Origin of the sequence: Burkholderia sp. MSMB1588, from assembly GCF_001546925.1 — a bacterium.
Classification (GTDB): Bacteria; Pseudomonadota; Gammaproteobacteria; order Burkholderiales; family Burkholderiaceae; genus Burkholderia; species Burkholderia humptydooensis.
In genome coordinates this window covers 3,126,393-3,238,901 of record NZ_LNJS01000001.1, presented here as the reverse complement: position 1 = coordinate 3,238,901, position 112,509 = coordinate 3,126,393, and the positions used below count along the sequence as shown (strand labels likewise).

Sequence of the window (112,509 nt, the reverse complement as noted above, 5' to 3'; positions counted from 1 at the left end):
CGCGAAGCAGGCGCTCGCCGATCCGGACGAGATGGTCGAGGTGCCGGGCCTGGGCGAACGCGGCCCGCGCACGCTGTCGCGGCAGGCGCTCGCGGCCGTCGTCGAGCCGCGCGTCGAGGAGCTGTTCTCGCTCGTGCAGCAAGTCGTGCGCGAGTCCGGTTACGAAGAGTTACTCAGTTCCGGTGTCGTGCTCACGGGCGGGGCTGCGATGATGCCCGGCATGGTCGAGCTGGGCGAAGACATTTTCCTGAAGCCGGTGCGCATCGGCGCGCCGGAATACGCGGGCGGGCTCTCGGACGTCGTGCGCAATCCGCGCTATTCGACGGCGATGGGGCTGCTCGTCGAGGGCAGCGCTCAACGGATGCGCGGCCGCAAGGTCGCTGTGCAATCCGGTTCCGCGGGGCAGATCTTCTCGCGAATGAAGGAGTGGTTCCTGAGCAATTTCTGACTGTTTTCGACATTCGCGCCGGTGCCGGCGGCCGGCGCGCGACGGAGGGTTGCCCGATCTTCCGCCGAATAACGGCCGAGTAGCGGTTCTTTTCTTGACGGAGGCAACAATGGAATTCGAAATGCTGGAAACCGAAACCAACGGCACGATCATCAAGGTGATCGGCGTTGGCGGTGCAGGTGGCAACGCGGTGCAGCACATGATCAACAAGGGCGTGCAGGGCGTCGATTTCATCGTGATGAACACCGACGCGCAGGCGCTGTCGCGCGCGCGCGCGCCGTCCGTGATCCAGCTCGGCAACACCGGCCTCGGCGCCGGCGCGAAGCCGGAGATGGGCCGTGCGGCGGCCGAGGAGGCGCGCGAGCGGATCGCCGACGCGCTGCGCGGCGCGCACATGGTGTTCATCACGGCCGGCATGGGCGGCGGCACCGGCACGGGAGCCGCGCCCGTCGTCGCGCAGATCGCGAAGGAGATGGGCATTCTGACCGTCGGTGTCGTGAGCAAGCCGTTCGAGTTCGAAGGCGGCAAGCGGATGCGCGTCGCGGAAGCCGGTTCGCAGCAACTGGAGGATCACGTCGATTCGCTGATCGTCGTCCTGAACGACAAGCTGTTCGAGGTGATGGGCGACGACGCCGAGATGGACAAGTGCTTCCAGTGCGCTGACGACGTGCTCAACAACGCGGTGGCGGGCATCGCCGAGATCATCAACGTCGACGGCCTCGTGAACGTCGACTTCGAAGACGTGAAGACGGTGATGGGCGAGCAGGGCAAGGCGATGATGGGCACGGCGACGGTTGCCGGCGTCGATCGCGCGCGCCTGGCGGCCGAGCAGGCGGTCGCGAGCCCGCTGCTCGAAGGCGTCGATCTGTCGGGCGCGCGCGGCGTGCTCGTCAACATCACGTCGAGCCGCTCGCTGCGTCTGTCGGAAACGCGCGAAGTGATGAATACGATCAAGAGCTACGCGGCCGACGACGCGACCGTGATCTTCGGCGCCGTGTACGACGACGCGATGGGCGACGCGCTGCGCGTGACCGTCGTCGCGACGGGCCTCGGCCGCGCGGCGAAGAAGCAGCAGTCCGCGCCGATGACGCTGCTGCGCACCGGCACGGACAATCAGCCGATCAGCGCGGCGCCGCAGGGCTACGCGGCTTCGCATCACGTGAGCACGGGCGACTACGGCGCGTTCGATACGCCGGCCGTGTGGCGCAACTCGCGCGAGACGGCGGCGTCGCACGTGCAGGCGCTGCAGGAGAAGGGTGTCGACACGTACGACATTCCGGCATTCCTGCGCAAGCAGGCCGACTGACGCGCGCGAGGCTTCGCGCCGCGCGGTTTCGCGCGCGGCACGAGCCGACGTGACGGATGAAACGGCTGACGACAGGCCGCGTCGCTTCGCGACGCCGGGCCGGGCCGCGTCGTCTGTCGCGAACGACCGTATCGCTATGAAGGACCAGGCATGATTCAAGTGGGCGACACGCTGCCCGACGCGCAGCTCTTCGAGTATCTCGACGACGCGCGCGCGGGCTGCACGCTGGGGCCGAACGCCTTTGGCGTGCGCGAGCAGGCGGCGGGAAAGCGCGTGGTGATCTTCGGATTGCCGGGTGCGTTCACGCCGACCTGTTCGGCGCAGCATGTGCCGGGCTACGTCGCGCATGCCGAGCCGTTGCGCTCGGCGGGCATCGACGAGATCTGGTGCGTTGCCGTCAACGACGCATTCGTGATGGGCGCTTGGGGACGCGATCTGCACACCGCGGGCAAGGTGCGCATGATGGCGGACGGCAGCGCGGCTTTCACTCATGCGCTGGGACTGACGCAGGACCTGTCCGCGCGCGGCATGGGGATTCGTTCCCGACGCTACGCGATGGTGGTCGACGACGGCGTGGTCAAGACGCTGTTCGTCGAAGCGCCGGGCAAGTTCGAAGTGAGCGATGCGGCCAGCGTGCTGGCCAGTTTGACGCGCTGAACGACGCGTGCGGCGTTGCCTTTGGGCAACGCCGCGGCGTGCCCGACACGCGGTTGTAACACGGGTCGACGACCGGGAACGCCTCCGTTCCGGGCGTCGGCCCGTCTCGCATTTCCGCAGGGTAATGCGCCGAAACAGTTTGAAACGTCGATCATCACGACGCGAAATAGGGATTTACGCTATAATCTCACCTATCGAATAAAACTCCTGATTGATATTCTCAATCAAGAAGACAGTGACCATGTTGAAGCAGCGCACCATCAAATCGATCGTCAAGACCGTCGGCATCGGCGTGCACTCGGGCCGCAAGGTCGAACTGACGCTTCGCCCCGCGGCGCCCGACACGGGCATCGTGTTCTCGCGCGTCGATTTGCCGACGCCCGTCGACATTCCCGCTTCGGCGCTGTCGATCGGCGACACGCGGCTCGCGTCCGTGCTGCAGAAGGATGGCGTGCGCGTGTCGACGGTCGAGCATCTGATGTCGGCGTGCGCGGGCCTCGGCATCGACAACCTGTACGTCGACGTGACGGCAGAGGAAATCCCGATCATGGACGGCAGCGCGGCGACGTTCGTGTTCCTGATCCAGTCGGCCGGCATCGAAGAGCAGAACGCGGCGAAGAAGTTCATCAAGGTGACGAAGCCCGTCGAGATTCGCGACGGCGACAAGTTCGCGCGTCTTGATCCGTACTTCGGCTTCAAGCTGAAGTTCACGATCGATTTCCGTCATCCGGCCGTCGACAAGACGGGCCAGGAGCTCGAGGTCGATTTCGCGAACACCTCGTACGTGCGCGAGATCGCGCGCGCGCGCACGTTCGGCTTCGCGCACGAAGTCGAGATGATGCGCGAGCTCGGGCTGGCGCGCGGCGGCAGCATGGACAACGCGATCGTGCTCGACGAGTACCGGATCCTCAATAACGACGGGCTGCGCTACGACGACGAGTTCGTCAAGCACAAGATGCTCGACGCGATCGGCGATCTGTACGTGATTGGCCATCCGCTCCTCGCGTCGTACACCGCGTACAAGTCGGGCCACGGATTGAACAACGCGCTGCTGCGCGAGCTGCTCGCGCACGAGGAAGCCTATGAGATCGTCACGTTCGACGATCCGAAGGCGGCGCCGACGGGCTTCGGCTTCGACGCGCAGACAGCGTTCGCGTGATGCGCTGACGCGTTGCGCACGCGAGACGGCGACAAGAAGGTGGCGTGCGGGCCTAATGCCGTTCAGTTAACCGACTGAACGGCATTTTTGTTTGTGCCAACCGGTTGTAAACATGACGTGGCGATGTTAACTTTCATCGCCATGCCAACCGATGACCTCCGCCCGCTGGTTGAATCGCACCCGCCTTTCAGGTGGTGTGGCTGGTGATCGCGCTGGCGTTGCACCGGCATCAGTCGATCAGCGAGATCGTTGACGGGTTCTACGTCAACGGGCTGTCGCGGCTCGCGATGGATGGCACACGCTGCGCACGGCCGACAGCGTCGCCAACCGCGAGCATTTCGGGGCATCTGCGGCCACGCATGACCGGGTGGGCAGCTATCCCCAACCGCGCGCGGTCACGCGGACGGCCATTCCTATCCACCTGGCGCGCGATACGGAATTTGGCCCTTACGACGTCAACGAGAAGATCTCGGCACGCCAACCCATCCCGCGCGTGCCGGACCACACCATTACCGTGTTCGACAGAGGATTCCTGGCGACCCGGTTGCCGTGCAACCTGGTCTCGGGCGGTGAGAGCCGGCATTTCGGGCTGGCATCGCCGGTGCCGCGCGTGCGTCACAATGAATCGCGCATCGGCACTCGCACTCGCACTCGCGCACGGGGACGGTCCGGCGGTCGGCTGCGGATGCGCCGTGCGGTACGTGCGGGCACGGCTTCCGCGTGGCGAGAAGGATCAGCGAGGCGTTTTCGTGTGGCGCGCGGCCATGCGCGCCAGCGCGCTTTGCAGCGGCGACGGCTCAAGCGCATCGGCGAGCTGGCGCAGCGCGTCGGTGCCGGCTGCCGACATCCGCGCCTGCTTCACGCGCGGCGGCTCGGGCGCGGGCTGCGGGCGCACGCGCACTTTCAGCGTGGCGATCGCCCATCCGCGCGCCTGAAGATCGGACAGCAGCCGCGGCTCGACTTGCCGCAACCGGGCGGCAAGCGCATTGTGCGCGGCGAACAGCGTGAGCGTGCCGTCCTTGATGAAGCCAGGCTCGACGTGGTTCGCCAGGTAGTCGGGGAGCAGCGCGACCAGATCCCGCTTCAGCGCCGCGACCTGCTCGACGCCCGCGCGCAGCGCGGCGAACGCGTCGGTGCGCTGGAGGACGTCGGCAGCCGCTCGCGGCCGCGACCAGTCGTTGGGGCGAAATAGCTGCTTCGGCGGTCGGTTCATGAGGAAAGTCGGCAGCGCCGCGTGATTGGGCGCATGACGGGCGACCGGATGGTGGAGCGATGCGACGATTGTACCGCGATGTCGTTTGGCGGCCGCGGGTATCGTTTGTCGGCTGCGGCCCGTCTTCCGACCCCGAACACCGACGCCAGGCGCGGGATCACCGACGTGAGCCGATCGCCCGCGCCGCCTTTCGATGCGCCGCGCTTTCGAGCGCCCGAGATTCGCGCTCCGTCGCCCGTTCGCCGGTGAACTTCGGCTGCATGCCCGGCCCGGCCGCGCCCCACGGCGGCCGCCGCCGCCGACACCGGCGCGCCTTGGTGCGCGTGCTAAAATTCAACGTTTGAATTCACTTCTACGCTAAGCCGCCGAGGCTCGGCGCGCCGGGGAGGGCGTTCACCGCTCCGGGGCCGTTGCACCGACGCACACCCGATCCGATGACAACCGGTTTTCTTCAGAAAATTTTTGGCAGCCGCAATCAGCGGCTCGTCAAGCAATACCAAAAGGCCGTCGCGACGATCAACGCGCTCGAAACGCAGATCGAAAAGCTGACGGACGACCAGTTGCGCGGCAAGACAGGGGAGTTCCGTCAGCGCATCGCGGCGGGCGAGTCGCTCGACAAGCTCCTGCCCGAAGCGTTCGCCGTGTGCCGCGAGGCGAGCCGCCGCGTGCTGAAGATGCGCCACTTCGACGTGCAGATGATCGGCGGGATGGTGCTGCATTACGGCAAGATCGCCGAAATGCGCACGGGCGAGGGCAAGACGCTCGTCGCGACGCTCGCCGCGTATCTGAACGCGCTCGCCGGCCGCGGCGTGCACGTCGTGACGGTCAATGATTACCTCGCGCAGCGCGACGCCGAGTGGATGGGCCGCCTCTACAACTTCCTCGGGCTTTCCGTCGGCATCAACCTGTCGGGGATGGAGCACGACCAGAAGCAGGCGGCGTACGCGGCCGACATCACGTACGGCACGAACAACGAATTCGGTTTCGACTACCTGCGCGACAACATGGTCTACGAGACCGATTCGCGCGTGCAGCGGCCGCTCAACTTCGCGGTCGTCGACGAAGTCGACTCGATCCTGATCGACGAGGCGCGCACGCCGCTCATCATCTCGGGCCAGGCGGAGGACCACACCGAGCTGTACGTGCGGATGAACGCGCTGCCGCCGCTCCTCGAGCGCCAGATCGGCGAGGAGAAGGCGGACGGCACGGGCGTTGAGAAGCCGGGCGACTACACGCTCGACGAGAAGGGCCGCCAGGTGTTCCTGACCGAGTCGGGCCACGAGAAGGCCGAGCGGTTGCTCTCCGAATGGGGCTTGATCGGCGACGGCGAGAGCCTCTACGCGCCGCAGAACATCACGCTGATGCACCACGTGTACGCGGCGTTGCGCGCTCACACGCTGTTCCATCGCGATCAGCACTACGTCGTGCAGAACGGCGAAGTGATCATCGTCGACGAATTCACGGGCCGCCTGATGCCGGGCCGCCGCTGGTCCGACGGCCTGCACCAGGCGGTCGAGGCGAAGGAGCACGTGAAGATCCAGAGCGAGAACCAGACGCTCGCGTCGATCACGTTCCAGAACTACTTCCGGATGTACGCGAAGCTCGCGGGCATGACGGGCACGGCGGATACCGAGGCATACGAATTCAACGAGATCTACGGCCTCGAGACGGTCGTGATCCCGACCAACCGGCCGCCGAAGCGGATCGACAAGCAGGATCAGATCTACAAGACCGCGAAGGAGCGCTACGACGCGGTGATCCGCGACATCCGCGAGTGCCACGAGCGCGGCCAGCCCGTGCTCGTCGGCACGACGTCGATCGAGAACTCGGAGCTGCTGTCGCATCTGCTCAAGCAGGCGGGCCTGCCGCACGAGGTGCTGAACGCGAAGCAGCACGCGCGCGAAGCGGCGATCGTCGCCGAGGCCGGCCGGCCGAAGCGCGTCACGATCGCGACGAACATGGCGGGCCGCGGCACCGACATCGTGCTCGGCGGCAACGTCGAGAAGCAGGCGGCGTTCATCGAAGCCGACGAGTCGATTCCGGCCGACGAGCAGGCGCGCCGCATCCAGACGCTGCACGACGAATGGGAAACGCTGCACGAGCAGGTGAAGGCCGCGGGCGGCCTTCACATCATCGGCACCGAGCGTCACGAGTCGCGCCGGATCGACAATCAGTTGCGCGGCCGCGCGGGCCGTCAGGGCGATCCGGGCTCGTCGCGCTTCTACCTGTCGCTCGAGGACCCGCTGCTGCGCATCTTCGCGGGCGACCGCGTGCGCGCGATCATGGATCGCCTGAAGATGCCGGAAGGCGAGGCGATCGAAGCGGGCATCGTCACGCGTTCGATCGAATCGGCGCAGCGCAAGGTCGAGGCGCGCAACTTCGACATCCGCAAGCAACTGCTCGAATACGACGACGTGTCGAACGATCAGCGCAAGGTGATCTACCAGCAGCGCAACGAACTGCTCGAAGCGCACGACATCGCTGAAACGATCGGCGCGATGCGTCACGGCGTGATCTCGGAAGTGGTCCGCCAGTTCGTGCCGGCGGGCAGCATCGAGGAGCAGTGGGATTTGCCCGAGCTCGAAGAGACGCTGCGCAACGACTGGCAGCTCGACCTCGCGATCCAGGAAATGGTGAACGAGTCGTCGTCGATCAACGCGGACGAGATTCTCGACGCCGTCACGACGGCCGCCGACGAGCACTACGAGGCGAAGGTCGCGCTGGTCGGCCGCGAATCGTTCAGCGCGTTCGAGCGCTCGATCATGCTGCAGACGCTCGACCGCCTGTGGCGCGAGCACCTCGCGGCGCTCGATCATCTGCGTCAGGGCATCCACCTGCGCGGCTATGCGCAGAAGAACCCGAAGCAGGAATACAAGCGCGAGGCGTTCGAACTGTTCGCGGCGATGCTCGACGCGGTGAAGCAGGAAGTCACGCGGATCGTGATGAACGTGCAGATCCAGTCGCCCGAGCAGCTCGAGGAGGCGGCCGAGCAGATCGAGGAGCAGGGCGGCCAGCTCGGCAACGTCGAGTTCCAGCACGCCGATTTCGCGGCCGCCGCCGCGGCGACGGCGGGTGGCGCGGTGGTCGCGGACGCGACGGCCGAGATGGTCGGTCACGCGATGAGCCACAGCGGCCCAGGGGGCGAAGTGCCGCGGGTCGGCCGCAACGATCCGTGCCCGTGCGGCAGCGGCAAGAAGTACAAGCACTGTCACGGCAAGCTGAGCTGACGTGATCGAAGGCGGCGCGCGATGAGCGCGCCGCGTCGTCTGTGCGCAAGATTTTTTGAGGTGTGATGCGCGGCGGCGCGCGAGCGGCCGCCGGTTCTTCAATCCAATCGATGCCGGCTCGAACGCCGGCATTTTCCTTCGGGCAGGTGCTTCAGATGGCTGTCAATTTTCCCTCGATCGATCCCGCGCAATTGCATCCCGTCGCCGGCGTGACGCTCGGCTGGGCGGAGGCGAACATTCGCAAGCCGAACCGAAAGGACGTGCTCGTCGTCTCCGTCGACGAAGGCGCGACCGTGTCGGGCGTGTTCACCGAGAACCGCTTCTGCGCGGCGCCCGTGACGGTCTGCCGCGAGCATCTGGCGAAGGTGCGCGCGGGCGGCGCCGGCATTCGCGCGCTCGTCGTCAACACGGGCAACGCGAACGCGGGCACGGGCGAGCCGGGCCTCGCGCATGCGCGCGAGACGTGCGCGGCGCTCGCGCGCCTCGCGGGCATCGCCCCCGAGCAGGTGCTGCCGTTCTCGACGGGCGTGATCCTCGAGCCGCTGCCGATCGACCGCCTGAAGGCCGGCCTGCCCGCCGCGCTCGCGAACCGCGCGGCCGCGAACTGGCACGACGCCGCGCAGGCGATCATGACGACCGACACGCTGGCGAAGGCGGCGTCGCGCCAGGTGACGATCGACGGCCACACGATCACGCTGACGGGCATCAGCAAGGGCGCCGGGATGATCAAGCCGAACATGGCGACGATGCTCGGCTTCCTCGCGTTCGACGCGAAGGTCGCGCAGCCCGTGCTCGACGCGCTCGTGAAGGAAGTGGCCGACCGTTCGTTCAACTGCATCACGATCGACGGCGATACGTCGACGAACGACTCGTTCATCCTGATCGCGTCCGGCCGAGCGAGCCTGCCCGAGATCGCGTCGGCCGATTCGCCCGCGTATGCGGCGTTGCGCGACGCGGTGACGGCCGTCGCGCAGACGCTTGCGCAACTGATCGTGCGCGACGGCGAAGGCGCGACGAAATTCATCACGGTGACGGTCGAAGGCGGCGCGAGCGCCGCGGAGTGCCGCCAGATCGCGTATGCGATCGGCCATTCGCCGCTCGTGAAGACGGCGTTCTACGCGTCGGACCCGAATCTCGGCCGGATTCTCGCGGCGATCGGCTACGCGGGCGTCGCGGACCTCGACGTCGGCAAGATCGACCTGTATCTCGACGACGTGCTCGTCGCGAAGGCGGGCGGCCGCAATCCCGCGTATCTCGAGGAGGACGGCCAGCGCGTGATGAAGCAAAGCGAGATCGCGGTTCGCGTGCTGCTCGGCCGCGGCGATGCGCAAGCGACGATCTGGACTTGCGATTTGTCGCACGATTACGTCAGCATCAACGCCGACTATCGTTCGTAAGCGGCCGGGGCGCGACATCATGGATCCACTCGAGCAGTTCCTCACCCGCGCCGAAGCGTTGCTTGGGCGCCTCGAAGCGATTCTCCCGCCGGCTGCTGAGGCGGTCGACTGGGCTGCCGCGTTCGCGTTCCGCTGGCGCAAGCGCCAGGGGCGCGGCTATCTGCAGCCCGTCGCCGCGCGTTCGACGATCCAGCTCGACGATTTGCAGAACATCGATCGCCAGAAAGTGCTGATCGAGCAGAACACGCGCCAGTTCGTGAACGGCAAGCCTGCGAACAACGTGCTGCTGACGGGCGCGCGCGGCACCGGCAAGTCGTCGCTGATCAAGGCGTGCCTGAACGCGTACGCGGCCGACGGCCTGCGGCTCATCGAAGTCGACAAGGACGATCTGCACGACCTGGGCGACATCGTCGAGCTGATCTCGGCGCGCCCCGAGCGTTTCATCGTGTTCTGCGACGATCTGTCGTTCGAAGAAGGCGAATCGGGTTACAAGGCGCTGAAGGTCGCGCTCGACGGGTCGGTCGCCGCGCAGTCCGACAACGTGCTGATCTACGCGACGTCGAACCGCCGCCATCTGCTGCCCGAGTACATGAGCGACAACGAGACGTACAAGCATCTGCCGGACGGCGAGATCCACCCGGGCGAGGTCGTCGAGGAGAAGATCTCGCTGTCGGAGCGCTTCGGCCTCTGGGTCAGCTTCTATCCGTTCAAGCAGGACGACTATCTGGCGATCGTCGGCCACTGGCTCAGGCATTTCGGCTGCGACGACGCCGAAGTCGAAGCGGCGCGCGGCGACGCGCTCGTCTGGGCGCTCGAGCGCGGCTCGCGCTCCGGCCGGGTCGCATGGCAGTTCGCGCGCGATCGCGCGGGCCGCAAGGAGAACGTATGAGTATCGAAGTCACGAACGCGGCGGCGCCCGCCGGCGCGGGCCGCAAGGTGACCGAGGTGGCGGTCGGCGTGCTGGTGCAGCCGGACGGCCGCTACCTGCTCGCGCAGCGGCTGCCCGGCAAGCCTTACGAGGGATACTGGGAATTCCCGGGCGGCAAGCTCGAGGCTGGCGAGAGCGTCGAGGAGGCGCTTGCCCGGGAACTGCACGAGGAACTGGGCATCTTCGTGACCGAATGCCATCGCTGGCATACGCTCGAGCACGATTATCCGCACGCGTATGTTCGTCTGTACTTTTGCAAGGTGACGGGCTGGACGGGCGAGCCGCACAGCCGCGAAGGGCAGGCGTTCGTCTGGCGGCATTTGCCCGTCGACGTCGCGCCGCTGCTGCCCGCCGCGCTGCCGGTGCTCGATTTGCTCGCGCGCGAGCAAGGCGCCGCGCCGCAATAAACGTGCGCGGAGCCTTCGCTCCCCGGCCGCATTCGGCCGGGGCACCCACCGCGACGGGCGGGGTCAGCCGCGGTCGCCGCCTTCCCGATTGCCGGCGTCGTCGTCGGACGGTGCTTCGTCGTCGGTTCCGCCGATCCGGTATTTCTCGGCCGCCCAGGCACCGAGATCGAGCTGTTTGCAGCGGGCGGAGCAGAATGGGCGAAAACGGTTTTCGGGCGTCCAGCGCACTTCCTTGCCGCAGGACGGGCATTTCACGACAGTAGCCATACGGAGATCATCGATGCGGCGCAAGGCCGCCGTTACAGATTGCAGAGCGTGAGCTGGAACGGCACGTCGATGTCGACCGCGCGCGGCCGCACGTCGCCGTCCTGCGCGGTGAAGCGCACCCACAGCATATATTTGTTCGCACTCGCTTCGGGAATCACGCGCAGCTCGTGCGGCACGCGCACCTGCATCAACTGGTACGTGCGCCCGGACAGCATCTGCTGATAGCTGCCCTGCATCGCCATCACCTTCGATGCTTGCCCGGATTCGCGCGCGAGGCGCAGCACGATCATCGCCGCGTCGCGCAGCGGCAGGAGCGGCATCGCCCACTTCGCGATGTCCTGGCGGCGCTGCCCGGCAGGCCACTGCTGCCACGCGTAGTACGACGGGAGATCGAATTTGCAGGTGCCGCCGGGAATGACCGCGCGGCTACGGATGCTCGCGAGCCACTCGTTGTCGATCAGATGCTGGCCGGTCTTGCCCTGCATTTGCGCGAGGTTCGCGAGCGTCTGCTCGATTTCGCCGAGCACTGCTTCGAGCGCGTTCTGCTCGATGCCGGGATTGCCGCGAAACGGCGCGAGCGTCTGGCGCTGGCGTTCGAGTTCCTTCATCAGATCCGATTTCAGATCTGCGCGGCCCGCGACTTCGGCGATTTCGAACAGCGTCGTCAGCGCGACATGATGCTCTCTCGCGTCCTCTTGAGCCACGAAGAACGTAAAGCGTTCGAACAAATCTTCGAGACGCAACAGCGTGCGGATTCGCTCGTTGAACGGATACTCGTAAAGAATCAAGCGCGCTCGCCTCTCGCGTTGGGGGTGACCAAAATTGCAGGGACATTCTAATGCCCACCGTCTACCCTAGCAATCGCGCCATTTTTCAGGGGGCGCGACACGCTGCGCGGTTTCGTGCGCCGGACGCAACATGCGTGCCGCAAGCGCGTCAATTTTGCGCGGCGGCCGCATATTCGAGATAGCGTTGGTGCAGTGCGGCGACTTCGGCCGCGAGCTTGCCGACGGACGCATGGTCGTTGACGATCACGTCGTCCGCGGCGGCGAGACGCGCGTCGCGCGACGCCTGTCGCGCGACGATCGCTTCCACCTGCTCGCGGGCGAAGCCGTTGCGGGACATCACGCGCGCGATTTGCGTCTCGACGTCGCAATCGACGACGAGCACTCGGTCGACTCGCGTCTTCCACGTTCCCGACTCGACCAGCAACGGCACGACAAAGACGACGTACGCGCCTTGCGCCGCGCCCGCCTCGCGCTCGGTTTCTTCGCGGATCAGCGGATGCGTGATCGCTTCGAGCCGCTTGCGCGCGGATTCGTCGCTGAAGATCAGCGCGCGCATCTTCTCGCGATCGAGCGAACCGTCGGCCGCGACGAATTCCGCGCCGAATTCGCGCGTGATGAACGGCATCGCGAGGCCCTGCGGCGCGGTGATGCGGTGCGCGATCAGATCGGCATCGACGATCGTCACGCCGAGCTCGCCGAACAGATTGGCAACGGTCGTCTTGCCGCTGCCGATTCCACCCGTCAATCCCACCGAGAACATGGTTCAGCCTCCGAGCAGCAGGTAGAACGGCGTGCCGAAAAAGAGGGTCGCGGCGCCTCCCGCCGCAAGGAACGGGCCGAACGGCAGCGGCTCCTCGAAGCGCATGCGGCCACGCCAGGTTGCGACGAGACCGACTGCGGCGCCGGCGACCGCGGCGATCAGCACGACTTGCGGCAAGGCTTCCCAGCCGAGCCATGCGCCGAGCGCGGCGAGGAGCTTCAGGTCGCCATAGCCGATACCTTCGATGCCGCGCAGCAATTTGAAGAGCCACAGAATGCACCAGAGAAACAGATAGCCAGCGATTGCGCCGACCACCGCGGCGCGAAGGCTCGCAAACGTGTCCCACAGATTGACGCACAGTCCCGCCCACAGGAGCGGCAGCGTCAGCGAATCGGGGAGGAAGCCGGTTTGCATGTCGATCGCACTCATCGCGAGGAGTGCCGCGCACAGGCCGAACGCGGCGAGCGCGGCGCCGCTCGGCCCGAAGAGCGCGAGCGCGCCGGCGGCGAGCGCGCCGCTCGCGAGCTCGATGAGCGGATAGCGCGCGCCGATCGGCGCATGGCAGCGCCGGCAGCGGCCGCGCAACGCGATATAGCTGAGGACCGGCACGTTCTCCCACGCGCTCAGCACATGGCCGCAATGCGGGCACGCGCTGCGCGGCACGCAGAGGTCGTAGCGCGCCGGCAAGCCGTCGTCGACGGACGGCTCGCCCGTCGCTTCGGCGATTTCGGCGAGCCACGCGCGCTTCATCATGATCGGCAGCCGATGGACGACGACGTTGATGAAGCTGCCGACGACGAGACCGAGCACGATTGCGAACGCAAGCTGCATGCCCGTGGGGAGCGCCGCGAACGCGGCGAGCGGCCCGGCTGCTGCCGCGTGTTCGGGAGGGCCGGTAAAGAACGGATTGGGCGTCATCGAGGCGGTTGGCATCGCGAATGGAGTCGGATTCGGCTGCGATGCTACACCACGTTGCCGAGCTGGACGATCGGCAAGTACATCGCGACGACGAGTGCGCCGATCAGCGCGCCCAGCACGACGATCACGACGGGTTCGCACAGGTTCGCAAGCACGCCGATTTGTTCGTCGATGCGGCGGTCGCAGAGCGTCGCGACGTCGATGAGCATCGTGTCCAGCGTGCCCGATTCCTCGGCGACGGCGATTGGCTGGACGAGGTCGTCGGGAAAGCAGCCTTCGGCGCGCATCGCGCGGGCGAGCCGTTCGCCGTGCTGCAGACGTGCGGCGATGCCGGCCGTCGCGAGATCGAAACGTGGGTTGCCGGTCGCGTTCGACAGTGCGGCGAACGCGTCGGTGAGCGGCGTGCCGGCGGCGAGCAGCGTGCCGAGCGCGCGGCTCCATCGGGCGGCGGCGAGCGTCTGCGCAAGCGGTCCGACGAGCGGCGCGCGCAGCAGCGCCTGCGCAAGCGCAACGCGTGCAGTTGCGGAACGGCGCGCCGCGTGGCGAACGGCAACGCCGGCGAGCAGCGTGGCCGCGGCGGCAGGCGCGCTCCAGCGCGTCACGCTGGCCGACAGCGCCAGAATGAAACGGGTCGGCGCAGGCAGCGTGGCGCCGAAACCCGCGAAGATCTGTTCGAACGTCGGCACGACCCAGATCAGCAACGCCGCGGTGATCGCGAGCGCGAACAGCAGCACGGCGACCGGGTAAGCGAGCGCTCCTCTGACGCGTGCATATTGCGCGGCTGCGCGCTCGCGATCGTCTGCGAGCCGTGCGAGCACGGCGGCGAGCGCTCCCGCGGTCTCGCCGACCGCGACCAGTTGGCAGAAAAACGAGTCGAACTGGCGCGGATAGCGGCGCAGTGCGGCGGAGAACTGCTGTCCTGCGACGATCTCGCGCGCGAGGCCCGCCGCAATGCGAGGCATTTCGCTTCGCCGCGTCGCTTGCGCGAGCAACTCGAGCGACGGCGCGAGCGCGAGCCCCGCGTGCAAGAGCCCCGCGAGCTGCCGTGCGAAACGCGTGACCTCGCTCGCCCGCGCGGTGGGCTGCGGCGCTGTGCCGCGCGCTTCGAGGTGCAGCACAGTGATGCCCGTGCGCTTGAGCGCCGCGCGCGCGGCGGACGGATTGACGGCGACCAGCATGCCGCGGCGTCGCGCGCCGTCGATCGTCACGCCCGCCCAACGGTACCGGGCTTCGGTCGGCATGGCCGGGCTACGCGTGTTCATGTCGCCTCCGTTGCGCCGAGCGCTTCGCTCCAGCTCGTCGTGCCGTCGCGAACGCGGGCGAGCGCCGCATCGCGCAGGCTCGTCATGCCTTCGGCGCGCGCTTGTTGCGCGAGTTCGGCACTGCTTGCGCGCGCGACGATCAGATTGCGCAACTCGACGGACAGCGGCATCACCTGATGGATGCCGATGCGCCCCCGATAACCGATTCCATGACACGCGGCGCATCCCTTCGCGGCATACGGGCGCCAGCCGGCGTCGATCGGCGCGGCGTCGAATCCCGCGGCGCGCAGTACAGCGGGCGATGCGTCCGACGGCGCGCGGCAAGCGGGACACAGGCGCCGCACGAGACGCTGCGCCGTCACGAGCCGCAGTGCGGCGGCGAGGTTATACGGTGCGACGCCGATGTCGAGCAGGCGAGCCACCGCAGCGGGCGCGTCGTTCGTGTGCAGCGTCGACAGCACGAGGTGCCCCGTCTGCGCGGCCTTCAGCGCGACGTCGGCGGTCTGCGCATCGCGTATCTCGCCGACCATGATGACGTCGGGGTCCTGGCGCAGGAACGCACGCAGCGCGACCGCGAAGGTCAGGCCCGCCTTCTCGCGCACGCCGACCTGATTGATCCCGTCGAGCTCGATCTCGGCCGGATCCTCGACCGTGCAGACGTTGCGCGACACGTCGTTCAGCATCTGCAGGAAGCAATACAGCGACAGCGTTTTGCCGCTGCCCGTCGGTCCTGTGACAAGGACGAGGCCGTGCGGCGCGCCGATCGCCGCTTCGACGCCGCGCGCCTGAGCCGCGTCGAAGCCGAGCGCGGCGAGCGACAGATCGGCGGGCAGCGTCTCCAGACGCCGCAGCACGAGCTTCTCGCCATGCAGCGTCGGCAGCGAGCTGACGCGGTAATCGCCCGCGCGCCCCGGCGCGAGCGCGAGCCGCAGCCGGCCGTCCTGCGGCACGCGGCGTTCGGCGATGTCCATCCGCGCGAGCACCTTGATTCGCGTCACGCATGCGTCGCGCAAATGAGCCGGCGGCCGCGCGAATTCGTGCAGCACGCCGTCGATCCGCAGGCGCACGCGCCAGCCGGATTCGCGGGGCTCGACATGGATGTCGGACGCGTCGCGCTCGTGCGCCGCGCGCAGCATGTCGGCGACGATGCCGACCGCGGGCGCGTCGTCGGCGAGCTCGGGATTGCGTGGCCGGGGTGGCGCGATCGCCGCGGCGCCGGGGGCCGCCTGCCGCATGGAAGGAAAAGAAGGGTTGGAGGGCGTTGCGGACATCGGAACCGGCCTCGCGGCCGCCTGCTCGACACGATGAAACGATCATCGCGCGTCGAGCGGGCGGCCGACAGTCGGCCGATCGGCCAACCGCGCCGCGCGTCACGCGCCGGGCGCACGCCCTCCGCGCGGCGTGCGCGGCTTGAACAGCTTGACCGTGCGCACGCCCTGATCTTCGGTGCGCATCACTTCGATCATCACGTCGCCGATCTTCAGGCAGACATCGTCCTCGGGAATTTCCTCGAGCTCTTCGAGGATCAGGCCATTGAGCGTCTTGGGTCCATTGGTCGGCAGGCCGAGGTGCAGCCAGCGGTTCAATTCGCGCAGCGGCATGCTGGCCGCGACGATGCATTCGCCGTTCGCGTCCCAGCCGCTTTTCGAGTTTTCGCTGCGCGGCATGGTCGTCGTGAATTCGCCGATCAGCTCCTCGATGATGTCTTCCGGCGTGACGAGCCCCTGCAGCTCGCCGTATTCGTTGACGACGAGCGCCGTGCGGTGTCGGCTCTCCTGGAAGTATTGCAACTGCTGGAACACCGGCGTGCCGGACGGCACGTAGTACGGCTCCGCGAGCAGCGCGCGCAGCGTCTCGCGATCGAAATCCTGGTTGTGGAGCGCGGCGAGCGTCTTGCGCACGTGCAGCACGCCGAGCACGCGGTCGATGTCGCCCTCGTAGACGACGAGCCGATTGTGATAGCAGGTCTCGAGCTGGTGCAGCACGTCGTCGAGCGGTGCAAGGATGTTGAGCGCCTCGATCTGGCGGCGCGGAATCATCACGTCGTCGACGGTGATGTTCTCGAGATCGAACAGGTTGAGCAGGATGCTGCGGTGCTTGGTCGGCATGAAGCTGCCCGATTCGAGCACGAGCGAGCGCAGCTCCTCGGTCGACAGCCGCTGGTCGCGGCCGGCCTTCGTGTTGATCCGCAACGCGGCGAGGATCGATCCCGCGAGCGTGTTGACGAACCACACGACGGGCATCATCACGCGCATCAGCGGCGCGATCACGACGCTCGCTGGCAACGCGATCCGCTCCGGGAACGTCGCGCCGACGATCTTCGGGGTGATCTCCGCGAACACGATGATGAGGAACGCGACGATGCCGGTCGCGATCGACAGCACGAAGTTGTCGTGGCCGAACGTGCGCAGCGCGATCGACGTCGTCAGCACCGGGATGATCGTGTTGAACAGGTTGTTGCCGATCAGGATCACGCTCAGCAATTGATCGGTCCGCGCGAGGAGGCGCTGGGTCGTTTTTGCGCCGAGCGCGCCGCGGCCCGCGAGATGTTTGAGCCGATGGCGGTTGAGCGCCATCATCGCGGTTTCAGAAATGGAGAAGAAGCTGGAGCAGAGGAGAAGCAGAAAGACGGCGCTGATTTGCGCCCATAAGGGAATTTGGTCCACGCGTCGCAGAGTCGGTGAATGACAGGAATGAAAAAGACTATAGCAGAGGGGCGCGGCCGGTTCGTGTACGGCGCCGCATTGCCCGTGCGGCGGGGCGGCACCGTCGCCGCGCAAAAAAAAACCGCGCATTGCGTGCGCGGTTTTTTACAAATCTGGTCGGGGTGAGAGGATTCGAACCTCCGGCCTCTACGTCCCGAACGTAGCGCTCTACCAGGCTAAGCTACACCCCGATTTGTACTCGATTCGTACTGATTCGTCGCTTCAGTCTAGATCAAGACTGACGCAACGTCGAGTAAAAACATAATTCTAGCAGGCTCTCTTTGAAAACGGAAGTGGGAAATGAAGAAATTGCCGCGGCCGCCGCCTGAGCCTCCTGGCGAGCGCATTCGAGCGTATGGTCGAGGGCGCCCGAACGCGTGATCGCGTCGAAGATCGTGTCGAAGCGGTCGGTGCCGCCGTGCTCGATCGCTTCGCGCGCGAGCGTCGACTGCTCGGGCGTGCCGCGTTCGATCAGATAGATGAGCGGCAGCGTCGGCTTGCCTTCGCGCAGGTCGTCGCCGGCGTTCTTGCCCATCGATTCGGCGGTGCCCGCATAGTCGAGCCAGTCGTCCATGATCTGGAACGCGGTGCCGATCCGACGGCCGTACTCGGCGGCGGCGGCTTCCGTCGGCGCGTCGGCGCCCGCGAGCACCGCGCCGAGCCGCGCGGCGGCCTCGAACAGCTTCGCGGTCTTGTAGCGGATCACCTGCATGTAGCGGGCTTCGTCGACATCGGCGTCGTGCATGTTCAGCAACTGCAGCACTTCGCCTTCGGAGATGATCGTCGTCGCCTCGGACAGAATCTCCATCACGCGCATCTTGCCGACGCCCACCATCATCTCGAACGAGCGCGAATAGAGGTAGTCGCCGACGAGCACGCTTGCCGCGTTGCCGAACAGCGCGTTCGCGGTCTTGCGGCCGCGCCGCAGCTCGGATTCGTCGACGACATCGTCGTGCAGCAGGGTCGCCGTGTGGATGAATTCGACGACGGCCGCGAGCACGTGCTTCTGGTTCGTGTTTTCGCCGAGCGCGCCCGCGACGAGCAGAAGAAGCGCCGGCCGCAGCCGTTTGCCGCCCGCGCCGATGATGTACTCGGCGATCTGGTTGATCAGCAGCACGTCGGACGCGAGGCTTTGCCGAATGACGCGATTCACCTGCTCCATGTCGCTTGCGATCGGGGCGAGCAAGTGGGCGGCGCTGAGGGAGGGGGTGGCAGTCGACGACATGATGATGGAAATGGGTAGTGCCGCGGATTATAAGGCGAATCGCCGTCGAGCCGGGCCGTTGTGCGACCTCATCGCGCGTTTTTCGGCCGTTCGGCCGATGTCCGCGCCACGGTCGGACATAACAGGCGCGGATGAGCTTTGACTGAGGCGCTAACTCTATGTATAATCACGCGTTTTCCGCGCACGGTGCACGGAAAAATGGATCCAGAGTGAGGTTTTCAATGTACGCGGTCATAAAAACCGGCGGCAAGCAGTACAAGGTTGCTGTTGGCGAAAAACTGAAAGTAGAACAGATACCGGCAGACATTGACGCAGAAATCACGCTCGACCAGGTTCTCGCAGTGGGCGAAGGCGAATCGATCAAGTTCGGTACGCCGCTGGTCAGTGGGGCTTCCGTCAAGGCTACCGTCGTATCTCACGGTCGTCATGCCAAGGTCACCATCTTCAAGATGCGTCGCCGGAAGCACTACCAAAAGCACGGCGGCCACCGCCAGAACTACACCGAGCTGCGCATCGACGCGATCAACGCGTAAGCGCCTCCCTCGGTAAAGGAGCAATCAGATGGCACACAAAAAAGCAGGCGGCTCGTCCCGGAACGGCCGCGACTCCGAGTCGAAGCGCCTCGGCGTCAAGGTGTATGGCGGTCAGGCGATCAACGCGGGCGGCATCATCGTGCGTCAACGCGGCACGCGTATGCACGCGGGCGAAAATGTCGGCATGGGCAAGGACCACACGCTCTTCGCGCTGGTCGACGGCCATGTGAAGTTCACGACGAAGGGCGCTGACAAGAAGCACACGGTCGTCGTCGTTCCGGCCGCTGCCTGAGCTCAGGCGCGACGGGCTTCGTAGCCAAAAAAGGCCCCGCGGTGGCAGCGGGGCCTTTTTTATTTTGCGCGCGTCCTGCGCGCAAGCATTCGGCGCGCATCGGCCGTTCGGCCGATTGGTCAAGCGCGGCGTCGCGCGGCACAATAGCAGGAATGGCAGCACATACTGGACGGAGTGACGGATGAAGTTCATTGACGAAGCGCGAATCGAGGTCATCGCCGGGGACGGGGGCGATGGCAGCGCGTCGATGCGCCGCGAGAAATTCGTTCCGTTCGGCGGACCGGACGGCGGAGACGGCGGCCGCGGCGGCAGCGTGTACGTGATCGCGGATCGCAACATCAATACGCTGATCGACTACCGGTATGCGAAGAAGCACATGGCGCGCAACGGCGAGAACGGCCGCGGCTCGGATTGCTACGGCAAGGGCGGCGACGACATCACGCTGCGCATGCCGGTCGGCACCGTCATCAACGACATGGACACGGGCGAGCTGATCGCCGATCTGACCGAGCACGACCAGAAGGTGCTCGTCGCGAAGGGCGGCGCGGGCGGCCTCGGCAACCTGCATTTCAAGTCGAGCACGAACCGCGCGCCGCGCCAGAAGACGGACGGCAAGCCGGGCGAGCGGCGCATGCTGAAGCTCGAACTGAAGGTGCTTGCGGACGTCGGCCTTCTCGGGATGCCGAACGCGGGCAAGTCGACGTTCATTTCGTCGGTGTCGAACGCGAAGCCGAAGATCGCCGATTATCCGTTCACGACGCTCGCGCCGAATCTCGGCGTGGTGCGCGTCGGGCCGGGCAAGAGCTTCGTGATCGCCGACATTCCGGGCCTGATCGAAGGCGCGGCGGAAGGCGCGGGTCTCGGCCACCAGTTCCTGCGGCATCTGCAGCGCACGGGGCTGCTGCTGCATCTCGTCGATCTCGCGCCGTTCGATGAGAGCGTCGATCCCGTTGCGGAGGCGAAGGCGATCGTCGGCGAGCTGCGCAAGTACGACGAATCGCTGTACGAGAAGCCGCGCTGGCTCGTGCTGAACAAGCTCGACATGGTGCCGGAGGACGGGCGCGGCGCGCGCGTCGCCGATTTCATCGAGCGCTTCGGCTGGACGGGCCCCGTGTTCGAGATTTCGGCGCTGACGGGGCAGGGCTGCGAAGGCCTTGTCTACGCGATCTACGACTATCTCGTCGCGCATTCGGAAGCGCATCGCGCCGAGCTCGCGGAGGATCTGGCGTCGGACGTGCGCTTTCGCGACGCGCCGCCCGCAGTTGGCGAGCCGCACGCGCGCGAAGCCGACGCGCCCTGAGCGCCTCGTCCGTCGCAAACGGCGCCGAGCGATTTGCCCGGCGCACGGGATTCAATCGCGCATCACTCAAGGAGACAGCGCACGATGCGTTCGATCATCGCCGATTCGAAGCGCTTGGTAGTGAAAGTCGGCTCGAGCCTCGTGACCAACGACGGCCGCGGGCTCGATCATGACGCTATCGGCCGATGGGCCGCCCAGATCGCCGCGCTGCGCAGCGCGAGCAAGGAAGTGGTGCTCGTCAGCTCGGGCGCGATCGCGGAAGGGATGCAGCGCCTCGGCTGGAGCAAGCGGCCGCGCGAGATCGACGAACTGCAAGCTGCCGCGGCCGTCGGGCAAATGGGGCTCGCGCAGGTGTACGAAAGCCGTTTCGCCGAGCACGGGATTCGCACCGCGCAGATTCTCCTCACGCACGCGGATCTTGCCGACCGCGAACGCTACCTGAATGCGCGCTCGACGCTCCTCACGCTGCTGCGGCTCGGCGTCGTGCCGATCATCAACGAGAACGACACCGTCGTCACCGACGAAATCAAGTTCGGCGACAACGATACGCTCGGCGCGCTCGTCGCGAACCTGATCGAGGGCGACGCGCTCATCATCCTGACCGACCAGCAGGGGTTGTTCACGGCCGACCCGCGCAAGGACCCAGGCGCGACGCTCGTCGCCGAGGCGAGCGCCGGCGCGCCGGAGCTCGAAGCGATGGCGGGCGGCGCGGGCTCGAGCATCGGCCGCGGCGGCATGCTGACGAAGATTCTCGCGGCGAAGCGCGCCGCGCACAGCGGCGCGAACACGGTGATCGCGAGCGGCCGCGAGCGCGACGTGCTCGTGCGGCTCGCGTCGGGCGAGGCGATTGGCACGCAACTGATCGCGCGCACTGCGCGTATGGCGGCGCGCAAGCAGTGGATGGCAGACCACCTGCAGGTGCGTGGCCACGTCGTCATCGATGCGGGTGCGGTCGACAAGCTGACGGCGGGCGGCAAGAGCCTGTTGCCGATTGGCGTCGTCGCCGTGCAGGGCGTGTTCGCGCGCGGCGAAGTGATTGCGTGCGTCGACGATACCGGCCGCGAAGTCGCGCGCGGGATCACCAATTACAGCAGTGCCGAAGCGAAGCTGATCCAGCGCAAGCCGAGCGGCGAGATCGAAGCCGTGCTCGGCTACCTTCTCGAGCCCGAGTTGATCCATCGAGACAATCTCGTGCTCGTCTGACGGCGGCGTGTCGCGTTGCGCGTCGCTCGAAGCGAAAGCAAATGGCAAAAGCCCGCGCGTTGTGACGTATTCGCCTCCGGTCGCCGGCAGGCTGCGTCTGAGCGACGGGCGCAGCCTGCCGCACCCGACGATCAGCGGATCTGATTGAGCTGCGTGCGGTTGTAGCGGATGTTCTCGATGATAGTCGGACGCTTGGCCGCCGGCATCTTGTTCGCGCAGAAGAAGTCCTGATAGAGCGCGGCGTGGTACGCATTCAGCTCGCCATTCTCGATCCGCTGCCAGTCGGTCTCGATCGTGCGGTCCCAGCCGTCGTGGTCGGCGTTCAGGCCCGCGTACTGGCGCCATTCGTAGGTGTCGCAGCGAATGCCTTCGTAATTGACGTTGCGCGCGCCCGCCGGACTCGTCACGACGACGACGTAGCGAACGACGCCATCGGTGCCGACGTCGAGCGACTTCGAATCGACGAAGAACTTGAGCGGCGTGTTCTGCGACACGTTGAACGGCAGCAGATCGCTCGTTTGCGGCAGCGGCGGCAGCTTCTCGACCTTGTTTTCAGTCCATTGCGGCTGACGGTCGAGCAAGTAGACGAACTCGCTATCGTCCTTGTTGGACGGGGTGTTCGAATGGGCGCAGCCGGCCAGCGCGGCGGCCGCGGCAATCGACGCGGCGGCAAGAGCAATCGCTTTCAATATGGGTGCCTCGTAAAAAAGGCGCGGCATCCTTCAATGCCGCGCCTGGTCATGCGTTTTCATTCCCGTCGAACGAGCCTGCGCGTCAGTCGCGCAGAATCAGGCGGGGAGGGATTTCGTCGAGCGCGCTCGCGCCCGGCTCGACTTCCGAACAGACTGCCGACGTGTCGATCGCTGCCGGTGTTTCCGTGGCCGCGTGCCCGTTCGCGACGCGCGGATAGCGCGGCGCGCGCGGACCGCGCGACTTGTCGGAACGCTGCGCCGGGCGGCGCAGGAAACGCGACAGTTCGGTCAACGCCAACTGATACACATCCCGCTTGAACTCGATCACGGCGTCGAGCGGTACCCAGTATTCGTTCCAGCGCCACGCGTCGAACTCCGGATGATCCGTCGCCCGCAGGCAGATATCGCAATCGCGGCCGACCATTCGCAGCAGGAACCAGATCTGCTTCTGGCCGCGATAATGGCCGCGCACTTCGCGCTTGATGAACTTGTCTGGCACCTCATAACGCAACCAGTCGCGAGTGCGGCCGATGATCTTGACGTGTTCCGGCAGCAGCCCGGTTTCCTCGTGCAATTCCCTGTACATCGCCTGCATCGGGGTCTCGCCATACTTGATGCCCCCTTGCGGAAACTGCCAGGAATGCTCGCGGAGCCGCTTGCCCCAAAACACCTCGTTGTGCGCGTTCAAGAGGATGATGCCGACGTTCGGGCGAAAGCCTTCACGATCCAGCATACAACCACCTTCGAATCCTTTAAAATTGCTTTGATTATAAACAGATAACGGGCGTTGCGCACCGGAACGGAGCGAATCCGGGCGGGGCGCGTCAACTACACTGTCCCCGATTTGTCTGGTATGTCATCTGCGCCGCATACCGCGGGGCGCAGCCGTTAATTCACCTTTAGACTTTTTTCGGGCGGCCCGCGTTGGCCGCCGCTAATGGAACCGTTCGCATGAGAGCCTCCCGTTTCTTTATCGGCACCCTGAAGGAAGCCCCCGCCGACGCCGAGATCGTCAGCCACAAGCTGATGGTGCGAGCCGGCATGATCCGCCGCGTCGCCGGCGGCATCTATAACTATCTGCCGGTCGGCTTGCGCTCGATCCGCAAGGTCGAGGCGATCGTGCGCGAGGAGATGAACCGGGCGGGCGCGATCGAACTGCTGATGCCCGCCGTGCAGCCCGCCGAGCTGTGGCAGGAGTCGGGGCGCTGGGAGCAGTACGGTCCCGAACTGCTGCGCTTCAAGGATCGCAAGCAGAACGAATTCGTGATCGGGCCGACGCACGAGGAAGTCGTCACCGACATCGCGCGCAACCAGATCAAGAGCTACCGGCAGATGCCGGTGAACTTCTATCAGATCCAGACGAAGTTTCGCGACGAGATCCGTCCGCGCTTCGGCGTGATGCGCGGCCGCGAATTCATCATGAAGGACGCATACTCGTTCGACAAGGATCACGAAAGCCTCAAGGAGTCGTACAAGAAGATGTACGACGCGTACGTGCGGATCTTCTCGCGGATCGGCCTCGAGTTCCGTCCGGTCGCGGCCGACAACGGCTCGATCGGCGGCAGCGGCTCGCACGAGTTTCACGTGATCGCCGATACCGGCGAGGACGCGATCGCCTATTGCCCGACGTCCGACTTCGCGGCGAACGTCGAGGCGGCCGAGGCGCTGCCGCTGCTCGCGAGCCGGGCGGCGCCCGCCGAGGCGATGCAGAAGGTCGCGACGCCCGGCAAGGCGAAGTGCGAGGCGGTGGCCGAGCTGATGGGCATCCCGCTCGAGCGCACGATCAAGTCGATCGTGCTCGCCACCGACAACGAAGGCGCCGAGCCGACGGTCTGGCTGCTGATGCTGCGCGGCGACCACGATCTGAACGAGATCAAGGCGGCGAAGCTGCCGGGCCTGGCCGGCTATCGCTTCGCGACCGAGGCGGAGATCGTCGAGTGGTTCGGCACGCCGCCCGGCTATCTCGGCCCGATCGGCACGAAGAAGCCGGTGCGCGTGGTCGCCGATCGCACGGTCGCGAACATGAGCGATTTCGTCGTCGGCGCGAACGAGGTCGACTACCACATCGCCGGCGTGAACTGGGGCCGCGATCTGCCGGAGCCCGTGATCGCCGACGTCCGCAACGTGAAGGCGGGCGACCCGTCGCCGGACGGCAAGGGCGTGCTCGACATCTGCCGCGGCATCGAAGTCGGCCACGTGTTCCAGCTCGGCACCAAGTACTCGGACGCGATGGGCGCGACGTTCATCGACGAATCGGGCAAGACGCAGCCGATGGTGATGGGCTGCTACGGGATCGGCATCACGCGGATTCTCGGCGCGGCCATCGAGCAGAACTTCGACGACAAGGGCATTGTCTGGCCCGAAGCGATCGCGCCGTTCGAAGTCGTGCTGTGCCCGATGGGCTACGACCGCAGCGATGCGGTGCGCGAAGCGGCCGACACGCTCTACGCGGATCTCGTCGCGGCGGGCGTCGACGTGATCCTCGACGATCGCGGCGAGCGTCCGGGCGTGATGTTCGCGGATTGGGAACTGATCGGCGTGCCGCACCGCCTCGTGATCGGCGAGCGCGGCCTGAAGGACGGCAAGATCGAGTATCAGGGCCGCCGCGACGCCGAAGCGACGCTGCTGCCCGCCGATTCGGCCGCGACGGCGGTCGCCGAAAAGGTCCGCGCGGCGCTCGCTCGCTGATCGCCGGCCGTCGACGAAGCGGAGGAGCGCGGTGGAGTCGAATTTCCTGTCGGCGACGGTGCTCCTCGTTCTCATCACCGATCCGCTCGGCAACATCCCGCTCGTCATCGCGGCGCTGCGGGACGTGCCGCGCGAGCGTCGCGTGAAGGTGATCCTGCGCGAAGTCGCGATCGCGTTCGTGATCCTGCTGTTCTTCATGGTCGTCGGCGACCGCTTTCTGCGGATGATGAGCCTGACCGACCTGTCGATGCGGATCGGCGGCGGGATCGTGCTGTTTCTGATCGCGCTCAGGATGATCTTTCCGCATCCGGACGGCGCGCTCGGCAACGATCCGCGCGCGGGCGGCGAGCCGTTCATCGTGCCGCTCGCGATTCCGGCGCTTGCCGGACCGTCGGCGCTCGCGACGGTGATGCTGCTCACGTCGCAGGCGCCCGGCAAGATGCTCGAATGGGCCGGCGCGCTGACCGTGACGATGCTCGTCTGTGCGTTTACGCTCGTGCTTGCCGAACGGATTCAGCAGTGGCTCGGCGAGCGCACCGTGATCGCGTTCGAGCGGCTGATGGGGCTCGTGCTCGTCGCGATTGCCGTCGAGATGATGATGGCGGGCATCCGCGCGTTCGTTCGCCAGTTATGACGAACCGGCGGGGCAACCGGTCGAGGCCGCGCGCCGCGGCCAGGCGCCCAATCAAATCAGGTGCCGCCCAATAAGGAAAGGCGGCTCGCGCACGATGCGCGAGCCGCTTTTTGTCTCAGGCGCGAGACAGCCGGGGCCGCCGCATGGGTTCCGTCAGACGTCCGCCGTCAGCGCACGGATCGTCGGCAGGTTGCGCCAGTAGCCCTTCGCATCCATCCCGCAGCCGAACACATAGCGGTCGGGCACCGCGAACCCGCAGAAGTCAGGGTGCAGCGGCTTCGCCTTCGCGAGCGTCTTCTCGCACAGCACGGCGGACAGGAAGCGCTTCGCACCCATCTCGAGGATGCGGTCGCGAATCGCAGCCATCGTTTCGCCTTCGTCGAGGATGTCGTCGAGCACGAGCACGATGCGGTCCTTCACCGATTCGCGCGGCGCGACGCGCCAGTGCATCTCGGGGCTGCCCTTCGTCGTGTTGCGGTAGCGCGTCAGGTGGATGTAGTCGAATTCGAGCGGGAAATCGAGGTGCGGCAGCAGCATGCCGGTGAACACCGCCGCACCGCCCATCACCGACAGCACGAGCGGAAACTCCTCGCCGATCTGGCCGCGGATCTCCTCGGCCATCCGGCCGATCGACGCGTTGACTTCGCCAGCGGAGACGATCTCTTCGGAGTGTTGGAAAATGTGGAGGGCTTCTTCTCGATTCATGAGGTCTGGCGAGCGGTCTCGTCTGGGATACCAATAAGAATGAAACAATGCGACGCCACGCGCTACAGCATATACCCGCGCGCGGCGCCGCGGCGAATCAGCGCAGGCCGGGCATCATGCCCTTTATGCCGCGCATCATCTTCTGCAGGTTGCCGCCCTTGAGCTTCTTCATCATCGTGCGCATCTGGTCGTACTGATTGAGCATCCGGTTGACCTCCTGCACCGGCACGCCCGCGCCCGCCGCGATCCGGCGCTTGCGCGTCGCCTTGATGATCTCGGGCTTCGCGCGCTCGGCGGGCGTCATCGAATTGATGATGCCTTCCATCCGGCGGATCTGCTTTTCGGCCTGGCCCATGTCGGCGCCCGCGGCGGCCTGCTGGAACTGCGCGGGCAGCTTGTCCATCAGCGACGACAGCCCGCCCATGTTCTTCATCTGCGAGATCTGCGCGCGGAAATCGTTCAGGTCGAAGTCACCGCCTTTCTTCACCTTGTTGGCGAGCTTCTCCGCGGCCTTGATGTCGACGCCGCGCTGCGCTTCCTCGACGAGCGCGAGGATGTCGCCCATCCCGAGGATCCGGTTTGCCATTCGGTCCGGGTGGAAGACTTCGAGGCCGTCGAGCTTCTCGGCGACGCCGACGAACTTGATCGGCTTGCCCGTCACGTGGCGCACCGACAGCGCAGCGCCGCCGCGCGAGTCGCCGTCGAGCTTCGTGAGCACGACGCCCGTGAGCGGCAGCGCGTCGTTGAACGCCTTCGCGGTGTTGACGGCATCCTGGCCGAGCATCGCGTCGACGACGAACAGCGTCTCGACCGGCTCGAGCGCCGCGTGCAGCGCGGCGATCTCCCGCATCATCGCTTCGTCGATGCCGAGGCGGCCCGCGGTGTCGACGAGCAGCACGTCGTGATAATGGCGCCTGGCCCAGTCGACGGCCGCGTTCGCGATGTCGACGGGCTTCTGGTCGGGCGTCGACGGGAAGAAGTCGGCGCCGACCTGCTCGCTCACCGTCTTCAACTGCGCGATCGCGGCGGGGCGATAGACGTCGCACGACACCGTGAGCACCTTCTTCTTGTACTTCTCGCGCAGGAGCTTCGCGAGCTTGCCGACGGTGGTCGTCTTGCCGGCGCCCTGGAGGCCAGCCATCAGGATGATCGCGGGCGGCGTCACGGCGAGGTTCAGCTCGGCCGCCTTGCCTTCGTAGTCGCCGCCGATCACGGCGGTCAGTTCCTTCTGGACCACGCCGACGAGCGCCTGGCCGGGCGACAGGCTGCCGACCACGTCCTCGCCGAGCGCCTTTTCCCTGACCTTCGCGATGAAGTCGCGGACGACGGGCAGCGCGACGTCGGCCTCGAGGAGCGCGAGCCGCACTTCGCGGAGCATCTCCTGGGTGTTTGCCTCGGTGAGCCGGGCCTCGCCGCGCAGCGTCTTGACGACGCGCGCCATCCGTTGGGTGAGATTGTCGAGCATGGGGAGCGATGGACAGTGAGGCCCGCGGGCGCGAGTGGGACAAAAAGCCGGCCGTCGCGGGTTGGGGGCCTAGTGTAAACTTCGAACATGGATATTGTACTGTATGCCCTCACCGCGCTCCTGTACGGCGGCCTCGCCGCCGCCGGCTGGCGCGCGCGCCGCGCCGGCGCGGCGCGTCCGCTCGTCGCGAGCGTGCCGGCCGTCCCGCCCGCGCGCGAACCTGCTTCGGGCGGGATGGGCGGGCTCGGGCGCGCGCTTCTCGGCGTCGCGCTGCTCGCGCATGGGGTGCTGCTGCACATGACGATCTTCCCGCACGACGCGATGGTGTTCGGCTTCGCATTCGCGCTGTCGGCGATGTTCTGGCTCGGCGCCGGCATCTACTGGATCGAGAGCTTCTTCTTCCCGCTCGACGGGATGCGGCTTCTCGTGCTGCCGCTCGCGGGCGTCGCGTCGCTCCTGCCGCTCGCATTCGGCGGCGTGCGCGTGCTGCCGTATGCGGCGGCGCCGCTCTTCAAGGTGCACTTCCTGATCGCGAACATCGCGTACGGGCTCTTCGCGATCGCGGCGCTCCACGCGGTGCTGATGCTGATGGTCGAGCGGCGCCTGCACGCGCTGCGGCACGACGGGTTGCGCGAGTCGTCGGGCTGGGTCGCCGGCTGGCTCGACACGCTGCCGCCGCTTCTCACGCTCGAGAAGCTGCTGTTCCGCCTGATCGGCGCGGGCTTCGTGCTGCTCACGCTGACGCTCGCGACGGGCATCCTGTTCAGCGAGCAGATCGACGCGCGCGCGCTCAAGCTCGATCACAAGACCGTGTTCGCGATCCTGTCCTGGCTGATGTTCGGCGGGCTCCTCGTCGCGCGCAAGACGTCCGGCTGGCGCGGCCGCGGCGCGGCGCGCTGGGTGCTCGCGTCGTTCGTCGCGCTGCTGCTCGCGTACGTCGGTAGCCGCTTCGTTCTCGAGGTGCTGCTGCACCGTTCCGTGGTCTGAACACCTGAACCCGATGCGACAAATCCTTCTTCTTATCGTGCTGTTCTTCGCGAGCTCGTGGGTCGCGAGAAAGATTCGCCAGGCGCAGGCGCGCGGCGACGGCCCGTTCGCGGGCGGCACGGGCCGCACGGCCGATTCCGCGCCCGGCACGGGCGGCGCGGCACATGCGGGCCGCGCGCGCGACGCCGCGCTGCCGGAGCCGATGGTTCGCTGCACGGAATGCGGAGTGCATGCGCCGAAGAGCGACGCCATCGCCGCGGGCGGCGAGTATTTCTGCAGTCCGGAGCACGCGGCGCGTCACGCCGCGCATTCGGGCAGCCGCAGCGAGCAATGAGCGAAGCGGGGCGCTTCGCCGTCGGCGCCGACGGCTGGGTAGACGGCGCGCGGCGCGAGCCGTCGCCGAATTTCGAAGCGCGGCCCGACGGCGAGGTCGTCTCGCTCGTCGTGATCCACAACATCAGCCTGCCGCCCGGCGAGTTCGGCGGCGACGCGATCGTCGAGCTGTTCCAGAATCGTCTCGACTGCGACGCGCATCCGTACTACGCCGCGCATCTGCGCGGCGTGCGGGTTTCCGCGCATTTCCTGATCAGGCGAGACGGCACGCTGATCCAGTTCGTGTCGTGCGACGCGCGCGCGTGGCACGCAGGCGCGTCGAGCTTCTTCGGCCGCGAGCGCTGTAACGATTTTTCAGTCGGCATCGAACTCGAAGGCGCGGATGACGTCGCGTTCGGCGCGCCGCAGTATGCAACGCTCGCCGCGCTCGCGCGCGCGCTCGCCGCGCATTACCCGATCGATGCGTTCGCGGGCCACGAGCACGTTGCGCCCGGACGCAAGACCGATCCCGGTCCGCACTTCGATTGGCAACGTCTCGCTGACGATGCCGGTTTCCCGCCGCGATACTTTCCCTATCGGAAGCACTGAGCGCGTGGTCTTTTTGATGTGCGTCGCATTGTTTCGCCGGCCGTGCCTTGCCGCGTCGGCGTATCGCGCTTGTCAATAGATCGCGAGCAAATTTTTCCTTTGGCGCTTCGGCGAGGCTCCACTATACTTGGGGCCAATCGAGCAGTTCGGCACTACATATAGTGTGTCGATCGGGGTGTTTTCCGCTCCCGACCGCGGTCCCGGCGTCGCCGCCGGCCCGCGACATTCTCAGTGCGGCGCATCCGGCCGGCGGTCCGGCGCGCTGCGACCCGCGTGGAAAAGTGCAGCCAGAGGCGCGATACGCATGATGAAGGCCAGTGTGGAATCGAGCGTATCGCGCGGGCCCGACCGGCGCCGCCGCCGCTTCTTCCGCGTCTTACCGCCCGCGCACCTTGTGGCGCACCGTTCGTTTTAATCCGCGGTTCCTTGCCGCATCACCCAACACCAGGAGTTTTGCCCATGCAAACCACCGACAACGCGACGTCCCAATTCGAGAGCGCGGCGAACCGCCCTCTCGCCGGGGGCGCACAAGGCGCGCCGGCACTTGCGTTGCAGACGACGTACGCCGACTACAAGGTGATCCGCCGCAACGGCAGCGTGGTGTCGTTCGAACCGTCGAAGATCGCGATCGCGGTGACGAAGGCGTTCCTCGCCGTCAACGGCGGCCAGGGCGCGGCGTCGGCGCGCGTGCGCGAGCTCGTCGAGCAACTGACGCAAACCGTCGTGCGCGCGCTCGTGCGCAGCCGCCCGAACGGCGGCACGTTTCATATTGAAGACATTCAGGATCAGGTCGAGCTCGCGCTGATGCGCGGCGGCGAGCACAACGTCGCGCGCGCGTACGTGCTGTATCGCGAGAAGCGCCACCTCGAGCGCGTCCACGCGGGCGAGGCGGCGGCCGTCGAATCGTCGGCCGCCGGCGGCATCAACGTGACGGACAACGGCGTCACGCGAGCGCTCGATCTGAACGCGCTGCGGGCGCTGATCGTATCGGCGTGCGAAGGCCTGGGCGACGCAGTGAACCCCGAGCCGATCGTCGCGGAAACGGTCAAGAACCTGTACGACGGCGTGCCGATGACGCAGGTCTACGATTCGTCGATCCTCGCCGCGCGCACGATGATCGAAAAGGACCCGGCGTACAGCCAGGTCACGGCCCGCGTCCTGCTGCACACGATCCGCCGCGAAATCCTCGGCGAGGAGGTGACGCAGGCGGAAATGGCGACGCGCTACGCCGAGTACTTCCCGCAGTTCCTGAAGCGCGGCGTCGAAGCCGAGCTGCTCGACGACAAGCTGCTGCAGTTCGACCTGAAGCGCCTGGGCGACGCGCTCGACGCGAGCCGCGACCTGCAGTTCGGCTACCTCGGCCTGCAGACGCTGTACGACCGCTACTTCCTGCACGTCGACGGCACCCGCATCGAAATGCCGCAGGCGTTCTTCATGCGCGTCGCGATGGGCCTCGCGCTGAACGAGATCGACCGCGAAGCGCGCGCGATCGAGTTTTACAACGTGCTGTCGAGCTTCGATTTCATGAGCTCGACGCCGACGCTCTTCAACTCGGGCACGCGCCGCTCGCAACTGTCGTCGTGCTACCTGACGACGGTCGCGGACGACCTCGACGGCATCTACGAGGCGCTGAAGGACAACGCGCTGCTGTCGAAATTCGCGGGCGGCCTCGGCAACGACTGGACCCGCGTGCGCGCGCTCGGCTCGCATATCAAGGGTACGAACGGCAAGTCGCAAGGCGTGGTCCCGTTCCTGAAGGTCGTCAACGACACGGCGGTCGCCGTGAACCAGGGCGGCAAGCGCAAGGGCGCGGTGTGCGCGTACCTGGAGTCGTGGCACCTCGACATCGAGGAATTCCTCGAGCTGCGCAAGAACACGGGCGACGACCGTCGCCGCACGCATGACATGAACACGGCGAACTGGATTCCCGACCTGTTCATGAAGCGCGTAATGGAAGGCGGCGACTGGACGCTGTTCTCGCCGTCGACTTGCCCGGACCTGCACGACAAGTTTGGCGCCGAGTTCGAGGCGGCCTACGTCGGCTACGAAGAAAAGGTCGCGCGCGGCGAGATCAAGCTCTTCAAGAAGATCCCGGCGCAGCAGCTCTGGCGCAAGATGCTCGGGATGCTGTTCGAGACGGGCCACCCGTGGATCACGTTCAAGGACCCGTGCAACGTGCGCTCGCCGCAGCAGCACGTCGGCGTCGTCCACTCGTCGAACCTGTGCACGGAAATCACGCTGAACACGAGCGACGCCGAGATCGCCGTCTGCAACCTCGGCTCGGTGAACCTCGTCGCGCACCTCGCGAAGCAGGCCGACGGCACCTACGCACTCGACGAGGAGAAGCTCAAGCGCACGGTCAGCGTCGCGATGCGCATGCTCGACAACGTCATCGACATCAACTACTACGCGGTCGCCAAGGCGCGCAACTCGAACCTGAAGCACCGCCCGGTCGGCCTCGGCATCATGGGCTTCCAGGACTGCCTGCACCTGCTGCGCACGCCGTATGCTTCCGGCGAGGCGGTCGAGTTCGCCGACCGCTCGATGGAGGCGGTCTGCTACTACGCGTACTGGGCGTCGACCGAGCTGGCCGAGGAGCGCGGCCGCTATTCGAGCTACCGCGGCTCGCTGTGGGATCGCGGCATCCTCCCGCAGGACACGCTGAAGCTGCTGACGGAAGCTCGCGGCGGCTACGTCGAAGTCGACACGAGCGCGACGCTCGACTGGCCGGCGCTGCGCGCGCGGATCGACTCGTTCGGGATGCGCAACTCGAACTGCGTCGCGATCGCGCCGACGGCGACGATCTCGAACATCATCGGCGTGTCGGCGTGCATCGAGCCGACCTTCCAGAACCTGTACGTGAAGTCGAACCTGTCGGGCGAGTTCACGGTCGTCAACGAGTACCTCGTGCGCGACCTGAAGGAGCGCGGCCTGTGGGACGAAGTGATGGTCGCCGACCTGAAGTACTTCGACGGCATGCTGTCGCGCATCGACCGCATCCCGGCCGACCTGCGCGCGATCTACGCGACCGCGTTCGAAGTCGATCCGAAGTGGCTCGTCGAGGCGGCGTCGCGCCGTCAGAAGTGGATCGACCAGGCGCAGTCGCTGAACATCTACATGGGCGGCGCGTCGGGCAAAAAGCTCGACGAGGTCTACAAGCTCGCGTGGCTGCGCGGCCTGAAGACGACGTACTACCTGCGCACGATGGCGGCGACGCACGTCGAGAAGTCGACGGTCGCGCACGGCGCGCTGAACGCGGTGCCGACTTCGGGCGGCACGAGCGGCGGGGCGGCGGGCGGCGCGCAAGGCGCGGCGGGCGGCTTCGGCGCGGCGGGCGGCGATGCGCCGTCGGGCGCGATGAGCGCGGCGCCGATCGAGGCGGACGGCCCGGTGTGCACGATGCGTCCGGGCGATCCGGGCTTCGAAGAGTGCGAAGCGTGCCAGTGATGCGGCGCGCGTAGTGCGAAACGAGCGCGAGCGGCGCGTGACGAAGACCGATAAAGGTTGAAGTGCGCGCCGCTCTCTACTAAAAAAATGATAAGGAATCTGTAACGCGGCGAGCGCGTTGCAGCGAGCGGGAAGAGTGATCGAAACATCCCCCGACGACGTCGCGTTTCGATCCGCGTTCGATGCGTCGAGCGCTCCTCGCGAATCACGCGCGGCATACATCGCGCTCCGCATGAACGACGATGCGTTGCTCAAAGTGTTGTATCGAGGTTGCAACGCGAATCGAAAAAAGGATTTTTCATGAGCGAACCCTTTTATCGCTCAGGAAAAGATGGTACAAACCGATCTAAATTGATGGTGAGAATTTATGCTCAACTGGGATGACGAGAAGACTGCCGTAACTCCCGCGAGCGGAGCGCAGCACAACGCGATGCGCGACCCCGCAGGAATGGCTGTCGGATTGCAGGCCGCGGTGCCTGCCGCTCATCAAGCTTCGTCGGCCCGCGACATCTTCGCGGGCGATTTCGCCGTGGCGCCGAATGCATCGGCCGCCGTCGCTTCGGAAGCGCGGGTCAACGTCGCCGACAAGCGCATCATCAACGGCAAGACCGACGTCAACCAGCTCGTCCCGTTCAAGTACAAGTGGGCGTGGGAGAAGTACCTGGCCGGCTGCGCGAATCACTGGATGCCGCAGGAAATCAACATGTCCCGCGACATCGCGCTCTGGAAGGACCCGAACGGCCTGACGGAAGACGAGCGCCGGATCGTCAAGCGCAACCTCGGCTTCTTCGTGACGGCCGATTCGCTCGCGGCGAACAACATCGTGCTCGGCACGTACCGCCACATCACGGCGCCCGAGTGCCGGCAGTTCCTGCTGCGCCAGGCGTTCGAAGAGGCGATCCACACGCACGCGTACCAATATATTGTCGAATCGCTCGGCCTCGACGAAGGCGAGATCTTCAACGCGTACCACGAGGTCGCGGCGATCCGTGCGAAGGACGAGTTCCTGATTCCGTTCATCCATACGCTGACCGATCCGGCCTTCACGACGGGCACGCTGGAGGCCGATCAGAAGCTGCTGAAGTCGCTGATCGTGTTCGCGTGCATCATGGAAGGCCTGTTCTTCTATGTCGGCTTCACCCAAATTCTCGCGCTTGGCCGTCAGAACAAGATGACGGGCGCGGCGGAGCAATACCAGTACATCCTGCGCGACGAGTCGATGCACTGCAACTTCGGGATCGACCTGATCAACCAGATCAAGCTCGAGAACCCGCACCTGTGGACGGCCGAATTCCGCGCCGAGATCCGCGAGCTGTTCAAGCACGCGGTCGATCTCGAGTACCGCTATGCGGAGGACACGATGCCGCGCGGCGTGCTGGGCCTGAACGCGTCGATGTTCAAGAGCTACCTGCGCTTCATCAGCAACCGCCGTTGCCAGCAGATCGGCCTCGATCCGCTGTTCCCGAACGAGGAAAACCCGTTCCCGTGGATGAGCGAGATGATCGACTTGAAGAAGGAGCGCAACTTCTTCGAGACGCGAGTGATCGAGTATCAGACGGGCGGTGCGTTGTCGTGGGAATGACCCGACGCGCAGCCGACGAGTAACGATGTGGATGCCGGGCGCAGCCCGGCGCAAGGTTTTGGAGCAAGAACGCCTGATGCAAAGCATGTCCGGCGCCTCAAGGGCCCAAGTACACGACAGGCACTTTGCGAACCCTTCAGTGGGATGGGCAAACTTCCCTCCGGAAAGGGCGGGCGGCCGAGCGGCCGCCGGCTCGATCAAGCGATTAGGGGCGGCGGCGCAGGGCGCGCCGGCTGCCGACTTGATTTGGCGCGCGGTGCCAAGGGGCACGGCGCGCCATACCGTATTCATTAGCGTAAGCAAGTGTCATCCGCGTACGCCGATGAATAGCCCGCTTCGCAGCGCACGTGCTGACAAACGTCCGCGGGAAGCGGGTTTTGACGAAGGGTGTAGTTTGAACTGACTCTCATCTGAACCTGAAGGAGAAAATGATGGCACTTGCCAAGAAGAAGCCGGCCGCCAAGAAGGTTGCCGCGAAGAAGGTCGCTGCCAAGAAGGCCGCACCGGCGAAGAAGGCAGCGGTGAAGAAGGTTGCGGCGAAGAAGGTCGCCGTGAAGAAGGTTGCTGCGAAGAAGGTCGCGGCGAAGAAGGCTGCACCGGCGAAGAAGGTCGCAGCGAAGAAGGTTGCGGCGAAGAAGGTCGCTGCCAAGAAGGCGCCGGCGAAGAAGGCTGCTGCGAAGAAAGTCGCCGTGAAGAAGGTTGCGGCGAAGAAGGTTGCCGCGAAGAAGGCGCCGGCGAAGAAAGCCGCTGCGAAGAAAGTCGCCGTGAAGAAGGTCGCGGCGAAGAAGGCCGCACCGGCGAAGAAGGCTGCCGCCAAGAAGGCTGTTGCGAAGAAGGCCGCGCCGGCGAAGAAGGCTGCTGCGAAGAAAGCTGCGCCGAAGAAGGCAGTCGTGAAGAAGGCTGCGCCGGCGACGACGGCGTCGACGGCATCGGTTGCTCCGGCATCGGGCGTGAAGACCGCGCTCAACCCGGCAGCGGCATGGCCGTTCCCGACCGGCAGCCGTCCGTAAAGACTCGCTGCGCCAAAGCGGACACCGTCGTGTCCTGAATCGAGTAGTCCTACTCGATCGAGATCCCGTCATCGGCTCGCCGGTGGCGGGATTTTTTCATGGCGGCCGCCGTGCGCCGCCCGTGTCCGGACGGCGCGCATAAAAAAAACGCATGCGCAAAGATGCGCATGCGTTTTCGTTCGTGCGGCGCGCGCCGCATCGTGCTCCGGCATGCCGGACGTGGCCGCCGGCGCCGATCGATCAGTGCGTGACGCGGGTCACGCCGCCGCTCGACAGCAGTCGCACGCGTTCGCCCGCGCGGAACACTTCGGGCGTGGCCGCTTGCGTGATCGAGCGCAGGTCGCCGTTGTCGAGGCGCACGGTGATTTCGACGCCGTTCGCCGAACTGAGGCCCTGGCCGACCGCATTGCCGGCCACCGCGCCGGCGAGGCCGCCCGCGATCGCGGTCAGCACCGAGCCGCGGCCGCCGCCGATCGCGCTGCCAGCGACCGCGCCGAGCGCGCCGCCGCCGAGCGTGCCGAGCGCGCTGCCGCCGCCGTCGCCCTGAATCCGCACCGCGCGGACGCTTTCGACCGTGCCCATCCGCACGGTCTGTTCGCGCTGCGCCTGGCCGGCGCTATAGACGTCGGCGGAACCCGGCGGCGTGAAGCAGCCGGCGAGCGTCACCGTCGCGGTCAGCATCGCGGCGAGCGTGAGGGTTTTCTTGGTCAACATGTTTCATCTTCTCCAAACAAGATTCACTTCGGACTGTAGCCGAACGCGGTCTCGAAGCGTGAATCGATTTCCGCGCGGGTCGGCGCGTACGTCTGCGGCCCCTGGTGCGCGATCTTCAGCGAGCCCATCAGGCTCGCGAGGCGCCCCGTCGTCGCCCAGTCGAAGTCGTGCTCGATCCCGTACAGCAAGCCGCCGCGGAACGCGTCGCCGCAGCCGGTCGGATCGATGACCCGTTCCGCGTGCACGGCCGGAATCTGCTCTTCGCCGTCGCGGTGACGGATCGTCGCACCGTGCTCGCCGCGCGTGATGATGAGCGCCTGAACCCGGCTGGCGATTTCGTCTTCGGACCAACCCGTCTTGTCGCACACCAGCTTGGCTTCGTAATCGTTGACAGCAATGTAAGTCGCAAGTTCAATGCTGCGGCGCAAGGTGGCGCCGTCGAAGAGGGGCAATCCCTGGCCCGGATCGAAGATGAACGGCACGCTAGCCTGCGCAAGCTCGTCGGTATGCTGGACCATCCCCTGGAAGCCGTCCGGGCCGACGATCGCGAGCTTGATGCCCTTCGCCTCGCCCGCATGATTCACGTGCGACTGCATCATCGCGCCCGGGTGGAATGCGGTGATCTGGTTGTTGTCGAGATCGGTCGTGATCATCGCCTGCGCCGAATACGTGTCGGGCAGCACGCGCACGTGTTCGCGCGACAGGCCGAGCGCATCCATGCGATCGAGGTACGGCTGCGCGTCGACCGCGCCGAGCGTGCCCATCATCCGTGCGTCGCCGCCGAGCAGATTCAGCGCGTACGCGATGTTGCCAGCGCAGCCGCCGAATTCGCGACGCATCGTCGGCACGAGGAAGCTCAGATTGATGAGGTGCACCTGGTCGGGCAGGATGTGCTCGCGAAAGCGCCCTTCGAAGGTCATGATGTTGTCGTAGGCGATCGAACCGCAAATCAGCGTAGCCAAGGTGTGCGTTCCTGTAGAGAAGGTGAGAGGGCGGCCGCGGCGCGTCTTTCGCCCGCCGCGCGGCAGGCGGGCGCGGCGCGCCGCGGCCGTTCGGTGCGGCTTATTTCAGTGCGGCGAGCGCGGCGTCGTAGTCCGGCTCGTCCTTGATCTCGCCGACAAGCTCGGTGTGCGTCACCTTGTCGTTCTCGTCGATCACGACGACTGCGCGCGCGGTCAGGCCGTCGAGCGGGCCGCTCGTCACGTTCACGCCGTATGCGTCGGCGAACGCGCGGCCGCCTCGGAACGTCGACGCGGTGACGACGTTCGCGAGGCCCTCCGCCGTGCAGAAGCGGGTCGCGGCGAACGGCAGGTCCGCCGACACGACGACGACGACCGTGTTGTCGAGCTTGCTCGCCGCTTCGTTGAACTTGCGAGTCGACGTCGCGCAGGTCGGCGTGTCGAGGCTCGGGACGATGTTCAGCACCTTGCGCTTGCCCGCGAAGGTCGCGAGCGACACGTCGGCGAGGTCCTTGCCGACCAGCTTGAAGTCGGGCGCCTGCGAGCCGGCTGCGGGGAACGTGCCGGCGATGTCGATCGGGTTGCCGCCCAGCGTGACTTTGCTCATGTTCGTGCTCCAAGTGTGTGCGCCGATGCGGCGCAAGGGTTGAGGCCGAGGCCGCGCGCCGCGTTGCGGCGCGTTACGGATAAAAGATCTGCACGCGGAAGTTCGATGCGGCGATGTCGTCCGTGTCGATCCGGACGATCATCGTCTGGGTCGCGCCGGCGGGCATGCCTGCCTCGACGCGCGTGCCGGGGCGCGCGTAGTCGCGCGGCGCGAGCACGCGGCGCGCGGTGATGTTGTTCGCTTCGTCGAGCAGCGTGAGCTCGATCGACGGATAGGCAAGCGCGACGCGGTAGCGGTTCGTGAGCGGCACCTTCAGCTCGAGAAGGCGCGGGCCGTCGAGCTGGCGCAGGTCGGATGCGTCGAGCCGCAGGCCGTCGATTGCGCGCGGCGGCGTGACCGTGCAGCCGAGCGTCGCGCACGCCTCTTTGAAGAGCGGCTCGGTCGACGGCCAGTAGATCGTGATCGTTTCGCGTTGCCACCACGCGAGTTGTGCGGCGAGCAGCGCCGCGAGCGCCAGGGCGACGATCGCGCCGAGCGCGCGCGCGAAGCCGCCGCGCGCGGCGTTCGTCCGCGTTTCGCGGGTCATCGCGAAATGCTCGCGGTTGTCGGTCTCGGGCGCCGCGGCGAACGGCTCGGCATCCGCTCGGGACGGCGCGGCTGAGCCGAAGTGCGGCTCGCGATCGTGAGGGATTCCGGCGAGCGCGGCGGCCGCGGGCGATGCGAGTACGGGTTCGATCGCGTCGCCGGGCAGCGGGGCGAATGTGCGCGCGGGATCGGGCTCGTGTTGCGCGGTCGCGCCTCGATCGAGGTCGCGATCGAGCGTCGGGCGCGGCGGAAGAGGAAATTCGCGAGCGCGGGCGGTGGGCAGATCGGCTTCGGGCGTTGCGGCGGCCTGCGCTTCGGGCGTTTCGTCCGCGCCCGCATGCGCCGCGACCGCGACGCCGGCTGCGGCGCTCGCGCTCGTCATCTGCAGCTTCGGATCGACCGCGCCGTCGAGCCAAGGGCCCCACATGTCCCAGGCGCCTGGTGTGAAATCGCGATGGCCTGCTTCGAGCGGGCGGCGATCGGGAGACGTCGCGTCGAACAGGCGCTGCAGCGCCGGCTGCTGCTCCGGCGTGCGCGGCGCCGCTTGCGCAGCAGCCGCTTCCGGCTCGGCGGGCACGAGCGCGCGCGCCGCGTCGAACACTTGCTGGCAATGGCCGCAGCGCACGAGACCGTCGTGCAGCGCAAGCTGTTCCCGCTGCAATCGGAAGACGGTTTCACAATGAGGGCAGCGCGTCGCGAGGAGCATGGTCAGCCGGGCAGCCAGCGGGGCCTGAGTGAAGGACAGCGCTTATTCTAATGGCTTTCGCGCCGAGTTCCGGCGAGGCATACCCAACCTTCGTGTTCGCGCCAGACGGCGATATCGATATAGCGGGCGTAGACGCTCGCGACTTCGTCCGCCTGCCGCGCAAGCACGCCCGACAGCGCGATGCGCCCGCCCGGCTTCACCTTCGACGCAAGCATCGACGCCATCAGCTTCAGCGGATTCGACAGGATGTTCGCGACGACGATGTCGAATTCGCCGTCGGGGCAGTCGCCGGGCAGGCCGTACGCGACGTCGGTGCGATTGCGCTCGCTGTTCTGGCGCGCCGCTTCGACCGCTTGTGGATCGATGTCGATGCCGGTCACGCTGCCCGCGCCGCACTTCTTCGCGAGGATCGCGAGAATGCCCGAGCCGCAGCCGTAATCGAGCACCGTCTGGCCGGGTTGCACGGTCTGCTCGAGCCATTCCATGCAAAGGCGCGTCGTCGGATGGCTGCCCGTGCCGAACGCGAGGCCCGGATCGAGCTCGAGCACGAGCGCGTCGGGCTCCGGCGCGTCGTGCCACGACGGCACGACCCAGATCTTCTCGCCGATGTGGATCGGATCGAATTGCGATTGCGTGAGCCGCACCCAGTCCTGCTCTTCGACTTCGCGCAGCTCGAAGCGCGGCGTTTCGTCGAGGCCGGCTTCGTTCGCGGCGGCGGCGAGCAGCACCGCGGGATCCTGCGTCGCCTCGACGAGCGCGATCACGCGCGAATGCTGCCACGCGGTGCGCTCGGGCACGAGGCCCGGTTCGCCAAAGAGCGGCTGCTCGTCCGGCGTGTCGGCGTCGGCGTCTTCCACGGACACCGACAGCGCGCCCAACTCGACGAGCGCGTCGGACAGTGCCTCCGCGCGCTCGCGGGGCAGCTCGGCGACGAGTTCCCGATAGCTCATGATCACGCTTCTTCCGGCGCGGCCTGCAGCTTCTGCGCGAGCCGGTTCTCGAGATAGTGGATGCTGGGGCCGCCTTCGACGAATTTCGAGTCGAGCATCAGTTCGCGATGCAGCGGGATGTTGGTCAGGATGCCTTCGACCACCATTTCCGACAGCGCGATGCGCATCCGGTTGATCGCCTGCTCGCGCGTCGCGCCGTAGGCGATCAGCTTGCCGATCATCGAATCGTAGTTGGGCGGAACGAAATAACCATTGTACGCGTGCGAATCGACGCGGATGCCGGGGCCGCCCGGCGTGTGCCACGACGTGATCCGGCCCGGCGACGGCGTGAACTTGAACGGATCTTCGGCGTTGATCCGGCATTCGATCGCGTGGCCGCGGAACTGGATGTCGCGCTGGCGGACCGACAGCTTCTCGCCCGCCGCGATCCTGATCTGTTCCTGGACGATGTCGACGCCTGTGATCAGCTCCGTCACCGGATGCTCGACCTGCACGCGCGTGTTCATCTCGATGAAGTAGAACTCGTTGTTCTCGTAGAGGAACTCGAACGTGCCCGCGCCGAGGTAGCCCATCTTCTTGCACGCGTCCGCGCAGCGGTCGCCGATCCGGTCGATCAGGCGGCGCGCGATGCCGGGCGCGGGCGCTTCCTCGATCACCTTCTGGTGACGGCGCTGCATCGAGCAGTCGCGCTCGCCGAGCCAGACCGCGTTCTTGTGCGAATCGGAGAGCACCTGAATCTCGATGTGGCGCGGATTTTCGAGGAACTTCTCCATGTAGACCTGCGGATTGCCGAACGCGCGGCCCGCTTCCTCGCGCGTCATGTTGACCGCGTTCACGAGCGCCGCCTCGGTGTGGACGACGCGCATCCCGCGTCCGCCGCCGCCGCCCGCCGCCTTGATGATCACCGGATAGCCGATCGAGCGTGCAATTTTCACGATCTCCTTCGGGTCGTCCGGCAACGCGCCGTCCGAGCCCGGCACGCAAGGCACGCCGGTGCGGATCATCGTCTGTTTCGCGGTGACTTTGTCGCCCATCATGCGGATCGTGTCCGGGCGCGGACCGATGAACGTGAAGCCCGACTGCTCGACGCGCTCGGCGAAATCGGCGTTCTCCGACAGGAAGCCGTAGCCCGGGTGGATCGCCTCGGCGTCGGTGACTTCGGCCGCGCTGATCAGGGCCGGCATGTTCAGGTAGCTCAGATTCGACGGAGCGGGGCCGATACAGACCGCTTCGTCGGCTAACTTCACGTACTTGGCTTCCTTGTCGGCCTCGGAATAGACGACTACCGTCTTGACGCCGAGCTCGCGGCACGCGCGCTGAATGCGCAGCGCGATTTCCCCGCGGTTGGCAATGAGGATTTTTTCAAACATAGCGAGTATTCGTCTCTTCGATGGACGCGCGAGCGCGCGCCTTGAGAGGAGCGGCGTGCTGACGGGCGCGCCGCGCGGCGGGTCTTAGCCGATCACGAAAAGCGGCTGGCCGTATTCGACGGCCTGGCCGTTCTCGACGAGAATTTCCTTGATGACGCCGGCCTTGTCCGACTCGATTTCGTTCAGCAGCTTCATCGCTTCGATGATGCAGAGCGTCTGGCCTTCCTTCACCGTGTCGCCGACCTGGACGAACGGATCGGCGCCCGGCGACGGCGCGCGGTAGAACGTGCCGACCATCGGCGACGTTACGACGTGGCCTTGCGGCGCGGCGGCCGCGGGTGCTGCGGCGGGTGCCGCGGCAAGCGCGCCTTCGGTCGGCACCGTCAGGACGGGGGCGGGGGCGCTCACTTGCGGCGCGAAGCCGGCCGACGGCTGTACATAGACCGGCGGTGCGTTCTTGACGATGCGCACCTTGCCTTCGCCTTCGGTGACTTCCAGCTCGGAGATGCCGGATTCGGAGACGAGGTCGATCAGAGTTTTCAGCTTGCGAAGGTCCATCGGGAGTTCCCCTTTCAATACGTGAAACGCCGGTTCGGGACCGGCGCTGAATCGAGTTCTTGAAAATCAGCCGCGCGACGCGCCTTGCAGCTTGTCGAGCGCGTATTCGAGCGCGTACAGGTAGCCTTTCCAGCCGAGGCCGCAAATCACGCCTTCGGCCTGATCGGAGAAATAGGAGTGATGCCTGAACGGCTCGCGCCGGTGCACATTCGACAGATGAATCTCGACGAACGGAATCCCGACGCCCGCGAGCGCGTCCCGGATCGCGACGCTCGTATGCGTATACGCGGCTGGATTGATCAGGATGAACTCGGTGCCGTCGCTTCTCGCCGCCTGGACGCGATCGACGAGCGCGCCCTCGTGGTTGCTCTGGAACGACTCGAGTTCGACGCCTGCCTCCTGCGCCCGCGCGGCCAGCGCCTGATCGATCTGCTCGAGCGTCACGCGGCCGTACACCTCCGGTTCCCGGGTGCCGAGAAGATTCAGGTTGGGGCCGTGCAGCACCAGCAATCGTGTCATAGGTCGCTTCTTTTTCTGCGGAATTGCGCGAACTTTATCGCCAATTAGAGAAATTTGTCTAGTTTTGCCGAATGGACGAGTGTGCCGGCGAGCGCGCATCGGCGTGTTCGCGCGGCCAGAATCTGCCAACGTCATGCAATTTGCCGCTAACCAGATTTCAAATTCTGTCAACGTCCGGCAGCCGGTCGGCCCCGATCAGAGCGTGTCGAGCGTGCGTTTCAGTTCATCCGGATGGATTTGCCCCAATTTTGTCTCGCGAACCTTACCGGTTTCATCGATGACGACGGTGAAAGGTAGCGCCCCAGCGATATTGCCGAAATTTCGGGCCAGATCTGCACCCGCGTAACCGCTGACGACGATCGGATAATCGACGGGTACCTTTTTCAGGAAATTCTTCACGTTCTGCTCGGAATCGACACCAATTCCGACGAAATGCACGCCTTTCTTCTCGTATTCCCGCGACAGCTTCACGAGCTCGGGCATCTCCTCGACGCAGGGGCCGCACCACGACGCCCAGAAATTGACGACGAGTTTCTGGCCCTTGAATGCCGCGAGCCGCTGCGGCTTGCCGTCGACGTTCGGATACGACGCGGCCCAGAGCGTGTCGACTGCGTTGCCCGCGGCGGGTGCGCCGGCCGGCGTCCCCGCTGGCGCGCCGCCCGCCGCGTTGCCGCGCGCCCAGTGGCCGGCGGCGAGGCCGCCCGCGATCGCGACGGCCGCGATCACGACGCCTGCGAAAATTCCTTTGCTATTCATCGGTTCGGGATTCGGTTGGTGAGGACGGTGGCGCGCCGACGAGCGCGCGCAGCGCTTGCGCATCGGCCCGTGACAGACGGCCGCGGGCGTCTGCCTTCACGGCGCCGCGCAGGTCGTCGCTTGTATACAGTGCGACGTGAATGCCGACGGGTTCCGTGCCGCGCGCTTCGCGCCACAGGAAGCTGAGCGTCTCGACGTCGCTGCGCCCCGCGAAGTGGCGGGTTTCGGATACGTCGTACTGGATGTTCTGGTTCAGCAGGTAGATCGCGAGATCCTTGTGGTTGTCGCAGAAGGTCTGCAGATGGATGTCGGAATGCGCGTTCGCCGTGCCGTTCAGCACGGCGCCCGCGACGTACGGATTGAACGCCGCGAGCCGCTCCATCCACGCGAGCGCGATGACACGCAGCCGCCGCAGTTCGGCCGGCTGCGTGTCACTCTGGAACAGCGCGAGGTATTCGTGCAGTTCTTCTTCGATCTGGTCGTTATCCGGCAGCCATTCGCCGGCAATTCGGCTGTCGCCGAGCACCTGGCGCGCGGCCTTGCGCTTTGCGCCGGCGTAGTCGAGCCCGTCTTCGGCGATCAGGCGTGCCGCGGCGAGCGCGATTTCGTCACGTACGCGTCGCGGATCGAGTAGGGTTTTGCGAGACATGATCCGGCAATCATACTAGATCGGTGCCGAGCGACCGGCGGTTGCGTCAACCGTCGTTCGCGTCGGGGGTGTCAGTTACAATAGCCCCCTTTGCGCGGCGGCGCGCGCGCCGCGCCGCGGATGTTTTTCCGGCAACCGGCGCGACGTGCGGCCGGCCTCCGATTCGACTACGCCCACGCGGCGCGAAGCTCTATGCATATCCACATTCTCGGCATCTGCGGCACCTTCATGGGCGGTCTCGCCGTGCTCGCCCGCGCGGCGGGCCATACCGTGACCGGCTGCGACGCGGGCGTCTATCCGCCGATGAGCACGCAGCTCGAGGCGCAGGGCATCCAGTTGATCGAGGGCTACGGCGCCGAACAGATCGACTTGAAGCCCGATCTGTTCGTGATCGGCAACGTGGTGTCGCGCGGCAACCCGCTGATGGAGGCAATCCTCGATCGGGGGCTGCCGTATGTGTCCGGTCCGCAATGGCTCGGCGAGCACGTGCTCGCGGGTAAGTGGGTGCTCGCTGTCGCCGGCACGCACGGCAAGACGACAACGAGTTCGATGCTCGCATGGATGCTCGAAGACGCCGGCCTGAATCCGGGCTTCCTGATCGGCGGCGTGCCGCTGAACTTCGGCGTGTCCGCACGGCTGACCGATTCGAGCTTCTTCGTGATCGAGGCGGACGAATACGACACAGCGTTCTTCGACAAGCGTTCGAAGTTTGTCCATTACCGGCCGCGGACCGCGATCCTGAACAATCTCGAATTCGATCATGCTGATATCTTTCCGGATCTCGCGGCGATCGAGACGCAATTTCACCATTTGGTGCGCACGGTGCCGGGCGTCGGCCGGCTCGTGACGAACGGCCGCGAAGACGCGCTCGAGCGCGTGCTGTCGCGCGGCTGCTGGAGCGATGTCGAGCGTTTCGGTGTCGACGGCGGTTGGCAGGCGCTGCCTGCGGAGGACGGCGTGCCGGTCGACGAGCGTTTCGCCGTGTATTGGCGCAGCGAGCGCGTCGGCGCCGTCGACTGGCACGTGCAGGGCGAGCACAACCGGCTGAATGCGCTCGCAGCGATCGCCGCCGCGCGTCACGTCGGCGTGCCGCCCGCGCAGGCGGCCGCCGCGCTCGCGACGTTCCGTAACGTCAAGCGCCGGATGGAGGTGCGCGGCAGCGTCGACGGAGTGACCGTCTATGACGACTTCGCCCACCACCCGACCGCGATCGAAATGACGATCGCCGGGCTTCGCGCGCGCATCGGCCGCGAAAACACCCGCATCCTCGCGGTGCTGGAGCCGCGATCGAACACGATGAAGCTCGGCGTGATGAAGGCGCAACTGTCGGCGAGCCTCGCCGATGCCGATCTCGTGTTCGGCTACGGCGCGCCGACCGGTCGCGACGCGCTCGGCTGGAACCTGCGCGACGCGCTCGCGCCGCTCGGCGACAAGGCGCGCGCGTTCGACGACCTGCACACGCTCGTGAAGGCCGTGGCGGTGTCGGCGCGGCCGGGCGACCACGTGCTTGTGATGAGCAACGGCGGCTTCGGCGGCGTCCACCAGAAGCTGCTCGATGCGCTGTCCGTGCGCGGCGGCGCGGCGCCGGCCCGGAGCGGCGCGTGATCCTGTATCTGCACGGCTTTCGTTCGTCACCGCAGTCGTTCAAGGCGCGCGCGCTGGCCGCGCGGCTCGCCGAGCTCGGCCGCGCGGACGAATGGCGCTGCCCGATGCTGTCGGTCGCGCCGCTCGACGCCGTCGCTGCCGCCGAGGCGGAAGTCGCCGGCGCGCCGGCGCACGGCGTCACCGTGATCGGCAGCTCGCTCGGCGGCTATTACGCGACATGGCTAGCGGAAAAGCACGGCTGGCGCGCGGTGCTGCTGAATCCCGCGACGCAGCCGCAGCGCGACCTGCGCCGCCATCTCGGCGAGCAGCCGCTGTGGCACGGCGGCGGCACGATCGTCGTCGAGCCGCGTCATCTGGACGAACTGAACGCGCTGCATGTCGCGGCGATCTCGCGGCCCGAGCGCTACTATCTGTTCGCGGCGACGGGCGACGAAGTGCTCGACTACCACGACATGCTCGCGCGCTATCCAGGCGCGCGAACCCGCGTCATTGAAGGCAGCGATCACGGGATCAGCGAATTTGCCGACTATATCGACGACGTTCTTGCATTTTGCGACGCCGGATAGCCCGGCGCCGGATGCGAGATCCGGCGCGCGGCACCCTATACACCACACGCGGCGTCGACGGCTTCCGAAGCGAAGCGCGGCGCGCGGAAGTCTGAACGAAAGACGAGAGTACTGAGTGAACGTTTTCTTCGAGGAATCGGGCAGTTTCAAGGCGGGCAGCGTGCTGTCGCGCCAGGGCGACGCGTTTCAGGTCGAATTGCCGGGCGGCCGGCGCGCGAAGGTGCGCGCGAAGGACGTGCTGATCGAATTCGAGAAACCCGCGGCGGGCGAACTGATGCAGCAGGCGGACGAAGCCGCCCAGCAGATCGACCTGGACTTTCTGTGGGAGTGCGCGCCCGCCGAGGAATTCGCGTACGCGACGCTCGCCGACGAATATTTCGGCGCGAGCTACGGCCCCGTCGGACGCGCGGCGCTCGTGCTGCGCCTGCACGGCGCGCCCGTCTATTTTCGCCGCAAGGGGCGCGGCCAGTATCAGCGCGCGCCCGAAGAGCAACTGAAGATGGCGCTCGCCGCGCTCGAGCGCAAGCGCCAGCAGGCGCTCGTGCAGGCCGGCTACGAAGAGGAGCTGAAGGCGGGCAGGCTGCCCGATGCGTTCGCGGGCAAGGCGCTCGGCCTGCTGACGAAGCCGGACAAGAATTCGATCGAATACAAGGCGCTCGACGCGGCGGCGCTCGCGCGCGGCGTGTCGAGCGCGCGGCTGATGCTCGACTGCGGCGGCATTCCGTCGGCGCGCGCGCTGCACGAGGCGCGCTTCCTCGCCGAATACTTCCCGCACGGCACGAGCTTTCCGTCCGTCACGGTCGGCAAGCTGCCCGACGACCTGCCGCGCGCGGACGTCAACGCATTCTCGATCGACGACATCACGACGACCGAGATCGACGACGCGTTCTCCGTCGAGCATCTGTCCGACGGACGCGTGCGGATCGGCGTGCACATCGCGGCGCCCGCGCTCGGCGTCGCGCGCGGCGACGCGGTCGATGCGATCGCGCGCGCGCGGCTGTCGACCGTCTACATGCCGGGCGACAAGATCACGATGCTGCCGGACGACGTCGTCGACGTGTTCACGCTGAAGGAGGGCGACTACCGTCCGGCGCTGTCGCTGTACATCATCGTGAAGCGCGACACGCAGGAGATCGTCGCGAACGAGACGCGCGCCGAATTCGTCTACGTGAAGAGCAACCTGCGGCACAACACGCTCGACGAGCTCGTCACCGAGGACGCGCTCGCCGCGGGCGCGGGCGACTATCCGCACAAGGACGACATCGCGGTGCTCTGGCCGCTCGCGCAGGCGCTCTTCGAGCGGCGCCAGGTCGCGCGCGCGGGCTACGGGCTCAGGCGCGAAGCGCAGCGCAACACCGATTACAACTTCTACGTCGAAGGCGAGCACGTGTCGATCACGCCGCGCCGGCGCGGCTCGCCGCTCGATCTGATCGTGTCCGAGCTCGCGATTCTCGCGAACTCGACGTGGGGCGCGTTCCTGCACGATCACAGCGTGCCCGGCATCTACCGGACGCAGCGCGCGTTCGGCATGCCGAGCGGGCCGAAGCGCACGCGGATGCAGACGAGCGCCGCGCCGCACGAGGGGCTCGGCGTGCCGCAGTACGCATGGAGCACGTCGCCGCTGCGCCGCTACGTCGACCTCGTCAACCAGTGGCAGTTGCTCGCGTGCGTGCAGCACGGCGTGACCGCGAAGCTCGCCGCGCCGTTCAAGCAGAAGGACGCGGATCTGTACGCGGTCGTGCAGGGCTTCGACGACACGTACGCCGCCTACGCCGATCACCAGCGCCGGATGGAGTATTTCTGGTGCCTGCGCTGGATCAAGCAGGAAGGCCGCAAGCAGGTGAGCGCGGCCGTCGTGAAGGGCGATCTCGTGCGCCTCGACGAAGTGCCGTTGCTGCTGCACGTGCCCGCGCTCGGCGTGCATGCGCGCGGCACGCGGGTGCTGCTCGACGTGATGTCGGTCGACGAATTGACGATCGAGGCGTCGGTGCGGCTCGTGAGCGTGCTCGACGCGCCGACGGTGTCGAGCGGCGAGCCGGCCGACGACGATGACGCCGACGCGGCCGACGACGTGCTGCTCGACGCCGCCGACGAATCGGCGGAAAGCGAAGCGGAGGCGCTCGCCGAGGCGGGCGGCGCGGCGAGCGGCGACGGCAATGGCAATGGCGAATCGCCGGCGAACGGCGAGGAACAATCGAAATGAGCGCGACCGTCGAATCGGCAGCGCGCGCGCGCGATCGCTACGCGGTGATCGGCAATCCGATCGCGCACAGCAAATCGCCGTTCATCCATTCGCGTTTCGCCGAACAGACGGGCGAGGCAATCGAATACACGCATCTGCTCGCGCCGCTCGACGGCTTCTCGGCCGCGGTGCGCGAATTCATCGCGCAGGGCGGGCGCGGCGTGAACGTCACCGTGCCGTTCAAGCTCGAGGCCTATGCGCTTGCCGATACGCTGTCGCCGCGCGCGGCGGCGGCGGGCGCGGTCAACACGCTGCGCTTCGACGCAGACGGCATCTTCGGCGACAACACCGATGGCGTCGGCCTCGTGCGCGACATCGAGACGAATCTCGGCGTGAGCCTGACGGGCGCGCGAATCCTGCTGCTCGGCGCGGGCGGCGCGGCGCGCGGCGTCGTGCTGCCGATGCTCGAGCGCGGGCCCGCGTCGCTCACGATCGTCAACCGGACCGCGAGCAAGGCGGAAGAACTCGTCGGCCAGTTCACGCAAGCGGCGCACGACGCGGGCTGCGTGCTCGCGGGCGGCGGGCCCGAGCGGGTCGCGCGCGAGCCGTATGACGTGATCGTCAACGCGACGGCGGGCAGCCTCGACGCGGCGCTGCCCGAGTGCGACGCCGCGGCGTTCGGTCCGGCGACGCTCGCGTACGACATGATGTACGGCACGCGTCCGACCGTCTTCATGGAGCATGCGGCGACGCTCGGCGCGCGCGCGTCGGACGGGCTCGGAATGCTCGTCGAGCAGGCGGCGGAATCGTTCCACCTCTGGCGCGGCGTGCGGCCCGACGGCGCGCCTGTGCTCGCCGCGCTGCGCGTCGCCCTCGCGGCGTCCGCGGCGCACTGAGCGCGAGAGGCGAAGGCGGGATGCGCAACAGTCCCGTTTCGCCCGGTCCGGGCTACGGGCCGGCGCGCGGCGCGACTCGCGCGCGCAAGCGCGGCGTCGCGCGCTGGCTCGCGTATGCGGGCGGCGTGTTTGCGGGCGCGTGGCTCGCGACGCAGCTCTATTACGTCGCGCAGATCGCGATGTGGTCGGTGCTCGATCCGGGTTCGAGCGCGTTCATGCGCGCGGACGCGTGGCGCTTGTCGAGCGCGCAGCCCGCGGCGGCGATCCGGCATCGGTGGGTGCCATACGACAGGATCTCGCGGAACCTGAAGCGCGCGGTGATCGCGTCCGAAGACGCCGATTTCGCGAACAATTCGGGCTACGAAGTGGACGCGATCCTGCAGGCGTGGGAGAAGAACCGCGCGCGCGGCCGCATCGTGTCGGGCGGCTCGACGATCACGCAGCAGCTCGCGCGCAATCTGTTCCTGTCCGGCGAGCGCAGCTACATCCGCAAGGGGCAGGAGCTCATCATCACGTGGATGCTCGAAACGCTGCTCGACAAGGAGCGCATCTTCGAGATCTACCTGAACTCGGTCGAGTTCGGCCGCGGCGTGTACGGTGCGGAGGCCGCCGCGCAGTACTACTACCGGATTCCCGCGAGCCGGCTTTCCGCCTGGCAATCGGCGCGGCTCGCGGTGATGCTGCCGAATCCGAAGTATTTCGATATGCACCGCGGCTCGCCTTACCTCGCGCAGCGCGCGGGCGTGATCGCACGGCGGATGGGCGCGGCGGAATTGCCCGCGTCGCAGTGAGCGCGGCCGCGGCGCGCTCGCTCGCCGCATGCGCGCTTGCCGACCGGGCGCGTGCTTTCTTGCGGCGCATCATCCCGATATTCGCGCTTTCCACAAATCTTTCAAAATCGATACGTCCGGAATTCGGGTAATTCCCTGATTTATTTCGATTGCCAGATCAATTCTGCGTCGCAGTGCGAATCGAGCAATAAAAAATCCGTCTGACTGCGGGTTTGGGTGCAATGGAATTCACAAAACGCCGTTCCAAAGCCGATTCCACGCTGATTCCATTCAAATGGGAAATCGCGCCTGAAAGAATAAAGTAAGCCGCGTTTCTTTCAAATGTTTCGCCATTTTTCAAATCGGAACTTGTCGCGTATATTGGCCGACGCCGTGGCTTATCGGGCCGATCGAGCAAGGTGGGGGCGCCTATCCGGCTGCTCAGGAAAACAACATGAGAGAAGGAAAACGACTATGCCAGCACGTAAAACGAAGCTGTTATTAGCCGCAGTATTCTCTTCGCTGCTCGTCGCAGCGTGCAATGGAGATGACGCCGGTTCGAGCGCGAGCGCCGCCGCGAACGCGGACAGTTCGACCAGCATCGACGCCTCGTCCGGCGCAGACAAACCCTATCGGGATCCCAACCGTTATTCGTCGAGTGCGAGCGCTTCGCTGTCGCCCTCCGCCGTGACCGAGAACGCGGCGATCACGCATCATCAGATCACGGTGAACGGCAAGGCGATCAACTACACCGCGACCGCGGGCCACCTGACCGCGCGCAACCCGCAAAGCGGCGCCGCAGAAGCGTCGTTCTTCTACGTCGCGTACACGGCAGACAGCCAGCCGCCCGGCAAGCGGCCCGTCACGTTCTTCTACAACGGCGGCCCCGGCTCGTCGACAGTCTGGCTGCATCTCGGCTCGTTCGGGCCGAAGCGCCTCGTGACGGGCGATCCGAACGCGAACAGCCCGACGCCGTTCCCGTTCGTCGACAACCAGCAAACGCTTCTCGACACGACCGATCTCGTGTTCGTCGACGCGATCGGCACAGGCTTCTCCGAGGCGATCGCGCCGAACACGAACCAGACGTTCTGGGGCGTCGATCAGGATGCCGGAGCATTTCGCGATTTCGTAATCCGCTATCTGCAGGCGAATCAGCGCAGCGATTCGCCGAAGTACCTGTTCGGCGAATCGTACGGCACGCCGCGCACCGACGTGCTCGCGAACCTGCTCGAGACGGCGGGCGTGAAGCTCGACGGCATCGTGCTGCAGTCGTCGATCCTCAACTACAACAGCAACTGCGACATGGCGAGCAATTCCGTCGGCAGCTCGAACAACGGATCGAGCACGGTGAGCTGCGCGGGCTTCGTGCCGAGCTATGGCGCGATCGGCGCGTACTATCAGCTCGACAATCCGAACCCGGCGAACCTGCCGCAGTACGCGGACGAGATGCGTCTGCTGACGGCAGGCACCTATTCGCCGGCCGTGGACGCCTATCTCGCGAACCACACGCAGCCGTCGTCGGGCCTCGTCACGACGATGTCGAACGCAACGGGCGCGACCGTGCCGCTCTGGCGCGCGAACTTCAACCTGCTGCCGACTTCGTATGACAACAGCTATCAGCTCGCGCTGATTCCGGGCACGTTGATCGGCCGCTACGACGCGCGCGTGAACGTGCCGACGAACAGTCCGCTCGCGTCGGGCGGCGATCCGTCGAGCAGCTTCATCACGAAGCCGTTCACCGACACGATCGGCACCTATTTGCCGAACGTGCTCAAGTACACGGCGAAATCGGCCTATGCTGTGGAGAGCAATGCGATCTCCTCGTGGGACTGGAGCCACGACGGCCTCGATCTGCCCGACACGATCCCGGATCTGGCCGCGGCGCTCACGCTCAATCCCGCGCTGAAGGTGCTGTCGCTGAACGGCTATCACGACATCGCGACGCCGTTCTATCAGACGGAGCTCGATCTCGCCCGGCTCGGCGCGCAGCCCAATCTGACGATCAGGGACTACCAGGGCGGGCACATGGTCTACCTGGACGATACGTCGCGGCCGCAGGAAAAAGCCGATCTGGCGACGTTCTATGCGGCGACGCCCGCCGCGCGATGACGCCGAACGATGCTGCAGCGTCCGCCGCGCCGTGCGCCCCACGCGCCGCGCGGCGGGCCGTGACGATCCCATTTCTCTTCGGAGCTGACATGAAAATCCAATCGGCATTCGCGTGGTCCGCGCTCGTTGTCGCAGGCCTCGCGCTCTTCACGCAGACCGCGTTCGCGCAGGAAGCTGCGAGCGATGCGCAATCCGATCGCCATACGCAGGCGCAACTCGGCGATCCGTACGTGCCACCCGCCGCGCGCAAGCCGACGGCCGGCACGCAGACGTCCGGCGCCGCGCTGCACGCGCAGGTGGTGCGCAAGCTGCAACGCCAGTTCGCGGCGGCCGACGTCGACAATACGGGCCTGACCGAAGCGCAGGCGAAGGCCGCGGGCCTCGGCTACGTCGTGAAGAACTTCAGGCAGATCGACGCGAACCATACCGGTCGCGTGTCGTTCTCCGACGTGCAGCGCTACATCCAATCGCAGAGCGCGACGCAGAAGTAAGCAGACCGCACATCGCCAACCCCACGGCGAGCACGGGGTGCGCATCGAACGGGCTCAGCCGGGCAATCGGCTCAGCCCGTTTTTTCATGCGTGCGGCCGGCTTGTGAGTATGATCTGGATTCCCAATATATGAGAGCTTCATTCAAATATTGGAGCTTGCAGCGCACCCTCCTACAATCCGAAGCACATCGAAACGCTTCGGCAGATGCGCGGCCGCCGGAAATCGTCGGCGCGCGCGTCTGGTTCGCCGGAGTTCATCGCACCATGAACAAAACGCCCATGACGCTTGCCTTGAACGGCGCGACAGCCGTCCATCCCGACGCGTCGGACACGTCCGACGCGTCGCTCGCCGACAGCATCGGCGCGACGAGCACGCCGCTCGATCTCGCCGCGCAGCAGGCGGGCACGCAAACGCTGCTGCGCGGGCTCGCGATTCTCGAGGCGGTCGCGGGCGGCGCGCGCGACATGCGCGCGATCGGCGCCGCGCTCGGCACGACGCGCAGCACGACGCACCGCCTCGTCAGCAGCCTCGTGCAGGCGCGCTATCTGCGCCAGGTGCAAGGCGGCTATCTGCTCGGCCCGAAGCTGATCGAGCTCGGCACGATCGCGCTCGAGCAGATGCCGCTCACGGCGGTCGCGCGCCCGCATCTCGAGGCGCTCGCGCAAGCGACGCTCGACACGATCCATCTCGGCGTGCGCGACGGCGACGACGTGCTCTACATCGACAAGATTCCCGGCACGCGCGGCCTGGAGATGCGCTCGCGGATCGGCCACCGGATGCCGCTCGCATCGACGGGAATCGGCAAGGCGATGATGCTCGACCTCGATCCCGACACGTGGCGCTCGCTGTTCGACGCATCGAAGCGCGCGCTCGCGGGCGTGAACTTCAAGCCGGACCGCCGCCCGGACGTCGGCACGTTCCTGCAGCGCATGGCGCATTATGCGGCGGGCGGCTACACGTTCGATCTCGAGGAAAACGAAACGTCGATTCGCTGCGTCGCCGCGCCGGTGCGCGATGCGTCGGGCGCGATTGTTGCCGCGCTGTCGGTCGCGAGCACGATTCCGTATATGTCGCTCGACCGGATGAACGAGCTCGTGCCGCTCGTGCAGCGCGGCGCGCGCGCGATTTCGGCCGATCTCGGCTGGAGCGCGCCGCAGGCGACGCGCCGGATCAAGCGATGACCGCGCACGCGAGCACGCCCGCGCTGATCGGGCTCGACTGGGGCACGACATCGCTGCGCGCGTACCTGTTCGCCGCCGACGGCTCGGTGCTCGACACGCGCGCGCTCGCCGCGGGCGTGATGAGCCTGCCCGATGCGCCGGGCGCGTCGCCGTCGCAGGCGTTCGATGCCGCGTTCGAGCAAGCATGCGGCGCATGGCTCGACCGCGCGCCGCACGTGCCCGCGCTCGCGGCCGGCATGGTCGGCAGCGCGCAGGGCTGGCGCGAGGCGCCTTACGTGACGATGCCGGCCGCCGCCGACACGTTCGCATCGAGCCTCGTGCGGTTTCATACCGCGCGCGGCTTTGCGTTCGCGATCGTGCCGGGCGCGCTCGAACCGGGCGAGCTGCCGGACGTGATGCGTGGCGAGGAAACGCAGATCGTCGGCGCGCTCGCGGCCGAGCCGTCGCTTGCGGCCGAACGCGCGGGCGCGCTGATCGGGCTGCCCGGCACGCACGCGAAATGGGCGTGGGTGCGCGGCGGCCGCATCGAATGGTTCCGAACCTACATGACGGGCGAGCTGTTCGCCGCGTTGCGCGGGCACACGATCCTCGGCCGCACGATGCGGGCGAGCGACGCGCCCGACTGGTCCGCATTCGCGCGCGGCGTGCGGATCGCGCGGCGCAAGCGCCGCGAAGGATTGCTCGCGACGCTGTTCAGCACGCGCACGCTCGGCCTCACCGGGCAGCTCGCGCCACAAGCGCAGGGCGACTATCTGTCCGGACTGCTGATCGGTCACGAGCTGAATGCGCTCGATGCGCTGCTCGACGGCCAGCGCGCGTCGCTCGCGGCGCTCGCGCCGCGCCTCGTCGGCGACGGCGCGTTGTGCGACCGCTACCGCCGCGCGCTCGCCGAATTCGATTGCGGCGGGGCGCGCATCGTCGAGCGCGCGTCCGAGCACGGCCTGTGGCGCATCGCGGTGCAGGCGGGGCTCGTCGGCGCGGCGGGCGACGCGCCGCCCGCGCCCCTCGCGCCGCACTAGGCGCGAAGCGCGTTTCGACACGAAGTGGCTGGAGGAAATGAGATGTCGATGGATGCCGAAGCACTGCGTTTTCCCGCGCCGTATGCGCCGCATCGCGCGCTGATGCGCGCGTTCGACGCGTGCCCGATGATCGCGATCCTGCGCGGCGTCACGCCCGCCGACGCGGCGGCGCACGGCGCCGCGCTGTACGACGCGGGTTTTCGCATCGTCGAGGTGCCGCTCAATTCGCCCGATCCGTTCGACAGCATCGCCGCGTTGCGCGCCGCGCTGCCCGCCGACGCGATCGTCGGCGCGGGCACCGTGCTGCGCGCCGAATACGTCGACGAAGTCGTGCGCGCCGGCGGCGAGCTGATCGTGATGCCGCATGCGGACGGCGACGTCGTGCGCCGCGCGAAGACGCTCGGCATCGGATGCGCGCCCGGCGTCGCGACGCCGACCGAGGCGTTCGCCGCGCTCGCGGACGGCGCGGACGTGCTGAAGATGTTTCCCGCCGAGCAGCTCGGCACGCCGGCCGTGAAGGCGTGGCGCGCGGTGATCGACGCGCGCGTGCCGCTCGTGCCGGTGGGCGGGATCACGCCCGAGAACATGGGCCCGTATCTCGCGGCGGGCGCGAACGGCTTCGGCCTCGGCTCGGCATTGTATGCGCCCGGGCAGGCGCCCGCCGTCACTGCCGCGCGCGCGCGGGCGTTCGTCAACGGATGGCGGATCGCCCGCAAGGGAGTGGCGCGGTGAACCGGCTCGCGGGCAAGGTCGCCCTCGTGACGGGCGCGGGGCGCGGCATCGGCGCGGCGATCGCGCGCGCGTTCGTGCGCGAAGGCGCGGCCGTCGCGATTGCGGAGCTCGACGCGGCGCTCGCGGACGAGACCGCCGACGCGATCGCGCGCGACGCCGCCGACGCGCGCGTGCTCGCGGTGCCGACGGACGTCGCGCGGGCCGAATCGGTCACGGCGGCGCTCGCGCGCACGGAGCGCGCATTCGGCCCGCTCGACGTGCTCGTCAACAACGCCGGCGTCAACGTGTTCGGCGATCCGCTCGCGCTCACCGACGAAGACTGGCGGCGCTGCTTCGCGATCGATCTCGACGGCGTCTGGAACGGCTGCCGCGCGGCGCTGCCGGGCATGGTCGAGCGCGGGCGCGGCAGCATCGTGAACATCGCGTCGACGCACGCGTTCAAGATCATCCCGGGCTGCTTTCCGTACCCGGTCGCGAAGCACGGCGTGCTGGGTCTCACGCGCGCGCTCGGCATCGAATACGCGCCGCGCAACGTGCGCGTGAACGCGATCGCTCCGGGCTACATCGAGACGCAGTTGACGCATGACTGGTGGGGCGCGCAGCCCGATCCCGAGGCCGCGCGCCGCGAGACGCTCGCGTTGCAGCCGATGAAGCGGATCGGGCGTCCGGACGAAGTCGCGATGACCGCGGTGTTCCTCGCGTCGGACGAGGCGCCGTTCATCAACGCGAGCTGCATCACGATCGACGGCGGCCGATCGGTGCTGTACCACGACTGATTCACTTGCGCGGTGCGCCCGCGAGGGACGCATACGCGCGAAGGCGGCGCGCGACGGTCGCACGCGCCGCGTCGAGACGACGAAGCGGCCGACGGCTCCGGTGACGGAGACAACAAGGAGACAAGCAACATGAAACGCAGAACGTTCATCACGCTGGCGGCAGCGGCAGCGGCGACGGTCGCGGCGGCGGGCCTGCCCGCGCATGCGGCCGAGCCCGTGAAGATCGGCTTCCTCGTCAAGCAGCCCGAGGAGCCGTGGTTCCAGGACGAATGGAAATTCGCCGAGCTCGCCGCGAAGGACAAGGGCTTCACGCTCGTGAAGATCGGCGCGCCGTCCGGCGAGAAGGTGATGAGCGCGATCGACAATCTCGCCGCGCAGAAGGCGCAGGGCTTCATCATCTGCACGCCGGACGTGAAGCTCGGGCCGGGCATCGTCGCGAAAGCGAAATCGCACGGCCTGAAGATGATGACGGTCGACGACCGGCTCGTCGACGGCGCGGGCAAGCCGATCGAATCGGTCCCGCACATGGGCATCTCCGCATACGACATCGGCAAGCAGGTCGGCAGCGGGATCGCGGCCGAGATCAGGAAGCGCGGCTGGAACATGAACGAAGTCGGCGCGATCGACATCACGTACGAGCAGTTGCCGACCGCGCATGACCGCACGACGGGCGCGACCGACGCGCTCGTCGCCGCCGGCTTTCCGAAGGCGAACGTGATCGCCGCGGCGCAGGCGAAGACCGACACCGAAAACGCATTCAACGCGGCGAACATCGCGCTCACGAAGAATCCGAAGTTCAAGCACTGGGTCGCCTACGGTCTCAATGACGAAGCGGTGCTCGGCGCGGTGCGCGCGGCCGAGGGGCGCGGCTTCAAGGCGGCCGACATGATCGGCATCGGCATCGGCGGGTCGGACTCGGCGCTCAACGAGTTCAAGAAGCCGCAGCCGACGGGCTTCTTCGGCACCGTGATCATCAGCCCGAAACGCCACGGCGAAGAGACGTCGGAGCTGATGTACGCGTGGATCACGCAAGGCAAGGCGCCACCGCCGCTCACGCTGACGACGGGCATGCTCGCGACGCGCGAGAACGTCGCGCAGGTGCGCGAGACGATGGGGCTCGCGGCGAAGTAGGCGAAGCGCGCCAGCGTTTTCGCGGTGCGGGCGTCGCGCGATGCGCGGCGCTCGCGGCGGCGATGCGCGCGGCGGTGCGGCAGGTGACGGGGCAACAGGGCGACAAGCATGGCAGGAGACGGAGGCGACGTGGCTGCGGCACTGCGTTTTGACAATATCGGCAAGGTCTTTCCCGGCGTGCGCGCGCTCGACGGCATCTCGTTCGACGTGCATGCGGGACAGGTGCACGGCCTGATGGGCGAGAACGGCGCGGGCAAGTCGACGCTGCTCAAGATTCTCGGCGGCGAATATCAGCCCGACTCGGGCGGCGTGCTCGTCGACGGGCAGGCGATGCGCTTTCCGAGCGCGGCTGCGTCGATCGCGGCGGGCATCGCGGTGATCCATCAGGAGCTGCAATACGTGCCCGATCTGACGGTGGCCGAGAACCTGCTGCTCGGCCGGCTGCCGAGCGCGCTCGGCTGGGTCAGGAAGCGCGACGCGCAGCGCTTCGTGCGCGAGCGGCTCGGCGCGATGGGCGTCGATCTCGATGCGCAGGCGAAGCTGCGGCGGCTGTCGATCGCGCAGCGGCAGATGGTCGAGATCTGCAAGGCGCTGCTGCGCAACGCGCGCGTGATCGCGCTCGACGAGCCGACGAGCTCGCTGTCGCACCGCGAGACCGAGGTGCTGTTCAAGCTCGTCGACGATCTGCGTCGCGACGGCCGCGCGCTCATCTACATCTCGCACCGGATGGACGAGATCTACCGGCTCTGCGACGCATGCACGATCTTTCGCGACGGCCGGCAGGTCGCGTCGCACGCTTCGCTCGCGGACGTGCCGCGCGAGACGCTCGTGCGGCAGATGGTCGGCCGCGAGATCAGCGACATCTATCACTACGCGCCGCGCGAACTCGGCGACGTGCGTCTGTCGGCGCGCGCGCTCGAGGGAGACACGCTGCGCGCCGGCGCGAGCTTCGACGTGCGGGCGGGCGAGATCGTCGGCTTCTTCGGGCTCGTCGGCGCGGGGCGCAGCGAGCTGATGCGCGTGATCTACGGCGCGGACCGCAGGACGGGCGGCGCGCTCACGCTCGACGGCGAGCCGCTCGACATCCGCTCGACGCGCGACGCGATCCGCCACGGGATCGTGCTGTGCCCCGAGGATCGCAAGGAAGAGGGGATCGTCGCGCACGCGTCGGTCGCCGAGAACATCAACATCAGTTGTCGCCGCCACGCGCTGCGCGCGGGACTCTTTCTCGACCGCAAGCGCGAGGCCGAGACGGCCGATCGCTTCATCAAGCTGCTGAAGATCAAGACGCCCAGCCGTCGGCAGAAGATCCGCTTCCTGTCAGGCGGCAATCAGCAGAAGGCGATTCTCGCGCGCTGGCTCGCCGAGCCGGATCTGAAGGTCGTGATCCTCGACGAGCCGACGCGCGGCATCGACGTCGGTGCGAAGCACGAGATCTACGGCGTGATCTACGAGCTCGCGAAGCGCGGCTGCGCGATCGTGATGGTGTCGTCCGAGCTGCCGGAGGTGCTCGGCGTATCGGATCGCATCGTCGTGATGCGCGAAGGACGGATCGCGGGCGAGCTCGCGCGCGGCGAAGCGAACGAGGAGGCAGTGCTCAATCTCGCGCTGCCGCAGGGCGCGACCGCGCACGCCGCATGACGAACGCGCGATTGGCGCGACGCGCGGCGCGATGACGTTGCGCGACGCGCGGGACGGCGAATTCGAGGATTGGAGAGAAGGGCGGCCGCGCCGCCCGGCAGAGGAGCAAACGACATGCAAGCGAGAGAGAACCTTCCACAAGCCGCGGCGCACGCGGCGGCCGTGCCGGCCGAGGACCGGCAGCGCTGGCGGCAGCACGCCGCCGATTACAGTCTCGTCGCGATCTTCGCGGCGATGTTCGTCGCGATGTCGCTGACGGTCGATCATTTCTTCTCGATCGACAACATGCTCGGGCTCGCGCTGTCGATCTCGCAGATCGGGATGGTCGCGTGCACGATGATGTTCTGCCTCGCGTCGCGCGATTTCGATCTGTCGATCGGCTCGACGGTCGCGTTCGCCGGCGTGCTGTGCGCGATGGTGCTCAACGCGACCGACAATACGTTCGTCGCTGTCGCCGCGGCGGTCGCGGCGGGCGCGGCCATCGGCTTCGTCAACGGCGCGGTGATCGCGTACCTGCGAATCAACGCGCTGATCACGACGCTCGCGACGATGGAGATCGTGCGCGGGCTCGGCTTCATCGTGTCGAAGGGGCAGGCGGTGGGCGTGTCGTCGGAGACGTTCATCGCGTTGGGCGGGCTCACGTTCTTCGGCGTGTCGCTGCCGATCTGGGTGACGCTCGTGTGCTTCGTCGTGTTCGGCGTGCTGCTCAACCAGACTGTGTACGGCCGCAACACGCTCGCGATCGGCGGCAATCCGGAGGCGTCGCGGCTCGCCGGGATCAACGTCGAGCGCACGCGCGTCTACATCTTCCTGATCCAGGGCGCGGTAACCGCGCTCGCGGGCGTGATCCTCGCGTCGCGGATCACGTCGGGCCAGCCGAACGCCGCGCAGGGCTTCGAGCTGAACGTGATCTCCGCGTGCGTGCTGGGCGGAGTGTCGCTCGCGGGCGGGCGCGCGTCGATCTCGGGCGTCGTGATCGGCGTGTTGATCATGGGCACTGTCGAGAACGTGATGAACCTGCTCAATATCGATGCGTTCTATCAATACCTGGTGCGCGGCGCGATCCTGCTCGCCGCCGTGCTGCTCGACCAGTTGAAGAACCGCGGCGCGCGCGATTGAGCGCATCGCCCTTTTCCGGGAATGAACAGATGACCGACATTGCTTCGCATCGCGAATCGAACGGCGCGCAGGATGCGCAAGACGCGCAACACGAACGTTACGCGCGCTACCCGAGCCTCGCCGGGCGCGCGGTGCTGATCACGGGCGGCGCGACGGGCATCGGCGCGTCGTTCGTCGAGCACTTCGCGCGGCAGGGCGCGCGCGTCGCGTTCGTCGATCTCGACGAACAGGCTGGCCGCGCGCTCGCCGCGCGGCTCGCCGACGCCGCGCACGCGCCCGTGTTCGCCGCGTGCGACCTCACCGACATCGCCGCGCTGCGCGGCGCGATCGACGCGATCCGCGCGCGCGTCGGCCCGATCGCGGCGCTCGTGAACAACGCGGCGAACGACGTGCGCCACGCGATCGCCGACGTGACGCCCGAATCGTTCGACGCGAGCATCGCGGTGAACCTGCGCCATCAGTTCTTCGCCGCGCAGGCGGTGATCGACGACATGAAGCGGCTGGGCGGCGGCTCGATCGTCAATCTCGGCTCGATTGGCTGGATGCTGAAGAATGCGGGCTATCCGGTCTACGCAACCGCGAAGGCGGCGGTGCAGGGGCTCACGCGCGCGCTCGCGCGCGAGCTCGGGCCGTTCGGCATTCGCGTGAACACGCTCGTGCCGGGCTGGGTGATGACCGACAAGCAGCGCCGCCTGTGGCTCGACGACGCGGGCCGCGCGGCGATCAAGGCGGGGCAGTGCATCGACGCCGAGCTGCTGCCGGGCGACCTCGCGCGGATGGCGCTCTTTCTCGCGGCGGACGACAGCCGGATGATCACCGCGCAGGACGTTGTCGTCGACGGCGGCTGGGCATAGCATTCGCGCGGATGACGAAGCGCGACGAAAGCAGGAGGACGCAATCATGACCGCGACGCATTCTCGATCCACGGCCACCGACGCGGTGCAAACCTTGCAGACGCGCACCGCGCGGCGCGCGGCCGCCGCGCATCTGGTGAGCCCGGGGCCGCAGACGTCGCAGATCGCGCGCGGCGCGGGCGTCACCGAAACGGCGATCGCGACGCTCTCGACCGATCTGCTGCGGCTCGACGTCGCGCCGCACCTGGGCGGCGGCGTCACGCGTTTCGACTGGCGCGGCGACGGCGCGCTCACGCCGATCTTTCGCCGCTGCGATGCGCCCGGCGCGCGCACCGATCCGAACGAGCTCGCGTGCTATCCGCTGCTGCCGTACTCGAACCGGATCGGCGGCGGGCGCTTCGAGTGCGACGGCCGGCTCGTGCGCGTGCCGCGCAACCGCTCGACCGAGCAGGTGCCGATTCACGGCGACGGCTGGCTCGCGCACTGGCGGCTCGACGATGCGACCGATACGCAGTTGTGTCTGTCGCTCGATCGCAGCAATGGCGCGCCGTATGCGTATCGCGCGACGCAGGTCTATGCGCTCGACGGCGCGACGCTCACGATCGCGCTCGGCATCGAGAACACGGGCGCGATGCGGCTGCCGTTCGGGCTCGGCGTGCATCCGTTCATCGTGCGCGACGCGTCGACCGAGCTCGCGGCCGCCGCGAGCGGGCTGTGGCTGGCGACGCCCGACTGGCTGCCGTCGCGCCATGTCGGCGCGCCCGCCGCGTGGCGCTTCGGCATCGCGTATCCGTTGCCGGACACGCTCGTCAATCACGCTTTCACCGGCTGGGGCGGCGGCGCGACGATCGCGTGGCCGCAGCGCCGGCTCGGGCTGACGGTCACGGCCGACGCCGACTGCTATGTGCTGTATACGCCGCCCGGCGAGCCGTATTTCTGCTTCGAGCCGGTCGATCATCCGATCGATGCGGTGAACCTGCCGGGCGGCGCCGCCGCGCACGGGATGACGCTGCTCGCGCCGGGCGAGCGCCTGATGCGGCGCTTTCGCTTCACCGTCGCGCGCACCGATGCGCGCGCGACGCCCGCCGCCCGCGAATCGAAGCGGCGCCCGATCGCGTAGCGCGGGCGGGCTGGGCGCGCGCCGGCAGTCGCGATTGCCCGTCGCGACGCAGGTAAAATACGCGTCTTCCCAACCGCCGAGCCGCGAGTGAGCGCCATGTCTTCCACGCCTACCTTCATCGAATCGCTGCGCGCCGCCTGGCAGCGCACGAATTCGCTGCTGTGCGTCGGTCTCGATCCCGAGCCGACCAAGTTTCCCGCGCGCCTCGAGAACCAGCCCGATGCGATCTTCGATTTCTGCCGCGAGATCGTCGACGCGACCGCGCCGTTCGCGAGCGCGTTCAAGCCGCAGATCGCATACTTCGCCGCGCATCGCGCGGAAGATCAGCTCGAGCGGCTGATCGCGCACATCCATCTGCAGCATCCCGGCCTGCCCGTGATCCTCGACGCGAAGCGCGGCGACATCGGCAGCACCGCCGAGCAATACGCGCGCGAGGCATTCGAGCGCTATCGCGCGGACGCGGTCACGGTCAATCCGTACATGGGCTTCGATTCGATCGAGCCGTATCTCGCTTACGAGGACAAGGGCGTGATCGTGCTGTGCCGCACGTCGAATCCGGGCGGCTCGGACCTGCAGTTTCTCGAAACGGGCGGGCGGCCGCTCTATCAGGTCGTCGCCGATCTCGCGGCGAACAAGTGGAATGCGAAGACGGGCCAGCTCGCGCTCGTCGTCGGCGCGACGTTTCCGAAGGAGATCGAGGCCGTGCGCGGGATCGTCGGCGACATGCCGCTGCTGATTCCCGGCATCGGCGCGCAGGGCGGCGACGTCGCCGCGACCGTCGCCGCGGGCCGCACGGCCGACGGCGCGGGCATGATGATCAACTCGTCGCGCGCGATCCTGTACGCGAGCCGCGACGACGACTTCGCCGACGCGGCCGCGCGCGTCGCCGGGCAGACCCGCGACGCGATCAACGCGTATCGCTGAGCGCCGGCGCTTCGCTTCAGCGCTCCTGCTCGTCGAGCAGTTGGATGAGGCCGCGCAGCGCGTGCGTGGCCGCCTGCACGCGGATCTGCTCGCGGTCGCCCTTGAACACGAGCGTCTCGACCGACGTGTGCAGCCGGTTGCTCCAGCCGAACGACACGGTGCCGACGGGCTTGTGCTCGGAGCCGCCGCCCGGCCCGGCGACGCCGGTGACGGCGAGCGCGACCTGCGCGCGGCTGTTGCGCAGCGCGCCCTCGACCATCGCGCGCGCGACGGGCTCGCTGACCGCGCCGTGCTTGTCGATCAGATCGGCGGGCACGCCGATCATCTCGATCTTCGCGGCGTTCGAATAGGTGACGAAGCCGCGCTCGAACCAGCCGCTGCTGCCGGAGATGTCGGTGATCGCGGTCGCGATCATGCCGCCCGTGCAGGACTCGGCTGTGGCGAGCGTCAGGTGCTCGTCGCGCAGCATGTTGCCGACGCGGATGGCGAGCTGGTGAACGACGGAATCGGTTGGCATGCGGGAAGTTCCGGTGCGAGCGGGGACGGACGGGCGCGCGGCGTCACTGCGCGGCGAACGAGCGCCACAGCGCGATCACGAAGAGCGTCATCAGCGCGGCGATCAGATCGTCGAACATGATGCCGAAGCCGCCTTTCAAATTCCGGTCGAAATAGCGGATGGGCGGCGGCTTCACCATGTCGAAGAAGCGGAACACGACGAACGCCCATAGTTGCTCGACGAACGTCGCCGGCGTGACGAGCAGCATCACGAGCCAGATCGCGACGATCTCGTCCCAGACCGCGGGGCCCGGATCGGCGATGCCCATCTTCTTCGCGGTGAAGCCCGTCATCCAGATGCCGGCGACGAAGCCGACGACGATGAGCGCCCACCATTCGGGCACGGTCAGGTAGCGGTTCAGCGCGACGAACGTGAGCCAGCCGAATATCGTGCCGAAGGTGCCGGGCATGAACGGCGCGAGGCCGCTGCCGAAGCCGAGCGACACGATGTGCACCGGATGCGAGAACATGAACCGCACGGTCGCGCGGCGGCGCGCGATCTTCTGCGGCTCCTGCTGCGGCGCGGGCGAGGGCGCCTGGCCGGGCTGGTCGGCGGAGTCGGCCGGACGGGGCGTCGGGTCAGTTGGCATGGAAATGATCGAAACCGTGCAGCGTGAGCGAAAGCGGCGCGCCCGACGCGTCGCGCCACGTGACGGCGCGCGCGTCCGTCGGCGCGGACAAGCCGCGTATTGTACCGATCCGCGTGACGGCCACGCCCGTGCGCGCGCCGGCCGCCTCGATCGCGGTGCGCGCGGACGGCGCTGCCGTGAAGCACAGCTCATAGTCGTCGCCGCCTTCGAGCATGCAGCGGCGCTGCACGTCGGCGGGCAGCGCCGCGAGCGCGGCCGAGCGCGGCACCGCGTCGACGTTCACGTCGGCGCGCACGTTCGAGCGCTCGAGGATGTGCGGCAGATCGCCCGCGAGGCCGTCGGACACGTCGAGCGCCGCGTGCGCGATGCCCGCGAGCGCGACGCCAAGCGCGACGCGCGGCTCCGGCCACTCGAGCGCGGCCCGGAACGCGGCTGTCTCGCGCCCGCCCGCCCGCCATTCGCCGCGGATCACGCCGAGGCCGGCGCGCGCGTCGCCGAGCACGCCGGATATCCAGACGTCGTCGCCGTCGCGCGCGGCGTCGCGGCGCAGCGCGGCGTCGGCTGCGACGTCGCCGAACACGGTGACGCACAGGTTGAGCGGCCCGCTCGTCGTGTCGCCGCCGATCAACTCGCAGCCGTGGCGGTCCGCGAGCGCGAAGAGGCCGTCGGAGAACGCCTCGAGCCAGTCGGCGTCGGCGCGCGGCAGCGCGCACGCGAGCGTGAACGCGCGCGGCACGGCGCCCATCGCGGCCAGGTCGGACAAATTGACGGCGAGCGTCTTGTGGCCGAGCGCGCGCGGATCGACGTCGGCGAGGAAGTGTCGGCCTTCGACCAGCATGTCCGTCGAAATCGCCAGCATCTTGCCCGGTTGCGGCGCAAGCAGCGCGCAGTCGTCACCGATGCCGAGCGCGGCGCGCGCATGTGGCCCTTTCGCGTGGCGCGCGAAGAAGCGATCGATCAACGAGAATTCCGAGAGGGGAGGATGGGCCACGGGCGCGGATGTTCGAGCGTTGGGATGACGCTCATTGTAAGGCGCTTCGGGCTGCGGCCAGACGGCGCGGCGGCCCGCGCGCGGCCGATTCGTGACGTTTCGGTCGCGGCTGTCAAACCCTAATCGACAATTTTACGTGTGGGATTGGCGCTACAATGCGCCGAACAGGTATTCTAATCCGCAGCCCCCCGTAGAGACACATGTCCACCTCGTCCTCCTCCTCGAAAGAAAAACTCCGCGAAGCCGCTCTCGATTACCACGAATTCCCGACACCGGGCAAAATCGCGATCGCATCGACCAAGCAGATGATCAACCAGCGCGATCTCGCGCTCGCCTATTCGCCGGGCGTCGCGTTCGCGTGCGAGGAGATCGTCGAGAACCCGCTGAACGCCGCGCGCTTCACCGCGCGCAGCAACCTCGTCGGCGTCGTGACGAACGGCACCGCGGTGCTTGGCCTCGGCAACATCGGTCCGCTCGCGTCGAAGCCGGTGATGGAGGGCAAGGCGGTCCTCTTCAAGAAGTTCGCCGGGATCGACGTGTTCGACATCGAGCTCAACGAGTCCGATCCGCACAAGCTCGTCGACGTGATCGCCGCGCTCGAACCGACGTTCGGCGGGATCAACCTCGAGGACATCAAGGCGCCGGACTGCTTCATCGTCGAGCGCGAAGCGCGCAAGCGGATGAAGATCCCTGTGTTCCACGACGACCAGCACGGCACCGCGATCGTCGTCGCGGCGGCGGTCACGAACGGGCTGAAGGTCGTCGGCAAGAGCATCAAGGAAGTGAAGCTCGTCGCGTCGGGCGCGGGCGCCGCGGCGCTCGCGTGCCTCGATTTGCTCGTCGACCTCGGCCTGCCGCTCGAGAACATCACGGTGACGGACCTGGCGGGCGTCGTCTACAAGGGCCGCACCGAGCTGATGGACCCGGACAAGGAGCGTTTCGCGCGCGAAACCGGTGCGCGCACGCTGTCCGAAGTGATCGGCGGCGCGGACATTTTCCTCGGCCTGTCGGCGGCCGGCGTGCTGAAGGCCGACATGGTGAAGACGATGGCCGAGCGCCCGCTGATTCTCGCGCTTGCGAATCCGACCCCGGAAATCCTGCCGGAAGTCGCGCTCGAGGCGCGCCCGGACGCCGTGCTCGCCACGGGCCGCACCGACTACCCGAACCAGGTCAACAACGTCCTGTGCTTTCCGTTCATCTTCCGCGGCGCGCTCGACGTCGGCGCGACGACGATCACCCGCGAGATGGAGATCGCCGCCGTCAATGCGATCGCCAAGCTCGCGCAGCAGGAGCAGAGCGACATCGTCGCGACCGCATACGGGATTCAGGATCTGTCGTTCGGTCCCGAATATCTGATTCCGAAGCCGTTCGATCCGCGCCTCATCGTGAAGATCGCGCCCGCGGTCGCGCAGGCGGCGATGGACGGCGGCGTCGCGACCCGTCCGATCGAGGACATGGAGGCGTACAAGGTCCACCTGCAGCAGTTCGTCTACCACAGCGGCACGACGATGAAGCCGGTGTTCCAGATCGCGCGCGGCGCGCCCGCCGAGAAGAAGCGGGTCGTGTTCGCGGAGGGCGAGGAGGAGCGGGTGCTGCGCGCGGTGCAGATCGTCGTCGACGAGAAGCTCGCGAAGCCGATCCTGATCGGCCGCCCGGGCGTGATCGAGCACCGGATCCAGCGCTACGGCCTGCGTCTCACGCCGGGCGTCGATTTCACGATCGTCAACACCGAGCACGACGAGCGCTACCGCGATTTCTGGCAGACCTACTTCAAGATGATGGCCCGCAAGGGAATCAGCGAGCAGCTCGCGCGCGTGGAGATGCGCCGCCGCACGACGCTGATCGGCTCGATGCTCGTCAAGAAGGGCGAAGCGGACGGAATGATCTGCGGCACGATCAGCACGACGCACCGTCACCTGCACTTCATCGATCAGGTGATCGGCAAGCGCGCCGGCTGCAGCGTGTACGGCGCGATGAATGCGCTCGTGCTGCCCGGCCGCCAGATCTTCCTCGTCGATACGCACGTGAACGTCGATCCGACCCCGGAGCAACTTGCCGAGATCACGATCATGGCGGCGGAGGAAGTGCGCCGCTTCGGCATCGAGCCGAAGGTCGCGCTGCTGTCGCACTCGAACTTCGGCACGAGCAACGCGCCTTCCGCGCAGAAGATGCGCGATACGCTTGCGATCCTGCACGAACGCGCGCCGGAACTGCACGTCGACGGCGAGATGCACGGCGACGTCGCGCTCGACGCGGCGCTGCGCAAGGAGATCCTGCCCGAATCGACGCTCGAGGGCGAAGCCAACCTGCTCGTGCTGCCGAACATCGACGCGGCGAACATCGCGTACAACCTGCTGAAGACGGCGGCCGGCAACAACATCGCGATCGGGCCGATCCTGCTCGGCGCCGCGCAGCCCGTGCACGTGCTGACCGAATCGGCAACCGTGCGCCGGATCGTCAACATGACGGCGCTGCTGGTTGCCGACGTGAACGCGGTGCGTTGAGCGAAATTGCCCGACGATAAAAAAAGGCGCGCCCATCGCGGGCGCGCCGTCGAGCATGGCGGAGAAAGCGCCTTCCCGAAGCCGACGACGCCACCCTTGGGCCGCAAGAGGCGGCGAGGAGGCAGAAACCCGCCGCAGTTGACGTCGTCACGGCAATCTTAACCCATGTAAGCCATTTTTAGCTTAAAAAAGATAAAAATAGCGTCGATGGGCGCTGTTTTATCCTTTCATTTACCTAACGAGCATTGATTCCCGCGTGCATTAGCGCTACGCTTACGCCTTTCTTGGTCGTCAACTTATTGATTTAACAGCGGGAACCCTCGTTTATGGCACGCAAGTGGCTCCGCAACGGCGCGCTCGCGTCCGTCTTCGCGATCGTCGCGATCGTCGCGATAGGCAACATCGGCGCTTCGCCGGGCAGTCTGGTTTCCGCCGCATACGCACGGGAAGCCGCCGCGGCAAACGGGGCGGCGGCGCAGGTCGACACGCTCCCCGCATCCCGATTGCCGCGCGAGGCGGCGAGCACGCTGAGCCTGATCGCCGCGGGCGGCCCCTATCCGTACGAGAAAGACGGCGCGGTATTCGGCAACTACGAACGGATCTTGCCGAAGATGCGGCGCGGCTATTACCACGAGTACACGGTGCCGACGCCGAGGGCCCGCAACCGCGGCGCGCGGCGCATCGTCTGTGGCGGTCCCTTGAGGCGCGTCGACAATTGTTATTACACCGACGACCACTACAACAGTTTCAAACGTATCGTTGATTGACTTCGGGATGAGCGGCATGAGCGACAACACCTACGCGCGCGATACATCGGCTGCGGCGGATCTGTTCGCGGCCGGCGACGGCAACCTGTTCCAGCGCGTCATGCAGATGCGCATGACGGCGCACGCCGGCGGAGCGCCCGACGGCGCGGCCAGCCCCGGGCTTTCATCCATCGAGGAGCCTATGAGCCTTTTTGCGACCGTGCGACCGAATCTCGTGCAGTCGATCCGTGCATTCCGCGTGCAGGATCTTGCCGACGAAGCGAATCAGCTCGGCCAGCATTTCCTGTATGCGTACTGCGGGAATGCCCAATCGAAGCAGGAAGTGCTGGAGACGATCGCGACGTCGTTCCTGTTTCCCAAGCACTTCGGCAAGAACTACGACGCGCTGTACGATTGCCTGACGGATCTCGTCCACAAGGCGGGCGCCCAGCCCGGCTTCGTGATCGTGCTCGAGGCGCTCCCGATCGCGCACAAGTTCGACAAGGAAGGGCGCGAGACGCTGCTCGACGTGTTCCGCGAAGCGGCGGAATTCTGGGCCGAGCGCAAGGTCGCGTTCCGCGTCTTCTACTCGTTCGCGTAATTCCGGGCCGCTCGGCCCGTCGAAAGCCCGCCTTCGCGCGGGTTTTTTGCGTCTGCGGCCCGCCGCGGCAAGCGGGTGGCCGAAGCGCGCGTTCACCCGGCAACAGTCTTTCATCACGCGTTATTTTTCGGGAAAATCGCGGTTTGAGTTTGGCCCCGTCATCGCGGCCGTCGCGCCGCCGCCCGCGGCCGGCTGACGCGCGCCTGACGGTCGCGGCGCGTCACCATCCGCCCCAGCGCGCGGCAAGCGCGGCGAGCACGGCCGCACCCGCCGTCTCGGTGCGCAGCACGCGCGGGCCGAGCGACAGCGCGGCGAAGCCCCGCGCGCGCGCGGCCCGCTCCTCGTCGGGCGACAGCCCGCCTTCCGGGCCGATCAGCAACGTGACGTCGCCGGCGGGCGGCGCGTCGGGCAGCAATGCGAACGGCACGCTCGCGCGCGGCGACAGCAGCAGGCGCAGCTCGCCTTCGGCCGGCGCGGCGGGCAGCGCGTCGAGCCACGCGTCGAAGCCGCGCACCGGCGCGACATCCGGCACGCGATTGCGGCCACACTGCTCGCACGACGCGCGCACGACGCCTCGCCAGTGCGACACGCGCTTGTCCGCACGCTCGCCCGACAGCTTGACGACGCCGCGCGCGGTCGACAGCGGCGCAACCGCCGCGACGCCGAGCTCGACCGCCTTTTCGATCACCCAGTCCATCTTGTCGCCGCCGGCGATGCCCTGCGCGAGCGTCACGCGGTACGGTGGCTCCGCTTCCACGGGCTCGAACGCGTCGATCCGGGCGAGCGCGCCGCGCCTGTCGATCTCGACGATCCGCGCGCGGTACTGGCCGCCCGTGCCGTCGAACAGCGCGAGCAAGTCGCCAGGCTGCAGCCGCAGCACCTGCGCGTGACGCGCGACGTCGACAGGCAGCGGGAGCGTGTCGTCGGCTCGCAACGCCGCGTCGACGAAAAAGCGCGGCACCGCCGCGGTCGTGGCGGCGCCGCTCATGCGGCGATGCGCCGCGCGAGCGCCCAGCGGTAGCCGTCGAGATCCTCGATCTGCGCGAAACGATCGCCCCAGAACTGGTCCTGCGGCGCGGTCAGCGATTTCGCGCCCGCGTCGAGCGCGCGGCGGTAGGTCGCATCGACGTCGTCGACGTACAGATAGAACGACTGCGGCGCGACGGCGCCCGCGCGCCGCGGCGTGCGCGCCGTCGAGCCGAACGCGCCCTCGGGCGCGAACATCACGATCAACTGGCCGCGGTACGACATCTCGACGTGCATGATCGCGCCGTCTTCGTCGATCAAATCGCGCTTCTCGAAGCCGAACGCGTCGCTAAAGAACTGAATCGACGCCTGCGCGCTGCGCACCGTCAGATAAGGGGTCAACCAGGGCACGTCGGCCGGCCGTGGGTCGGTCATGCGGGTTCTCCTGCGGGAAAGGCGGATGCTTCGCCGAACTTAGCGATGCACGCCGAGAGTATCGCGCAGCGCGTGCGGCAGCGTGAAGAGTGCGGGATGCAGCTTCGCGTCGTAGAAGCGCAAGCCTTCGATGCGCCGCTCGGCGAGCCGCGCCTCGACGTCGTGCGCGAACAGCGATGCCGCGTCGAGCGCGTCGCTCGCGATCGCCATCAACCACGGCGAGCCATACAGCGGCACGTGCGCGCAAAGCGGCGCGACCACCGCGAAGCTCGCGCGCAGCCCGGCGAGCAGCGCGGCGATGCGCGCTTCGTGAAAGAGCGGCGAGCCGAGATGCAGCGACACCGCGCCCTGCGGCGTCAGGATGCGCTTCAGGCGCGCGTAGAACTCGGGCGTGTAGAGGCCCGCCGCGGGCGAGTCGGGCGGCGTCAGATCGAATACGACGAGGTCGAAGTGCTCGCACGCGTGGCCGACGTAGCGCGCGGCGTCGCCGATCACGAGCTCGACGCGCGGATCGTCGAGCGCGCCCTGGTGGACGTCGGCGAGATAGCGGCGCGCCATGTCGACGACGGCGGCATCGAGCTCCGCGACGACGATCCGCTCGATGCATGGATGCCTGAGGAGCTGGCGCGCGGCGCCGCCGTCACCGCCGCCCAGGACGAGCGCCTTCCTCGGCGCCGGATGCGCGAGCGCGGCCGGATGCGTCATGCATTCGTGATAGACGAACTCGTCGCCGACCGACGTCATCGGCCGGCCGTCGAGCGTGAAGAGCCGCCCGAGCAGCGCCGTGTCCCAGACCTCGATCTGCTGATGCTCGGATTCGATGCGCGCGAGCCGCCGGGCGTTTGGGAAGCCGTAGGCGACGTCGGGGGTCGGGTGGAAGAGGAGGGTGGTGCTCAAGGCGGCGGGCGCGGGTTGGGCGGGGCGGTTCCGATAGTCCGAATTATAGAGGGTGGGAAGATGGCCGAGAAACCGCATGGACGGGCGGATTCCGACAAGGCTCGCGCGAAGGGCATCTGCTAAAATGACCCGCTTTGCAACCTCGTCCGTCTGCTCGTCCGCTTTGCGTCCTGCCGGCGCCGCACCGCGCGCCGGGAACGGTTGGCCCGCGAGCTTCGGATGCCGCCCGTGCCCCGTTTTCTCGACTCGTTCTCCGGACTCGACATGACGACTTCGTCTCCCGCCTCCACCACCCTGATGGCCAACGCGATCCGCGCGCTCGCGATGGACGCCGTCCAGCAAGCGAACTCCGGCCACCCCGGCATGCCGATGGGCATGGCCGAGATCGGCGTCGCGCTGTGGTCGCGCCACCTGAAGCACAATCCGGCGAACCCGCATTGGGCCGACCGCGACCGCTTCGTGCTGTCGAACGGCCACGGCTCGATGCTGCTGTACTCGCTGCTGCACCTGACGGGCTACGATCTGCCGATCGAAGAGCTGAAGAATTTCCGCCAACTGCATTCGAAAACGCCGGGCCACCCGGAATACGGGATCACGCCGGGCGTCGAGACGACGACGGGCCCGCTCGGCCAGGGCCTAGCGAACGCGGTCGGCATGGCGCTCGGCGAAGCGCTGATGGCCGCCGAGTTCAACCGCGACGGCGCGAAGATCGTCGATCACCACACGTACGTGTTCGTCGGCGACGGCTGCCTGATGGAAGGCATCTCGCACGAGGCCTGCTCGCTCGCCGGCACGCTGAAGCTGAACAAGCTGATCGCGCTGTACGACGACAACGGCATCTCGATCGACGGCGACGTCGTCAACTGGTTCCACGACGACACGCCGAAGCGCTTCGAGGCGTACGGCTGGAACGTGATTCCGAACGTGCCCGGCCATGACGTCGACGCGATCGACGCGGCGATCGCGAAGGCGAAGGGCTCGGACAAGCCGACCCTCATCTGTTGCAAGACGCGCATCGGCAACGGCGCGGCGACCAAGGCGGGCGGCCACGACGTGCACGGCGCGCCGCTCGGCGCAGACGAGATCGCGAAGACGCGCGACGCGCTCGGCTGGAAGTGGGCGCCGTTCGTGATCCCGCAGGAAGTCTACGCGGCGTGGGATGCGAAGGAGGCGGGCAAGCGCAGCGAAGGCGACTGGAACGCGGCGTTCGCGCAATACCGCGCGAAGTATCCGGCCGAGGCGGCCGAGTTCGAGCGCCGGATGGCGGGCAAGCTGCCGGCCGACTGGGCCGCGAAGGCCGCGGCGATCGTCGCGGGCGCGAACGAGCGCGGCGAGACGGTCGCGACCCGCAAGGCGTCGCAGCAGACGATCGAAGGGCTCGCGGCGGTGCTGCCCGAACTGCTCGGCGGCTCGGCCGACCTGACGGGCTCGAACCTCACGAACTGGAAGGCGTCGAAGGCGGTGCGCGCGAATGCGGACGGCCCGGGCGTCCAGTGGGGCAACCATATCAACTACGGCGTGCGCGAATTCGGCATGAGCGCCGCGATCAACGGCCTCGTGCTGCACGGCGGCTACAAGCCGTTCGGCGGCACGTTCCTCACGTTCTCCGACTACAGCCGCAATGCGCTGCGCGTCGCCGCGCTGATGAAGGTGCCGTCGATCTTCGTGTTCACGCACGATTCGATCGGCCTCGGCGAAGACGGCCCGACGCACCAGTCGGTCGAGCATGTCGCGAGCCTGCGCCTGATCCCGAACCTCGATGTCTGGCGTCCGGCGGACACGGTCGAGACGGCCGTCGCGTGGACCCACGCGGTCGCGCACCAGAATCCGTCGTGCCTGATCTTCAGCCGCCAGAACCTCGCGTTCAACGCGCGCACCGACGCGCAGCTCGCGAACGTCGAGAAGGGCGGCTACGTGCTGCGCGACTGGGACGAGGAGATCGTCGCGCGCAAGATCATCCTGATCGCGACGGGCTCGGAGGTCGAGCTCGCGATGAAGGCGGTCGAGCCGCTCGCGCGGCAGGGGATCGCCGCGCGCGTCGTGTCGATGCCGTCCACCGACGTGTTCGACCGCCAGAGCGCCGAGTACCGCGAGCGCGTGCTGCCGCACGGCGTGCGCCGCGTCGCGATCGAAGCGGGCGTCACTGGTTTCTGGCGCAAGTACGTGGGCCTCGAAGGCGGCGTGGTCGGCATCGACACGTTCGGCGAGTCGGCCCCGGCTGGCGTGCTGTTCAAGCATTTCGGCTTCACCGTCGAGCACGTGGTCGAAACGGCGAAGGCGGTGCTCGCGTAACCCAATCGACGCCCGGGCGGCCGTGCCCCGCGCCGGCCGGGCGCGCGTGAAGCTGCACGAAGTATTTTTTCAGCCATCAGGAGATACACCATGACGATTCGCGTTGCAATCAACGGTTACGGCCGCATCGGCCGCAACACGCTGCGCGCTTTCTACGAAAACGGCAAGAAGCACGATCTCGAGATCGTTGCGATCAACGATCTGGGCGACGCGAAGACCAACGCGCACCTGACGCAGTACGACACCGCGCACGGCAAGTTCCCGGGTGAAGTGTCGGTCGACGGCGACTACCTCGTCGTGAACGGCGACAAGATCCGCGTGCTCGCGAACCGCAACCCGGCCGAGCTGCCGTGGGGCGAGCTGGGCGTCGACGTCGTGTTGGAATGCACGGGCTTCTTCACGTCGAAGGAAAAGGCGAGCGCGCACCTCAAGGGCGGCGCGAAGAAGGTGATCATCTCGGCGCCGGGCGGCAAGGACGTCGACGCGACGGTCGTCTACGGCGTGAACCACGACGTGCTGAAGGCCGAGCACACCGTGATCTCGAACGCATCGTGCACGACGAACTGCCTCGCGCCGCTCGTCAAGCCGCTGAACGACAAGATCGGCCTCGAAACCGGCCTGATGACGACGATCCACGCGTACACGAACGACCAGGTGCTGACGGACGTCTACCACGAAGACCTGCGCCGCGCGCGCTCGGCGACGCACAGCCAGATCCCGACGAAGACGGGGGCGGCGGCGGCCGTCGGCCTCGTGCTGCCGGAGCTGAACGGCAAGCTCGACGGCTACGCGATCCGCGTGCCGACCATCAACGTGTCGATCGTCGACCTGTCGTTCATCGCGAAGCGCGACACGACGGTGGCCGAAGTCAACGCGATCATGAAGGAAGCGTCGGAAGGTGCGCTGAAGGGCATCCTCGGCTACAACGACGCGCCGCTCGTGTCGATCGACTTCAACCACAACCCGGCTTCGTCGACGTTCGACGCGACGCTCACGAAGGTGGCGGGCCGCCTCGTCAAGGTGTCGAGCTGGTACGACAACGAGTGGGGCTTCTCGAACCGCATGCTGGATACGGCGATCGCGCTCGCGAACGCGAAGTGATCCCGCACGCGCGGGCCGCCTCGCGGCGGCCCGCGTCGCGACCGAGCCCGGTCCGGCTCCTGCCGGCCGGGCTTTTTTGTCGCCGCCCGCTTTTGTCGCCGCCGCTTATGGCGCGGCCTGTCGCCGCGCGCCGACGCGCTGCGACGCGCCCCACAGCGCGACGAGCCCGCCCGACAGGATCGCACCTGCGATGCAGACGCCGCGCCAGCCGTCAAGGCCGAACGCGGCGCCCGCCGCGCCCGAGCCGAGCGCGCCGCCGATGAAATAGCTCGTCAGATAGATCGTCGTGACGCGGCTGCGCGCGTCGCCGGCGAGCGCGTAGATCACGCTCTGGTTCGAGATGTGCAGGCCCTGCACGCCGACGTCGAGCAACAGGATGCCGACGATCAGCGCGGCGAGCGACTGCCCGCCCGCCGCGATCGGCGCGAATGACGCGAGCACCGCCGCGGCGAACAGGCCGGTCGCCGCGTTGCCGTGCCCGCGGTCGACGAGCCTTCCCGCCGAAGCCGCGGCGAGCGCGCCCACCGCGCCGACGATGCCGAACAGGCCGATCCGGCCTTCCGTATAGCCATACGGCGGCTGGCTGAGCAAAAACGTGAGGCCCGTCCACAGCAGGCTGAAACAGGCGAATACGAGCGCGCCATATGCGCAGCGCAGCGCGATCAGCGGCTGCGTGCGCACGAGCGCGCCGAGCGACTTCATCAGCGCCGCGTAGTCGATGCGCGCGTCGCGGCGATCCTTCGGCAGCTTCGCGGCGAGCACGCCCGCCAGCAACAGCACCATCAGCGCCGCGATCGCGTAGACGGCGCGCCAGCCGAGCCAGTCGGCGATCGCGCCAGATGCGACGCGCGCGAGCAGAATGCCGAGCAGGAGGCCGCTCATCACGGTGCCGACTGCGCGGCCGCGCGCCGCGTCGCCGGCGAGCGACGCGGCGAACGGCACGAGCAACTGCGTCGAGCACGTGACGAAGCCGACGCACATGTTCGCCGCGATGAAGAAGCCGTAGCTCGTACTCGACGCGACCGCGACGAGCGCGACGATGTTGGCGATCAGCAGCCGCACGATCAGCGTGTGGCGATTGACGACGTCGCCGAGCGGCACGACGACGAGGAGGCTCGCCGCGTAGCCGAGCTGCGTCAGCGTGACGAGATAGCCGAGCTCGGCGGGTTTGCGCCCGAAGCTCGCGGCGATCGCCGCGAGGAGCGGCTGCGAATAGTAGAGGTTGCCGATGACGATGCCGCAGGCGCATGCGAACAGCAGCGTCATCCCGCGCGTCAGCGCGGGCGGGGTGGCGGTGACGGAATTCATGAGGCGCGTGGCGAAGAAGGACGGGGGTGGAAAGAGCGAAGCGACTGAAGCGGCTCGAGCGAACGAAGCGAACGAAGCGAGCGGCCGCGGGCGATGCGCGCGGCGGGCCGCGCGAAGCCGCCCGCCGGGTCGAGCCGCGTGTCGGTGCGGCGTTCAGAAAGGCTTTGTCGGCAGATATTTGCTGTCGAGCGTGATGACGGCGCGCGAGCCGCCCTCCGGATCGTCGACCTTCCTGATGTCGAGCCTGAAATTGATCGCGCTGACGATGCCGTCGCCGAATTGCTCGTGAATCAGCGCCTTCAGCGTCGAGCCGTACACCTGCACGATTTCGTAGAAGCGGTAGATCGTCGGATCGGTCGGGATGCCGCCGGGGATGCTGCCGCGCACGGGGATCGTCTGCAGCAGGCGCACCGCGTCGTCGTCGAGGTCGAGCTTCGCGGCGACGGCGCGCGCGGCGTCGGCGGGCAGCGGATGCTGGCCGAGCAGCGCGGCCGTCGTGAACGCGACGCTCAGGCCGGTGCCCTCGTTGATCTGCTCGAACGTAAGGTTCTTGCGCGTCTTCGCGTCGACGATGCGCTCGGCGAGCGCCTCGCGTGCGGACTGGCTATGTTGCGATTGGGTCATGCGGACTCCTTGCGGTGAGGGATCGGGGAAGCGAAGGGAAATGGCGGGCGCGATGCGTGACGCGCGAGGCTTCGTGCATCACGCCGCGCGCACGTGCGGATGCTCGGCGAGCGCGACGAAGCGGCCCGTTGTGCTGTCGAGCGCGTCGATCGAGCCGGTTTCGATGTCGTACACCCAGCCGTGCAGCGCGAGGCGCCCTTGCTCGAGCGCGAGCCGCACCGACGGATGCGTATTGAGGTTCGCGAGTTGCGCAACGACGTTTTCTCGCACCATCGAATCGACGCGCGCCTGCTCGCTTGCGTGTTCGCGCGCTTCGTTCACGCATTTCGCGGCGTCCGCGTAGCGCAGCCAGCCGCGCACGGCGGGCAGATGGTCGAGGCATGCGCACGACGCGATCGCGTGCATCGCGCCGCAGTCGGAGTGGCCGCACACGACGATGTCGGCCACTTCAAGCACCGCGACCGCATATTCGACGGACGCCGATACGCCGCCGGGCTGCGGGCCGAACGACGGCACGATGTTGCCCGCGTTGCGGATCACGAACAGGTCGCCGGGCTCGCGCTGCGTGACGAGTTCGGGCACGAGGCGGCTGTCCGAGCACGAGATGAAGAGGGCGCGCGGCTGCTGGCTCGTGGCGAGGCGCTTGAACAACGCCGTGCGCGGCGCAAACGCGTCGCGCTGGAACTTCAGAAACCCTTCGATGATGTCCTGCATCGTGTGCTCCGTGATCGGTGGCAAAAGCCGAGGACCGAAGAATGAGGCAAACGATTCATAGCGTCCAAGACCGGTTTATTATTGTTCGCATAGGCAAAACCAATATCCGGGACGCGATGCTGCTACGACATATCCGCTATTTTCTCGCCGTCGCCGAACAGGGCAACTTCACGCGCGCGGCCGAGGCGCTGCACGTGTCGCAGCCGACGCTGTCGCAGCAGATCAGGCAGCTCGAGGACGCGCTCGGCGTGCAGTTGTTCGACCGCGCGGCTCGCGCCGTGCGGTTGACCGAATTCGGCGCCGCGTATGCGCGGCACGCGCGGGCCGCGCTGCAGCAGCTCGAGGCCGGGCGTCGCGCGGTGCACGACGTCGAGAATCTGCAGAGCGGCTCGCTGCGGCTCGCGATGACGCCGACCTTCTCCGCGTATCTGATCGGCTGGCTGATCGACGGCTTCAATGCGCGCTATCCGAACCTGAAGCTGACGATCCGCGAGCTGCCGCAGGAGCAGATCGAGCCGCTCCTGGCCGACGACGAGCTCGACGTCGGCATCGCGTTCGACGCGACGCAGTCGCCGGAAATCGAAGCGACGCCGCTCTGGGTCGAGACGCTCGCGCTTGTCGTCGGCCGCGACCATCGGCATGCGCGCCGCCGCAAGCCGCTTTCGCCCGGCGAGGCCGCCGACGAGCCGCTGATCCTGTTGAGCCGCGCGTTCGCGACGCGCAGCAAGGTCGACGAGTACTTCCATCGCAACGGGCTCACGCCGCGCGTCGCGATCGAGGTGAACTCGATCAGCGCGATGCTGGAGATGGTGCGCGGCGGACGGATTGCGACGGTGCTGCCGTCGGTGATCGCCGAGCGTCGTGACGATTTGTGCGCGATCCGGCTCGAGCCGTCGCTGCCGCAACGCACGGCGGCGCTGTTGATGCGCAAGGGCGGGTATCGAAGCGCGGCGACGCGGGCGTTCGTCGATCATGTGCTGGCGAGGCGGCACGAAATCGGAAGCCGCGGCGGGGCGGGCGCGACGGCGCGCCGTCGGGCGGCGAGTAGTGGCGAGTAGTGGCGAGGCGCGGGACGGTTCGTGCGGTGCGCGATTTCCGTGCGCTGACGCGATGCCGAGCCCGACGCGTCAGTGCTTCGGCGTCGGAAAGAACACGCCCGCGCGTTGCGCGGCGTTCGAGATGTGCGCTTCGATCGCCGCGCCCGCGGCGGCGGGGTCCTTCGCGATCAGCGCGTCGAGAATCGCGCGATGCTCGCGATACGTCGACAGCACGAGCTCGCGCCGGTAGAACGGCATCCGCTGGCTTTCCTTCATGATGTCCGCGCTGCCGCGCAGGATCGACTCGATCGCCGCGTTGCCGGCGAGACTGACGATCCGTATGTGGAAATCGAAGTCGAGCTGCGACGCGCTGTCGAGCTCGTCGTTCGCGAGCGCCTCCTGCAGCGCGGCGATGTTCTCTTCGAACCACGCGAGATCCTGCTCGCTGACGGCGAGCGCGGCCATTCGCGCGGCGAAGCCTTCGAGCGCATAGCGCATCTGGTAGGTGTCGGGCAGCGACGATTGCTCGGCGAAGCGCCATGCGTGCGCGGCGCTTGCCTGCGCGCTCTCGACATACACGCCCTTGCCGGGACGGATGCGCAGCATGCCGAGCGCCTCGAGCGTCGACAGCGCCTCGCGCAGCGACGCGCGGCTGATCTCCAGTTCTTCGGACAATTGACGTTGCGCGGGCAACAGGCTGCCGACGGGATAGAAGCCGCGCTCGATCCGGTCTCGGATCGTGGCGATGGCGGCGTCGGTGACGGTATGCGGAACGTTCTTCATGCAGTGGATCGATTGCGCGGTCTGACCGGCATTCTAAACCGGCGGCGCCGCCACGCGCCCCGGCTCCGGGAAAGCGATGATCCGGCGCGCGCCACGGCTGCGCAATCGCAGCGGAAAAGCCGGGGTAATCCCTATTTTTGGCGTCCTTGACTCGACTATATCGGCTTCCTACTATCGTCCATAACAATACTGGTCGGACCAGTATGAACAGACGAATCCGCAACCGTTGTGACGGGAGAACGCCGTGTCGAAGTTTCTCAATTCGCTGTTTGGTCGGGTGGTCATCGCGCTGTTGATCGGCGTGGCGCTCGGCGCTTTCTTCCCGCACTTCGCGCAGTCGCTGCGGCCATTGGGTGACGGGTTCCTGAAGCTGATCAAGATGGTGATCGGGCCGATCGTGTTCTGCGTCGTCGTGAGCGGCATGGCGAACGCGGGCGATCTGAAGAAGGTCGGCCGCGTCGGCCTGAAGGCCGTCGTCTATTTCGAGGCGATGACGACGCTCGCGCTCGGCATCGGCCTCGTGCTCGCGTACCTGACGAAGCCGGGTGTCGGGATGAACGTCGATCTGCATACGCTCGACGCCGCGTCGCTCGCCGATTACGCGAAGAACGCGCAGAGCCTGAAGGACACGGCGGGCTATCTGCTGAAGATCATCCCCGAGACCGCATTCGATGCGTTCGCGAAAGGCGACATCCTGCAGATCCTCGTGTTCTCGGTGCTGTTCGGTTCCGCGCTGTCGCTGCTCGGCGACAAGGCGAAGCGCGTGAACACGCTGATCGACGAATTCGCGCAGGTGTTCTTCCGCGTGATGGGCTTCATCATCAAGCTCGCGCCGCTCGGCGTGCTCGGCGCGATCGCGTTCACGACCGGCAAGTACGGCGTCGCGTCGCTCAAGCAGCTCGGCCTGCTCGTGATCGTGTTCTACGCGAGCTGCGTCGTGTTCGTCGCGATCGTGCTCGGCGCGGTGATGAGGCTTGCGGGCTTCTCGGTGTTCAAGCTGATCCGCTATCTGCGCGAGGAGCTGCTGATCGTGCTCGGCACCGCGTCGTCGGACGCCGTGCTGCCGCAGGTGATGCGCAAGCTCGAATGGATGGGCGTGAAGGACTCGACGGTCGGCCTCGTGATCCCGACCGGCTACTCGTTCAACCTCGACGGCTTCTCGATCTACCTGACGCTCGCCGTGCTCTTCATCGCGCAGGCGACCAACACGCCGCTGTCGATGCACGACCTGATCGTCGTGCTGCTCGTGTCGCTCGTCACGTCGAAGGGCGCGCACGGGATTCCGGGTTCGGCGATCGTGATTCTCGCCGCGACGCTGTCGGCGATCCCCGCGCTGCCCGTGCTCGGCCTCGTGCTGATCCTGCCCGTCGATTGGTTCGTCGGCATCGCGCGCGCGCTCACGAACCTGCTCGGCAACTGCGTTGCGACGATCGTCGTCGCGGTGTGGGAGCACGACATCGACCGCGCCCGCGCGAAGCGCGTGCTGAACGAAGAGCTGCGCTACGTGCCGGCGGGCGAGGAAAGCCCGAACGGCGCGATCGCGGACGGCGGCGCGCACGCGCTCTGACGCGGCGCCGCCCGGCGTCGCGCGCCGGCGCTTCGTTTTTCAGGTTTTCGGTTTTTCCGCTTTTCGGACCTACATCCAACAACAGGAGACGACATGGCCGCCCCGATCATCGATCCGAACGCGCCCGCGTTCACGCGCCGCTACATGAATCTCGCCGATCCGCGCCTCGGCGCGAAGGCGCTCTTCGCGAGCGACGAATTCTTCGCGCCGAAGGAGCGGATGCTCGATCCGGAGCCCGCCGTGTTCATCCCCGGCAAGTACGACGACCACGGCAAATGGATGGACGGCTGGGAGACGCGCCGCAAGCGCACGACGGGGCACGACTTCTGCGTCGTGCGGCTCGCGCGGCCGGGCGTCGTGTACGGCGTCGATCTCGACACGAGCCATTTCACCGGCAATTTCCCGCCCGCCGCGTCGATCGACGCGTGCGTGTCGGACGCGGACACGCCGGCGGACGACGCCGTCTGGGAGACGCTCGTGCCCGCGACGACGCTCGCGGGCAACCAGCATCACTACATCGACGTGAGCAATCCTCGCGCCTATACGCACCTGCGCGTGAACCTGTATCCGGACGGCGGGCTCGCGCGGCTGCGCGTGTACGGCCAGCCGCAGGGCGACTGGAGCCGCGCGGCGCGCGGCGAGCTCGTCGATCTCGCCGCGATCGAGAACGGCGCGTATCTCGTCGCCGCGAACAACGAGCACTTCGGCCCCGCGTCGCGGATGCTGATGCCCGGGCGCGGCGCGAACATGGGTGACGGCTGGGAGACGCGCCGCCGCCGCGAGCCCGGCAACGACTGGGCGATCGTCGCGCTCGCGCGGCCCGGCGTGATTCGCAGGGTCGAAGTCGATACCGCGCACTTCAAGGGCAATTTCCCGGACCGCTGCTCGCTGCAGGCGGCGCGCGTCGCGGGCGGCACCGACGCGTCGCTCGTCACGCAGGCGATGTTCTGGCCGGTGCTGCTCGGCGAGCAGCCGCTCAGGATGGACAGCGTGCACACGTTCGAGACGGAGCTCGCCGCGCTCGGCCCCGTCACGCACGTGCGCCTGAACATTCATCCGGACGGCGGCGTGTCGCGGCTGCGCCTCTGGGGCGAGCTCGCGTAACGGGGGGGCGCGCATGCAGACGCTGCATACCTTGCGCCTCGAGCGCCTGACGCGGGAAGCGTTCGCGCCGTTCGGCGACGTGATCGAACTCGCGGGTGCCCGCCGCTTCCTGATCAACGGCGGGACGACGGAGCGCTTCCACGATCTCGCGTCGATCGACGTCACGGAGGGGGGCGGGCTGCCGCTCGTGAGCCTTTTTCGCGCGCAGCCGCGCGCGTGGCCGATCGAGGTCGACATGATGGAGCGGCATCCGCTCGGCAGCCAGGCGTTCGTCCCGCTCGCGGCGGTCGCGCGCTACGCGATCGTCGTGGCTCCCGCGGGCGAATTCGATCCGACCCGGATGCGCGCGTTTCTCGCGCAGGGCTGGCAAGGCGTCAATTATGCGAAGGGTGTCTGGCACCATCCGCTCCTCGCGCTCGATGCGGTGAGCGATTTTGTCGTGATCGATCGCGGCGGCGCGCAGCCGAACTGCGACGAGATCGCGCTCGACGCGCACCGGCGGCTCGTCGCGGACGACGCGCACGCAAGCGCCGCCTGACGCGCGCCTAATTGGCGCTCGACGCGCACGCGAGGCGCGACGCAAAAAGGCCCAGCCTGGCTTGCGCCGGCTGGGCCTTGCGCATGCGCGGCGCTCGGGCCGCGCCGCGCGCCGAGTGCTGGCCTCAGTGCTTGCGATAGGGGCAGTTTTCCGTCGTGCAGGTGCCGTACATCGCGAGCGAATGCTCCTGCAGCTTGAAGCCGCGTTCCTTCGCGATCGCCTGCTGGCGGGTTTCGATCTCGGCGTCGAAGAACTCTTCGACGCGGCCGCAATCGATACACACGAGATGATCGTGGTGCGAGCCTTCGTTCAGCTCGAACACGGCCTTGCCGGATTCGAAGTTGCTGCGCGAGAGCAGGCCCGCCTGCTCGAACTGGGTGAGCACGCGGTAGACGGTTGCGAGGCCGATGTCGAGCTCCTCGTGCAGCAGGTTGCGATAGACGTCTTCAGCCGTCAGGTGGCGGACCGGGCTTTGCTGGAAAATTTCGAGGATCTTGAGGCGCGGTAGGGTGGCCTTGAGCCCGATGTTTTTGAGATCGGTCGGATTGGTCATGGCTAGGCGTCCCTAGAGTACAATGCAGGGCTTCAATAGTACCGGCTTTTCGCCTTTTCAGTCATCTGTGACATTCTCGCGCGGCCTCGGACAAGGGCCAGCACGGTGAGGGACATGATTCCAAGATCGCTTTTGCAACTTCAGAGGAGCCGCGTGCGGAGCACCGTCATCGCAGCCGTCGCCGTGGTCGGACTGGCCGCCTGTTCGTCGTACGACAGCGTGACCCAACGGATCGCGCAGAGCATTACGCCGTATCGGATCACCGTCGTCCAGGGCAACTTCGTGTCGCAGGAAAAGGCGTCGCAACTGCAGGTCGGCATGTCGCGCGAGCAGGTGCGCGCGCTGCTCGGCACGCCGCTTCTGACCGACATGTTCCATGCGGATCGCTGGGACTACATCTTCTACTTCAAGCGCGGCTCGACGTCGGTCGTCCAGCAGCGCGATCTCGTGGTGAATTTCGCGGGCGACCGCCTCGCGGGCTGGACAGGCGCCGACAATCTGCCGTCCGAGCTCGATCTGCTCGCCGACATCGACGGCGATCGTCGCGGCAAGAAGGCGCGCAAGGCGGCTGCGGCCGCGAGCGCCGCGTCCGCGCCGGAGGTTGCGGCGGCGGCGCCCGAAGCCGCGCAGGCGGCGGATCAGAGCGACGCGAACGCGCAGGCGGCGCGCGCGGCGAACCGCGCGACCGCGCAGGTGTCCGGCCAGAGCGGCGCGGCGGCCCGCTTCTCGCCGTCCGCGCAGGCGGCGCCGAACGCTCCGACCCCTGGCGGCTTGCCGCCCGGCGCCGCGCCCGCGATCCAGCCGCAGTTCCAGTTCCATCGTCCGCCTCCGCCGGCCGCCACGCAGGGCGGCGCGAGCCAGCCGGTCGGCCCGCAGGGCGCCGACAGCCTGCCGAACCAGCCGCTCACGGCGCCCGCGCCCGCATCCGGCGCGCAGGGAACGGGCGGCTGATCCGGCAGTCCGAACCAATCCGGGGCGGCGCGCGCCGCCCGTCTTTCATTCGTAGCAGGTAGCGCATGTCGTCCATGAAGATTGCGATTGCTGGTGCGTCCGGCCGGATGGGCCGGATGCTGATCGAAGCGGTGCTCGCCGCGCCCGACGCGACGCTCGCCGGCGCGCTCGACCGCACGGGCTCGCCGCAGCTCGGCCAGGACGCGGGCGCGTTCCTCGGCAAACAGACCGGGGTCGCGCTCACCGACGATATCGAGCGCGTGTGCGCCGAAGCCGACTGCCTGATCGACTTCACGCGCCCCGAGGGCACGCTCGCGCATCTGGATGCGGCGCTGCGCCACGACGTGAAGCTCGTGATCGGCACGACGGGCTTCAGCGAGCCGCAGAAGGCGCAACTGCGCGCGGCGGGCGAGAGGATCGCGCTCGTGTTCTCGGCGAACATGAGCGTCGGCGTGAACGTCACGATGAAGCTGCTCGAATTCGCGGCGAAGCAGTTCGCGCAAGGCTACGACATCGAGATCATCGAGGCGCATCACCGGCACAAGGTCGATGCGCCGTCCGGCACCGCGCTGATGATGGGCGAGACGATCGCCGCCGCGACAGGCCGCTCGCTCGACGAATGCGCGGTCTACGGCCGCCACGGCGTGACGGGCGAGCGCGATCCGTCGACGATCGGCTTCTCGGCGATCCGCGGCGGCGACATCGTCGGCGATCACACGGTGCTCTTCGCCGGCATCGGCGAGCGCATCGAGATCACGCACAAATCGGCGAGCCGCGTGTCGTATGCGCAAGGGGCGCTGCGCGCGGCGCGCTTCCTCGCCGGCCGCGAGACCGGCTTCTTCGACATGCAGGACGTGCTCGGCCTGCGCTGAGCGCCACTTCCGGGCATCGATGGCGACCCCGACCGGCATCCTCCATTACCTCGAGAGCGGCGACGCCGTCACGCACGCGGTTGCTTACGTGCTGCTCGCGATGTCGATCGCGAGCTGGTGCTTCCTGCTCGTGAAGGCGTGGGTGCTGGTGCGCGCGAAGCGCCAGGGGCCCGGAGCGCTCGCCGCGTTCTGGCGCGCGGCGACGCTCGACGACGGCGTCGCGGCACTGCGCGCAGCCGACAAGGAGCGCGTGTTCGCGCCGCTCGCCGAGGCCGCGCGTGATGCCGACGCCGCGTCGCGCGTCGAGCCGCATGCGCTCTTTGCGCGCGTCGAGCGCGGAGAGCGGGTGCTGCGCGCGCTGCGCCACGCGCTGCGCGCGTCGCAGCGGCGGCTCGAATTCGGCCAGGTGCTGCTCGCGTCGATCGGCAGCACCGCGCCGTTCGTCGGCCTGCTCGGCACCGTCTGGGGGATCTATCACGCGCTCGGCAGCATCGCGGCGAGCGGGCAGGCGCAGATCGAGAACGTCGCCGGCCCGGTCGGCGAGGCGCTCATCATGACCGCGTTCGGCCTGGTCGTCGCGATTCCGGCCGTGCTCGCGTACAACATCCTCGGGCGGCTCGTGCGCCAGCTCGTCGAGGAGCTCGACGGCTTCGCACGCGATCTGCACGTGTTCGTCTGCGGCGAGCCGGCCGCAACCCCGGCCGCCGCGCCCTGACCAGCGGCGTCGATCCGATACACCCAGCGAGGAGGGCGGCATGGCGTTCGGCGGACTCGATCATCAGCACACGTCGCAGCCGATGGCGGACATCAACATGACGCCGCTCATCGACGTGATGCTCGTGCTGCTCGTCATCTTCATCATCACCGCGCCGCTCATGACGCACGCGATCCGGCTCGATTTGCCGAAGGTCGCGGCGGCGCCCGCGCGCGAGACGCCCGAGACGATCACGGTGTCGATCGACACGGCGGGCAAGCTGTACTGGAACGACGCGCCCGTCGCGCCCGATGCGCTCGCCGCGCGGCTGCGCGACGCGGCGGCGGGCGGCAAGGACCCGGAGCTGCACCTGCGCGCCGCGCGCGACACCCGCTACGACACGATCGCGCAGGTGATGGGCGCCGCGCAGCAGGCGGGCGTCGCGCGGATCGGCTTCGTCACCGACGCGTCCGCGCCGCCGCCGGCCCGGCAGTCGCCGCCGCGCGCCGCGCCGCAGCAGCCGCGGCCGCAATCGCCTGCCGCGCCGCGCTGATCGCGGCCCGCGCCCGCTCGGACGGCGTTGCTGGCCGGCGCGGACGGTATAATTGACGTTTTCCCTGCGCCGCGCCCCGGCCGCCGGGGAAGCGCGACTTTCGATCCACTCGAGCGCGCGTGCCCGGCGCTTCGCGCCGCGCGCCGCTCAACGCCCAGCCCGAACCACACCATGCACGAAAGATACGTACCCGCCGACGTCGAAGCCGCCGCCCAGAGCGACTGGCGCGCAGCCGATGCCTACCACTCGACGGAAGACGCGAACCGCAAGAAGTTCTACTGCGTGTCGATGCTGCCTTACCCGTCCGGCAAGCTGCACATGGGCCACGTGCGCAACTACACGATCAACGACGTGATGTACCGCTATCTGCGGATGAACGGCTACAACACGCTGATGCCGATGGGCTGGGACGCGTTCGGGATGCCGGCCGAGAACGCCGCGATGGCCAACGGCGTGCCGCCCGCGCAGTGGACGTACGAGAACATCGCGTACATGAAGAAGCAGATGCAGTCGATGGGCCTCGCGATCGACTGGTCGCGCGAGGTCACGACCTGCAAGCCCGACTACTACAAGTGGAACCAGTGGCTGTTCCTGAAAATGCTCGAGAAGGGCATCGCGTACAAGAAGACGGGCATCGTGAACTGGGACCCGGTCGACCAGACCGTGCTCGCGAACGAGCAGGTGATCGACGGGCGCGGCTGGCGTTCGGGCGCGCTCGTCGAGAAGCGCGAGATCCCGATGTACTACATGCGGATCACGCAGTACGCGGACGAGCTGCTGAACGATCTCGACGGCCTCGGCTGGCCCGAGCGCGTGAAGATCATGCAGCAGAACTGGATCGGCAAGAGCTTCGGCGTGAACTTCGGCTTCCCGTACGCGCTCGACGGCGAGCAGAAGCTGCTGCGCGTGTTCACGACGCGCGCGGACACGATCATGGGCGTCACGTTCTGCGCGATCGCGGCCGAGCATCCGCTCGCCGCGCGGCTTGCGCAGGACAAGCCCGAGCTGCAGGCGTTCATCGACGAATGCAGGCACGGCGGCGTCGCCGAGGCCGACATCGCGACGATGGAGAAGAAGGGCGTCGCGACGGGTTTTTCGGTGTCGCATCCGCTCACGGGCGCGCCCGTCGAGGTGTGGATCGGCAACTACGTGCTGATGAGCTACGGCGAGGGCGCGGTGATGGGCGTGCCCGCGCACGACGAGCGCGACTTCGCGTTCGCGAAGAAGTACGGCCTGCCGATCCAGCAGGTGATTTCCGCGGAAGGCGAGACGTACTCGACCGACGCGTGGCAGGAGTGGTACGCCGACAAGACGCGCGCCGTGTGCGTGAACAGCGGCAAGTACGACGGCCTCGCGTACGACGCGGCCGTCGACGCGATCGCGGCCGACCTGAAGGCGGGCGGCTTCGGCGACAGGCAGATCACGTACCGGCTGCGCGACTGGGGCATTTCGCGTCAGCGCTACTGGGGCACGCCGATTCCGATCATCCATTGCCCGTCCTGCGGCGACGTGCCGGTGCCGGAGCAGGACCTGCCCGTCGTGCTGCCGGAAGACCTCGTGCCGGACGGCACGGGCAACCCGCTCGCCAAATCCGACGCGTTCCTGAACTGCGCGTGCCCGAAGTGCGGCGCGGCCGCGAAGCGCGAAACGGACACGATGGACACGTTCGTCGATTCCGCGTGGTACTTCTCGCGCTACGCGGCGCCCGACGCCGAGACGATGGTCGATGCGCGCACCGACTACTGGATGCCGATGGATCAATACATCGGCGGCATCGAGCACGCGATCCTGCACCTGCTGTACTCGCGCTTCTGGGCGAAGGTGATGCGCGACCTCGGCCTCGTCGCGTTCGGCGAGCCGGCGAAGAACCTGCTCACGCAGGGGATGGTGCTCAACGAGACGTTCTTCCGCGAGGACGCGGCGGGCAAGAAGACCTGGTACAACCCGGCCGACGTCACCGTGTCGTTCGACGACAAGGGGCGCCCCGTCGGCGCGGTGCTGAAGGCGGACGGGCAGCCGGTCGAGCTGGGCGGCATCGAGAAGATGTCGAAGTCGAAGAACAACGGCGTCGATCCGCAGATGCTGATCGACCATTACGGCGCCGACACCGCGCGCCTTTTCACGATGTTCGCCGCGCCGCCCGAGCAGCAGCTCGAGTGGTCGGGCGCGGGCGTCGACGGCGCGAGCCGCTTCCTGCGCCGCGTGTGGGCGTTCGGCTTCGCGAACCGCGAGGCGCTCGCCGTGCGCGCGTCGTTCGACGCCGCGCAGCTCGCCGAAGCGGACAGGACGCTGCGCCGCGAGATCCACGGCGTGCTGAAGCAGGCCGATTTCGACTACCAGCGGCTGCAGTACAACACGGTCGTGTCGGCCGCGATGAAGATGCTGAACGCGATCGAAAGCGCGAAGGGCGCGACGCCCGCCGTGCAGCGCGAGACCTACGGCGTGCTGCTGCGCGTGCTGTATCCGGTCGTGCCGCACGTCACGTTCGAGCTGTGGAAGGCGCTCGGCTACGCGGACGAGTACGCGCCGCTCCTCGACGCGCCGTGGCCGAAGGTCGACGAGGCCGCGCTCGAGCAGGCCGAGATCGAGCTCGTGCTGCAGATCAACGGCAAGGTGCGCGGCGCGCTGAAGGTCGCGACGGATGCGAGCCGCGAGGCGATCGAGGCGGCGGCCGTCGCCGACGAGATGTTCGCGAAATTCGCCGAAGGCAAGCCGGCGAAGAAGATCATTGTCGTGCCGGGCCGTCTCGTGAACGTCGTCGTCTGACGGCGCGCGCGGGCGGGGCAGGCATGCATCAGCAAGGAGCGAAGGTGATCCGCAGATCGTTTTTGATGCTCGTGGGCAGCGCGATGCTGTTGTCCGCGTGCGGTTTCAAGCTGCGCGGGCAGCAGGACTACGCGTTCAAGCGCTTGTTCATCGCCGGCGCGCCGCCCGCCGCGGCGGCGCGGCTCACGCGCCTCGTCGAGGCCGGCAGCGACACGAAGATCGTCAAGACGCCCGACGAGGCGGACGCGGTGCTGAACCTCGCGGAATCGCGCGGCCAGGGCACGCTGACGCTCGACCGGTTCGGCACGGTGCAGGAATACCAGCTCAACTACTCGCTGAACTACACGCTTCTGGCCAAGGACGGCACTGCGCTGATTCCGCCTTCGCTGATCGCGCTCAACCGCGCGATGACGTACAGCGCGCAGTACACGAACGCGAAGGCGCAGGAAGCCGAGATCCTGTTCGCGGACATGCAGAACGACGCGATCGATCAACTGATGCGCCGCCTCGCGATCGTTCGCACGCTGCATCCGGAGCCGGGCAAGGGCGTGCCGGCCGTCGCGCCGCGCGCGCCGCTGCCGCCGCCGCCGCTGTGATCGCCGCGTTCCTTTCTTCCTCAACGATCGACGCTCGAACCGATGCAACTGCGACTTGACGCGCTGGAGCCGCATCTCTCGAAGGGGCTCGCCGGACTGTACGTCGTCTATGGCGACGAGCCGCTGCTCGCGCAGGAGGCGTGCGACAAGATTCGCGCCGCCGGGCGCGCGGCGGGCTTCACCGAGCGCTCGGTGCACACCGTCGAGCGCGGCTTCGACTGGAGCACGCTGATCGGCGCGAGCCAGGCGATGTCGCTGTTCGGCGAGCGGCAGCTCGTCGAGCTGCGGATTCCGTCCGGCAAGCCGGGCAAGGACGGCGCCGACGCGCTGAAGACGCTCGCCGGCGCGGACAACCCGGACGTGCTGATGCTCGTCACGCTGCCGCGGCTCGATTCGGCGACGCAGAAATCCGCGTGGTTCACGGCGCTCGCGAACGGCGGCGTCGCGCTGAAGATCGAACCCGTCGAGCGCGCGCAATTGCCGAACTGGATCGGCCAGCGGCTCGCGCTGCAGGGGCAGCGGGTCGCGCCGGGCGACGACGGGCGGCGCGCGCTCGCGTTCGTCGCCGAGCGGGTCGAAGGCAATCTGCTCGCCGCGCATCAGGAAATCCAGAAGCTCGGCCTGCTGTATCCGGCCGGCGCGCTGACGTTCGAGCAGATCCACGACGCGGTACTGAACGTCGCGCGCTACGACGTGTTCAAGCTCAACGAGGCGATGCTCGCGGGCGACGCCGCGCGGCTTGCGCGGATGATCGACGGCCTGAAGGGCGAGGGCGAGGCGCTCGTGCTCGTGCTGTGGGCGGTCGTCGAGGAATTGCGCACGCTGCTGCGGATCAAGCGCGGCGTCGCGGCCGGCAAGCCGCTTGCCGTGCTCGTGCGCGAGAACCGCGTGTGGGGGCCGCGCGAGCGGCTCGTCGGACCCGCGCTGTCGCGCGTATCGGAGGCGGCGCTCGAGCACGCGCTCGCGTTCGCCGCGCGGCTCGATCGGCAGGTCAAGGGGCTTTCCGCCGTGTCGCGCGGTGCGGCGCGCGGCGAGCCGCCGCCCGATCCGTGGGACGGCCTGTTCCAGCTCGCGATGACCGTCGCGCGCGCGTCCGGGCCAGGCGGCGCCGCGCCGCGCCGGCCCGCCTGAGCGCGCTTTCGCGCCGGCGCTTACAATCAGTCGGCGTGAACCGGTCGGCGTGAACCGGCCGCGCGAGCGCCGACGCGGCGCCCGACGCCCCCGTTTTCCGACAATCGTTTTTTCGCCGCTCGACGCGGCTTGCATTGCGAGTCTCACGATGGATATCGATCAGTACATGACGGACGTCGGCCGCCGCGCGCGGCGCGCCTCGCGCGAGATCGCGCGCGCGTCCACCGCGGCGAAGAACGCCGCGCTCGAAGCGGTCGCACAGGCAATCGAGCGCGACGCCGACGCACTGAAGGCGGCCAACGCGCGCGACGTCGCGCGCGCGAAGGACAAGGGCCTCGACGCGGCGTTCGTCGATCGCCTGACGCTGTCGGACAAGGCGCTGAAGACGATGGTCGAGGGGTTGCGCCAGGTCGCGACGCTGCCGGACCCGATCGGCGAGATGAGCAACCTCAAGTACCGCCCGAGCGGAATCCAGGTCGGCCAGATGCGCGTGCCGCTCGGCGTGATCGGCATCATCTACGAATCGCGGCCGAACGTGACGGTCGACGCGGCCGCGCTGTGCCTGAAGTCCGGCAACGTGACGATCCTGCGCGGCGGCTCGGAGGCGCTCGAGTCGAACACCGCGCTCGCGAGGCTGATCGGCGAAGGGCTCGCCGCGGCGGGGCTGCCGCAGGACGCGGTGCAGGTGGTCGAGACGGCCGATCGCGCGGCGGTCGGCAAGCTGATCACGATGACCGGCTACGTCGACGTGATCGTGCCGCGCGGCGGCAAGAGCCTGATCGAGCGGCTGATCAACGAGGCGCGCGTGCCGATGATCAAGCATCTCGACGGCATCTGCCACGTGTACGTCGACGATCGCGCGAGCGTGACGAAGGCGCTCACCGTCTGCGACAACGCGAAGACGCACCGCTACGGCACCTGCAACACGATGGAGACGCTGCTCGTCGCGCGCGGGATCGCGCCCGCGGTGCTGTCGCCGCTCGGCCGGCTGTATCGCGAGAAGGGCGTCGAGCTGCGCGTCGACGCCGATGCGCGCGCGGCGCTCGAGGCGGCGGGCGTCGGCCCGCTCGTCGACGCGACCGAGGAAGACTGGCGCACCGAATATCTCGCGCCGGTGCTCGCGATCAAGATCGTCGACGGCATCGACGCCGCGATCGAGCACATCAACGAATACGGCTCGCATCACACCGACGCGATCGTCACCGAGGATCACGACCGCGCGATGCGCTTCCTGCGCGAAGTCGATTCGGCGAGCGTGATGGTGAACGCGTCGACACGCTTTGCCGACGGCTTCGAGTTCGGCCTCGGCGCGGAGATCGGCATCTCGAACGACAAGCTGCACGCACGCGGCCCGGTCGGGCTCGAAGGGCTCACGTCGCTGAAGTATGTCGTGCTCGGGCACGGCGAAGGGCGTCAGTGACGAAGGAGAACGATCGATGACGATGCTCTGGGTCAAGACCTTTCATATCGTGCTGATCGCGTCGTGGTTCGCGGGGCTCTTTTATTTGCCGCGCATCTACGTGAACCTCGCGATGGAAACCGATCCCGCCGCGGTCCGGCGGCTGCTCGCGATGGCGCGCAAGCTGTTGCGCTTCATGACGATCATCGCGGTGCCCGCGCTCGCGTGCGGGCTGTGGCTGTGGCTCGTGATCGGCATCGGGCAGGGGCAGGGCTGGGTGCACGCGAAGCTCGTGGTCGTGCTGTTGCTTGTCGTCTATCACGCGTACTGCGGGCATCTGCTGAAGGTGTTCGAGCGCGGCGAGAACCGCCGGTCGGACAAGTGGTATCGCGTGTTCAACGAGCTGCCGGTGCTCGGGATGCTCGCCGCCGTCGCGCTCGCGGTGATCAAGCCGTTCTGACGCGGGCGCGCGTCATTTCAACGCAACAGCGTCGCGCATAGCGCCAGTCCGGCCAGGTAGGTTCCGAGCGCGCCGACGAACCGGGCCGGATTGGGCTTCGCCATCGTCGGCCATGCGATCAGCCCGACGACGAGGAGGCAGCGGCACACGGTGGCCGCGACGATCAGCGACACGGTCGCCGCCGAAGGCGATCGCGCGCCGAGATAGAGAAACAGCGCCGCGAGGAATGGCGCATATTCGGCCGTATTGGCATGCGCACGGACGAGCTTGTGCAGCCGGTTCGCCGGGTCCGGCTGATGGCCCGAGCCGGTGCGCTCGCGAAAACGCATCATCGACACGGACAAGCCGAGGCCGAACAGCAGGCATCCCAGAACGGAGACGCATACGAGCGCAACGTTGTTCATCTTGATGTGCCTCTCTGACAGGAAATCGACGAACGCCGGTTGGGCGCACGCGTGCGCACGTCGGTCTTCCGGTGCGCGCCGCGCTTCGTTTTACACCTTTGCTTTTTCCTTTGCCACGCCCGCGTCGCCGATCCGCCGCCGCGTGATCGCCTCCTTCGCGCGGCCGAGCCGGTCGACGAGCTCGGGCCCGCGCCGCAGCGCGACGCCGACCGCGAGAATGTCGCCGATCGCGAGATGCGACATGCGCGACGTCATCGGCGAGAACACGTCGGTTTCCTCGGCGACGTTCGACGCGAGGCTCACCGTCGACAACTGCGCGAGCGGCGAATGGCTGTGCGTGATCGAGATCACCTTCGCGCCGCACGCGAGCGCCGCGCGCGCGGCGTCGACGATGTCGCGCGTGCGCCCCGTGTTCGAGATCGCGACGACGACGTCGTTCGCGCCGAGGAGCGCCGCCGACATCGAGAACGTGTGCGGGTCCGAATACGCGACGCTCGGCACGCCGAGCCGGAAGAACTTGTGCTGGATGTCCTGCGCGGCGATGCCCGAGCCGCCCGCGCCGTAGAACTCGATGCGCGACGCGCGCGTGAGCAGCTCGATCGCGTCGGCGACGCTCGTCGCCGACAGGCTGTTGCGCACCTCGATCAGCGCGCCGATCGTGCGGTCGAACACCTTGCCGATGATGCCGGGCGCGCGCTCGTCGGGCTCGACGTCGCGATACACCGACGCGACGCCCGGCGCGACGCTCTGCGCGAGCCGGATCTTGAACTCGCGAAAGCCGCTGCAGCCGAGCGCCTGGCAAAAGCGCGCGATTGTCGGCTGGCTCGCGCCCGCGCGCGCAGCGAGCTCGGTCATCGACAGATCGAGCACCTCGCGCGGCGCGGCGAGCACGAAATCGGCGAGCTTGCGCTCGGACGGGCGGAGCTGGGCGCGGGTCGCCTCGATACGGGGGAGCATGGTGCGAAAAGGCGCGTGAAATGACAGGACAGACGCTAGTATCACGATTGTCTTGTAGAAAATCTACAAGAATTTTCTAGCGATTGCCACTATGTGTCGATCAACGGGTATCAGGGTTAACACTAGGTTAATGTGCCGTATCTAAAGGCTATGGCGATGCATTGCCGATTGTTTTGCTGCGCTGCGAGATTGCGGGTGTGTAGTTTTTCTACTAAACTCGCGCCGTTCGTCCGACGACACGGACGTCCCCACGATTCCAGCTTGCCGGCCCCGCCCGGCTCATGTGAGGAGCGCCCAGCATGGCCACGCTGCACCCCACTCTTGCGTCCGTCACCGAGCGCGTGATCGCGCGCAGCCGCCCGACCCGCCAAGCCTATCTCGCCCGCATCGACGCCGCGCAAGGCCGCTTCCCGGCGCGCGGCGCGCTGTCGTGCGCGAACCTCGCACACGGCTTCGCGGGCCTGGAAGGCAGCGACAAGTTCGCGATCAAGGCGATCCGCGAGCCGAACATCGGCATCGTGTCGGCGTACAACGAGATGCTGTCCGCGCATGCGCCGTACAAGAGCTTTCCCGACATCATCAAGGCGGCCGCGCGCGAGCGCGGCGGCGTCGCGCAGTTCGCGGGCGGCGTGCCGGCGATGTGCGACGGCGTCACGCAAGGCAACGCGGGAATGGAGCTGTCACTGTTCTCGCGCGAAGTGATCGCGATGAGCACGGCTGTCGCGCTCACGCACAACATGTTCGATGCGGCCCTTTGTCTCGGCATCTGCGACAAGATCGTGCCGGGCCTCTTGATCGGCGCGCTGCAGTTCGGCCATCTGCCGACGATCTTCGTGCCGGCCGGCCCGATGACGAGCGGCCTGTCGAACGACGACAAGGCGAAGATCCGCCAGCAGTTCGCGACGGGCCAGGTGGGCCGCGACGCGCTGCTCGAAGCGGAATCGGCCGCGTATCACGGCCACGGCACCTGCACGTTCTACGGCACCGCGAACAGCAACCAGATGCTGATGGAAGTGATGGGGCTGCATCTGCCGGGCTCGGCGTTCGTCCATCCGCACACGCCGCTGCGCGACGCGCTGACGGCCGAGGCCGCGCGCCGCGTGCTCGAGCTCACGGCCGAGCGCGGCCAGTACACGCCGATCGGCCACGTGATCGACGAGCGCGCGATCGTCAACGGGATCGTCGCGCTGCTCGCCACGGGCGGCTCGACGAACCATACGCTGCACCTCGTAGCGATCGCGCGCGCGGCCGGCATCCTGATCGACTGGAACGATTTCGACGAACTGTCGGCCGCGGTGCCGCTCCTCGCGAAGATCTACCCGAATGGCAAGGCCGACGTGAACCATTTCCACGCGGCGGGCGGCATTGCGTTCCTCGTGCGCAACCTGCTCGAAGGCGGCCTGCTGCACGAAGACGTGACGACGGTCGCGGGCAAGGGGCTCGCGCACTACACGAAGGAGCCGCGCTTGCTCGACGGCGAGCTGACGTGGGTCGACGGCGTCGGCGCGAGCGCCGACGACAAGGTGCTGCGGCCGATCGCCGCGCCGTTCCAGCCGGATGGCGGGCTGCGCCTGATGCAGGGCAGGCTCGGGCGCGGCGTGATCAAGATTTCGGCGGTCGCGCCGGAGCACCGCAAGGTGACGGCGCCCGCGATCGTGTTCGATTCGCAGGAAGCCGTGCAGGCCGCGTTCGACGCGGGCGAATTGAAGCGCGATTTCGTCGCGGTCGTGCGCTTCCAGGGCGCGCGCGCGAACGGGATGCCGGAGCTGCACCGGCTGACGCCGCTCCTCGGCGTGCTGCAGGACCAGGGCTTTCGCGTCGCGCTCGTGACGGACGGCCGGATGTCGGGCGCGTCGGGCAAGGTGCCGGCCGTGATCCACGTGTCGCCCGAGGCGCTCTTGAGCGGCCCGCTCGGCAAGGTGCAGACGGGCGATACGATCGTGATCGACGCGCAAGCCGGCGTGCTCGACGTCGAGATCGACGATCGAGCATGGGCGGCGCGCGCGATCGCGCAGCCCGCGCATCAGGCAGAAAACGAAGTCGGCTTCGGCCGCGAACTGTTCGGCGTGTTCCGCGCGGCGGCCGCGCCGGCGGAGCAGGGCGCGTCGGTGTTCGGCGCGTTGGTGGGCGAAGCGGCGCACGTCACCGCATAAGCGAAAAGGAGTCGCATTGATGAAGACGATTGGCGAGATCGTGAAGCTGGGCCCGGTGATTCCGGTGCTCGCGTTCGATTCGGTCGAACAGGGCGAACAGGTGTCGCGCGCGTTGCACGCGGGCGGCGTGAAGGTGCTCGAAATCACGCTGCGCACCGCGGCCGGGCTCGAAGCGATCAAGCGCGCGAGCGAGCTCGCCGACGACATCGTCGTCGGCGTCGGCACGATCACGAAGCCCGACCAGTGCGCGCTCGCGAAGCAGGCGGGCGCGAAGTTCGGCGTATCGCCGGGCCTCACGAAGGAGATGCACGAGGCGGCCGTCGACGCCGGCCTGCCGCTTCTGCCCGGCGTGATGACGCCGACCGACATCATCGTCGCGCTCGAGCTCGGCTACGAGATCGTGAAGTTCTTCCCCGCGCAGCAGGCGGGCGGCGTGCCGATGCTGCAGGCGTTCCACGGCCCGTTCCCGGCGCTCAAGTTCTGCCCGACGGGCGGCATCACCGCCGAGACCGCGCCGAGCTTCCTGAAGCTGCCGAACGTCGTGTGCGTCGGCGGCTCGTGGCTCACGCCGAAGGCGGCGCTCGCCGCGCAGGACTGGACCGAGGTCACGCGCCTCGCGCAGGCGGCGAGCGGTCTCGCACGCTGAGCGCGATCGCTTGGCCGCACCCGGAAAACCCTCGGACGAAACAATCGATCTGGTTGTTTTTCCGAGGGTTTTTGCTTATGGAACCGGTTCTATCGCGACCTGATAAACAAAAGTAAAATTCAGCGTCCCGACGGGCGGCGAGCCGCCTCGTTTCGGAGAACTCTGCATAGCCGGGCGGCGGCAAGCCGCGTCCGGCCCGATATATCCCAAGGAGGAGTGCTACATGGGGGCTGTCCAAGGCAGCATGCTGCTGATTTACACCGTGATCGCGATCGCGGTGCTGATCCTGATGATCGCGCGCTACAAGGTCTATCCGTTCCTCGTGCTGATCATCGTGTCGCTCGGTCTCGGCCTCGTGGTCGGCATGCCGATGGACAAGATCGTGAAATCGTTCGAGGGGGGCACGGGCGGCACGCTCGGCCACATCGCGATCGTCGTCGGCCTCGGCACGATGCTCGGCAAGATGATGGCCGAATCGGGCGGTGCCGAGCGGATCGCGACCACGCTGATCGACTGGTTCGGCGAGAAGAACATCCACTGGGCGATGATGTTCGTCGCGATCATCGTCGGCCTGCCCGTGTTCTTCGAAGTCGGCTTCGTGCTCCTGATCCCGATCGCGTTCAATGTCGCGAAGCGCACCGGCAAATCGCTCCTCGTCGTCGGGCTGCCGATGGTCGCGGGCCTGTCGGTCGTGCACGGGCTGATTCCGCCGCACCCGGCGGCGCTCCTCGCCGTTCAGCAATACGGCGCCGACATCGGCAAGACGATCGCGTATGGCCTCATCGTCGGCGTGCCGACCGCGATCGTCGCGGGGCCGCTGTTCGCGCTCACGATCTCGAAGTTCGTGAAGCTGCCGGAGCACAACCCGCTCGCGTCGCAATTCGTCGAGACGCGCGCGCCGGGCGAGCAGCGCGAACTGCCGGGCTTCGGCATCACGCTGTTCACGATCCTGCTGCCCGTCGTGTTGATGCTCGTCGGCAGTTGGGCCGATCTCGTGTTCGCGCCGAAGTCGCTGCCGAACAGCCTGCTGCGCTTCGCCGGCAATTCGGACGTCGCGCTCCTGATCGCCGTGCTCGTGAGCTTCTTCACGTTCGGCAAGCTGCAGGGCTTCAATCGCGAGCAGATCCAGAAGTTCTGCGGCGATTGCCTCGCGCCGATCGCGGGCATCACGCTGATCGTCGGCGCGGGCGGCGGTTTCGGCGGTATCCTGCGCGACAGCGGCATCTCGCAGCAGATCGTCGCGACCGCGACGCACGCGCATCTGTCGCCGCTTCTGCTCGGCTGGTTCGTCGCGGCGCTGATCCGTCTCGCGACGGGCTCGGCGACCGTCGCGATGACGACCGCGTGCGGGATCGTCGCGCCGATCGCGGCGGCCTCGGGCGTCACGGTGAGGCCGGAGCTGCTCGTGCTCGCGACGGGCTCGGGCTCGCTGATCTTCTCGCACGTGAACGACGGCGGCTTCTGGCTGATCAAGGAATATTTCGGGATGACCGTGGGCCAGACGTTCAAGACGTGGACGCTGCTCGAAACGATCATCTCGGTGCTCGGTCTCGCCTTCACGCTGGTGCTGAGCGCGGTTCTGTAACAAGGGGTAGTCAATGATTCTGATCGCAATGGGCGTGTCGGGCGCGGGCAAGTCGCGGATCGGCGAAATGCTCGCGGAACGCCTGTCATGCAGCTATACCGATGGCGACGCGTTTCACAGCGCCGCCAACAAGGAAAAGATGCACCACGGGATTGCTCTCACCGACGAGGACCGCTGGCCGTGGCTGCGCTCGATCCGCGAGGCCATCGAGGCGAAGCGGCGCGCGGGCGAGACGGCGGTGTTCACGTGCTCGTCGCTCAAGCGCGCGTACCGTGACATCCTGCGCGGCAACGATCGCGACGTGCGCTTCGTCTATCTGAAGGGTTCGTTCGACGTGCTGCGCGAGCGGCTGAAGACGCGCACCGGGCACTTCTTCGATCCGTCGCTGCTGCAAAGCCAGCTCGACACGCTCGAGGAGCCGGGCCCGGACGAGGCGATCGAAGTCAGCATCGAGTTGACGCCCGACGAGATCGTCGAGCGCGTGATGAGCCAGCTCGGCAGCGAGCGGCAGCAGCAACAGCAGCAACAGTGACGGCGCGCGGCCGCGGCGCGGCCGCCGTCGCCGATCGCCGCGCTGCGGCGGCAAAAAGAAAGGCGCCCTGCGAATTGCAGGGCGCCTTTCTTCATCGTGTCGACGACGCGCGTTACGCGATGCGCTTCGCGAGCTCGACCGCCTTGCCGATGTACGACGCGGGCGTCATCGCGAGAAGACGCGCCTTCGCGTCCTCGGGAATCGCGAGCGTGCCGATGAACTGCCGCAGCGCGTCGCGCGTGATGCCCTTGCCGCGCGTGAGTTCCTTCAACTGCTCGTACGGGTTCTCGATGCCGTAGCGGCGCATCACCGTCTGCACCGGCTCGGCGAGCACTTCCCAGCAGTTGTCGAGGTCTTCGTTCAGGCGCTGCGGGTTCACTTCGAGCTTGTCGAGGCCGCGGATCAGCGCGTCGTACGCGAGCAGCGAATAGCCGAGCGCGACGCCCATGTTGCGCAACACCGTCGAATCGGTCAGGTCGCGCTGCCAGCGCGAGACGGGCAGCTTGTCGGCGAGGTGGCGCAGCGTCGCGTTCGCGAGGCCGAGGTTGCCTTCCGAGTTCTCGAAGTCGATCGGGTTGACCTTGTGCGGCATCGTCGACGAGCCGATCTCGCCCGCCTTCGTCTTCTGCTTGAAGTAGCCGACCGAGATGTAGCCCCACACGTCGCGATCGAGGTCGAGCAGGATCGTGTTCGCGCGCGAAACGGCGTCGAACAGCTCGGCCATGTAGTCGTGCGGCTCGATCTGGATCGTGTACGGGTTGAACGTGAGCTTCAGGCGGTTCTCGATCACGTCGCGCGAGAACGCTTCCCAGTCGAACTCCGGATATGCGGACAGGTGCGCGTTGAAGTTGCCGACCGCGCCGTTCATCTTGCCGAGGATTTCGACCCGCTCGATGCGCTCGATCGCGCGCGCGAGGCGCGCGGCGACGTTCGCGATTTCCTTGCCGAGCGTCGTCGGGCTGGCCGGCTGGCCATGCGTGCGCGAGAGCATCGGCTGCTCGGCGTGCGCGTGCGCGAGCGCGACGAGGCGGCCGTGCACCGTGCGCAGCGCGGGCAGGATCACGTGCTGGCGCGCGCCGGCGAGCATCATGCCGTGCGACGTGTTGTTGATGTCTTCCGACGTGCACGCGAAATGGATGAATTCGCTCGCGCGCTCGAGCTCGGCCTGGCCCTTGACGGATTCCTTCAGCCAGTACTCGACGGCTTTCACGTCATGGTTCGTCACGCGCTCGATTTCCTTGATGCGCGCGGCGTCGTGCGCGGTGAAGCGCTCGACGAGCTGCAGCAGGAACTGCTCGGCGGCTTCCGGGAAGCGCGGCACCTCGGCGAAGCCGGCGCGCGACAGCGCGATCAGCCAGTGCACCTCGACGGTGACGCGGTGGCGCATGAAGGCGGCTTCGGAGAGCCAGTCGCGCAGCGCTTCGGTCTTGCTGGCGTAGCGGCCGTCGATCGGCGAGAGCGCGGTGAGGGCGAAAAGGATATCGGGACGGGTGTCGGACATGATCGGGCTGGAGGCGCGCGGCCGCGGTTCAAACGTGAAGGGGAGAACTGCGGATTTTACCATCGGCGCGCGGCCGCCCGGCCGCCGCGCGCCGTCGCCGGAAAATCTCAGTCGCCGGCGCGCGCCGCGCCGCCGATCGGCATCCCGGCGCCCGCCGCCGGCCCGGCCGCGGCGAGCTCGGGCGCGGCCCAGCGCAGCCACTGCGCGCGCAGCATCACGAGCGCGGCGAGCGCGCAGGTCGAGAGCGCGCCGAACGTCGCGAAACCGAGCTGGTAGCTGCCCGTGCTTTCCTTCGCGATGCCCATCACGACGGGCAGATAGAAGCCGCCGATGCCGCCCGCCGCGCCGACGATGCCGGACAGCAGGCCGGTCTTGCCCTTCCAGCGGTGCGGGACGAGCTGGAACGTCGAGCCGTTGCCGAGGCCGAACGCGACGTACAGGCACACGAGGAGCGCGATCCCGCCCGCGAGCGGCGGCATCACGGCCGCGAACGCGAAGTCGGCGGCGGCGATCGCGGCGAGGATCACCATCAGCGCGCGCACGCCGGTGATGCGGTCGGCGAGGTGGCCGCCGAACGGGCGCACGATCGCGCCGAGGAACGCGAGCAGCGACATGAAGAGGCCCGCTTCGATCTTCGGCATCTGATAGAGCGTCGTGAGAAGCAGCGTCACGTACGACGACATCCCGACGAAGCCGCCGAACGTGATGCTGTAGATCAGCATGATGACCCACGTGTCGCGCTCGGCGAGCACCGCGCGATAGCGGCCGGGCAGCACGGCGATCGCGAGGAGCGCGCCCATCACGGGCAGCAGCAGCACGCCCGTCTTGCCCGCGCCGAACACGCCCGCATGCACGGCGAGCACGAGCGCGACGAGGCCGACGAGCGTGAGCACGAACGCGCCGAACGCGCGTTTCGCGTTGCCCGACTTCTCGCCGCGGTCGTCGGCCCACGCGAAGAGCGCGAAGCCCGCGATCGCGAGGAGCGGCAGCGCGGCGGCCGTCGAGAATTTCCAGCCGAGCGCGGCCGCGATGTGCGGGAACATGAAGCCGTCGAGCACCGCGCCGATGTTGCCCGCGGCGGCGAGGCCGAGCACGAGGCCCTGCACCTTCGGCGGATAGCTGCTGCCCGCCATCGGCAGCGCGACCGCGAAGCTCGCGCCGCCGATCCCGAGGAACACGCCGAGCACGAGGAGCAGCGTGTACGACGGCGTGCCGGGCACGAACGGCAGCACGACGGCGGGCAGCGCGGACAGCAGCACGCCCATCAGCGAGATGCGCCGGCCGTCGGCGGACTGGTAGAGGTTGCCGAGCGTGACGCGCAGGATGGCCGCCGCGAGCACCGGCACCGCGACGAGGAAGCCCTGTTGCGCGGCCGTCATCGTGATGTCCTTGCCGATGAACGGCGCGAGCGGGCCGTACAGCACCCAGACGGTGAAGCCCGTGTCGAAGTAGAGGAAGCACGCGAGAAGCGAGCGCCAGTTGCCGCTTCGGAGGGAGGTGCGCAGAGTATCCATCGGTGAAGCCTCGCGTATGCCGGTCGACGGCGGATGGTGGAAATGGGGCGACGAGCCGCTGCGCGATGCGCGGGACAGGCCGGTGCGCTGTTCCGCAAGCTTCATGCCAATGGGGTGCATGTTTTTGTTTCAAACGGCGCGAGCGCACGCCGGGCAAGGCAGGCGGGAAAGGCGGCGAAAGCAATGAAAGCGGCTGGCGAGTGGCGCTCGCGCGATGGCGCGGCGCTCGCGCGCACCGGCGGCAGGCGCGCGCGAGCGCCGCGCGGCACTGCGCCTGTGCGTGCGCGCGGCATTGGTGCGGGGTGGTGCCGCGCCAAAATGTGTGAGGAATCAAGCGTATGGCGATGCGTCCGGGGGCGCGGGCCGTTTGCCGGCGCGCACGCCGCGGCGGGCTTCGCCGCCTCGCGGGTCGTGCGCCGTGCGCCGACGCACCGGGGCGATCGGCGCGCCCGACCGTTAAAATGCGTGCTTCTTCCCTCGCACTCGCTTTGCGCAGCAAAGGCACGCATGGAACTCAAATGGCTCGAAGACTTCGTGTCGCTCGCGGAAACGCGCAGTTTCAGCCGCTCGGCCGAGCTGCGGCACGTGTCGCAACCTGCGTTTTCGCGCCGGATCCAGGCGCTCGAAGCGTGGCTCGCGACCGAGCTGATCGACCGTTCGGTCTATCCGACCCGCCTCACGCAGGCGGGCCAGGTGTTCTACGAGCAGGCGCTCGCGATGCTGTCGCAGGCGCACGAGGCGCGCACGCTGCTGCGCGGCCACGTCGGCGCGCCCGTGCCGACGATCGAGTTCGCGGTGCCGCACACGCTGTCGCTCACGTACTTCCCGCGCTGGCTGCAGCGGATCGAGGCGAAGATGGGGCAGGTCCACACGCGGCTGCGCGCGCTGAATGTGCATGATGCGGTGCTGTCGCTCGTCGAGGGCGGCTGCGATCTCGTGATGGGCTATCACCACCCGAGCCATCCCGTCGCGCTCGATCCGGCCCGCTACGACATGCTGACGCTCGGCGCGGAGCCGATCAGCCCGTTCTCGGCGCCCGGCCGCGGCGGCCGCGCGCGCTACGCGCTGCCCGGCACGGCCGACGCGCCCGTGCCGTATCTGTCGTACACGCCCAATGCGTACCTCGGCCGGATGACCGAAGTGATCATCGCGAACGCGCGCGCGCCGCTCCATCTCGACAAGGTCTACGAGACCGACATGGCCGAGGCGCTGAAGGCGATGGCGCTCGCCGGGCACGGCGTCGCGTTTCTGCCGCACAGCGCGGTCGAGGACGCGCTCGCGAGCGGCCGCCTCGTGAAGCTCGGCCGCGCGGCGAAGGGCGCAGCGGAGCCGTTCACGCTGACGATGGAGATCCGCCTGTACCGGGACAAGCTCGCGGTGCAGGGCGACGAGCCGCGGCAAAAGCTCGTGCGCGCGCTGTGGGACGTCGTGCGCGAGGAGCTCGGCGCGGCCGCCTGACAATCGCCGCGGTCCCTGCGCCGGCGCCTCGGCGCCCGGCGCGGCCCGCACCGCTGCGCGCCACCCCGCGCACGAAAGTTGCTCCGCGCAATCGCATCGGGATTGCAGCCGTTCGCACGGCGAACGCACGGTTTTTCGCGCAAAAGACCGATCATGCACGAAACGCATAATCGAATAAGCAAACGGCATTGGATTTCGAAATTCGCTTTTTCGACAATGTGCGCATTCTTCGACCGTTGGAGATTCCATGTCTTCGCAATCGCAGTCCCCGTCCGTCGCGCAGTCCATCCCGTCGTACCTGCACGCGGACGATCTCGGCCCCTGGGGCAATTATCTGCAGCAAGTCGATCGCGTCGCGCCGTACCTCGGCTCGCTGTCGCGCTGGATCGAGACGCTGAAGCGCCCGAAGCGCATCCTGATCGTCGACGTGCCGATCGAGCTGGACAACGGCACCGTCGCGCACTTCGAGGGCTATCGCGTGCAGCACAACGTATCGCGCGGCCCGGGCAAGGGCGGCGTGCGCTACCACCAGGACGTGACGCTGTCCGAGGTGATGGCGCTGTCCGCCTGGATGTCGGTGAAGAACGCGGCCGTGAACGTGCCGTACGGCGGCGCGAAGGGCGGCATCCGCGTCGATCCGCGCAAGCTCTCGCGCGGCGAGCTCGAGCGCGTGACGCGCCGCTACACCAGCGAAATCGGCATCATCATCGGCCCGAACACCGACATTCCCGCGCCTGACGTCAACACGAACGAGCAGATCATGGCGTGGATGATGGACACGTACTCGATGAACCAGGGCCAGACGGCCACGGGCGTCGTGACCGGCAAGCCGATCTCGCTCGGCGGCTCGCTCGGCCGCCGGGAAGCGACGGGCCGCGGCGTGTTCGTCGTCGGCTGCGAGGCCGCGAAGAAGAAGGGTGTCGAGATCGAAGGCGCGCGCATCGCGGTCCAGGGCTTCGGCAACGTCGGCGGGATCGCCGCGAAGCTGTTCCAGGAGGCGGGCGCGAAGGTGATCGCGGTGCAGGATCACACGGGCACGATCTACCAGCCGGCGGGCGTCGACACCGTCAAGCTGATCGACCACGTCGGCGTGACGGGCGGCGTCGCGGGCTTCGAAGGCGCGGAGCCGATGCCGAACGACGAGTTCTGGACCGTCGAGACCGACATCCTGATTCCGGCCGCGCTGGAAAACCAGATCACCGAGAAGAACGCGTCGAAGATCCGCACGAAGATCATCGTCGAAGGCGCGAACGGCCCGACGACGACGGCCGCGGACGACATCCTGAGCGCGAACGGCGTGCTCGTGATTCCCGACGTGATCGCGAACGCGGGAGGCGTGACCGTGTCGTACTTCGAGTGGGTGCAGGATTTCTCGAGCTTCTTCTGGACGGAAGACGAGATCAACCATCGTCTCGAGCGCGTGATGCGCGAGGCGTTCGCCGGTGTGTGGGCGGTGGCCCAGGAGCACGGCGTGTCGGTGCGCACGGCGGCGTTCATCGTCGCGTGCAAGCGCATCCTGATGGCGCGCGAAATGCGCGGCCTGTACCCCTGATCGACGGGATTGGCTCGATCGGCGACGCGCAAGCTGGAGGCCGCGTCGTGATTCACTCGCGGGCGGCGCCGGATCCGGTGCCGCCCGCGTGCGTATCCGGGCGCCGAACGCGTGTTGGAATGCGCATGCCGCCCGGTCAGAAGTGTGGTTAACAACCATTACTTTCATAAAAATTACTTTGATAAACTGGCGCGGGTTTTCGCCAAGGAGATGACAACGATGAAATTCCCGAAAGCAATGCTGGTGGTCGCGGCGCTGAGCACATTCGCCGGCGGCGCCATCGCCCAGGAAACGGGCACGCTGAAAAAAATCAAGGATACGGGCGTGATTGCGCTGGGGCACCGCGAATCGTCGATTCCGTTCTCGTACTATGACCAGAGCCAGCAGGTCGTCGGCTATTCGCGCGACTTCCAGATGAAGGTCGTCGACGCGGTCAAGAAGAAGCTGAATCTGCCCAACCTGCAGGTGAGGAACATTCCGGTGACGTCGCAGAACCGGATTCCGCTCGTGCAGAACGGCACGGTCGACATCGAGTGCGGCTCGACGACGAACAATCTCGACCGCCAGAAGCAAGCGGCGTTCTCGGACACGATCTTCGTGATCGGCACGCGCCTCATGACGAAGAAGGACTCGGGCATCAAGGATTTCGCCGACCTGAAGGGCAAGACCGTCGTCACGACGGCGGGCACGACGTCCGAGCGTCTGCTGCGCGAGATGAACAACAAGAACCAGATGGGGATGAACATCATCAGCGCGAAGGACCACGGCGAGTCGTTCCAGACGCTCGAGACGGGCCGCGCGGTCGCGTTCATGATGGACGACGCGCTGCTCGCGGGCGAGCGCGCGAAGGCGAAGCAGCCGGGCGAATGGGTGATCGTCGGCAAGCCGCAGTCTCAGGAGGCGTACGGCTGCATGATGCGCAAGGACGATCCGGCGTTCAAGAAGGTGGTCGACGACGCGATCGCGCAGGTCGAGAAGTCGGGCGAAGCCGCGAAGATCTACTCGAAGTGGTTCGAGAATCCGATCCCGCCGAAGGGCCTGAATCTGAACTTCCCGCTCTCCGACGAGATGAAGAAGCTCTACGCGAATCCGAACGACAAGGCGCTCGATTGAGCGGACGGCCGTTCGAGCCAACCGTTCGAGCTAACAAGCGCTGACGAAACGGAAGAGGCACGGCTTCTTCCGTTTCTTTTTGTTGGAGTCTGGCTATGTCTTACCACTGGAACTGGGGCATCTTCCTGAGCCCCGTTTCGACGGGCGAACCGACCACCTATCTCGGCTGGCTGATGTCGGGATTCTGGGTGACGATCAAGGTGTCGCTCGCCGCGTGGGTGATCGCGCTCGTCGTCGGGTCGCTGTTCGGCGTGCTGCGCACCATGCCGAGCAAATGGCTGTCGGCGATCGGCACGGTCTACGTATCGATCTTCCGCAACATCCCGCTCATCGTGCAGTTCTTCATCTGGTACCTCGTCGTGCCCGAATTGCTGCCCGTGTCGATCGGCACCTGGATCAAGCAGTTGCCGCCCGGCACGCAATTCTTCACCGCGTCGATCGTCTGTCTTGGCCTCTTCACGGGCGCGCGCGTCTGCGAGCAGGTGCGCTCCGGCATCAACGCGCTGCCGAAGGGCCAGCGCGCGGCCGGCCTCGCGATGGGCTTCACGCAATGGCAGACGTACCGCTACGTGCTCCTGCCCGTCGCATACCGGATCATCGTGCCGCCGCTCACGTCCGAATTCCTGAACATCTTCAAGAATTCGGCCGTCGCGTCGACGATCGGCCTGCTCGACCTGTCCGCGCAGGCGCGGCAGCTCGTCGACTACACCGCGCAGACCTACGAGTCGTTCATCGCGGTCACGCTCGCGTACGTGGTCATCAATCTGATCGTGATGGCGTTCATGCGCTGGGTCGAGAGCAAGTCCCGGCTGCCCGGCTACATCGGAGGCAAGTGATGCATCAGTTCGACTGGAGTAGTATTCCCGGCGCGCTGCCGACGCTCTGGACGGGCGCGATCGTCACGTTCAAGATCACGCTGCTCGCGATCGTGATCGGGATCGTCTGGGGCACGCTGCTTGCGCTGATGCGCCTGTCGGGCGTCAAGCCGCTCGCGTGGTTCGCGCAGGGCTACGTCACCGTGTTCCGCTCGATTCCGCTCGTGATGGTGCTGCTGTGGTTCTTCCTGATCGTGCCGCAGGTGCTGCAGGGCGTGCTCGGGCTGTCGCCAACGATCGACATCCGGCTCGCGTCGGCGATGGTCGCGTTTTCGCTTTTCGAAGCCGCGTATTATTCGGAGATCATCCGGGCGGGCATCCAGGCGGTGCCGCGCGGGCAGGTGAACGCCGCGTTCGCGCTCGGCATGAACTACGCGCAGGCGATGCGCCTCGTGATCCTGCCGCAGGCGTTCCGCGCGATGGTGCCGCTCCTGCTCACGCAGGCGATCGTGCTGTTCCAGGACACGTCGCTCGTCTACGTGATCAGCCTCGCGGATTTCTTCCGCACGGCCGCGAACATCGGCGATCGCGACGGCACGAGCGTCGAGATGATCCTGTTCGCGGGCGCATGCTATTTCGTCGTGTGCTCGGCCGCATCCGCATTGGTCAAAGGTCTCCAGAAAAAGGTCACAAGATGATTTCCATTAAGAACGTGTCGAAGTGGTACGGCCAGTTTCAGGTGCTGACGGATTGCACGACGGAAGTGAAGAAGGGCGAAGTGGTGGTCGTGTGCGGGCCGTCGGGCTCGGGCAAGTCGACGCTCATCAAGACCGTGAACGGCCTCGAGCCGTTTCAGCAGGGCGAGATTCTCGTCAACGGGCAATCGGTCGGCGACAAGAAGACGAACCTGTCGAAGCTGCGCTCGAAGGTCGGGATGGTGTTCCAGCACTTCGAGCTGTTTCCGCATCTGTCGATCACGGAGAACCTGACGCTCGCGCAGATCAAGGTGCTCGGCCGCGACAAGGACGAAGCGGCCGAGAAGGGGATGAAGCTGCTCGATCGCGTGGGCCTGAAGGCGCATGCGCACAAGTACCCGGGGCAATTGTCGGGCGGCCAGCAGCAGCGCGTCGCGATCGCGCGCGCGCTGTCGATGGACCCGATCGCGATGCTGTTCGACGAGCCGACCTCCGCGCTCGATCCGGAGATGATCAACGAGGTGCTCGACGTGATGGTCGAGCTCGCGCAGGAAGGGATGACGATGATGGTCGTCACGCACGAGATGGGCTTCGCGAAGAAGGTCGCCCATCGCGTGATCTTCATGGACAAGGGCTTGATCGTCGAGGACGACCGCAAGGAAGAGTTCTTCGCGAATCCGAAGTCGGATCGCGCGAAGGATTTTCTCGCGAAGATCCTGCATTGATCGCGGGGAGGGCGTCGTGCGCTTGCGCACGGCGTCGCTCGCGAGGCGAAGAGAAGGCCGCCCGGCGAGAGCCGGGCGTTTTTTTGTCGGCGCGCTCGCATTGCGGCAAGCGGTCCTGATCAGCTTCGGATGGGGGCACGCCGGCCTCGGACGGACGGCGGCGCGAGGCGGCGAACGCGTTCCCGTTCAAGCGTCGTGCGGACGGCAGGCAATGATGGTCGCTCAGAAATCGACCGGATCGTCGCCGAGATCGCCGGCCTCGCCGCTCGCCGCGAGCGCGGCCGCCCGGCGCGGCGCCGACGCGGATGCGTCGAGCGCCGGGTTGCGCAGCTTCTCGAGCACGGCTTCCGGCACCGGGATGCGCATCGTCGCCGCGACGTCGCCGCACTGGAACATCACGAGCTCGCCCGGCTCGAGCGCGGTCCACACTTCGTCGTCGGTGAGCGGCTGCGTCGCGATCACCGCGACGCGGTCTTCCGGCGTCGTGTATTTCGCGAAGTCGATCGAGATGTCTTCGTCGATCAGGTGCGCGGTCGAGAACGGCCAGCGCCGCACGAGGTAGTGCAGGCGCGTCGAGCAGTGCGCGAACAGCGCCTGCCCGTTCGACATCAGGAAATTGAATACGCCGTGCCGCGTGATGTCGCGCGTGAGCTCGCCGACCTGCTCGAACAGCTCGGGCAGCGGCGGCTGCGCGCTCGGAAACGCTTCGCGCAGGCCCTGCATCAGCTTGCAGAACGCCTTCTCGCTGTCGGTTGTGCCGACCGGCTGATAGACGCTGCCGTCGAGATCGGGCGTGTAGTCGTGCAGATCGCCGTTGTGCGCGAAGATCCAGTGGCGGCCCCACAGCTCGCGCATGAACGGATGGCAGTTCTCCAGCAGGATGTGCCCCTGCGTCGCCTTGCGGATGTGCGCGATCGTGTTCTTCGACTTGATCGGGTAGCGCTTGACCATCTCGGCGATGGGCGACGTCGCGGACGACTGCTGGTCGATGAAGAGGCGGCAGGCCTTGTCCTCGAAGAACGCGATGCCCCAGCCGTCGGCATGATGATCGGTGAGCCCGCCGCGGGCCGCGAAGCCGGTAAACGAGAACGTCACGTCCGTTGGTTCGGCGCAGTTCATTCCGAAGAGTTGGCACATATCGCGGGTGCGGCTGAGGCTGGCGGGGGAGTACGCCGGAGGGAACCGGTACAATGTCGGCTTCAAGCATATCACCGAGCCCCAAGCGGCAAAAGGCGAAAACCGCGCGCGAGCGGTTCCGTGTTGCGGTTTGCCGTCAGTGCAGTCGGCGCCGCGCGCGGCCGGCGCGCCGCGCATCGCTCCTCGCCGCGCGCCATTCCCACGACACCATGAATGCTTCCGCTCCCGCCTCGCTCACCCTCGCACGCCCCGACGACTGGCACCTGCACCTGCGCGACGGCGCGATGCTCGCGGCCGTCCTGCCGCACACTGCCCGCCAGTTCGGCCGCGCGATCGTCATGCCGAACCTGAAGCCGCCCGTCACGACGACCGCTCAAGCGCAGGCGTACCGCGAGCGCATCCTCGCCGCGCTGCCGGCGGGCATGACGTTCGAGCCGCTGATGACGCTGTACCTGACCGACAACACGCCCGCCGACGAGATCCGCCGCGCGCGCGAAAGCGGCTTCGTGCACGGCGTGAAGCTGTATCCGGCGGGCGCGACGACGAACTCGGACGCCGGCGTGACCGATCTGCTCGGCAAATGCGCGAAGACGCTCGAGACGATGCAGGAAGTCGGGATGCCGCTTCTCGTGCACGGCGAGGTGACGGATCCGTCGATCGACCTGTTCGACCGCGAGAAGGTGTTCATCGACCGCGTGATGACCCCGCTGCGCCGCGCGCTGCCGGGGCTCGACGTGGTGTTCGAGCACATCACGACGAAGGACGCGGCCGATTACGTGCGCGACGCCGATGCGGCGTCCGGCCGGATCGGCGCGACGATCACCGCGCACCACCTGCTGTACAACCGCAACGCGATCTTCCTCGGCGGCATCCGCCCGCATTACTACTGCCTGCCGGTGCTCAAGCGCGAGACGCATCGGGTCGCGCTCGTCGAGGCGGCGAGCTCGGGCAATCCGCGCTTCTTCCTCGGCACCGACAGCGCGCCGCATGCGAAGGGCGCGAAAGAGGCAGCGTGCGGCTGCGCGGGCTGCTACACCGCGCTGCACGCGCTCGAGCTGTACGCGGAGGCGTTCGATCAGGCGGGCGCGCTCGACAAGCTCGAAGGCTTCGCGAGCTTCTTCGGCGCGGACTTCTACGGTTTGCCGCGCAGCGCCGAGACGGTGACGTTGCGCCGCGAGACATGGGAGCTGCCGCGCGAGATCGACGCGGGTGCCGGCCCCGTCGTGCCGCTGCGCGGCGGCGAGGCGATCGGCTGGCGGCTCGTCTGACGCTCGCGGCGCGGCGCGGCGGCCGGCCGGGTTGCCGCACGCGGACGGATTCGGTGCCAACGAGATGAGCGAGCAGGACGACACGAGCGCTCGGGGCGCTTGGGACGCCATGAGCGGCGCGCCGCGGCCGACAGGCGCGCACGGCGCGGCCGATCCTCGGCGTCCGGACGCGGCGGGTCTTGCCGACCGGGGGGACGCGCCGTTCGGCCCGGGTGATCCGCACGGCGGACGCGGGCCGGCGCACCCGGACTGCTCGGCGGCCGATCGCGATCCGGGCGAATCCCGCGAATCCCGTGTGTCTCGTGCTTCGAACCGTTGGCGCGAGTCGCATCCCGACGGTGACGGAACCTGTTTCGACCGAATCGATTGGTCCGCGCCGTGGCTCGCGCCGTTGGCCGATCGCGGCGGACGATGGGCGCACGCGGCACGGCAGGGCGAAGCGGCATGGCTGCGCATGCTGAACGACGACGCCCGAGCCGGGCGACTCGTGGCGGGCCGCGGCCTGCCGCTTCGTTTCGTCGAACAGGCGGCGCTGCCGGCGGGCGTCGCGTACGAGACGCACATCGCCGAAACGGGCGCCGTCCCGACCCGCCACAACCTGCACGATTTCTTCAACGCGCTCGTCTGGTTCGCGTATCCGGGCATCAAGGCGGCGCTCAACGCGCGCCAGGCCGCGGCGATCGACGCGACGGGCGTCGGCTCCGTGCGCGGCGGCGTTCGCGACGCCCTCACGCTGCTCGACGAGAACGGCGCGCTCTTCGCGACGTCGGACCCGGCGCTTGCCGCCGCGCTGCGCGGCTTCGACTGGCCGACGCTGATGCGCGCGTCGCGCGACGCGTGGGGTTCGCGCTGCGACGCGCGGATCGTCGGCCATGCGCTGTTCGAAAAGCTCGTCGATCCGTACAAGGGCTGCACCGCGCATGCGTGGATCGTCGACGTGCCGGCCGCGTATTTCGACTGGCGCGACGAGTCGCGCCGCGCCTCGCTCGACGAACGCGTCGCGGCGGCGCTCGCCGCGACCGAGCCCGCGAGCCGCGGCTTTGCGCCGCTGCCGGTGCTCGGCGTGCCCGGCTGGTGGCCGGCGAACGAATCGCCGTCTTTCTACGACGATCCGCAGGTGTTTCGCAGCGGCCGCCGTTCGCGCGCGGGGTGACGCGCGCCGACATGCCCCGCATCGGCCGACCAATGGACGGCGAGCATCGTCGTGCCGGACCGGCAACCACACATGCACTGGCGCACGATCCGCGCGGACCGTCGTTGCAACAAGACCAGGACCATCGCCCCGAGCGAGCGCCGCTTTACGGTGCTAGAATCCCGCTCGCAAAGCAGGCTAGGCAGTCGCGGCCTTCGCGGTTCGCCGCGAAGGGCGAGGAAAGTCCGGACTCCGACAGGGCAGGGTGATGGCTAACGGCCATCCGTGGCGACACGCGGAACAGGGCAACAGAAAGCAAACCGCCGATGGCCCGGCGCAAGCCGGGATCAGGCAAGGGTGAAACGGTGCGGTAAGAGC

Annotated in this window: 109 protein-coding genes, 1 tRNA gene, 1 other RNA gene and 1 pseudogene (2 of these 112 running past the window's edge); 70 read left to right on the top strand and 42 right to left on the bottom strand. The window is 67.5% G+C overall.

What is annotated here, in order from left to right:
- The 4 genes from ftsA to lpxC all read left to right on the top strand — a co-directional run.
- On the top strand, positions 1–448 hold the end of the coding sequence (gene ftsA, locus WS92_RS26495) for a cell division protein FtsA (protein WP_006025154.1). 785 nt of this gene lie to the left of the window's left edge; the window shows 448 of its 1,233 coding nt (coding positions 786–1,233); its start codon lies off the left edge, out of view; its stop codon occupies positions 446–448.
- A 109-nt stretch (positions 449–557) separates the two neighbouring features.
- Positions 558–1,754: a cell division protein FtsZ gene (ftsZ, locus tag WS92_RS26490; protein WP_006025155.1), complete on the top strand. Its 1,197-nt coding sequence runs from the start codon at positions 558–560 to the stop codon at positions 1,752–1,754.
- A 150-nt stretch (positions 1,755–1,904) separates the two neighbouring features.
- Positions 1,905–2,411, top strand: a complete 507-nt coding sequence (locus WS92_RS26485; RefSeq protein ID WP_059931110.1) for a peroxiredoxin — start codon at positions 1,905–1,907, stop codon at positions 2,409–2,411.
- Between the two features lie 241 nt (positions 2,412–2,652).
- Positions 2,653–3,570, top strand: a complete 918-nt coding sequence (gene lpxC, locus WS92_RS26480; RefSeq protein WP_006025157.1) for a UDP-3-O-acyl-N-acetylglucosamine deacetylase — start codon at positions 2,653–2,655, stop codon at positions 3,568–3,570.
- Positions 3,571–4,303: 733 nt separating this feature from the next.
- Here the strand turns inward: lpxC and WS92_RS26475 are convergent.
- Positions 4,304–4,783, bottom strand: coding sequence for a DciA family protein (locus WS92_RS26475; protein ID WP_006025158.1), 480 nt, complete (start codon positions 4,781–4,783; stop codon positions 4,304–4,306).
- 434 nt (positions 4,784–5,217) lie between these two features.
- Between WS92_RS26475 and secA the strand changes: the two genes are divergently transcribed.
- The 4 genes from secA (at position 5,218) to WS92_RS26455 (ending at position 10,742) form a co-directional block, all read left to right on the top strand.
- Positions 5,218–8,010, top strand: a complete 2,793-nt coding sequence (gene secA, locus WS92_RS26470; protein WP_015600954.1) for a preprotein translocase subunit SecA — start codon at positions 5,218–5,220, stop codon at positions 8,008–8,010.
- A gap of 155 nt (positions 8,011–8,165) precedes the next feature.
- Complete coding sequence (gene argJ, locus WS92_RS26465; protein ID WP_059931108.1) at positions 8,166–9,407, top strand: bifunctional glutamate N-acetyltransferase/amino-acid acetyltransferase ArgJ; 1,242 nt, start codon at positions 8,166–8,168, stop codon at positions 9,405–9,407.
- Positions 9,408–9,426: 19 nt separating this feature from the next.
- Complete coding sequence (locus WS92_RS26460; protein ID WP_059931105.1) at positions 9,427–10,296, top strand: ATP-binding protein; 870 nt, start codon at positions 9,427–9,429, stop codon at positions 10,294–10,296.
- Positions 10,293–10,742 carry an NUDIX domain-containing protein gene (locus WS92_RS26455; RefSeq protein WP_015601053.1) on the top strand — a complete coding sequence of 150 codons (450 nt, stop codon included), beginning with the start codon at positions 10,293–10,295 and terminating at the stop codon, positions 10,740–10,742. The genes WS92_RS26460 and WS92_RS26455 overlap by 4 nt, the downstream gene beginning before the upstream one ends.
- 63 nt (positions 10,743–10,805) lie before the next feature.
- Here WS92_RS26455 and WS92_RS26450 read toward each other — a convergent pair whose 3' ends face one another.
- The 7 genes from WS92_RS26450 to WS92_RS26420 form a co-directional block, all read right to left on the bottom strand.
- Positions 10,806–11,009, bottom strand: a complete 204-nt coding sequence (locus tag WS92_RS26450; protein WP_006025163.1) for a DNA gyrase inhibitor YacG — start codon at positions 11,007–11,009, stop codon at positions 10,806–10,808.
- A gap of 32 nt (positions 11,010–11,041) precedes the next feature.
- On the bottom strand, positions 11,042–11,797 hold the full coding sequence (gene zapD, locus WS92_RS26445) for a cell division protein ZapD (protein ID WP_006025164.1): 756 nt from the start codon (positions 11,795–11,797) through the stop codon (positions 11,042–11,044).
- A 148-nt stretch (positions 11,798–11,945) separates the two neighbouring features.
- Complete coding sequence (gene coaE / locus WS92_RS26440) at positions 11,946–12,557, bottom strand: dephospho-CoA kinase (RefSeq protein ID WP_006025165.1); 612 nt, start codon at positions 12,555–12,557, stop codon at positions 11,946–11,948.
- A gap of 3 nt (positions 12,558–12,560) precedes the next feature.
- Complete coding sequence (locus WS92_RS26435; RefSeq protein ID WP_006025166.1) at positions 12,561–13,475, bottom strand: prepilin peptidase; 915 nt, start codon at positions 13,473–13,475, stop codon at positions 12,561–12,563.
- Positions 13,476–13,519: 44 nt separating this feature from the next.
- The gene (locus WS92_RS26430; RefSeq protein WP_015601624.1) at positions 13,520–14,737 is read right to left on the bottom strand and encodes a type II secretion system F family protein; all 1,218 of its coding nucleotides are present in this window, start codon (positions 14,735–14,737) and stop codon (positions 13,520–13,522) included.
- Complete coding sequence (locus WS92_RS26425) at positions 14,734–16,008, bottom strand: GspE/PulE family protein (RefSeq protein ID WP_045554819.1); 1,275 nt, start codon at positions 16,006–16,008, stop codon at positions 14,734–14,736. The genes WS92_RS26430 and WS92_RS26425 overlap by 4 nt, the downstream gene beginning before the upstream one ends.
- 99 nt (positions 16,009–16,107) lie before the next feature.
- Complete coding sequence (locus tag WS92_RS26420; RefSeq protein WP_231748940.1) at positions 16,108–17,316, bottom strand: HlyC/CorC family transporter; 1,209 nt, start codon at positions 17,314–17,316, stop codon at positions 16,108–16,110.
- Positions 17,317–17,421: 105 nt separating this feature from the next.
- Between WS92_RS26420 and WS92_RS35980 the strand changes: the two genes are divergently transcribed.
- A complete protein-coding gene (locus tag WS92_RS35980) occupies positions 17,422–17,568 on the top strand; it encodes a hypothetical protein (RefSeq protein ID WP_171845243.1) in 147 nt (48 codons plus the stop codon).
- Here WS92_RS35980 and WS92_RS26415 read toward each other — a convergent pair.
- Both WS92_RS26415 and WS92_RS26410 read right to left on the bottom strand, forming a co-directional pair.
- Positions 17,557–17,633: transfer RNA gene (locus WS92_RS26415), tRNA-Pro, on the bottom strand. The genes WS92_RS35980 and WS92_RS26415 overlap by 12 nt on opposite strands.
- Positions 17,634–17,674: 41 nt before the next feature.
- The gene (locus WS92_RS26410; protein WP_059931104.1) at positions 17,675–18,667 is read right to left on the bottom strand and encodes a polyprenyl synthetase family protein; all 993 of its coding nucleotides are present in this window, start codon (positions 18,665–18,667) and stop codon (positions 17,675–17,677) included.
- A gap of 221 nt (positions 18,668–18,888) precedes the next feature.
- On the opposite strand from WS92_RS26410, the gene rplU reads away from it, so the two are divergent.
- From rplU to proB, 4 genes are all read left to right on the top strand, one after another.
- Positions 18,889–19,200, top strand: a complete 312-nt coding sequence (gene rplU, locus WS92_RS26400; protein WP_006025184.1) for a 50S ribosomal protein L21 — start codon at positions 18,889–18,891, stop codon at positions 19,198–19,200.
- A 28-nt stretch (positions 19,201–19,228) separates the two neighbouring features.
- Positions 19,229–19,492: a 50S ribosomal protein L27 gene (rpmA, locus tag WS92_RS26395; protein WP_006025185.1), complete on the top strand. Its 264-nt coding sequence runs from the start codon at positions 19,229–19,231 to the stop codon at positions 19,490–19,492.
- A 181-nt stretch (positions 19,493–19,673) separates the two neighbouring features.
- Positions 19,674–20,792: an Obg family GTPase CgtA gene (cgtA, locus tag WS92_RS26390; protein ID WP_015601317.1), complete on the top strand. Its 1,119-nt coding sequence runs from the start codon at positions 19,674–19,676 to the stop codon at positions 20,790–20,792.
- Positions 20,793–20,876: 84 nt separating this feature from the next.
- Positions 20,877–21,995, top strand: coding sequence for a glutamate 5-kinase (gene proB, locus WS92_RS26385; protein WP_006025187.1), 1,119 nt, complete (start codon positions 20,877–20,879; stop codon positions 21,993–21,995).
- A gap of 131 nt (positions 21,996–22,126) precedes the next feature.
- Here the strand turns inward: proB and WS92_RS26380 are convergent, their stop codons facing one another.
- Both WS92_RS26380 and WS92_RS26375 read right to left on the bottom strand, forming a co-directional pair.
- Positions 22,127–22,684: a CNP1-like family protein gene (locus tag WS92_RS26380; RefSeq protein WP_015601058.1), complete on the bottom strand. Its 558-nt coding sequence runs from the start codon at positions 22,682–22,684 to the stop codon at positions 22,127–22,129.
- Positions 22,685–22,769: 85 nt separating this feature from the next.
- On the bottom strand, positions 22,770–23,420 hold the full coding sequence (locus tag WS92_RS26375; protein ID WP_015600224.1) for an RNA pyrophosphohydrolase: 651 nt from the start codon (positions 23,418–23,420) through the stop codon (positions 22,770–22,772).
- A 218-nt stretch (positions 23,421–23,638) separates the two neighbouring features.
- Here WS92_RS26375 and WS92_RS26370 point away from each other — a divergent pair, with 218 nt between their 5' ends.
- Together WS92_RS26370 and WS92_RS26365 are read left to right on the top strand one after the other, a co-directional pair.
- Positions 23,639–25,375 (top strand): proline--tRNA ligase, encoded by a 1,737-nt coding sequence (locus WS92_RS26370; protein ID WP_009917153.1) that lies wholly within the window; start codon positions 23,639–23,641, stop codon positions 25,373–25,375.
- A 31-nt stretch (positions 25,376–25,406) separates the two neighbouring features.
- Positions 25,407–26,009 carry a MarC family protein gene (locus tag WS92_RS26365; RefSeq protein WP_006025191.1) on the top strand — a complete coding sequence of 201 codons (603 nt, stop codon included), beginning with the start codon at positions 25,407–25,409 and terminating at the stop codon, positions 26,007–26,009.
- Between the two features lie 153 nt (positions 26,010–26,162).
- Here the strand turns inward: WS92_RS26365 and WS92_RS26360 are convergent, their stop codons facing one another.
- Both WS92_RS26360 and ffh read right to left on the bottom strand, forming a co-directional pair.
- The gene (locus WS92_RS26360; protein WP_006025192.1) at positions 26,163–26,714 is read right to left on the bottom strand and encodes a hypoxanthine-guanine phosphoribosyltransferase; all 552 of its coding nucleotides are present in this window, start codon (positions 26,712–26,714) and stop codon (positions 26,163–26,165) included.
- Between the two features lie 97 nt (positions 26,715–26,811).
- Entirely contained in the window at positions 26,812–28,179 is a 1,368-nt protein-coding gene (gene ffh / locus WS92_RS26355; protein ID WP_006025193.1) for a signal recognition particle protein, read from the bottom strand.
- Positions 28,180–28,266: 87 nt separating this feature from the next.
- Between ffh and ccsA the strand changes: the two genes are divergently transcribed.
- Genes ccsA through ampD form a run of 3 tightly spaced genes read left to right on the top strand, consistent with a single transcriptional unit; the run spans position 28,267 to position 30,087 of the window.
- Positions 28,267–29,166, top strand: a complete 900-nt coding sequence (gene ccsA / locus WS92_RS26350; RefSeq protein WP_006025194.1) for a cytochrome C assembly family protein — start codon at positions 28,267–28,269, stop codon at positions 29,164–29,166.
- 13 nt (positions 29,167–29,179) lie between these two features.
- On the top strand, positions 29,180–29,500 hold the full coding sequence (locus tag WS92_RS26345; RefSeq protein ID WP_059931100.1) for a PP0621 family protein: 321 nt from the start codon (positions 29,180–29,182) through the stop codon (positions 29,498–29,500).
- Complete coding sequence (gene ampD / locus WS92_RS26340) at positions 29,497–30,087, top strand: 1,6-anhydro-N-acetylmuramyl-L-alanine amidase AmpD (RefSeq protein WP_006025196.1); 591 nt, start codon at positions 29,497–29,499, stop codon at positions 30,085–30,087. Before WS92_RS26345 ends, ampD begins: the two co-directional genes overlap by 4 nt.
- A 152-nt stretch (positions 30,088–30,239) precedes the next feature.
- On the opposite strand, the pseudogene WS92_RS36825 reads toward ampD, so the two are convergent.
- Positions 30,240–30,552: pseudogene (locus WS92_RS36825) on the bottom strand (hypothetical protein).
- Between WS92_RS36825 and WS92_RS26335 the strand changes: the two are divergent.
- The 4 genes from WS92_RS26335 to WS92_RS26325 all read left to right on the top strand — a co-directional run bounded on the left by WS92_RS26335 (position 30,547) and on the right by WS92_RS26325 (position 36,126).
- The gene (locus WS92_RS26335; RefSeq protein WP_059931098.1) at positions 30,547–33,534 is read left to right on the top strand and encodes a ribonucleoside-diphosphate reductase subunit alpha; all 2,988 of its coding nucleotides are present in this window, start codon (positions 30,547–30,549) and stop codon (positions 33,532–33,534) included. The pseudogene WS92_RS36825 and the gene WS92_RS26335 sit on opposite strands and share 6 nt — an antisense overlap.
- Before the next feature lie 367 nt (positions 33,535–33,901).
- Entirely contained in the window at positions 33,902–35,116 is a 1,215-nt protein-coding gene (locus WS92_RS26330) for a ribonucleotide-diphosphate reductase subunit beta (protein ID WP_015602388.1), read from the top strand.
- 76 nt (positions 35,117–35,192) lie between these two features.
- Complete coding sequence (locus WS92_RS33420) at positions 35,193–35,519, top strand: hypothetical protein (protein WP_075644742.1); 327 nt, start codon at positions 35,193–35,195, stop codon at positions 35,517–35,519.
- Positions 35,520–35,547: 28 nt separating this feature from the next.
- The gene (locus WS92_RS26325) at positions 35,548–36,126 is read left to right on the top strand and encodes a histone H1-like DNA-binding protein (RefSeq protein WP_059931096.1); all 579 of its coding nucleotides are present in this window, start codon (positions 35,548–35,550) and stop codon (positions 36,124–36,126) included.
- 240 nt (positions 36,127–36,366) lie between these two features.
- Here the strand turns inward: WS92_RS26325 and WS92_RS26320 are convergent, their stop codons facing one another.
- The 10 genes from WS92_RS26320 to WS92_RS26275 form a co-directional block, all read right to left on the bottom strand.
- Positions 36,367–36,840, bottom strand: a complete 474-nt coding sequence (locus tag WS92_RS26320) for an outer membrane lipoprotein (RefSeq protein WP_015601283.1) — start codon at positions 36,838–36,840, stop codon at positions 36,367–36,369.
- 23 nt (positions 36,841–36,863) lie between these two features.
- A complete protein-coding gene (locus WS92_RS26315) occupies positions 36,864–37,802 on the bottom strand; it encodes a carbohydrate kinase family protein (protein WP_059931094.1) in 939 nt (312 codons plus the stop codon).
- 100 nt (positions 37,803–37,902) lie between these two features.
- Entirely contained in the window at positions 37,903–38,406 is a 504-nt protein-coding gene (gene tpx / locus WS92_RS26310; protein ID WP_006025203.1) for a thiol peroxidase, read from the bottom strand.
- A 73-nt stretch (positions 38,407–38,479) separates the two neighbouring features.
- Complete coding sequence (locus tag WS92_RS26305; protein ID WP_043282268.1) at positions 38,480–39,697, bottom strand: DUF3426 domain-containing protein; 1,218 nt, start codon at positions 39,695–39,697, stop codon at positions 38,480–38,482.
- 47 nt (positions 39,698–39,744) lie between these two features.
- Positions 39,745–40,647, bottom strand: a complete 903-nt coding sequence (gene prmA / locus WS92_RS26300; RefSeq protein ID WP_059931093.1) for a 50S ribosomal protein L11 methyltransferase — start codon at positions 40,645–40,647, stop codon at positions 39,745–39,747.
- 2 nt (positions 40,648–40,649) lie between these two features.
- Entirely contained in the window at positions 40,650–42,017 is a 1,368-nt protein-coding gene (accC, locus tag WS92_RS26295; protein ID WP_006025206.1) for an acetyl-CoA carboxylase biotin carboxylase subunit, read from the bottom strand.
- 84 nt (positions 42,018–42,101) lie between these two features.
- The gene (gene accB, locus WS92_RS26290; protein WP_006025207.1) at positions 42,102–42,575 is read right to left on the bottom strand and encodes an acetyl-CoA carboxylase biotin carboxyl carrier protein; all 474 of its coding nucleotides are present in this window, start codon (positions 42,573–42,575) and stop codon (positions 42,102–42,104) included.
- A gap of 66 nt (positions 42,576–42,641) precedes the next feature.
- Positions 42,642–43,094 carry a type II 3-dehydroquinate dehydratase gene (aroQ, locus tag WS92_RS26285; RefSeq protein ID WP_015601202.1) on the bottom strand — a complete coding sequence of 151 codons (453 nt, stop codon included), beginning with the start codon at positions 43,092–43,094 and terminating at the stop codon, positions 42,642–42,644.
- A gap of 195 nt (positions 43,095–43,289) precedes the next feature.
- Positions 43,290–43,850, bottom strand: coding sequence for a TlpA family protein disulfide reductase (locus tag WS92_RS26280; protein WP_059931091.1), 561 nt, complete (start codon positions 43,848–43,850; stop codon positions 43,290–43,292).
- Positions 43,843–44,499 carry a hypothetical protein gene (locus WS92_RS26275; protein WP_059931090.1) on the bottom strand — a complete coding sequence of 219 codons (657 nt, stop codon included), beginning with the start codon at positions 44,497–44,499 and terminating at the stop codon, positions 43,843–43,845. The genes WS92_RS26280 and WS92_RS26275 overlap by 8 nt, the downstream gene beginning before the upstream one ends.
- A gap of 192 nt (positions 44,500–44,691) precedes the next feature.
- Here WS92_RS26275 and mpl point away from each other — a divergent pair, with 192 nt between their 5' ends.
- The 17 genes from mpl to pyrF all read left to right on the top strand — a co-directional run bounded on the left by mpl (position 44,692) and on the right by pyrF (position 63,616).
- On the top strand, positions 44,692–46,104 hold the full coding sequence (gene mpl / locus WS92_RS26270; RefSeq protein WP_059931088.1) for a UDP-N-acetylmuramate:L-alanyl-gamma-D-glutamyl-meso-diaminopimelate ligase: 1,413 nt from the start codon (positions 44,692–44,694) through the stop codon (positions 46,102–46,104).
- Positions 46,101–46,670, top strand: coding sequence for a YqiA/YcfP family alpha/beta fold hydrolase (locus WS92_RS26265; RefSeq protein ID WP_006025212.1), 570 nt, complete (start codon positions 46,101–46,103; stop codon positions 46,668–46,670). Before mpl ends, WS92_RS26265 begins: the two co-directional genes overlap by 4 nt.
- 115 nt (positions 46,671–46,785) lie before the next feature.
- The gene (locus WS92_RS26260) at positions 46,786–48,873 is read left to right on the top strand and encodes a ribonuclease catalytic domain-containing protein (RefSeq protein ID WP_059931085.1); all 2,088 of its coding nucleotides are present in this window, start codon (positions 46,786–46,788) and stop codon (positions 48,871–48,873) included.
- Positions 48,870–49,748 (top strand): shikimate dehydrogenase, encoded by an 879-nt coding sequence (gene aroE / locus WS92_RS26255; RefSeq protein ID WP_059931083.1) that lies wholly within the window; start codon positions 48,870–48,872, stop codon positions 49,746–49,748. Before WS92_RS26260 ends, aroE begins: the two co-directional genes overlap by 4 nt.
- Positions 49,749–49,768: 20 nt before the next feature.
- Positions 49,769–50,539 carry a monofunctional biosynthetic peptidoglycan transglycosylase gene (gene mtgA / locus WS92_RS26250; protein WP_059931081.1) on the top strand — a complete coding sequence of 257 codons (771 nt, stop codon included), beginning with the start codon at positions 49,769–49,771 and terminating at the stop codon, positions 50,537–50,539.
- 453 nt (positions 50,540–50,992) lie between these two features.
- A complete protein-coding gene (locus WS92_RS26245) occupies positions 50,993–52,627 on the top strand; it encodes a S10 family peptidase (RefSeq protein ID WP_059931079.1) in 1,635 nt (544 codons plus the stop codon).
- 89 nt (positions 52,628–52,716) lie between these two features.
- Complete coding sequence (locus WS92_RS26240; protein WP_059931077.1) at positions 52,717–53,118, top strand: EF-hand domain-containing protein; 402 nt, start codon at positions 52,717–52,719, stop codon at positions 53,116–53,118.
- A 264-nt stretch (positions 53,119–53,382) separates the two neighbouring features.
- Positions 53,383–54,300 (top strand): IclR family transcriptional regulator, encoded by a 918-nt coding sequence (locus WS92_RS26235; RefSeq protein ID WP_015601728.1) that lies wholly within the window; start codon positions 53,383–53,385, stop codon positions 54,298–54,300.
- Positions 54,297–55,319, top strand: a complete 1,023-nt coding sequence (locus tag WS92_RS26230) for a 2-dehydro-3-deoxygalactonokinase (protein ID WP_059931074.1) — start codon at positions 54,297–54,299, stop codon at positions 55,317–55,319. The genes WS92_RS26235 and WS92_RS26230 overlap by 4 nt, the downstream gene beginning before the upstream one ends.
- A 42-nt stretch (positions 55,320–55,361) precedes the next feature.
- A complete protein-coding gene (locus tag WS92_RS26225) occupies positions 55,362–56,051 on the top strand; it encodes a 2-dehydro-3-deoxy-6-phosphogalactonate aldolase (RefSeq protein ID WP_015600379.1) in 690 nt (229 codons plus the stop codon).
- A complete protein-coding gene (locus WS92_RS26220) occupies positions 56,048–56,827 on the top strand; it encodes an SDR family oxidoreductase (protein ID WP_059931150.1) in 780 nt (259 codons plus the stop codon). Before WS92_RS26225 ends, WS92_RS26220 begins: the two co-directional genes overlap by 4 nt.
- Positions 56,828–56,956: 129 nt before the next feature.
- Positions 56,957–57,958: an arabinose ABC transporter substrate-binding protein gene (locus WS92_RS26215; protein WP_059931148.1), complete on the top strand. Its 1,002-nt coding sequence runs from the start codon at positions 56,957–56,959 to the stop codon at positions 57,956–57,958.
- 129 nt (positions 57,959–58,087) lie between these two features.
- Entirely contained in the window at positions 58,088–59,599 is a 1,512-nt protein-coding gene (gene araG / locus WS92_RS26210) for an L-arabinose ABC transporter ATP-binding protein AraG (protein WP_015601139.1), read from the top strand.
- A gap of 114 nt (positions 59,600–59,713) precedes the next feature.
- Positions 59,714–60,718 carry an L-arabinose ABC transporter permease AraH gene (gene araH, locus WS92_RS26205; RefSeq protein WP_006025224.1) on the top strand — a complete coding sequence of 335 codons (1,005 nt, stop codon included), beginning with the start codon at positions 59,714–59,716 and terminating at the stop codon, positions 60,716–60,718.
- A gap of 29 nt (positions 60,719–60,747) precedes the next feature.
- A complete protein-coding gene (locus tag WS92_RS26200; RefSeq protein WP_006025225.1) occupies positions 60,748–61,572 on the top strand; it encodes an SDR family NAD(P)-dependent oxidoreductase in 825 nt (274 codons plus the stop codon).
- A gap of 46 nt (positions 61,573–61,618) precedes the next feature.
- Entirely contained in the window at positions 61,619–62,692 is a 1,074-nt protein-coding gene (locus tag WS92_RS26195; RefSeq protein ID WP_009913618.1) for an aldose 1-epimerase, read from the top strand.
- 96 nt (positions 62,693–62,788) lie between these two features.
- On the top strand, positions 62,789–63,616 hold the full coding sequence (gene pyrF / locus WS92_RS26190; RefSeq protein WP_059931073.1) for an orotidine-5'-phosphate decarboxylase: 828 nt from the start codon (positions 62,789–62,791) through the stop codon (positions 63,614–63,616).
- 16 nt (positions 63,617–63,632) lie between these two features.
- On the opposite strand, the gene WS92_RS26185 is transcribed toward pyrF, so the two are convergent.
- The 3 genes from WS92_RS26185 to thiL are packed head-to-tail and all read right to left on the bottom strand — an operon-like array spanning position 63,633 to position 65,752.
- Positions 63,633–64,133 (bottom strand): CinA family protein, encoded by a 501-nt coding sequence (locus tag WS92_RS26185; protein WP_015601091.1) that lies wholly within the window; start codon positions 64,131–64,133, stop codon positions 63,633–63,635.
- 43 nt (positions 64,134–64,176) lie between these two features.
- A complete protein-coding gene (locus tag WS92_RS26180; RefSeq protein WP_015601707.1) occupies positions 64,177–64,761 on the bottom strand; it encodes a phosphatidylglycerophosphatase A family protein in 585 nt (194 codons plus the stop codon).
- Positions 64,751–65,752 (bottom strand): thiamine-phosphate kinase, encoded by a 1,002-nt coding sequence (gene thiL, locus WS92_RS26175; protein ID WP_041861580.1) that lies wholly within the window; start codon positions 65,750–65,752, stop codon positions 64,751–64,753. Before thiL ends, WS92_RS26180 begins: the two co-directional genes overlap by 11 nt.
- A 200-nt stretch (positions 65,753–65,952) precedes the next feature.
- On the opposite strand from thiL, the gene WS92_RS26170 reads away from it, so the two are divergent.
- From WS92_RS26170 to WS92_RS26160, 3 genes are all read left to right on the top strand, one after another.
- Entirely contained in the window at positions 65,953–68,256 is a 2,304-nt protein-coding gene (locus WS92_RS26170) for an NADP-dependent malic enzyme (RefSeq protein ID WP_015602136.1), read from the top strand.
- A gap of 326 nt (positions 68,257–68,582) precedes the next feature.
- Positions 68,583–69,023, top strand: coding sequence for a ribonuclease (locus WS92_RS26165; RefSeq protein ID WP_006025232.1), 441 nt, complete (start codon positions 68,583–68,585; stop codon positions 69,021–69,023).
- A 16-nt stretch (positions 69,024–69,039) separates the two neighbouring features.
- Complete coding sequence (locus WS92_RS26160) at positions 69,040–69,603, top strand: barstar family protein (protein ID WP_009889020.1); 564 nt, start codon at positions 69,040–69,042, stop codon at positions 69,601–69,603.
- Positions 69,604–69,823: 220 nt separating this feature from the next.
- Here the strand turns inward: WS92_RS26160 and WS92_RS26155 are convergent, their stop codons facing one another.
- From WS92_RS26155 to speE, 3 genes are read right to left on the bottom strand one after another with little or no spacing between them, the layout of a single operon-like run.
- On the bottom strand, positions 69,824–70,591 hold the full coding sequence (locus WS92_RS26155) for a 16S rRNA (uracil(1498)-N(3))-methyltransferase (protein ID WP_059931071.1): 768 nt from the start codon (positions 70,589–70,591) through the stop codon (positions 69,824–69,826).
- Positions 70,588–71,004 carry a VOC family protein gene (locus tag WS92_RS26150; RefSeq protein WP_015600515.1) on the bottom strand — a complete coding sequence of 139 codons (417 nt, stop codon included), beginning with the start codon at positions 71,002–71,004 and terminating at the stop codon, positions 70,588–70,590. Before WS92_RS26150 ends, WS92_RS26155 begins: the two co-directional genes overlap by 4 nt.
- Before the next feature lie 39 nt (positions 71,005–71,043).
- A complete protein-coding gene (gene speE / locus WS92_RS26145) occupies positions 71,044–71,901 on the bottom strand; it encodes a polyamine aminopropyltransferase (RefSeq protein ID WP_015601937.1) in 858 nt (285 codons plus the stop codon).
- A 219-nt stretch (positions 71,902–72,120) separates the two neighbouring features.
- Between speE and tkt the strand changes: the two genes are divergently transcribed.
- The gene (gene tkt, locus WS92_RS26140) at positions 72,121–74,193 is read left to right on the top strand and encodes a transketolase (protein ID WP_059931069.1); all 2,073 of its coding nucleotides are present in this window, start codon (positions 72,121–72,123) and stop codon (positions 74,191–74,193) included.
- A gap of 90 nt (positions 74,194–74,283) precedes the next feature.
- Positions 74,284–75,294 (top strand): type I glyceraldehyde-3-phosphate dehydrogenase, encoded by a 1,011-nt coding sequence (gene gap, locus WS92_RS26135; RefSeq protein WP_015601908.1) that lies wholly within the window; start codon positions 74,284–74,286, stop codon positions 75,292–75,294.
- Positions 75,295–75,399: 105 nt separating this feature from the next.
- On the opposite strand, the gene WS92_RS26130 is transcribed toward gap, so the two are convergent.
- The 3 genes from WS92_RS26130 to WS92_RS26120 form a co-directional block, all read right to left on the bottom strand.
- Positions 75,400–76,602, bottom strand: a complete 1,203-nt coding sequence (locus WS92_RS26130) for an MFS transporter (RefSeq protein ID WP_059931066.1) — start codon at positions 76,600–76,602, stop codon at positions 75,400–75,402.
- Between the two features lie 153 nt (positions 76,603–76,755).
- Positions 76,756–77,226: a cyanase gene (gene cynS, locus WS92_RS26125; protein ID WP_015601287.1), complete on the bottom strand. Its 471-nt coding sequence runs from the start codon at positions 77,224–77,226 to the stop codon at positions 76,756–76,758.
- 78 nt (positions 77,227–77,304) lie between these two features.
- On the bottom strand, positions 77,305–77,940 hold the full coding sequence (locus WS92_RS26120) for a carbonic anhydrase (RefSeq protein ID WP_059931146.1): 636 nt from the start codon (positions 77,938–77,940) through the stop codon (positions 77,305–77,307).
- Positions 77,941–78,056: 116 nt separating this feature from the next.
- On the opposite strand from WS92_RS26120, the gene cynR reads away from it, so the two are divergent.
- Entirely contained in the window at positions 78,057–78,998 is a 942-nt protein-coding gene (cynR, locus tag WS92_RS26115; RefSeq protein ID WP_015601230.1) for a transcriptional regulator CynR, read from the top strand.
- A 69-nt stretch (positions 78,999–79,067) separates the two neighbouring features.
- On the opposite strand, the gene WS92_RS26110 is transcribed toward cynR, so the two are convergent.
- Complete coding sequence (locus tag WS92_RS26110; RefSeq protein WP_015601801.1) at positions 79,068–79,760, bottom strand: FadR/GntR family transcriptional regulator; 693 nt, start codon at positions 79,758–79,760, stop codon at positions 79,068–79,070.
- A gap of 244 nt (positions 79,761–80,004) precedes the next feature.
- On the opposite strand from WS92_RS26110, the gene WS92_RS26105 reads away from it, so the two are divergent.
- The 3 genes from WS92_RS26105 to WS92_RS26095 all read left to right on the top strand — a co-directional run bounded on the left by WS92_RS26105 (position 80,005) and on the right by WS92_RS26095 (position 82,969).
- Complete coding sequence (locus tag WS92_RS26105) at positions 80,005–81,327, top strand: C4-dicarboxylate transporter DctA (RefSeq protein ID WP_009913601.1); 1,323 nt, start codon at positions 80,005–80,007, stop codon at positions 81,325–81,327.
- 93 nt (positions 81,328–81,420) lie between these two features.
- The gene (gene alc / locus WS92_RS26100) at positions 81,421–82,431 is read left to right on the top strand and encodes an allantoicase (RefSeq protein WP_015602091.1); all 1,011 of its coding nucleotides are present in this window, start codon (positions 81,421–81,423) and stop codon (positions 82,429–82,431) included.
- A gap of 13 nt (positions 82,432–82,444) precedes the next feature.
- Positions 82,445–82,969 carry an ureidoglycolate lyase gene (locus WS92_RS26095; RefSeq protein ID WP_015600613.1) on the top strand — a complete coding sequence of 175 codons (525 nt, stop codon included), beginning with the start codon at positions 82,445–82,447 and terminating at the stop codon, positions 82,967–82,969.
- A gap of 124 nt (positions 82,970–83,093) precedes the next feature.
- Here WS92_RS26095 and fur read toward each other — a convergent pair whose 3' ends face one another.
- Positions 83,094–83,522, bottom strand: coding sequence for a ferric iron uptake transcriptional regulator (gene fur, locus WS92_RS26090; RefSeq protein ID WP_006025247.1), 429 nt, complete (start codon positions 83,520–83,522; stop codon positions 83,094–83,096).
- Positions 83,523–83,675: 153 nt separating this feature from the next.
- On the opposite strand from fur, the gene bamE reads away from it, so the two are divergent.
- From bamE to WS92_RS26045, 9 genes are all read left to right on the top strand, one after another.
- On the top strand, positions 83,676–84,473 hold the full coding sequence (bamE, locus tag WS92_RS26085; protein ID WP_015601067.1) for an outer membrane protein assembly factor BamE: 798 nt from the start codon (positions 83,676–83,678) through the stop codon (positions 84,471–84,473).
- 74 nt (positions 84,474–84,547) lie between these two features.
- On the top strand, positions 84,548–85,345 hold the full coding sequence (dapB, locus tag WS92_RS26080) for a 4-hydroxy-tetrahydrodipicolinate reductase (protein ID WP_009913595.1): 798 nt from the start codon (positions 84,548–84,550) through the stop codon (positions 85,343–85,345).
- A gap of 19 nt (positions 85,346–85,364) precedes the next feature.
- The gene (locus WS92_RS26075) at positions 85,365–86,060 is read left to right on the top strand and encodes a MotA/TolQ/ExbB proton channel family protein (RefSeq protein ID WP_006025250.1); all 696 of its coding nucleotides are present in this window, start codon (positions 85,365–85,367) and stop codon (positions 86,058–86,060) included.
- 40 nt (positions 86,061–86,100) lie between these two features.
- Positions 86,101–86,592: an ExbD/TolR family protein gene (locus WS92_RS26070; protein WP_059931065.1), complete on the top strand. Its 492-nt coding sequence runs from the start codon at positions 86,101–86,103 to the stop codon at positions 86,590–86,592.
- A 171-nt stretch (positions 86,593–86,763) separates the two neighbouring features.
- Positions 86,764–89,358, top strand: coding sequence for a leucine--tRNA ligase (gene leuS / locus WS92_RS26065; RefSeq protein WP_059931062.1), 2,595 nt, complete (start codon positions 86,764–86,766; stop codon positions 89,356–89,358).
- 44 nt (positions 89,359–89,402) lie between these two features.
- Positions 89,403–89,954 (top strand): LPS-assembly lipoprotein LptE, encoded by a 552-nt coding sequence (lptE, locus tag WS92_RS26060; protein WP_015601197.1) that lies wholly within the window; start codon positions 89,403–89,405, stop codon positions 89,952–89,954.
- Between the two features lie 42 nt (positions 89,955–89,996).
- The gene (holA, locus tag WS92_RS26055) at positions 89,997–91,085 is read left to right on the top strand and encodes a DNA polymerase III subunit delta (RefSeq protein ID WP_059931060.1); all 1,089 of its coding nucleotides are present in this window, start codon (positions 89,997–89,999) and stop codon (positions 91,083–91,085) included.
- 103 nt (positions 91,086–91,188) lie between these two features.
- Positions 91,189–92,505 (top strand): glutamate-5-semialdehyde dehydrogenase, encoded by a 1,317-nt coding sequence (locus tag WS92_RS26050; protein ID WP_269435032.1) that lies wholly within the window; start codon positions 91,189–91,191, stop codon positions 92,503–92,505.
- A 16-nt stretch (positions 92,506–92,521) separates the two neighbouring features.
- Complete coding sequence (locus WS92_RS26045) at positions 92,522–92,944, top strand: CopD family protein (RefSeq protein ID WP_015600271.1); 423 nt, start codon at positions 92,522–92,524, stop codon at positions 92,942–92,944.
- Between the two features lie 17 nt (positions 92,945–92,961).
- Here WS92_RS26045 and WS92_RS26040 read toward each other — a convergent pair whose 3' ends face one another.
- From WS92_RS26040 to WS92_RS36820, 3 genes are all read right to left on the bottom strand, one after another.
- On the bottom strand, positions 92,962–93,348 hold the full coding sequence (locus WS92_RS26040; protein WP_059931056.1) for an MAPEG family protein: 387 nt from the start codon (positions 93,346–93,348) through the stop codon (positions 92,962–92,964).
- Positions 93,349–93,438: 90 nt separating this feature from the next.
- Positions 93,439–94,305 (bottom strand): MurR/RpiR family transcriptional regulator, encoded by an 867-nt coding sequence (locus tag WS92_RS26035; RefSeq protein WP_059931054.1) that lies wholly within the window; start codon positions 94,303–94,305, stop codon positions 93,439–93,441.
- 122 nt (positions 94,306–94,427) lie between these two features.
- Entirely contained in the window at positions 94,428–94,619 is a 192-nt protein-coding gene (locus tag WS92_RS36820; protein ID WP_082743625.1) for a hypothetical protein, read from the bottom strand.
- Between WS92_RS36820 and edd the strand changes: the two genes are divergently transcribed.
- The 4 genes from edd to WS92_RS26015 all read left to right on the top strand — a co-directional run bounded on the left by edd (position 94,605) and on the right by WS92_RS26015 (position 99,221).
- Complete coding sequence (gene edd, locus WS92_RS26030; protein ID WP_015600784.1) at positions 94,605–96,458, top strand: phosphogluconate dehydratase; 1,854 nt, start codon at positions 94,605–94,607, stop codon at positions 96,456–96,458. The two genes, WS92_RS36820 and edd, sit on opposite strands and share 15 nt — an antisense overlap.
- Positions 96,459–96,477: 19 nt before the next feature.
- Complete coding sequence (gene eda, locus WS92_RS26025; protein WP_059931052.1) at positions 96,478–97,104, top strand: bifunctional 4-hydroxy-2-oxoglutarate aldolase/2-dehydro-3-deoxy-phosphogluconate aldolase; 627 nt, start codon at positions 96,478–96,480, stop codon at positions 97,102–97,104.
- A 223-nt stretch (positions 97,105–97,327) separates the two neighbouring features.
- Entirely contained in the window at positions 97,328–98,689 is a 1,362-nt protein-coding gene (locus WS92_RS26020; RefSeq protein ID WP_015600646.1) for a GntP family permease, read from the top strand.
- A 13-nt stretch (positions 98,690–98,702) separates the two neighbouring features.
- Positions 98,703–99,221 carry a gluconokinase gene (locus WS92_RS26015; protein ID WP_015601492.1) on the top strand — a complete coding sequence of 173 codons (519 nt, stop codon included), beginning with the start codon at positions 98,703–98,705 and terminating at the stop codon, positions 99,219–99,221.
- Positions 99,222–99,333: 112 nt separating this feature from the next.
- On the opposite strand, the gene purB is transcribed toward WS92_RS26015, so the two are convergent.
- Together purB and WS92_RS26005 are read right to left on the bottom strand one after the other, a co-directional pair.
- Entirely contained in the window at positions 99,334–100,722 is a 1,389-nt protein-coding gene (gene purB, locus WS92_RS26010) for an adenylosuccinate lyase (protein WP_006025265.1), read from the bottom strand.
- A gap of 107 nt (positions 100,723–100,829) precedes the next feature.
- Entirely contained in the window at positions 100,830–102,236 is a 1,407-nt protein-coding gene (locus tag WS92_RS26005) for an MFS transporter (RefSeq protein WP_059931050.1), read from the bottom strand.
- A gap of 507 nt (positions 102,237–102,743) precedes the next feature.
- On the opposite strand from WS92_RS26005, the gene WS92_RS26000 reads away from it, so the two are divergent.
- From WS92_RS26000 to WS92_RS25975, 6 genes are all read left to right on the top strand, one after another.
- Positions 102,744–103,694, top strand: a complete 951-nt coding sequence (locus WS92_RS26000; RefSeq protein WP_059931047.1) for a LysR substrate-binding domain-containing protein — start codon at positions 102,744–102,746, stop codon at positions 103,692–103,694.
- 247 nt (positions 103,695–103,941) lie between these two features.
- Positions 103,942–105,246, top strand: coding sequence for a Glu/Leu/Phe/Val family dehydrogenase (locus WS92_RS25995; protein ID WP_015601436.1), 1,305 nt, complete (start codon positions 103,942–103,944; stop codon positions 105,244–105,246).
- Positions 105,247–105,465: 219 nt separating this feature from the next.
- Positions 105,466–106,359 (top strand): glutamate/aspartate ABC transporter substrate-binding protein, encoded by an 894-nt coding sequence (locus WS92_RS25990; protein ID WP_059931046.1) that lies wholly within the window; start codon positions 105,466–105,468, stop codon positions 106,357–106,359.
- Between the two features lie 95 nt (positions 106,360–106,454).
- The gene (locus WS92_RS25985) at positions 106,455–107,195 is read left to right on the top strand and encodes an amino acid ABC transporter permease (protein ID WP_006025270.1); all 741 of its coding nucleotides are present in this window, start codon (positions 106,455–106,457) and stop codon (positions 107,193–107,195) included.
- A complete protein-coding gene (gene gltK, locus WS92_RS25980; RefSeq protein WP_015601474.1) occupies positions 107,195–107,872 on the top strand; it encodes a glutamate/aspartate ABC transporter permease GltK in 678 nt (225 codons plus the stop codon). Before WS92_RS25985 ends, gltK begins: the two co-directional genes overlap by 1 nt.
- Positions 107,869–108,594, top strand: a complete 726-nt coding sequence (locus tag WS92_RS25975; protein ID WP_006025272.1) for an amino acid ABC transporter ATP-binding protein — start codon at positions 107,869–107,871, stop codon at positions 108,592–108,594. The genes gltK and WS92_RS25975 overlap by 4 nt, the downstream gene beginning before the upstream one ends.
- A 222-nt stretch (positions 108,595–108,816) precedes the next feature.
- Here WS92_RS25975 and WS92_RS25970 read toward each other — a convergent pair whose 3' ends face one another.
- Positions 108,817–109,731, bottom strand: a complete 915-nt coding sequence (locus WS92_RS25970; protein ID WP_009913578.1) for a class II glutamine amidotransferase — start codon at positions 109,729–109,731, stop codon at positions 108,817–108,819.
- 209 nt (positions 109,732–109,940) lie between these two features.
- On the opposite strand from WS92_RS25970, the gene pyrC reads away from it, so the two are divergent.
- The 3 genes from pyrC to rnpB all read left to right on the top strand — a co-directional run.
- A complete protein-coding gene (gene pyrC / locus WS92_RS25965) occupies positions 109,941–110,999 on the top strand; it encodes a dihydroorotase (protein ID WP_059931044.1) in 1,059 nt (352 codons plus the stop codon).
- 64 nt (positions 111,000–111,063) lie between these two features.
- Positions 111,064–112,152, top strand: a complete 1,089-nt coding sequence (locus tag WS92_RS25960; protein WP_231755909.1) for a DUF3025 domain-containing protein — start codon at positions 111,064–111,066, stop codon at positions 112,150–112,152.
- 169 nt (positions 112,153–112,321) lie between these two features.
- An RNA gene (gene rnpB, locus WS92_RS25955) (RNase P RNA component class A) lies at positions 112,322–112,509 on the top strand; it runs 224 nt beyond the window's last position.

Excerpts from the sequence above, each read along its gene's own strand:
- WS92_RS26325 (WP_059931096.1), top strand. The coding sequence starts at position 35,548 with ATGGCACTTGCCAAGAAGAAGCCGGCCGCCAAGAAGGTTGCCGCGAAG.
- WS92_RS26035 (WP_059931054.1), bottom strand. The coding sequence starts at position 94,305 with ATGCTCCCCCGTATCGAGGCGACCCGCGCCCAGCTCCGCCCGTCCGAG.
- WS92_RS26330 (WP_015602388.1), top strand. The coding sequence starts at position 33,902 with ATGCTCAACTGGGATGACGAGAAGACTGCCGTAACTCCCGCGAGCGGA.
- WS92_RS25975 (WP_006025272.1), top strand. The coding sequence starts at position 107,869 with ATGATTTCCATTAAGAACGTGTCGAAGTGGTACGGCCAGTTTCAGGTG.
- WS92_RS26020 (WP_015600646.1), top strand. The coding sequence starts at position 97,328 with ATGGGGGCTGTCCAAGGCAGCATGCTGCTGATTTACACCGTGATCGCG.
- WS92_RS26005 (WP_059931050.1), bottom strand. The coding sequence starts at position 102,236 with ATGGATACTCTGCGCACCTCCCTCCGAAGCGGCAACTGGCGCTCGCTT.
- WS92_RS26120 (WP_059931146.1), bottom strand. The coding sequence starts at position 77,940 with ATGCAGGACATCATCGAAGGGTTTCTGAAGTTCCAGCGCGACGCGTTT.
- WS92_RS26095 (WP_015600613.1), top strand. The coding sequence starts at position 82,445 with ATGCAGACGCTGCATACCTTGCGCCTCGAGCGCCTGACGCGGGAAGCG.
- argJ (WP_059931108.1), top strand. The coding sequence starts at position 8,166 with ATGGCTGTCAATTTTCCCTCGATCGATCCCGCGCAATTGCATCCCGTC.
- WS92_RS26360 (WP_006025192.1), bottom strand. The coding sequence starts at position 26,714 with ATGAATCGAGAAGAAGCCCTCCACATTTTCCAACACTCCGAAGAGATC.
- holA (WP_059931060.1), top strand. The coding sequence starts at position 89,997 with ATGCAACTGCGACTTGACGCGCTGGAGCCGCATCTCTCGAAGGGGCTC.
- WS92_RS26180 (WP_015601707.1), bottom strand. The coding sequence starts at position 64,761 with ATGCCAACTGACCCGACGCCCCGTCCGGCCGACTCCGCCGACCAGCCC.
- tkt (WP_059931069.1), top strand. The coding sequence starts at position 72,121 with ATGCCGCCCGTGCCCCGTTTTCTCGACTCGTTCTCCGGACTCGACATG.
- WS92_RS26215 (WP_059931148.1), top strand. The coding sequence starts at position 56,957 with ATGAAACGCAGAACGTTCATCACGCTGGCGGCAGCGGCAGCGGCGACG.
- WS92_RS26485 (WP_059931110.1), top strand. The coding sequence starts at position 1,905 with ATGATTCAAGTGGGCGACACGCTGCCCGACGCGCAGCTCTTCGAGTAT.
- pyrC (WP_059931044.1), top strand. The coding sequence starts at position 109,941 with ATGAATGCTTCCGCTCCCGCCTCGCTCACCCTCGCACGCCCCGACGAC.
- WS92_RS26015 (WP_015601492.1), top strand. The coding sequence starts at position 98,703 with ATGATTCTGATCGCAATGGGCGTGTCGGGCGCGGGCAAGTCGCGGATC.
- WS92_RS25995 (WP_015601436.1), top strand. The coding sequence starts at position 103,942 with ATGTCTTCGCAATCGCAGTCCCCGTCCGTCGCGCAGTCCATCCCGTCG.
- rpmA (WP_006025185.1), top strand. The coding sequence starts at position 19,229 with ATGGCACACAAAAAAGCAGGCGGCTCGTCCCGGAACGGCCGCGACTCC.
- WS92_RS26200 (WP_006025225.1), top strand. The coding sequence starts at position 60,748 with ATGACCGACATTGCTTCGCATCGCGAATCGAACGGCGCGCAGGATGCG.
- WS92_RS26225 (WP_015600379.1), top strand. The coding sequence starts at position 55,362 with ATGTCGATGGATGCCGAAGCACTGCGTTTTCCCGCGCCGTATGCGCCG.
- WS92_RS26370 (WP_009917153.1), top strand. The coding sequence starts at position 23,639 with ATGAGAGCCTCCCGTTTCTTTATCGGCACCCTGAAGGAAGCCCCCGCC.
- WS92_RS26075 (WP_006025250.1), top strand. The coding sequence starts at position 85,365 with ATGGCGACCCCGACCGGCATCCTCCATTACCTCGAGAGCGGCGACGCC.
- WS92_RS26335 (WP_059931098.1), top strand. The coding sequence starts at position 30,547 with ATGCAAACCACCGACAACGCGACGTCCCAATTCGAGAGCGCGGCGAAC.
- WS92_RS26475 (WP_006025158.1), bottom strand. The coding sequence starts at position 4,783 with ATGAACCGACCGCCGAAGCAGCTATTTCGCCCCAACGACTGGTCGCGG.
- WS92_RS26170 (WP_015602136.1), top strand. The coding sequence starts at position 65,953 with ATGTCCACCTCGTCCTCCTCCTCGAAAGAAAAACTCCGCGAAGCCGCT.
- WS92_RS26230 (WP_059931074.1), top strand. The coding sequence starts at position 54,297 with ATGACCGCGCACGCGAGCACGCCCGCGCTGATCGGGCTCGACTGGGGC.
- gltK (WP_015601474.1), top strand. The coding sequence starts at position 107,195 with ATGCATCAGTTCGACTGGAGTAGTATTCCCGGCGCGCTGCCGACGCTC.
- WS92_RS25990 (WP_059931046.1), top strand. The coding sequence starts at position 105,466 with ATGAAATTCCCGAAAGCAATGCTGGTGGTCGCGGCGCTGAGCACATTC.
- WS92_RS26110 (WP_015601801.1), bottom strand. The coding sequence starts at position 79,760 with ATGAAGAACGTTCCGCATACCGTCACCGACGCCGCCATCGCCACGATC.
- WS92_RS25970 (WP_009913578.1), bottom strand. The coding sequence starts at position 109,731 with ATGTGCCAACTCTTCGGAATGAACTGCGCCGAACCAACGGACGTGACG.
- WS92_RS26245 (WP_059931079.1), top strand. The coding sequence starts at position 50,993 with ATGCCAGCACGTAAAACGAAGCTGTTATTAGCCGCAGTATTCTCTTCG.
- ccsA (WP_006025194.1), top strand. The coding sequence starts at position 28,267 with ATGGATATTGTACTGTATGCCCTCACCGCGCTCCTGTACGGCGGCCTC.
- WS92_RS26345 (WP_059931100.1), top strand. The coding sequence starts at position 29,180 with ATGCGACAAATCCTTCTTCTTATCGTGCTGTTCTTCGCGAGCTCGTGG.
- dapB (WP_009913595.1), top strand. The coding sequence starts at position 84,548 with ATGAAGATTGCGATTGCTGGTGCGTCCGGCCGGATGGGCCGGATGCTG.
- WS92_RS26455 (WP_015601053.1), top strand. The coding sequence starts at position 10,293 with ATGAGTATCGAAGTCACGAACGCGGCGGCGCCCGCCGGCGCGGGCCGC.
- WS92_RS26375 (WP_015600224.1), bottom strand. The coding sequence starts at position 23,420 with ATGCTGGATCGTGAAGGCTTTCGCCCGAACGTCGGCATCATCCTCTTG.
- lpxC (WP_006025157.1), top strand. The coding sequence starts at position 2,653 with ATGTTGAAGCAGCGCACCATCAAATCGATCGTCAAGACCGTCGGCATC.
- ampD (WP_006025196.1), top strand. The coding sequence starts at position 29,497 with ATGAGCGAAGCGGGGCGCTTCGCCGTCGGCGCCGACGGCTGGGTAGAC.
- WS92_RS26185 (WP_015601091.1), bottom strand. The coding sequence starts at position 64,133 with ATGCCAACCGATTCCGTCGTTCACCAGCTCGCCATCCGCGTCGGCAAC.
- edd (WP_015600784.1), top strand. The coding sequence starts at position 94,605 with ATGGCCACGCTGCACCCCACTCTTGCGTCCGTCACCGAGCGCGTGATC.
- accB (WP_006025207.1), bottom strand. The coding sequence starts at position 42,575 with ATGGACCTTCGCAAGCTGAAAACTCTGATCGACCTCGTCTCCGAATCC.
- alc (WP_015602091.1), top strand. The coding sequence starts at position 81,421 with ATGGCCGCCCCGATCATCGATCCGAACGCGCCCGCGTTCACGCGCCGC.
- WS92_RS26150 (WP_015600515.1), bottom strand. The coding sequence starts at position 71,004 with ATGACCGACCCACGGCCGGCCGACGTGCCCTGGTTGACCCCTTATCTG.
- accC (WP_006025206.1), bottom strand. The coding sequence starts at position 42,017 with ATGTTTGAAAAAATCCTCATTGCCAACCGCGGGGAAATCGCGCTGCGC.
- cynR (WP_015601230.1), top strand. The coding sequence starts at position 78,057 with ATGCTGCTACGACATATCCGCTATTTTCTCGCCGTCGCCGAACAGGGC.
- coaE (WP_006025165.1), bottom strand. The coding sequence starts at position 12,557 with ATGTTCTCGGTGGGATTGACGGGTGGAATCGGCAGCGGCAAGACGACC.
- WS92_RS26425 (WP_045554819.1), bottom strand. The coding sequence starts at position 16,008 with ATGTCCGCAACGCCCTCCAACCCTTCTTTTCCTTCCATGCGGCAGGCG.
- WS92_RS26460 (WP_059931105.1), top strand. The coding sequence starts at position 9,427 with ATGGATCCACTCGAGCAGTTCCTCACCCGCGCCGAAGCGTTGCTTGGG.
- WS92_RS26275 (WP_059931090.1), bottom strand. The coding sequence starts at position 44,499 with ATGTCTCGCAAAACCCTACTCGATCCGCGACGCGTACGTGACGAAATC.
- WS92_RS26435 (WP_006025166.1), bottom strand. The coding sequence starts at position 13,475 with ATGACGCCCAATCCGTTCTTTACCGGCCCTCCCGAACACGCGGCAGCA.
- WS92_RS35980 (WP_171845243.1), top strand. The coding sequence starts at position 17,422 with ATGACAGGAATGAAAAAGACTATAGCAGAGGGGCGCGGCCGGTTCGTG.
- WS92_RS26160 (WP_009889020.1), top strand. The coding sequence starts at position 69,040 with ATGAGCGACAACACCTACGCGCGCGATACATCGGCTGCGGCGGATCTG.
- WS92_RS26045 (WP_015600271.1), top strand. The coding sequence starts at position 92,522 with ATGACGATGCTCTGGGTCAAGACCTTTCATATCGTGCTGATCGCGTCG.
- cgtA (WP_015601317.1), top strand. The coding sequence starts at position 19,674 with ATGAAGTTCATTGACGAAGCGCGAATCGAGGTCATCGCCGGGGACGGG.
- WS92_RS26450 (WP_006025163.1), bottom strand. The coding sequence starts at position 11,009 with ATGGCTACTGTCGTGAAATGCCCGTCCTGCGGCAAGGAAGTGCGCTGG.
- purB (WP_006025265.1), bottom strand. The coding sequence starts at position 100,722 with ATGTCCGACACCCGTCCCGATATCCTTTTCGCCCTCACCGCGCTCTCG.
- WS92_RS25960 (WP_231755909.1), top strand. The coding sequence starts at position 111,064 with ATGAGCGAGCAGGACGACACGAGCGCTCGGGGCGCTTGGGACGCCATG.
- WS92_RS26280 (WP_059931091.1), bottom strand. The coding sequence starts at position 43,850 with ATGAATAGCAAAGGAATTTTCGCAGGCGTCGTGATCGCGGCCGTCGCG.
- WS92_RS26420 (WP_231748940.1), bottom strand. The coding sequence starts at position 17,316 with ATGATGGCGCTCAACCGCCATCGGCTCAAACATCTCGCGGGCCGCGGC.
- WS92_RS26040 (WP_059931056.1), bottom strand. The coding sequence starts at position 93,348 with ATGAACAACGTTGCGCTCGTATGCGTCTCCGTTCTGGGATGCCTGCTG.
- eda (WP_059931052.1), top strand. The coding sequence starts at position 96,478 with ATGAAGACGATTGGCGAGATCGTGAAGCTGGGCCCGGTGATTCCGGTG.
- araH (WP_006025224.1), top strand. The coding sequence starts at position 59,714 with ATGCAAGCGAGAGAGAACCTTCCACAAGCCGCGGCGCACGCGGCGGCC.
- leuS (WP_059931062.1), top strand. The coding sequence starts at position 86,764 with ATGCACGAAAGATACGTACCCGCCGACGTCGAAGCCGCCGCCCAGAGC.
- tpx (WP_006025203.1), bottom strand. The coding sequence starts at position 38,406 with ATGAGCAAAGTCACGCTGGGCGGCAACCCGATCGACATCGCCGGCACG.
- pyrF (WP_059931073.1), top strand. The coding sequence starts at position 62,789 with ATGTCTTCCACGCCTACCTTCATCGAATCGCTGCGCGCCGCCTGGCAG.
- fur (WP_006025247.1), bottom strand. The coding sequence starts at position 83,522 with ATGACCAATCCGACCGATCTCAAAAACATCGGGCTCAAGGCCACCCTA.
- WS92_RS26195 (WP_009913618.1), top strand. The coding sequence starts at position 61,619 with ATGACCGCGACGCATTCTCGATCCACGGCCACCGACGCGGTGCAAACC.
- WS92_RS26165 (WP_006025232.1), top strand. The coding sequence starts at position 68,583 with ATGGCACGCAAGTGGCTCCGCAACGGCGCGCTCGCGTCCGTCTTCGCG.
- proB (WP_006025187.1), top strand. The coding sequence starts at position 20,877 with ATGCGTTCGATCATCGCCGATTCGAAGCGCTTGGTAGTGAAAGTCGGC.
- aroE (WP_059931083.1), top strand. The coding sequence starts at position 48,870 with ATGAGCGCGACCGTCGAATCGGCAGCGCGCGCGCGCGATCGCTACGCG.
- rplU (WP_006025184.1), top strand. The coding sequence starts at position 18,889 with ATGTACGCGGTCATAAAAACCGGCGGCAAGCAGTACAAGGTTGCTGTT.
- WS92_RS26130 (WP_059931066.1), bottom strand. The coding sequence starts at position 76,602 with ATGAATTCCGTCACCGCCACCCCGCCCGCGCTGACGCGCGGGATGACG.
- mpl (WP_059931088.1), top strand. The coding sequence starts at position 44,692 with ATGCATATCCACATTCTCGGCATCTGCGGCACCTTCATGGGCGGTCTC.
- mtgA (WP_059931081.1), top strand. The coding sequence starts at position 49,769 with ATGCGCAACAGTCCCGTTTCGCCCGGTCCGGGCTACGGGCCGGCGCGC.
- WS92_RS26235 (WP_015601728.1), top strand. The coding sequence starts at position 53,383 with ATGAACAAAACGCCCATGACGCTTGCCTTGAACGGCGCGACAGCCGTC.
- WS92_RS25985 (WP_006025270.1), top strand. The coding sequence starts at position 106,455 with ATGTCTTACCACTGGAACTGGGGCATCTTCCTGAGCCCCGTTTCGACG.
- WS92_RS26070 (WP_059931065.1), top strand. The coding sequence starts at position 86,101 with ATGGCGTTCGGCGGACTCGATCATCAGCACACGTCGCAGCCGATGGCG.
- WS92_RS26155 (WP_059931071.1), bottom strand. The coding sequence starts at position 70,591 with ATGAGCGGCGCCGCCACGACCGCGGCGGTGCCGCGCTTTTTCGTCGAC.
- WS92_RS26000 (WP_059931047.1), top strand. The coding sequence starts at position 102,744 with ATGGAACTCAAATGGCTCGAAGACTTCGTGTCGCTCGCGGAAACGCGC.
- gap (WP_015601908.1), top strand. The coding sequence starts at position 74,284 with ATGACGATTCGCGTTGCAATCAACGGTTACGGCCGCATCGGCCGCAAC.
- WS92_RS33420 (WP_075644742.1), top strand. The coding sequence starts at position 35,193 with ATGCAAAGCATGTCCGGCGCCTCAAGGGCCCAAGTACACGACAGGCAC.
- WS92_RS26430 (WP_015601624.1), bottom strand. The coding sequence starts at position 14,737 with ATGAACACGCGTAGCCCGGCCATGCCGACCGAAGCCCGGTACCGTTGG.
- cynS (WP_015601287.1), bottom strand. The coding sequence starts at position 77,226 with ATGACCCAATCGCAACATAGCCAGTCCGCACGCGAGGCGCTCGCCGAG.
- WS92_RS26410 (WP_059931104.1), bottom strand. The coding sequence starts at position 18,667 with ATGTCGTCGACTGCCACCCCCTCCCTCAGCGCCGCCCACTTGCTCGCC.
- secA (WP_015600954.1), top strand. The coding sequence starts at position 5,218 with ATGACAACCGGTTTTCTTCAGAAAATTTTTGGCAGCCGCAATCAGCGG.
- WS92_RS26305 (WP_043282268.1), bottom strand. The coding sequence starts at position 39,697 with ATGCTCCTCGCGACGCGCTGCCCTCATTGTGAAACCGTCTTCCGATTG.
- ftsZ (WP_006025155.1), top strand. The coding sequence starts at position 558 with ATGGAATTCGAAATGCTGGAAACCGAAACCAACGGCACGATCATCAAG.
- prmA (WP_059931093.1), bottom strand. The coding sequence starts at position 40,647 with ATGAGCTATCGGGAACTCGTCGCCGAGCTGCCCCGCGAGCGCGCGGAG.
- WS92_RS26240 (WP_059931077.1), top strand. The coding sequence starts at position 52,717 with ATGAAAATCCAATCGGCATTCGCGTGGTCCGCGCTCGTTGTCGCAGGC.
- ffh (WP_006025193.1), bottom strand. The coding sequence starts at position 28,179 with ATGCTCGACAATCTCACCCAACGGATGGCGCGCGTCGTCAAGACGCTG.
- WS92_RS26320 (WP_015601283.1), bottom strand. The coding sequence starts at position 36,840 with ATGTTGACCAAGAAAACCCTCACGCTCGCCGCGATGCTGACCGCGACG.
- aroQ (WP_015601202.1), bottom strand. The coding sequence starts at position 43,094 with ATGACACGATTGCTGGTGCTGCACGGCCCCAACCTGAATCTTCTCGGC.